The sequence below is a fragment of the Ruminiclostridium cellobioparum subsp. termitidis CT1112 genome, from assembly GCF_000350485.1.
GTDB classification, from domain to species: Bacteria; Bacillota; Clostridia; order Acetivibrionales; family DSM-1351; genus Ruminiclostridium; species Ruminiclostridium termitidis.
The window spans coordinates 1-115,343 of the sequence record NZ_AORV01000036.1 but is presented as its reverse complement, the minus strand read 5'-3'; the positions used below and the strand labels follow the sequence as shown (position 1 = coordinate 115,343).

The following is a 115,343-nucleotide window of genomic DNA, read 5'->3' as shown; positions in this document are numbered from 1 at the left end:
TGTTGAAGAAGAACTGGATGGTATCAAGACCACAGAGCCGGCATTCGGCCTGCCCGCCATCTGGATTCAGGAGGGACAGAGAGACAAGGCCGAGATGCTGGGTTATACTGTTGTTGATCCGCCTTCGATTATCGCAACACATTTAACAGAGGTCATAAAGAAACATTCCTACGAATTGCTCGGCAGACAGGAAGTTCAGGCTCTTGTAGACAATATCAGGCAGGCTTATCCCGCAATTGTGGACGAACTAGTGCCCAAGCTTATGAGTATCGGGGAGATACAGAAGGTACTTGCAAATCTGTTGAAGGAAAACGTATCCATAAGGGATATGGTAACCATAATGGAAACTCTGGCCGACTACTCACCTATGACTCATGATGTGGACATGCTTACCGAGTACGTGAGGCAGGCACTTGGCAGAGCTATATCCCAGAGGTTCTTTAACGGAAACTCAAATGTAATCACAATTGATCCAAAAGTTGAACAGCTGATCATGGATAACATACAGAAGACGGAGTTTGGTTCCTACCTGGCACTTGACCCTTCTGTGAGCAATACAATTATAAACAATGTATCAAAAAATGTTCAGAGACTGCTGCAGCTTGGCAGCCAGCCAATTGTACTTGCTTCACCCATAGTGAGGCTATATTTTAAGAGATTGACTGAGAATGTTATTCCCGGTTTGGTGGTATTATCTTATAATGAGATAGATCCGGGTGTTGAAATACAGTCTGTTGGTACTGTTACTGTATAGACATGGAGGTTAGTATGAAGATCAAGCGGTATATAGGAAAGGATACACAGGAGGCATTGCTGAAGGTAAAAATGGACCTTGGGAATAATGCCATTATTCTGAATACCAAAAAAGTCAGGCAAAAGGGATTTAAGAAATATTTCACCAAGCCTATGATAGAAATCATGGCTGCCATAGATGATGATAACAGCAAATCCAGGGACAGGCAGCTGACAAAAATCGAACAGATTCAACAAGATAGTACAAATTCTAAAAATATTCTGCCCCAAAAAGAGGAAATGGTTACCGGGTTAGAGAATAAAGTAAATAATATTGAGAACCTTTTGGATAAAATATTAAATATTGTAGGAACCGAAAACAAGGGTAATGAAACCGGAAGCGAAGAGACCGGCAGTCAATTGCCTCAGGTATTCCAACTGCTCTATAACAACCTTTTGAAGAATGAAGTTGATGAGGATATTGCAAAGAGAATCATTGAGGAAGTGGCAAAGAAAAGCAGCTCCAGAAATATTCACGATGCGACAATAGTGATGCAGTCAACCATAGCAGCAATGCTTGGAAAAGCTGAACCCATACATCTGAGAGAGGACGGGAAACCGACTGTAATTCTTTTTGTTGGTCCCACTGGTGTGGGGAAGACTACCACACTTGCCAAACTTGCGGCATCCTTTATCCTGTCCAGCAACAAAAAGGTGGGAATGATAACAGCCGATACTTATAGAATAGCAGCTGTAGAGCAGTTGAAGACATATGCCGAAATACTGGGTATACCCATATCGGTGGCATATTCCGTACCTGAAATAACAAATGAGATTGACAACTACGGTGACAAGGATGTTATTCTGGTTGATACGGCCGGCTGCAGCTACAGGGACAAGCAGAAATTTGACGAGCTGAAGAATCTGGTTTCGGTGAGCAATGCCGACAATATATTTTTAGTGCTGAGTTCAACCGTCAGCTCCAAGAACTGTAAGGATATAATAAAGAATTACGATTTTATTCCGAATTACAGGCTTATTTTTACAAAGCTGGATGAAACACCTGTATACGGAAGTATACTAAATACAAAATGTTATGCCAATAAAAGCTTGTCCTATATTACAAATGGACAAAATGTACCTGATGATATCGAAATAGCAAATATCGACAGGCTTTCAAAAAACCTATTGGGGAGTTTGTCTTAACTTGAATACCGGTATTGTTTAAGTTTAGCAGCTATTGCGGACACGGAGGTTAAGGATGATAGATCAGGCTGAAAAGTTAAGAAAGATAGTTAACAACCTAAATAATGAACCCGGCAATGAACCCGGCAATGAACCCGGCAGCAGCACCGGCAATAACCTGTCGCCTGAAAGGATTACAGTCGGCAGACGTGCCAGGGTTGTGACTGTTACAAGCGGCAAGGGGGGCGTCGGGAAGACAAATGTTACCGTTAACCTGGCTATTGCATTGAGTCAGAAGGGTTATAGGGTTGTAATAATTGATGCGGATTTGGGTTTGTCAAATATAGATGTTGTTTTTGGTATCGTTCCCAGATATACTTTGCTGGATTCCATCAACAGTGAAAAGGGTATTCTGGATATACTATGCGACGGCCCTAATAATATAAAGTTTATTTCAGGCGGATCGGGAGTCCAGAAGCTGATAAATCTGGACAAGAATTCACTGGACGCCTTTATCGCCAATATATCCCTGCTGGATCATATTGCCGATTACATATTGATAGATACAGGTGCGGGGCTTTCGGATACGGTTATGAATTTTGTACTATCAGCCGATGAAGTACTTTTAGTTGTGACTCCCGAGCCGACCTCCATAACGGATGCATATGCTCTTGTAAAAACTGTGGCCAATATAAAGAAGGATTGTGCTATCAATGTTTTGATAAACAGGGCGGATAATGAGAACGAAGCAAAGACTGTTTATAATAATTTTGCAGCGGTATCGGAGAGATTTCTTGGTATAAAACTGGAATCCCTGGGCTACCTTCCCTTTGATCAGTCCTTTACCAAGTCGGTAAAGCTCCAAAGGCCGTATTTGCTGTGTTATCCCAAGAATTCAACCAGTAAGCTTATATATGATTTAGCTGATTCCATTATCCGGAAGGAAAATGTTGTAAACAGCACTGCACAAACAGGTATCAAAGGATTCATTAATAGATTTGTTGGGTTGTTTACCAATTGATTAGGTAGTATACTATAACTATGTGGGGTAAATCGCTTGAACACTGTATATAACTTGAAAGATTTTTCGGTAGGAACCAAGATAGAAATGACAGTTGTTGATCCGGTTGAAGGAAAGATTGATATTGGATTTGTAAGCCAGCTGGAAGGTTTTACAGACGTTAATATTATCAGGATCAGCGCTCCTATACATGAAGCCAAGGTTTATCCGGTACGGGTCAACTCGTATATAGAGGCTTACCTGTTTTGTAAAGCCAGTCAGATCTATAGAATTGTCGGCTATGTAACAGACAGACTCATCATCGATGACATAGCCTTATTAGATGTAAGGGTTACAGAAAAGCCGGAAAAAATTCAGAGGAGACAGTACTACCGCTTTGACTGCAGGGTTCCTGTGTGTTTTGATTCGCCGGCTGCGGACGAGCCCGGCAAATATGACCAAATCAGCGGTCATACTATTGATATAAGCGGAGGAGGCTTATCTGCGATCACCGATAAAATGCTCACTGCCGATTCAGTAATTACGGGCAGCCTGTCACTGGATGACTATGAGCTGGAGTTTAAAGGCAAAGTGATCAGATGCAGGAGAGAGATAATTAATGAAGAGTTGAAATACATATCGTCTATAGGTTTTATAGACATTGAATATAAAGAACGTGAAAAAATTGTTGGCTTTATATTTAATCAGCAGAGAGAACTATTAAGAAAAGGGCTAAGAGGTAGCTAATGAATTTAAAACCAAACAAGAATAATTTAGTAAAAGTATTAATTGTTGATGACTCAGCTTTTATGAGAAAGGTATTGTCGGACATAATTGACTCTGAGGATTCACTTTCGGTGATAGGTACGGCTACTGACGGCAAAGATGCTCTGGATAAAATAGCAGAGTTGGATCCCGATATAATAACACTCGATGTTGAAATGCCAATAATGGACGGCATCAACTGTTTGAAAGAGATAATGCAAAGGTTTCCAAAGCCGGTTATAATGCTCAGCAGCGGCACCGAACATGGGGCAGAGCTCACCATCAGAGCATTGGACGAGGGCGCGGTTGATTTTATAGCAAAACCTAAAAACATATTTGAAATTAAAAATGAAAAAAAGAAAAATGAAATTATAGAAAAAATTAATATTGCTAAAAATATCAAGTTTAATTCATTCAAGTGCAAATCCAGAGACTGCGACGAAAGTCACGTGGTCAAAAGCAGCAAGGTATTGAAATATATTATAGCAATAGGTACTTCAACAGGTGGACCCAAAGCACTGCAAAGTGTGATCCCGTTTTTGCCGGGGGATATTCCGGCAGCTGTACTGATAGTGCAGCATATGCCGCCGGGCTTCACAAATTCCCTGGCAGAAAGACTTGACAGCAAGAGCGAATTGGTTGTAAAGGAAGCTACCCATAAGGAGCGGATATTGGCAGGACATGTTTATATTGCACCCGGTGATTCACATATGCTGATTGAAACTGCTTCAAATGGCGATATAATGATAAATCTCGACAAGTCCCCGCCGGTGAGTGGGCATAGACCTTCGGTGGATGTTATGATGGAGTCGTTATCTTCTACCGGTCTCAAGAACATCATTGGTGTTATTATGACCGGCATGGGGGCAGATGGGAGTAGCGGAATAAAAAAGCTCAAGGATGTGAACAAAAGTTACATAATAGCTCAAGACGAAGAAACAAGTGTAGTATTTGGAATGCCCAAGATGGCTATCCAGACAGGAGCAGTTGATAAGGTAGTATCACTTGACAAAATTTCAGAAGAAATTATTCAATATTTGGGGGTGCGTTAAATATGGATATGAGTCAGTATTTACAAATATTTATCGAAGAGGCGAATGAGCATGTTCAGAATCTTAACCAGTGTTTGCTGCAAATGGAAAAAGATCCTGAGGACAAGGATGTCCTGAATGAGATATTCAGAGTAGCTCATACTATTAAGGGAATGGCGGGTACAATGGGTTATACCAAAATGACCAAGCTGACCCATGATATGGAGAATGTACTTCATGCCATTAGAAATGATGAGATCAAGGTAACTTCAGAGCTCGTTGATGTTCTGTTCAAGTGTCTTGATGCTCTTGAAAACTATGTCAACAGTGTAGTTTCCACTGGCGGTGAAGGTGACAGGGAATATAAGGACGTTATAGCAACCCTGAATGCCATACTTCAGAACAAGGGTGCAGCAGCAGCACCTGCCGTGAATAAAGCACCTGCGCCTGCGGCGGCCGAAGCAAGTGAGAAGTATGTGACTGCACTTGTAGATCTGGACGAGTTCGAGCAGAATGCTGTCAACAAGGCAATAGATATGGGTATGAATGCCTTAAAGATAACAATAGTTCTCAATAAAGGCTGCCTGTTGAAATCAGCAAGGGCATTTATCCTTTTCCAGACGCTGGAAAGGTATGGAGAAATAATTAAATCCCAACCTGTGGTTCAGGATATAGAGGATGAAAAGTTTGATTTTGAGTTCACTGTTGTTGTGGTATCCAAAGAGGATGAGCAGCATTTTTCAAAGGAACTCAATTCTATTGCAGAAGTAGATGAGGTTATTATAAGACCGATGGGCAGATTCAATAACGGCGTTGCAATGGAAGCCGAGAAGCTGGAAAAGGCTGAAACCGAAGTGAGGTCAGCGGATTCTGCCGAAAGTCATGCGGTAAAAGAAACAGAAACACAGGAGGCCGCAAAGCAGAATGGAAACAATGCTGCAAGAAAAACTCAAAGAACGGTCAGAGTCGATATAGACAGACTTGATGTGCTTATGAATCTGGTTGGCGAGCTTATAATAACCAAAACAAGGCTTGAAGGAACAGATATTACCGAAAAGCCCCAGGAATACCATGAAACCCTGGAATACCTGGAAAGGATCACCACAAATCTGAATGATGCCGTTATGAAGGTCAGAATGGTGCCTATTGAAACAGTATTCAACAGATTCCCCAGAATGATCAGGGATATTGCCAAGGATCTTGGCAAGGAAATAGAACTGGTTATGTCGGGTGAAGAAACAGAATTGGACAGAACGGTCATAGATGAAATCGGAGATCCTCTCATCCACTTGCTCAGAAACTCCTGTGACCACGGTCTGGAATCCACTGAAAAGAGAAAGCAGCTTGGCAAGCCCGAGCATGGAAAAATAAACCTGACGGCATATCAGTCGGGCAACAATGTAATAATTGAAGTTGGAGATGACGGAGCCGGAATAAATATTGATAAAATTAAAGCCAAAGCAATTGAGAATGGTATTGTCACAAGAGAGGCTGCCAATTCCATGTCTCAGCAGGAAGCCATAGAACTGCTGTTCAGACCGAGCTTCAGTACCGCTGAGAAGATCACCGGACTTTCAGGCAGAGGGGTTGGACTTGACGTTGTCAAGACAAAGATAGAACAGCTGGGTGGAACGGTTGAGGTTGAAACTGCCAGCGGAAGGGGAAGCAAATTCCTCATAAAGCTGCCGCTTACACTTGCTATTTATCAGGCTCTGCTTGTAAATGTGGGCAGTGAAAAATATGCCATACCATTGGGCTCCATTTATCAGATATATGAGTGGAAGGCCGAGGATGTCAAATCAGTACAGGGTCAGGAAGTAATACTTCTGAGAAATATGGTTGTGCCCATTACGAGACTGGCAGATTCCCTTGAGGTACCCGACAGCCATACAAAGACTCAGAACAAGCTGAAGATCGTTATTGTAAGAAAAGGCGAAAAGCTTACAGGTCTTGTGGTTGACAGCGTAATAGGACAGCAGGAAATAGTAATCAAGTCACTTGGAAAGCTGCTTACCGGTATCAAGTATCTTGCCGGAGCCACTATCCTTGGTGACGGTAATGTTGCACTGATCATTGACGTTAATTCCATTACATAAAAATATCTATTGACGGCGTACATATATTCGCCTTATAGCGGTGGAGGAGTAAACAAATTTCATTATTATTTTTGGCCGCTATTGCGGCTCAAAGCCATAAAATGGCTAGGAGGTTAATATGGCAGAAGCACAGGTAATTGATTTTGATACAAAACAATTTATTATATTCCGTCTTGGGGAAGAACGCTTTGGAATAGACTCCTTAAAAATAACAACAATAGACAGAATGAAAACCATAACAAGAGTTCCCAAAACACCGGAATTCATAAAGGGAGTAATAAACCTGAGAGGTGACATTATCCCGGTTATGGATCTAAGGGCAAAATTCAATCTGCCGCCTGTTGAGGAAACAGAGGAAACCAGGATAATTATTTTGAAGCTGGAGGAGATATCCATAGGGGTTATAGTGGATCAGGTACTTCAGACCATCCAGCTGAGCGGTGAGGATATAGAAAATACTTCAAGCCTTATAAACAGCGCAGCAGCGGAATATATCTCAGGTATAGGCAAGGTTGGCGGTGAAATTGTAACTTTAATAAACTTTGAGAAATTAGTTAAGCTTTGATTAAAAAAAGATTGAGGTAAAGGTAATGGCGATTAGTTTTGATGAGTTAAGCAATATACAGATGGATGTGCTTAAAGAAATCGGAAATATCGGAGCCGGAAACGCTGTAACATCTCTGGCAAAGATGATTGATAAAAAAGTGGATATGGCTGTGCCAAAGGTTAAGATCATGGGTTTTGACAAGGTCAGCCAGATGTTGGGCGGAGAAGAAATAATCGTAGTTGGAATATTATTAAGTGTCACCGGAGATATGACCGGAATAATGATGTTTGTCCTTGACAATTATGCTGCAAGGCAACTGGTCAATATTCTTTTGGGCAGTGATTCCACCAGCCTGGAATTTGACGAAATGGAGCTGTCGGCGCTTAAGGAAATAGGAAACATACTGACCGGTTCATATCTGAATGCACTTGCGGGCTTGACAAATCTTAAGATTCTGCCTTCGATACCAGAATTGGCAATAGATATGGCCGGTGCCATACTGAGTGTTCCTGCCATAGAATTCGGAAAAGTAGGCGACTCGGTCCTGTATATAGAGACTGAGTTCAGCGAAGGCATTACTAAAGTATTCGGGGACTTTCTTTTAATACCTGATGTGGATTCATATGAGGTATTATTAAAAGCATTGGGAGTTATAGAATAATATGGATATAGAAATTATAAAGGTTGGTATGGCTGATCTGAATTCCGCCCACCATCCTTGTATGATAACAACGCTTGGGTTGGGCTCCTGTGTGGGCGTTGCCTTGTATGACTCTGCTACTAAAATTGTCGGTTTGGCTCACGTTATGTTACCCTCCAGTGAGCAGGCAAAAAATAATAGTAACATTGCAAAATTTGCTGATACTGCTATTGTTCGATTGGTAGAAGATATGGTAAAATTAGGTGCACGAAAGGAACGGATAACAGCCAAACTGGCCGGAGGAGCACAGATGTTTGCATTCAGCCAGGGATCGGAATTAATGAGAATTGGTTATAGAAATGTAATCGCTTCCAAAGAAAAACTGAAAGAATTAAAAATACCGGTTATTTCTGAGGATACAGGCGGGAATTATGGACGTACCATTGAAATTTTTTCGGATGACGGCAGACTGATGGTTAAGACCATTGGCTGTGGAATCAAGCAATTATAGCATTTTATTTTAACAAAAGAAAAGAATGTAGATATTCTTTACAGAGCCGTATGATTGGCTTTGCTTTCAATCGCATTAAGGCGTAAATGAGAGGTAAGAATGGAGACAATTATGAAAATACCGTTTTTATTGGCAATGGCTGCCTCAATACTAACCGGAGTTGTGAGTATTTCAAACAACTCCAGTACAAATCAGACGTGCATACGAATGATAATAGCTCTGATTGGTTTCTATGTACTTGGTAAAATTCTGAGTACTACATTGGCCGGAATCGTCGAAGAACAGAACAAACAGAAACTGGAAGCTGAAAGGCAGCAGCAGCTTGAACAATTCAAACTTGAACAAATTAAACTAGAGCAGGAAAAGAATGAAAAGCTTAAGCAGGAAGAACATTTAGGGACTAAATTGGATTTGTTTGCCGGCAGCAGCCAGGACGATGATTTTTCTCCACTAGATCTATCACAAGCGATCAGGACAAAAGTGAAAGAATAGACTTTGGTGATGTATAGTAATTTAATGGGGGATTTACATGCTTGGTATGAACAATATTAATCAGCTTTGGAAGCAATATACTGAAAATAAAGATCCTGCTGCAAAAGAAAAATTAATTATTCATTATGCATATCTGATTAAATACGTAGCAGGAAGGTTAAGTATCTACTTCGGATCAAATGTGGAATTTGATGATCTGGTTGGTTATGGAGCTTTTGGACTTATAGATGCCATTGAGAAGTTCGATGTTACAAAAGGTGCTAAGTTTGAAACATATGCCTCTTTAAGAATAAGGGGGTCTATAATAGATAGTATCAGAGATCTGGATTGGGTTCCGAGATCTTTGAGACAGAAAAACAAGGAACTGGAAAGAGTTTATGCAGAGATAGAGAATGAATGCGGTCATTCGGCTACCGACAAAGAAGTGGCTGAGAAGCTTGGAATAAGTATGGATGATTTTTATAGGCTCCTTAATGATGTTAATGTTTCTTCAATGATGTCATTGGAAGAATTTATGGAACAAAATTATGAGAGGGGCCTTGAAATAGTCAGTGAAAATACTGAGGACAAGCCTGAAGCTTCTTTGGAGTTCAGTGAGATTAAAGAGCTGTTGGCTGATTCCATAAACAAATTACCCGAAAAAGAGAAAGCGGTAATTACTTTTTATTATTTCGAAGAACTTACTTTGAAAGAAATAAGTGCCATAATGAATGTAACTGAGTCCAGAATATCTCAGCTGCACACAAAAGCACTTTTAAGGATGAGAGGCAAATTGTTCAGACACAAAATAATGCTTGAATCTTAAAGGAGAGTTTATGGCAAATCAAAACGATTTAAAAATCCTGGTTACTGTTTCGCCTGACGAGCTAAAGGCGTTTGTAACCATCTATCCAAGCGAAGACTATTCCAGAGTGAGCAGGGACGAAATAATTTCTGCGCTTCAAAATCAGAAGGTTACATACGGGATCAAGGAAGATGTCATTGACTTATGCAGTAACAGGCCGATTTATAATGAAGAAATATGTATAGCAGAAGGTATCCCGGCACAAAATGGAAAAAACGGATCGGTAATTTATCATTTTGATACATCGGTAGCCAAGTCTCCAACCCTATTGGATGATGGCAGGATAAACTACAGGGAATTGAATTTGATTCAATCTGTAAGCCAGGGCCAGCTGCTCTGCTCTCTGGAACCGCCGTTGATGGGGACTCAGGGTATGACGGTCAGAGGCAAGGTAATTGCTGCTGTGAACGGCAGACCTGCGGTAATGCCGCGGGGAAAAAATGTACAGGTATCGGAAGACGGACAAAAATTGTATGCCTCCACCGCCGGAGAGGTAGAATATCTTGATGCCACAAAGGTAAGTGTCTACACAAACCACGAGGTTCCGGCAGATGTTGACAATTCAACCGGAAATGTAACTTTTGTGGGAAGTGTCATTATAAAAGGAAATGTTTTATCCGGCTTCAGCGTTGAAGCAGGAGGGAATGTTGAGGTTTACGGAGTAGTGGAAGGAGCCACAATCAGGGCAGGCGGAAACATTATTCTCAGAAGGGGAATGCAGGGTATGGGCAAAGGGACCCTCATTGCCGGCGGAGATATAGTATCCAGATATATTGAGTATTGCAATGTGGAGGCACAGGGTAACATCCAGGCAGAAGCCGTCATGCACAGCAACATAAAATGCGGAAACAAGCTTGAACTGACCGGAAGAAAAGGTCTGCTGGTGGGAGGTACCTGTAAGGTAGGCAAGATCATTGTCGCAAAAGTAATCGGCTCTCATATGGCCACTGTAACCGATCTGGAGGTTGGTACCGATCCTACGGTGAGAGAACGTTATAAACAGGTTAAGGAAGAATTATCCTCCAGTGAATCCGATATCAAAAAAGCAGAACAGGCAATAACCATATTGAAAAAACTCGAAGGCATGGGTGCGCTGACACCTGATAAACAGGAAATCCTGACAAAGAGCGTTAGAACCAAGATATATCTTTCATCAAGGGTGGAAGAGCTCAAAAATGAAATGGTCATACTTGATGAAAAACTTCAGCAGGAAGTCAGCGGAAAAGTACGTTCCCTGAATACAATCTATCCGGGTGTGAAAGTCACTATAGGAACCTGCACTATGTATGTTAAAGAAACCTTGCAGTATTGTACCCTGTACAGGGACGGAGCCGATATCAGGGTTGGCGCCGTTGATAGATAGGGCTGTTTTACACAGCAAATCAGAGGGGGGCGGTTAATATGTCAATTAAACCAATGGATTTTCAGGTTTTGTATCCCAAAACAACTGAGCTGTCCAAAACGTATAACGACGAGGCCAACAAAAACCAGGCTGTACACCAGCAGCAGGCCGAGGCAAACCGTGACAGGATAGATCACAGTATGAAGCAGGTTGTTGCCAGGGAAAATGTACAGGGCGGACGAGTAAATGAGAAACAGCAAAAAGATAATAATAAGCAGAACGAGAAAAAAAAGAAGCAAAAGAATAATGGAGAAAATACGCCTAGAATTGATATAAGGATATAGTTTCATTGAGGTGAACATGGGTGCTTTTTACGTAAGTATTATATTTTTAGGGATTTTATTAATAATTGGATCCCTGTTTTTTATTGTAATGGACAAGGTTAACGGAAAAGATTTTTTCAAGGAGTTTGACAGAAAAAAGGAAGAGATGTTTAACCTGATTCAGGATTCTGAAGAAATGCTCCAGGAACTGAACAAAATGTCCGATTATGTTGTAACTTCAATTTCGGAGAAAAATCAGGAATTTTTTGATAAGTATACCAGGGCACAGGCTGATGATGAATATTATCAGCCATCTGAAAATTTGAGCAAGGGGGCCGGGGTGTACAATCAAATGCTAAGGCCCGCGGTATCTGTGAGAGTTAATCCCATGCCGTCGGTACCCGTGGCAAAGATTCCCGTTCCTGTAATGCCCTCTGAAATTGAGCAGGTTTCCCCGACCAGTGGAAATACGCACACAAAGGAAGCTGCTCAGAAGAAAGGCAGGAAGGCCAAAGATAATATAAAACGGCAGGAAGAAATAAAACCAAATGAAGATGTAAATCCGCAGCAGGATGTAAAGCCAAATGAAGATGTAAAGCTGCAACAGGATGAAAAGCTGAATGAAGCTACAATGCAGCAGGATGTAAGGCTGAATGAAGCTATAATACCGCAGGAAGCTGAAAAGCATATGGAACATCTGAAAGTTGACGATGACATAAATGCACAGGAGCTTATTCAACCGGAAGAAAAAGAATTCACCCCGCTCAGTACCGGCCCCAGGTCTGATATTGAAGCTGACGGCAATAAGTCAAAGCTTGTTTTGAACAATAAGAGACATGAGGTTCTGAAAATGATAGAACAGGGAATGACTAATGACGAAATAGCTGACAGGCTCAAAATAGGCAAAGGTGAAATTAATCTGATCAGAGGACTGAGCAAATGAGAAAAGTTCATGAAAAAAGTATTATATTAGGTATCGGTATAGGAATGGTCATAACTTCGGTAGCAGGTCTTATTTATTCGGGCGGTGACGGAACCCGTTCAGATGCCACGGACCTTTCCAGGGAAGAAATAGTCAGACTGGCCAAAGGTTACGGCATGGTTGAACCAGTCCGCCTTGTAGAGGATGATGCAGCAGCAGCCACTCAGACAGGAAATCCTGAAGATCATACACCTTCCGGAAGTACCGGATCAGACTCTCAAAACAGCGCTGCTGCACAGCAAACCGATGAGGCCGGGAAACCTGAAATCCAAACTCCGGCAGAGCCTGATGCGGAGGGGAAAAATATAACGGTGGAAATAAAGCGGGGCTATAATTCCACCATGGTGGCACAACTTTTGTATGATAAAGGTGTCATATCGGATATGAAAAAGTTTGTGGATACCTTGGCCGCATATAGTGCCACAAAGAAAATCAATATAGGCACTTATACCTTCAAGAAAAATGATGATTATGTTCACATTGTTAAAGTCATATGCAGTTTATAAAAAAACCACTCTGAGCTGGTGCTCAAAGTGGTTTTTTAACGGTGTGACTGCATCAGCCCGCCTTTAAGAGTGGCTCCTCAAAAGAACCTTTCCGGATAAATTCTTCCCTGATGACCTTAAAGCCGATAGGAGTGAAGATCAGGACACAGAACAGTTCAGCAAACGGATAACAATACCATACTCCGTTCAAACCAAAGATTTTTCCGAACAGAAATGCACCCGGCAGAATAAACACCAGCTGGCGAAGCAGTGACATTACAAGTGATTTCATACCGTGACCCACTGCCTGGAACATGGTTGTGATTATGATACCAAAAGCGGCCGGCAGGAAACAAAGGCTGATTGTCTTGAGCGCGTAAATTCCAATATCGGATCTTTGACCGAAAATAGACAGAAGCTGACCGGGTATCAATTGGAACATCAACAGCCCCAGTGACATAATAATAATGGTTACCGTCAGGGAGAGATAGAAAGTCTTATAAAATCTCTTCTTTTTATTTGCACCAAAATTATACGCCATGATAGGCATTGCTCCCTGTGTTAATCCGAAAACAGGCATAAATACGAAGGATTGCAGTTTGAAATAAATGCCCAGAACGGCAATAGCTGTTTCCGAGAAGGACATAAGTATGGCGTTCAGACCGGTAGTGGTGACAGATCCGATAGCGTTCATCACTATGGATGGTGCACCGACTTTATATATGTTGACCACATTTTCCTTTTTCAGTTTGAGGCCTTTGAGCGTCAGATGAATATCATGGCTTTTCAGCCTGAACATAGTCATAACATAGGTCATTGCGGTCAGCTGACCGATAACGGTTGCAACGGCCGAACCGGCAATACCCAGCTCAGGAAACCCGAACAAACCGAAAATCAGTATGGGATTCAGAATAATATTGGTTATTGCACCGATGAGCTGCGATATCATTGGAATGAGCATATTACCAGTTGCCTGAAGGGTTTTTGAATGGATTATTTCAATAAACATTCCGGCCGACGCAGCAGTTACTATTGTCAGATAGGTTGTACCCATGGATATTACCCTGGGGTTATCTGAAAACAGCGATATAAACGGTCCTGAGGCCACCAGACCAATTATTACAAAAGCAGCAGCATTCAATATGGCAAGGAACAGGCCTGTCCTTGCAGTAACAGTGGCCTCGTCGACTTTGCCCTCACCCAGCTTTCTGGCTATGAGAGAGTTTGTTCCTATACCTACGCCGACAGCAAACGCCAAAGTCATAATTTGCATGGGAAAAGCTATTGAAACGGCAGTAAAAGCTTCTTCGCCCAATTTTGAAACAAAATAACTGTCAACAACATTGTAGAGGGACTGAACCAGCATTGAAAGCATTGCGGGAAGCGACATCCCGGCAAGAAGCCGTCCAACGGGTACAGTACCCATTTTTTCAGATTTTAGATTATCTTTCTGCATATTAACCCCTTTAATTCTGTAAATAAAAGAACATTTATTCGAACAATTGATTTTATCAAATAACACAGTTAAAAGTCAAATATATTTATGAAGGCCGGCAAATGGATATTATAGCTATTTGCCCATACTGTGAAAATATGATATTGTGAGTATGATTGCAGAATAAGTCATAAAGAAAAACTGCATCGAGGGCATAATTGAAAGTATTACAGTATTACACGAAAGGCAGGCAAACCATGGAGTATAATAAGCTGGACAAGAGAATTCTAATATCATGGAGAATTTCAAGGTTAATAAGATTAATTATAATAGCTGTTGTTATAGGGATACCTTTGTTTTTCCTGTCGAAGGCGGATTTTTTCCAGCCCTTTAAACATTATGCATATATGGGGGCCGGTTTAATACTTCTCTATAAATTGTTTGGTCTGTTTATTTATCCGGCAATAGAATACAGACAGTGGGGATATATAATAACAGATGACAGGGTTGAAATCCGTCACGGAATATTTTTTGTAGGCAATACAATTGTTCCCATTGTCAGAATCCAGCATATAACGGTGTCACAGGGCCCAATCATAAGGAAGCTTGGCATTTCGGTAGTCAATATTCACACAGCAAGCGGGCAGTTCAGTATTGAAGGCATTTCCACGGATGAGGCCGATTCGATTGCAGAGAACCTGCGGGGCAAATTATATAAAAGATTGGATGCTCAGGAGAATTAGGTATCCGTTCACAATTTCAATATGATTTGATGGAGGTAAAAAGTGGATTTCAAACACAGAAGAGGAAACTATCTGATAATATTTGAAAAAGTAATTGAACTGCCAATACTTATTTTAGGAGCTCTCGCAAGTATCATCCTTGTCAAGAATTTCGATGCTCAGGCTGTAATGCCGCTGGTGTTTATATTATTCAGCCCCATTTCAAGGCTGATCAGCTACCTGTTCACTTTTTACACCCTGGAGGAGGAGCATTTGGTGGTAGAGTCGGGGGTTTTTACAAAGCAGCGGGTGGAGATACCTTTTTCCACAATAACCACCGTTGACCTGTCACAAAATATATTATTCCAATTATTCAAGGTTTATAAAATCAAAGTGGACAATGCCAGCCAGACAAATGATACGGCCAACAAATCAAATATTGTGCTGACTTTAAAAATAGACCAGGCAATACAATTCAAAGAGGTATTGACAAAAGGTAAAAACACTCAGGAGCTCAGGGAGCAGGAAGCTGAGACTGATGCAATCAAGGCAATGCCCCAGGATTTTGTCAAACTTGGCCTGCTGCAGTCAAAGTGGGTTTACTTTCTAAGTATCATAGCTGTCGCAGGTCCGTTTTTGGGTATTATCGCTCCAAAGCTTGAGAATATATTTCAGGACATGCTTATCGGTGGATTGATTGCAGCCGCAATTATCTTGGGCTATGTACTTTCGGTAGCCCTGTCGCTTGGCAAAAGCGTTTTAACCTACTATAACTTTAAGGTTTGGGCCACCGATGACACTGTGAAAATAAAATACGGCCTGCTTAATAAAAAGAGCTTTTCCCTGCAGAAAAGCAAGATAAACGGAATAATATTCAAACAGAGTTTACTTATGCGGCTGTGCGGTTTTTATACTGCCGAAGTTATCGTAATAGGCTATGGTGATGCCGATAAAGAGGGTGAAACCGAAAGGGCCATAATCTTTCCCATAGCAACTCTGGAAAGATTAAAGAAAATAGTTGTCAGGCTGCTGCCGGAATATTCTGTTGAATACACCTTGTGCCACCCGGACAGAGGAGCGGTGAGATATTTCTTTGCGAATCCGGGTTTTATATCGGCCCTTATTACGGCGGCAATATCGGTAATGGTTTCAACAGCCGTCGGCCAGCCGCTGATTGCTGCCGCAGCCGCAGTACTTCTGATATTGTCAGTAATAGATGTGCTTCTAAGGTTTAAAAATTCAGGAATAAGTGTAGGCAATAAAAATGTTGTACTGTCTGCCGGAGGCTTCAGCAGGTGGATGGCATTCATAAAGACCGGAAGTATAGAGAGCGTTACTTCAAAAGGTAGTATGTTCAAAAGGGAGAGGGGGTATGTCTCAATATCGCTGGGATATGTGGCCCCGGCACGTGCCGCCCGTCTGACCTCGTATAACCTGCCTGCCGACCAGTTTGAACAGCTCCAGAGTGTATTGAAATACTGACGTGTCAATGCACTGAATTTATGTGCTTAAATATAGTAAAAATGAGAAAAAAATATCGCATTGTTTTATATTTTAGTATTGATTTGTTAAAGTATCTGTGTTACTATATTTAAGCAGTAGAAAAACACATGCCGAAGTGGTGAAATTGGCAGACGCACTGGACTCAAAATCCAGCGTACGCGAGTACATGTCGGTTCGAGTCCGACCTTCGGCACCAAGATAAGTTGACAAGTTTTTGAGAAGAAAACTTGTCAACTTTCTTTTGTTTATACGGGTTTGCAGCATTTCAAGTGGTTGGCGGTTTTCCTGAACGTATGGATTTGAACCCACACACAATCAAAATATAACAATTATATGAGCACGATGGCTATCAAAGCTATTGTGCTTTTTTTGTACCCTAATTAAGAAAGTGAGGATATGTCCATGACGAATTATATAAACAAATCAAATGTGATTACAGAAGGCTTGCGCAAAACCTTTCAAAGTACAGATTGCAAGATGGCGAACCGTCGGTGCTATAGCTATGATATCTTGCCCAATGGTAACCTCACAGTCAATCAGACTGAGGCAGAAGTTGTCCGATGGATTTTCAAGCGGTATCTTGCGAGGGACAGCTTTGGTAAAATCGCTGCCGGTCTTGAAAAATAAGGAGTGATTTCCCCTACCGGAAAAGTGAAATGGAATCGTGAAGCGATTTTCAAATTGCTATCGAATGAAAAGTATACAGGATGGGTTCTGCTGCAAAAGACGATGAGTATTTGCGGTACGCAGTTTAAAAACGAAGGAGAACTCGATCAGGTATTGATTACTCACCACCATGATGCAATCATCTCAACTCAGGATTTTGAAACGGTGCAGCAAATGAAAAATGAGCGTGCAAAGGCGCCAGTTCACGAAATGAAAATGACGCTGTCGTTTTAACAGGAAATATATTCAAATAAATCAAAATATGGTATACTATTAACAAAGAGAGCGGCGGAGCCCATGAATCATAGAACTTTTACTAATATTCCCACTAAGCAATACAATTGGGTTATGGATAAACCCCTTCAGATTGCGGCCTATTGCAGGGTTAGCAGCCTCAAAGAGGCCCAAGAATTAAGCCTTAAAATTCAGATTCTATATTATACAGATAAAATTGAGGCTTGTACCTTCGGAGAGAATGTTGGGGTGTTTTCAGATACAGCAACAGGCCGGAATATTCGGCAACGTCCGGCGTTTAGGAAGCTTATGACAAAATGTCGAGCAGGTAAAGTGGATATCATTCTTACAAAGTCCATTAGCCGCTTCGGAAGAAATTCCTTGGAAACCATCCAGCGATTACGGGAGCTTCGAAGCCTGAACATTGATGTTTATTTTGAACAGGAGAACATCCATCTGCTTGACCCTGCTGCACAGCACATTATTGAGATATACTGTGCGCTGGCACAAAATGAGAGTGAGAACAAAAGCCACAACATTCGTTGGGGAATCCATGAGGGGTTTCGAGCAGGAACCTCGGGTTATCAAAACTTTCCTTGCTATGGGTATTACTACGATAAAGAAAAGCAGATGCTGAAAATTGTTTCAAAGGAAGCGAAGGTTATCCGAATGATTTTTGATTTGCGTCTGCAAGGCTATAGTCTTGGCAGAATTTCAGCAGAGCTGGCAAAAAGAGCGATCTCCTCACCAAATGGTAAGCCAGTTTGGAGCCGGGAATGCATCCGAAAAATGCTTTGCAATGAGAAATACACTGGATCAGTGATGCACAAAAGACCTATGTGGAGGACTTCTTCACTGGCAATCAGAAGCACAATACCGGACAGCGTGAACGATATTTCTACAAGAACCACCATATGCCAATTGTGGAGTGGGACGTTTTTGTGCGAGTGAATGGCGTATAAATGAAACTGTGTGTTATAGCAATAATGGGAAGTTGATTTCCGGTGAGTAGGGAGATATCTATGTTAAAAGGTACGCTTAAAAATAGATGGGTGGGATGATATGTTTGACTTATCTAATCTGAATGATTACGAATTTGAGATACTATGCAAGGATATAATGCAGGATCTACTTGATGAGGAGTTATTTACCTTTTCGCGTGGGGTTGATGCAGGTGTTGATATTTGTGATAAGGAGAACCCCCCCACAATAATAATTCAAGCCAAGCACTATGCGAGTAGTACATACTCTCAACTTAAATCCTCGCTAAAAAAAGATGTCACAAAAATCCAACGACATCATCCCCAAAAATACTTTGTTTGTACAAGCCAAAGTCTAACCAGAAAAAACAAGCAGGAAATCATAGAGATGTTTAATGAATTTATGCCTGATATTTCTCATGTGATAGATAAAAATGATATCAACAGTTTCCTCGAAGATGAGCAAAACAAGGACATAGTTGTAAAAAATTATAAGCTTTGGTTATGCGCATCGGATGTCTTATCACTTGTCAACAACCAAAATATTTTTATTGATTGCTCCGAACTCATGCTTGATATCGAGGAGCAAATTAAGTTGTTTGTCGAGACGCAGGCATACCACAATGCAATAAAAAAGCTTCGTCAAGATAATATCATCATTATCATCGGCGCACCTGGCGTTGGTAAGAGCACCCTATCAAAAATGCTGCTCTTGTACTATGCCGATAAGAATTATAAAGTTCGATATGTAACCAACAACAATATTTCGGAAATAAAGCGGTCACTTAATCTAGCCCCAAATAAAAAAGAAATTGTGCTTTTAGATGATTTTCTTGGTCAGCATTATCTTAACTTAAAAGATTCTCAGCCCAATGAATTGAAAACACTCATATCATTTGTTACCAGAAGCAAAAATAAAAAACTGATACTTAATAGTCGAGTTACTATTTTGAATGAAGCGGCGCAAGCCTATCTGACTTTCAGGGAAATCATGGTCAGGTATGAGCAAAATAAGTATCTGCTTGATTTAGACGAGATGTCATCTTTGGAGAAAGCAAAAATCCTATACAACCATCTTTACTTTAATGGGCTGCCACAGGATTATTTATCTCAAGTGAAGCGAAACAAGGGATACCTAAGGATAGTTAATCATGTAAATTATAACCCAAGAATTATAGAGTATGTCACGCAGAAGCATAATTACGAGACTGTTCCCAGTAGGGATTATCTTCAATACATTATTGGAAAGCTAGACAACCCAGAAGATGTCTGGAAGGATGAATTTCGAAACAGATTAGATATGGGAGATCGTATTCTCATGAATACGCTATATTCACTTTCTGATACAACCGTTGATAATGTTGTATTGGAGCGTGCTTTTAATGAGCGAATTCGGAAGGTGAAGGGCGATACATCTGTAAATCAATACAAGGAATCTGTTATTCGATTAACCGATTCCTTGATTAAAAACGTAGATGATAGAGGCACAGTGAAGATTGCGGCAATCAATCCATCAGTGAATGATTACCTTTTTTCGGAAATCACATTAAATTCGAATGAACAGATAGCAATAATCGAAAACGCTGTTTTTTATGAGCAGATTTTCAGAGCTCTAAAATCTGATACAGCAAAGTTGCATTATAGAAAAAAACTATGTTCCTATGATTTTCTTAAAATGGACACATTAAAAAACACTGCATTTTTCTATTTTTTGAAGAGCATTGTCGAGTTGCATATTCTGGATAGGTCATTAAAACGCAAAACTACAATTTCATTGGAGCGCGCATACGGAAGTTTGAGCTATCAGGACAGAGAAGAATATGGCCAAATTTTGCAAAAGCTCTATTCCGGTGAATACTGTGAATTTTATGAACTTCAAAAAATATTTTTTACATCAGAAAAAATGTTTTATATCCTAAAGCCACTTACGCTAGATAATGCCATTGAGTTGATAAGCGCAATCACGGATGACTACGACGTTTCTGATGATGAAGAACTGACAGAAGTATTCAAAAATCAGCTCGTTGACAAAATTTCAGATTATGTTCAAGATGAGTTGTCAGATGAACTCGCAGATGCGGTTTCTCATGTGATTAATAAAGCCGAAAGCGAAGATATTGCAGGGTTTATGGATGGAACTACCACATTTTTGGAAGACGCTGTATGGTCAGAGTTAGAAGATTTAGCTTACGAAAAAATTAAAGATCATATCACCAATATCAACGGAGAAATTGATATTAGTGATAAGGACTTTGGTGTGTCTGATATGCGATATTATCTCGATATTTCAGATAGCATAACATCTGCGTTAAAAACAGATTATGACGAAGACGACGATAGAAGATATAGCCATTCGGAATCCGATACCTCGCTTATTGTAGCAATGTTTGAAAGGTGATTCTTTTATATTAAGATATATGAAGGCATTAACAAGAAGCTAGTAACGACTTTAATCTATCATTAATTTGAAGTAAAAATGAAAATTTTCGGATTGTTGGCAATATTTATGACCTATCACTTGTTGGTTTAAACAAACTGCATGGGATAGAATTCAGGTTCAGAAATCTGGTGTGTCAATAGATCAGAAGTCAAATATCAACAGGTAAACCGGAAATAGATATACGTGCTTGGCGAAAGTATCTATTGTACGAATTAGTAATAGGAAGGAAATAAGCTTATGTTTAAGGACGTCACAACAATTAAAATGTCAGGAGCAAATTTCGACTCCTTGACTTCATTTGATTTCTTCAATCCGCATGATGAAAATAAGGTTAAAACTGTTAAAGGTGCGCTCCTTTATGGTAGAAACGGTACAGGTAAGAGCACTATTGCAAGGGCTTTCCGGAAGCTTGCTGGAGGAAACGTTCCAGTCATAACCAGTGCAACATTTTATGATGATGCGGGTCATCTTGTGATGCTTACCGAAGAAGAAAAAAAGCATATCTTCATTTTTGACGAGGACTACGTGGATCAAAATGTAAGATTACAGCAGGATCACCTTGAAACCATTGTGATGCTTGGTCAAGCGGCTGATCTGACAGAGAAGATTGAGAAGGCTGGGGCTGAACGGGATACAGCAAAAACCGCTTACGATCAAAAGGACGCAGTATATAATGAATACTGTGATGCAAGCAATGTAAAATCTCCCAAGCACTATATTAGCCTTTTGGTGAATGCCCTTCGAGGAGATGACAACTGGGCTGGACGCGACAGAGAAATCAATAATGGCCGACAGAACACCGGCGTAAAAGATGATACGTATAAGAAGTTTGTGACACTTACACCATCCAAACCGAAAACGGAACTGATAGCTGACTATAAAGCAAAACTAAAGGAACTTGAAGCTGCGAAAACTGGCGCTTCTACTGTTGATGTAAGAGTTCCATCGGTACCAGATTCTTATAGCACTTATGACGATGAAACTGTACAACTGCTTCTTGCTGAGAAAATAGAGAAACCGGAACTATCTGAACGCGAGAATAAGCTATTCGAATTGCTACAAGATGGAAAAGGCAATGAGCTATCTCAAAGACTAACAGTATTCCATAAAAAGGAGACTGTAGAATGCCCGTATTGCTTTCAATTAGTGACACCGGAGCATAGGAAAACTCTGGTAGAGAGTATTGAGAAGGTACTCAGTAAGGCGGTTGAAAGCCATCAGAAAGCTCTTCGAGATCATATTTTTGATCAAATCATCATTAATCTTAACTCATATGAAAGGCTTGAAGGTTATCAGACGTGCGTTGATCTGATTGCTAAGATTAATGCTGCGATCCAGGAAAACAATGATAATCTGAAAAAGAAGATTGAAAATTCCTATGAGCCGATTAATACAAAAACTACCGAAGTTAAGACACTGGTAACCCAACTTATGACAGCTCTTGAGGATTTAGAAAAAGCGAGAACTGAATATAATAAAGCAGCAAAGAAGACGGACCCTATCATTAAAGAGTTGAACAAAATCAATAGTGAAATTGCCCATTATGATGTAGCTGACTTAGTTATGCAACTTGATAAGCAGCAGGATGAATATGTCGTGGCAGAGAAATTGCACAAAGAATTTAAAGTAGCATATGATGCAAAGAAAAAAGCAGTTGATGATCTGGAGGCGCAGAGAAAAAATATACGAATTGCGCTTGATGCCATCAACGCTTGTATGAAATACATTTTCTTTGCAGATGACAGGTTGAAGATTGAGTATGTCGATGGATCGTATAAGCTTCTATCACATGGGAAGAGTGTAAAGCCATGTGATGTGTCTGTTGGGGAGCGTAACATCATAGGTCTCAGCTATTTCTTTACAAGTATTCTTGAAGGTCAGGAAGAGACGCGAGCCTATGGGGAGGAGTATTTACTTGTTATTGACGATCCTGTTTCCAGCTACGATACGGAGAACAAAATTGGGATTCTGTCATTCTTGAAATATAAGCTGAGCATGTTCTTAGAGGGAAATCCTAATACGAGAGCACTTGTAATGACACATGACTTAATGACATTCTATGATGTTCACAAGTTATTTGAAGAAATTGTGGATGTGTGCAAACAGAAAGGATATCCTCAAGGCCCTAAATTCAATCGCTTAGAGATGCGTGATGGAGGCATGAAGACATTCTCCTACAATAATCGGCAAGAGTATACGGAAATTCTCAAGGCAGCTTATACATATGCATCTGGACAAGCTAATGATTACGAACTAGTTATCGGAAATATGATGCGTCAAGCACTGGAGGCGTTCTCGACTTTTGAATATAAGAAGGGTATCGAGGCTGTTTCCACAGATGTGCAGATCCTCGGTTTACTACCGGAGCCAGAGTATGTTTCATATTATAAAAATTTGATGTATCGATTAGTTCTCCACGGCGGAAGCCACAAGGAAGAACAGATAAAGGCCATGAAGGACTTTCAGTTCTTTAGTCTTATATCGGAAACCGAAAAAAAGAGAACAGCAAAGGATGTTCTCTGCTTTATCTATTTGCTGAACAAAAGACATTTGTTAGAGCACTTGAAAGACTCTGGGAACATTGAACCTGAATTGCAATCCTGGTGTCAAGATATCAATACCCGAAGCGGCGGTAATATGAGTAGCCTACGCAAACCGCAATTTATTTGGTCTCAGGTTGACGTTTTTTAACGGACTTACAATGGCTGGTTTCCTCAGATGCTAACAGAGTATCGTTATCGTACAATGAATAAACGCTTATAATACAAATGATACGTAAATAGCTTGCTGCAGAAATATGATGTTTTGCAATCGGAATGTGTAGAGTTTTAGAGGGATTTGTGATGGATAAAACAAAAATCAAGTGTAAGTTATGTGGAATGCATTATTCCGAAGATGAAATGAGTGAAGAGCACTATCCGGCTCGAAGCGTAGGTAACGAAGACATTATAGCTCTTGATATTGTAAAAATGATTGATTCTTTTCAATCTGAAGAAATGCGCAATGATGTATTAAAAAAAATATCAGCAGGCGAAAGCGCAGATAATATTCTTGGAGATATATTTGACACTAAATTATCAAAATCAATATATCCGGCAGGGAGAACCGCAAGGACGCTGTGTAGAAAATGCAACACATTTTTGGGCAAATATGATGCGGCATACTTGAAATTTTTTTCGCTGGATGGAGAACCAAAGAAAATTAAAGGGTTTAAAGAAAGCACCAAACTTCAGATTATAAAATCTATCTTCGGTAAATTTCTATCTGTGCCAGAAGCTAAAAATGAAGAATTTGATTTTCTGGATTTTCTTAATAACGAGGTGGAGACAAAGTATTCTGGGAAATGGAAACTGTATTTTATCAAAAGAGATTTAAGCACTGATCTCTTAGGGTTAAATGATATTGGAACTGGAAAAGCAACTTTTGATGAAGGCATTGTTTACGAGTTGTCAGACGACAGATTCATATTCAATCTCATGAACTTTGAGAAGCATTCATGTTTTTCGATGACTAATATTTTTGATATTCTCAATAAAAATTATGTATTAGTCAAGGGTGCTGGAAATGATGGTGGTTATCATGCTCAGATTTTGATGTCGCGGTTATTTCAGTATACTGATGAAAATGTGTATGGCTAAATATGAATGCGCTTTTTGAGTAATGATAGATTCCGATATAAAATATAATTTTGAACTGCATAGTTTGTTTATAACCTCCCAATAATGATAGTTCAAATCCACATCTGAAAATAGGATGATATCCAGTATTGACATGGCTCGCAAAAAGACATACCTTTCCGTCAAGGGGAAGCGCCAATAAGGATGTTTTCAGTTTTTGAGATTTGCCGCAGGATTTTAAGTCCTGCGGCTTTTCTCTTGGTCTAAACTTTGCCCACAAAGTTGAAGTACACATCAACCTGTTGGGTGTAATTTTTCTTCTTCCACGGTTCACTGCGGTCATGGACAACGATTTTCTCGATAAACTCCCGCACCAACTCCGGCGTCAGTTCCTGAATATTGGTGTACTTATCCACGATTTTCAGAAAACGGTCGGCGTTCAGCATTTTGTCCTTTGCCCCGCTGATGGCCTGTTCCAGTTCTGCCGCGCGGTTGGAAAGCGCCAGCTTTTCCGTTTCGTAGCTGCCTGTCAGCATATGAAATTGCTGTTCCGACAGGTGTTCCAGCGCCATTTGCTCAAAGGCTTTCCGAAACAGCTTATCCAGTTCCTCCAAACGCCTCCGTGCCTTTTCCAGCTCACGGGTCTGCGCCGCCATATCTTTTTTAAGCTGGCTTTGGTGCTTTTCCATCGCCCGCTTCAGGAAGGCTTCCCGGTGCGCATTTGCCTCCAGCGTTACGCGCCGTATCTCCGCCAGCACAATCTGGCGCAAAGCCACCGCCTTGACGGTATGTGGCGTACAATCCTCCTTATGGCGGTGATACCTTCCGCAGATATAGACATAGCGTTCTTCCTCCCAGCCGCCGCAGCGGCTGACGTAGAGCTTTGCCCCGCAGTCGCGGCAGCAAATCAGCCCGGAAAGCATATCCTGCTCACCCAAGCGGTTGGGGCGGCGCTTGCCCTGCCGTACCCTCTGCACGATATCCCATGTCTCACGGTCTACAAGCGGCTCATGGGCATTTTCAAACCGCAGCCATTTCTCCGGCGGGTTTTTCTTCTTTTTCCTGCTTTTGAAGGATGGGGCAAAAGTACGGCAGTTGACCAAAGTACCGATATATTCCTCATGCTCTAAAATTTGAGCCACAGTCTTTTCCAGCCAAGCATAGGATTTTCCCCCACAGGGCGAAAAAGCGGATTCGTTCTTGCATTTTAGAATATACGCCTGTGGGGTCAAGACCTGTTCTTCCAGTAAGATACGCGCAATCTTACTGGGGCCTGAACCGCCGGCACATAGGGAAAAGATGTGCTGTACCATAGGTGCGGTATCCTCATTGGGGACAATGCGTTTTGGGTTGTCCGGGTCTTTTTTGTAACCATAGGGCGGATGTGTGCCAATCCGTTCCCCGCGCTGGGCGCTCGCCATCTTGATGGCTCTGACCTTTTTGCTGGTGTCCCGTGCGTGCCACTCGTTGAACAGGTCACGCAGAGGAAGGGTATCGTCCGTCCCTTTTTCGGTATCAATGGCGTCATTGACGGCAATATACCGCACCCCATAGTCAGGAAGCTTTTCCTCAATGAGATAGCCCATCACAAGGCGGTTTCTGCCAAGCCGGGAATGGTCTTTGACAATAATCGTGGACACATTTCCAGCTTCAACCTCTGCCATCATGGCGACATATCCGGGGCGGTCAAAGGTCACACCGCTGAACCCGTCGTCTGCCCATACCCTTGGATTGGGGAAACCGTTCTTTTCCGCATATTCACTTAATATCTGCTTTTGGTGCTGGATACTGCCGGATTCGCCCGCAAGCTCGTCCTCTTGGCTCAAACGGCAATAGAGTGCCGTGATTTTCTCGTTTTGCTGTAACAATTTTGGTAACTCCTTTCCTCTGTACAGCCAAAACGATTCCGAATAAATTGTATGAATCCATTTTACCCGGAATCGCTCTGCGCGTCCAGACAAAATCGACTCTCTACGCCGTTTCTATCTCTTTTTCAATTAAACGGGCAACCTTATCCGCAGCAGTTATATCGCTCTGCTCCTTGTAATATGCGGTTACCAGATAAGTCACCCCGCCGATTTCAAATTTTCGCTTCTCTTTGTCGCCTTCGGCAATCGTAATGTTCGATTGACCAAGGCTTTTCATGCGCTCCCTCCCTTCAAAAAAGTGATGATCCGATATATTTTAAGCCCCTTCGGGCGCTTCTTTCGATTCCAAGGTTTACAGGTTACTGCTTGCGGTGCCGCAGGCATAGTTGCCGTCCCGCAAGATTTCATTGATTGTTGGGTTGCTCTGCTTCATAAATTCCACGCCCATCTGTCCTGCCTGCTCCGCCATCTGGGCGAAGTCCTCTGCGCTGAGATGGCCGGTCAGATACATCAAAACCTTGAGCAGTAGGAAGTATCCGGCAGCGGAGGTCTTGCCGCTTTTGCGCTGGGTGTTCTCAAACTTTTTGAGCGTTTCCTCCAGTTGCCCGGCCACCAGACGCTGAATGTCAGCAGGGTGGTAAATCGCCATCAGCTCCTGCCGGATGATGCTGGCAATCAGGTCGATATGCTGGGCATTGCTGTTCACCGACAGCCCTTCCTCAATAAAGCGGCGGAGCTGCTCGGCAACAGTAATTTGGTTGAAGGCTGCCAGTCGCTTAATCGAATCAGCGGTGGTATCCGGCACCTTTACATTGAGTTGAACGGTCGTATAGGGTTTCATTTTACACCTCTTTTCCGGCTATTGAGCCGACAGTCCAAAGACATTCCAAGGATACCCTCGGATTTCCATTGCAGGCTTTGCCTGCAAGCCGTTTTCCGGCGAGTCTGCTACTCGCCTATTCCTGCCTATATCGCAAATTTTAACAGTTTGCCAATATAGTTTTCCCTGCCGCACGTGGCAGGGTGTCGCTTCGCTCCAAAAGTAAAAAATCATATTCACACCTCCTTTCGGAAAAAATAAAAAGCCTAACAAGACCGACACGGCAGGTGTCGACTTCATTAGGCTTTGCTTCTATTCGTTATTCTTCTTTTGGTACGGCCTTTCTGCCGTAAATTTATGGTAACAGGTCCGTTGAAGTTTGTCAAGCTGGTGCGTGAATGTCAGTGTCTGGCTTGCCGCCTCTTTTTTACTTATTTAATAGCAGGAAGTAAGTCTTGATACTACGTTTTTGAGTAGGTGGAAACAAGTTTCGCATCACATTATGTCTTGACGCTTGATTATTTCTAAGTTAAGAAATATAATAGAAAAAGAAACATACAAACGGAGGGCAATCCAGGATGGAATATTTCAGCGTAAAGGAAGCGGCAAAGAATTGGGGGCTGACTACCCGTATGGTGAATTATTACTGTACCAGCGGACGCATTCCGGGTGTGCAGAGAATCGGCAACATATGGGCAATTCCAAAAGAGGCAAGTAAGCCAGAGGATGGACGGAAAGGAAACGGCCGTAAGCCCAAAGCGGGAGATCAGGAGCGTGACAGATGAATCAATTACGTTTGTTAATCAGCAGTAGCTTCTTCGATAAGTGCCTTGACCTGCGGATACGGCTGTTCAACATTCTGGCAATGGCGGGTGTGACAGTCAGCCTTATATCCGCTATCGTCGCTGTTGTAATGGGAGAAAAGCTGCAAAATACCATCGTGTATCTGGTATTTGCCCTGCTAGCCGCAGTACTTTTAGTGTATGCTTCCAAAAGCGGAAAATATCAGCAGTGTTATTTGATTACTATTCTGGCTGTTTTTTTCGTAGGGTTTCCCATTTTCTTTTTTTTAAATGGCGGATATTATGGCGCAACCCCTTATTTTTTTATCTTTGCTATGGTATTTACGGTTTTTATGCTGGAAGGGAAAAAGGCAGTTATCATTGCACTGTTTGAGATGTTGTTTTACATAGGGCTTTGCCTGTATGCCTATTTGACTTTTGACCCGGGCGCCTATTACAGCAGCCGTTGGCTTGTGATGACGGATACGGTGTTTGGGTTTGTCGTGGTTGGCCTTGCCCTGAGTATTGTCATGCTGATGCAATTTCGGCTTTACAACGAACAGCAGAAAAGGCTGGACGAGCAAAACCATATTCTTGAGAGAACCAGCCGTGCAAAAACCGAATTCTTGTCCAACACCTCCCACGAAATGCGTACGCCGCTCACCGTCATTTCAGTCAATATACAGACTGTGGCAGAAATGCTTCAGGACACAGAGGAAGCGGTGAACGATGCACAAGCAACGGAGCTGCTCCTAAATGCACAGGAAGAGATTATGCGGCTGACCCGCATGGTTGGCGGTATGTTGACGCTTTCCTTTCTGCGGGAGAAGACCGACAGGCAGGCCGTGGATTTTTCAACGCTCCTACGCAGCAGTGCGGATATCTTTGCCCTGCATTTGAAAAAGCAGGGCAATCTTCTGAAAACGGATATTGCGGACGGACTTGAGGTATTCGGCAATGCCGATCTGCTGGCACAGGTGGTAGCAAATCTTCTGCAAAATGCGGCCGCCTATACAAAACAGGGAGAGATTACCCTACAAGCTGAAAAAACAGGGCATGAGATTCTGGTGCGGGTGGAGGACACCGGCTCCGGTATTTCCGCCGAGCTTCTTCCCCATGTGTTTGAACGGGGTGTTTCTACAGGCGGCACGGGCTTTGGCCTGTATCTGTGCAAGACCGTGGTGGAATCCTATGGCGGGCGGATTTGGATTGAGAATCTACCGGGTGGCGGTACGCTGGCGGCGTTTATCCTGCCGACCTATGAGGGACAATTTGGGGGGTGAAGAGCATGCGTAAAAAAATGATTTTACTGGTAGAGGACAACGAGCAGATTCTGCGGGGCAATGAGCGGCTGCTCACCCGGAGGGGCTATGGGATTGCTGCTGCGCTGACGCTTTTTGAAGCGCGTAAAGAACTGGAAACACAAATGCCGGATTTGATTGTACTGGATATTATGCTGCCGGACGGCAGCGGGTTGGACTTTATCGCAGAACTGCGGCAGCACTCGCAGATACCGGTGCTTCTGCTGACGGGACTGACTACACCGGAGGACGTTGTGCGGGGACTGACCGCAGGAGGCGATGACTACCTTGCAAAGCCCTACGATTTCGGGGTTCTGCTGGCACGGGTGGAAGCGCTCCTGCGCCGGTCGGAGCAGATTCCAGAAAAACTGACCCGTGACCGCCTATCCCTTGATGTGACGGTCGGAGTGGCTTTGCTGGACGGAACCGATCTGTTGCTGACCCAAAAGGAATTTGCCCTGCTGCTGCTCTTTGCGCAGAATGTGGGTCGCTTTATCGGTGCCGAATACCTGTATGAAAAGGTGTGGAAGCAGCCTATGACAGGCGACAGCAACGCCTTGAGAAGTACGCTCAAGCGCCTACGGGCAAAATTAGAGGGCAGCGGATATTGTATCATATTATCCAAGGGCGAGGGGTATCAGTTCGAGCGAGAATAACAGAATCAAAAAAGTTTTATGGTCAGTGTGGCAATTTTGACACACTGGCCACTTTTCATTTTAGGGGATGGTAAAATAAGGTGGTGTAGGCCATACAAACAGGCTGGCTTTTTTAGGCCTGTGGTTTTAGATGAGAAGGTGGGTTATGGAACTATGGTCTGAACAAACTGCAATGGCGAAGTCAAAAATCCTCCGGGTCGAGGCATTTGATGGGGACAGCTTTGGCATTACGCTGGAGAGCGGTCACGCCATTCTGCTGGAGCTTGGGGAGAGAATTCACGAGCCGGCTTTTGCCGCTCTCATCGAAAGCGGAGACTTCTGTAAGCCTTATACCGATGGAAAACAGCTCTACTGGCCCGGTGGGGTGTCCCTTATCCTCAAGGAAATTTTGGATATGCTGCTGTCCCGGGGCAATGCACGGCAAAGCCAAGACCATTACAAGCAGGGAGGCATGAATGGATGAAACAAGTATGGAAGTAAACCGAATGCTTCATCTTCCCCGCACGGACGGCAGCCGCGTCTATTGGTCAAAGGTTGCAAGCCTGAGCATTGATGAGCTCATGAACATGTTGACGGACGAAACAGGCTCCGAAAACAAAAATTAGAATGTAGGAGGTAAGAAATAAAATGAAACGAACATGGAAACAAATCGGCAGCCTGATATTGTCGGTGTGCATGGTAATCACGATGCTGCCAACAACTGCGTTTGCCGAAACCGATACCAAGGATTCCGGTGCAGGGCTGGGAACCAGCGGTGAAATCACCGCCTTTGCAGCTTTGGAAGCGGATATTGCCGTACAGACGGTGGAAACCGGTACACAGGAGAGCAAACTAAATCTGCCGACCGAGCTGACGGTGACCGTCACAAGAACGGTAACGGTCACTACCGGTTCCTCCATAACGGCTGCTGTAAGCGGCAATGACACCGCTACGGACAGCGAGGCGCACGAGCCGGAAGCACAGGAAGAAACACAGGAAATCAAGGAAGAAGCCACCGTCGATGTTTCGGGCTGGACTTCCGCCCCGGTCTATGACGGAGATACCGAGGGGGATCACATCTTTACCCCAACGTTGGATTTGCGGTCGGGTTTGATAGTAGCGGAGGGGGTGAGCGCCCCGGCCATCATCGTGACGGTGGGAAAAGTGGCTGTGCCGCAGGCACGGGGCAGTATGCAGCTTGCGAGCGGCACTGTCACCGGCACCATGGACATCGGCGGCACAACGGTCTCTGACCTGCGTGTCGATGCGGGCGGCACAGACGGCTGGACATGGGACGCAGCCACAGCCACCCTGGCACTCACCAGCGCCTATCAGGGCGAGTCAATTGCCATTCACTGTGATTCCGACGATTCTATCGGGCTTGTATATCGTGGTGATGTGGCGATTAACAGTGATTCTGACAGTGCTCTTTTCTGTAATGGCAATCTGGAAATTACAGGCACCGGTGATACGCTGACAATTAATTCACAGAGCACCAATCCACTGCCTTGTGCAATTGAGGTCTTAAACACACTCACAGTCGGAGGGAATGCACAGATAAATGCCACAAGTGCCGGATCAGGCACACGTCCGTGGGCAGTAGTCATCTGCGGACTGTGGGGCGTAACGATTACCGATACTGCAAGCGTCAAAACGACTGCAACGGGAACCGATGCCAGCGGTATTTATGCAGAAAGTGGAGACGTAACCATTTCTACCAGCGGAACGGTTACATGCGGCGGCAACGGCATAGGCGGCGGGCTGAATATTAGCAACGGCAGGAAACTCAATATGACAAGCGGTAACCTTGTGCTGAACATCAACCCATTTTTCGGTAACTGGTTTTCCGATTATAATATTACAGGCGGCAGCATCACGATAGAAGGCACGCAGGTCTACAAGGTCTTGCTGACCCTTGACGGTGTAAGTGCAATAACAGAAGTGACCGATGTCACCGCTTCCGTACCAGCCATCGGCGTTACCGGCAGCAGCACCAGTGCGGAGGGCAAGCTCTGTGTCCTTCTGCCTGCCGGAAGTCAAACCGTTACGCTGAGAGCGGGAAGCAACACCTACGCCGGCACGGTAACTGTTACGGCAGATCATCAGGCATCGGCAACGCTGATGACGGCCGGCAGTGTCACCGGTACCATGGATATCGGTGGGCAAACCGGCATAAGCCTTTTATTCAATCAATCCGGTACCGGCTGGACATGGGACGCAGCCACAGCCACCCTGACACTGGACGGCAGCTATAGCGGCAGCAATAAAATAGATATTCAATGCGCCCAGACCGACAACATCACTCTTGTGCTGACAGAGGATGTCACCATGAATGTGACAGAGCAATGGGCACGGGGAATTAATATTACAGGCGGCCTTACCATCCAGGGAGGGTCCCATATCCTTACGGTAACATCAGCCGATAACGATGCAGCAGGGGCTGACAGCATCGCCATTGAAAGCGGAACAGTCATCGCAGTAAGCGGAGGTTTGAACGGGCTGGTTGCCTTTGACGGTAACCTTTCCATTACCGGCAGTGCCAGTGTGACAGCCACCGGCTTCACCGACACTGAGCCTATATGGAGTGCTAACGGCATACAGGCAGCGGATGGAAACGTTTTAATCAATACCAGCGGTGTGGTAAATGTCAGCGGAGGCAAAGGCGCTGTTTCAGCAGCGAATATTACAATTGAGAGTGGCACAGTAAATGCCAACGGTGGCAGTTTTGCACTATACGGCAGCACCGGCGGTGTCGTCATCACTGGCGGCACAGTCACCACCAATACAACCGTCAGTGCAGGCGGAGATGTGGTGGGCGGGCTGACCGTCAGCGGGGCGGGTACAAATGTCACTGTCAACGGCAGCTTACCGGCTGAATTTTATGGTCAGCCAGTCGCCGCAGACCTTACGGTATCAGACGGCACGGTGACGGTCACAGGCACAGTGGGAGGAAGCAAAACCCTCACCGGCGGCGCGGTTTGGGTGAATGGCGTGAAGGTGTACCCAGCAAGTACCGTTGGCTATACCATTACCTTTGACCTAAACGGCGGCACACGAACAGGCGGCGGAGAGCTGACGCAGACGGTTCCAAACGGCGGCTCCGCAGCAGCTCCCACCGTTTCCCGTAGCGGCTATACCTTCACCGGCTGGGATAAGGAATTTACCAGCGTGACCTCTAACCTAACTGTTACGGCAGGCTGGAGCTACAACGGCGGCGGTGGAAATGGCGGTGGCTCCGGCGGCGGTTCCTCCTCTGGCGGTGACTCCGGCAGCACTCCAACAACCACGACACCGGAAAAGAAACCCGACCAGCCGGTAACGGCGACAACACCTGTAACTGCAACCGCGGGAACAAACGGCGCGGCAAGTGCAGCTATCCCTGAAAAATCAATCACCGACGCCATTGCCAAGGCACAGACCGACGCGAAAGCACAGGGAAAAACTGCAAACGGCACCACCATTGCGCTGAATGTTACCATGCCAAAGGGCGCAACCTCTCTGACAACTCATTTGACCCGCACCTCCCTGAACAGCCTTGTGAGCGCAGGGGTAACCAGCCTTGAGCTGAACGGCTCCCCCGTGACCCTTTCCTTTGATACAAAGGCACTGGCGGAAATCCAGAAGCAGAGCACCGGCAATATCAGCATCACCATTGTACCAAACGCCAAGCTGTCCGCTTCGGCCAAAACCATGATTGGCACGCGTCCGATCTATGACTTGACAGTGAACTATACCAAGAATGGCAAAAATGTGGCGGTTTCCAGCTTTGGAGGCGGTATCGCGACGGTTTCCGTGCCATATACACCGGCCAAGGGTGAAGCAATCGGCGGCCTGTATGCGGTCTATGTAGACGCAAAGGGCAACGCTACCCGTATCGCGGGCTCTGCTTACGATGCAAACAGCGGCTGTGTGATATTCACCACGGCACACTTCTCCCTGTACGGCATTGGCTATACCGCTCCCTCAGCGAAATTCACGGATATTACCACCCACCCGGCAAAGGATTCCATTGATTATGTAGTCGGCAGAGGTCTTCTCTCCGGCACAACAGACACCACCTTTGCGCCCGACACTGCCATGACAAGGGCAATGCTGGTAACAGCCCTCGGCAGACTGGTAAATGTAGACACCAAAATCTACACCAGTAACAGCTTTACCGATGTGAAAGCCGACAGCGCCTTCGGCCCGTATATCGAATGGGCGTACAGCAAGGGCATTGTGCAGGGCACAGGAAACAGCAAGTTTGAACCTGACCGTGCCATCACCCGTGAAGAAATCGCGGTTATCTTTAGCAACTACGCCAAGTCAACCGGCTACACCCTGCCGGTGACCCGTACTGCAACAACCTACGCAGATGCCTTAAACATTGGCAGCACCTACAAAACAGCAGTCACAGCAATGCAGCAGGCAGGCATTATGATGGGCGGCACAAGCAATCAGTTTAATCCGCAGACCAGCGCCACCCGCGCAGAGGTCAGCTCCATGCTTCACCGCTATATCAAGCTGACCATTGACCCATCTACCGCACAGGGCTGGGCGAAAAACGACGCTGGACAGTATCTGTACTACAAGGACGGCAAAGCCCTTACCGGGACGCAGACCATTGATGGTGTGAAGTATTTCTTTGAAACCACCGGGGTTTTGAAAACCGGCTGGGTGCAGGACGGCAATAACTGGAGATTCTACTCCGACAATATCATGCTGGTAGGCTTTTGGGATTTAGGAGCCAACGGAAACAACAAAACCTACTATTTTGACACTTATGGCAACATGGTTTCCGGTAAGTGGCTCCAGATCGACGGCAAGTGGTATTATTTTAACGCCGACGGTTCCCTTGCCAAGAGTACAAAAATTGACGGATATGAGGTCGATGAAAAAGGCGTGAGAAAGACAAAGTAAGATAATAACAAAAGAGGACGCACAGGTTGAAGTTTCAGCCTGTGCATCCTTTACAATGTTGTAAATTATTTAAATTAAAATCTGAGGTAAACTCCTGTGCAAGCCTTCTATAATAGGCTTCTAACCCATTCATTTGAAGCTATTCCATATAGCCAGAGGTATCATTTCAGAAATATCCGAACTCAATGGATGTGTAGTTGAAAGTGCCCTGCCGAAAAATCAGCAGGGCACTTGGGATTATTGGTAAATCAGGTCATAAAGCACACACTCGTCTGCAATTTCCTGTGCCAGTTCAGATAAGCGAATCCGCTCCATTGTATCATCCGGCATAGGGTGCATTTTCAGATAATCGGCACGAATACGCTCCGCCATCTCAAGGGCAGTTTTGTCCATCGCGGTGCAGTGCTCTGTCAGCTTGCCTGTGAGAAGCATCTCGCGATATATCCCCAGCTTTTGTTCATGTAAATAATTCATACGTAACCGTCCATACTTTCCCAAATTATCAAGCTCGGCTTTTCCGTCAATTTCGATGTTAGGGTACAGAAACCCATCAACTTCTGTGTATTCAAATTCAAACTTTGCCATAAAGCAAATCCTCCAATAAAGATTATTTACAATTCATCGGTAATCGTTTGGCTGTGTGCTGAACAATTATGATTTTCATAAACATCCTTATTGGAGGTTCGCCAAGGGGAAGGTATGTCTTTCTTTATATCAGAAAACATGGTATTATAACCTCAAAACCGCTTAATACCCGGCAAAAGGCAAGCTGCTGATTATTTATATAATGCGGATAATATGCAATGCAAGGAGGGAGCGAAAGTAGCTGTGGAAAAAAGATTATCAAGGAAAAGCAAAAAGACAATAAGCATTGTAAGCATTGTAATTAGTGCTGTTGTATGTATCTCCATTATAGGAAGTTCTTTTTTATATGATTACATATGTCGTACAAGAAAGAATATACATTTCGAAGAAATAATTAATCATGAGGTGAAATCCTCGACCTTGTATATTGTTAGTGAAACTGCAACAATATCAGAAAACGCCGAATCATTTAGCTATGGCGCTGGATTTGGTGGCGTGGTTTTTTCTGAGGCTGATGGAGTATATTATGCACTTACGGCTCTGCACGCCGTAGACAACAATCCAGCACACTTATATGTTCTCTCTTATGATGATTTAACATATAATGAACGCATTGCACAGCAAGAACAACATATAGGGTTAAGAGACTATTATAAGACTTTACCTATAGCAGAAGTGGTTTATTCTGATGAGGAGTATGATCTTGCTATCCTTAAATTTAGTTGCAGTGATTCTTTTGGAATATTAAATATTGCCTCAAACACCCCGGCTTTTAAAGATCAAGTTGCGATTATTAGCAGTCCATTGAATGAAGGAAGAAATGAAATCACTTATGGTACGATTATTTCAAAAAAACCAGTCAAATTTGGCGATGCAAACGGAGAGAATCAGCGATTAGTAATCAGAACATCCGCCTATGATAATTTTGGTAGTAGTGGAAGTGTTTTATTAAATAAGCAATTAGAAATAGCGGGGATTGTTTTAGGCGGTGGCCGTGATATCTTTGATAATTTCAGATATTCTTTGGTAATGCCTGCAAATGAGATAAATGATTTCATAACAACTTGGTATTCAAGTAAAAAGTAACAGCTGTCTATGATGGATTAACTACAAAAATCTTTTTTCCATTATTACGCCAAACCGCTAAACAAGCGGAAATGAGCGATTGTAAGCAAATTACAGTTGCTTATTTTTTTATATAAATCCAGTGTGTCTCGTGAACACAATGGACTCAATGGTATTATCAATTATATAATTATTGTAATTTGAGGTATACAATGTGAGTAAAAGAAATATATTTACAATCATTTCGTAAAAATTTAATAACTGTTCCTTCATGTGATGAGCATAATACGGAAAAGTCCCATGAAAATGAGTATTTGATGGCATGTTTGAGTGGTAGAGTAGGTAATAATGGTGTCGCATCATTAATCTGCTGTTATTCTATCGTAGGAGTGCGGACAAGCGTAATGCGGCGTATAGGGATTGCGGAAACTTAGCTGTAAAGCCAATTGGCGGAGGCGAGGAAAAAATTAATAGATAAAGAAACAGAATATCTTCATTAATAGACAGGCGGTGAGTGCTGTACTCTCGCCTTTTTCTGTTTTTGATATAAAATTGGCGGTAGTGTAAGTCACTATTCATCCATGAGGTATATATGTGCCTGACCCATGGGGGAAATATTTTCCCAGCCGTGGGGCAAGGTTTTACCTATAAACCATAGGCTCTGCAGCGAGTTTGTGTAGGCTTAATTCTGAGCCATAGGAAAATGATAGTAAGGGAAGAGCCGTAAGTCTTTTAAATCAAGCAGTGAAAAAATTCTCACGTTGAGTAAAGATTTTTGGAAGATTATTTTAGTGGTAAGCGTTTACCCGGTTCAACCTAGCAGATAAATAATTAAATATACTATTAACTCCTATTCGTATGATTTCATAAATTTATCTGGTATAATATTGTATATTACCATATAATTGCCAGAAACATAGACAAATTAGTAGGATTTTATTCTTAATAACGAGGAATGTACGGAATATTTATTCAATATTTGTAGGGATGTAAAAAACGCTAAGTGTGAAAAAGTAGCTTGTTTTATAAGGAGTCTGATATTAAGGTTATTGCTGATGCGATAGTTTGCCTTATCAGAAACAATAAATCTAGTATATAATGAGAGTAGACAAGCAATTAGTGAACTTTTTCCTGAAGTAGACTTGCAAATATGGTACCCGGATGAGTCTATCGAAAAAGTCTTATATAGTGGAAATGCTTTGTATGAGTCTGGAGTAATGTGACACTCTATTAAACTACCAGAAGAGTTTGAGGAATTTAAAAAGAATATACTTGAAGAGTCAGGAAATGAAGATAAGCCGGAAAACTTTGTTTTCTTTAATTATGGGTTCGAAATTATTGAGTTAATATCAAGTCGGCATTTTCATACACCCATGTTTTCCGTTTTATTGGCGGAACTTAATTACAAAGACTAATTGATAGCTTTGAGCCTAATTCTATTTTTAGCGGCTTGCATATATGCTATAATTATGTAAAAGAAGGTGTAAAATGAATATATACCTCGACATGAACGTTTATTATCGTCCCTTTGATGACCAAACACAACCAAGAATTGAACTTGAGTCAAAGGCAATAGAAATAATATTTAAGCTCGTTGAACGGTGGCAGTATAAGATACTTTGGTCGTATATGTTGGAATTCGAAAACGATAGAACGCCATCAAAGGCAATGAGTGAAGATATAAAAGCGGTTGCTGAGATCATTTGTTCGGAAGCTGTTGTATGGAATAAAGCTATCGATATAATGGCTAAAGAGATTGTAGAAAAATCCAACGCTCAAAGTAAGGATGCTTTGCATCTTGCATGTGCAATATACGGAAAGTGTGAATACTTTATAACATGTGATAATAGATTTATCAGAACAATAAAGCATAACGAGCAGGCTTTAAAGCATGTGTTAGGGTCAATTAAACTAACAAACCCTGTAGATTTTATTGGTAAGGAGTTGGAAAATGATGTTAACGAATAAAAATAATGATATGACCGATACTGAAATCATAGAGAAGGCTAATAAGGCGATTATAAAAGAGCTTGGTGTTTCCGGATATATGAGGTATTTACGCTTAAGGCAACCGAATAACGAGGGCAAGGATTTCGTAAAAGAGCAGGAAGAATTATATAAAGACTTATCTGTTGATGATCTGTCGCAAATGGCTCGTAAGCATTGGGAGAATACAAAATAATTTAATGCCTACCTACCAGAGGAGGCCACCCCATAATAAAGTAAATAAATTACATTGGAAATAGAGTAAAATCATGCTAAAATAGTCGTAAATGAACGAACTGGACTCTCGCCATAGTTTTGACATAAGAAGCGAAGTCTAGTCGTACTAACGGTAACCGGAATCCGGGAAATCGGCTTACAATCAAGGGTTGAGACGACAGATGCGGCTTTATGGACTCAAAATCCAGCGTACGCGAGTACATGTCGACCTTCGGCACCATTTATCCCCACACAGGGAGTCAAGTTTGAAGTCGATAGTGATATTATCATTATCGACTTTTACTTTGACTATATATAAGTGTATAAAAGATTTACACTCAGAAACATTTTTATTAAAAACATGATGCTTATGTTTTTCAATATAGTTTTTTATAAATTCTTCTGAAAATTGTTTCATTTTGGAAAAAATTTTAAATTCAACATGGTCTATTATAAGCCTTTTTTTGTTGTTTTAAGTTCGGATAATTTTCAAATGAATTGCGGTATTTTTTATGCCCTAATTCAGTCGCAGATAAAAAATAACGTTTAAGAGAAAGGGTGATATGGTGATTTGCATGAAGATGGATTTGTAACCTTATAAGACAAAGATGTTGAATATAGTCCTCAAAAACATAGTTGGTAAGGTATTAATTAATATAAATATTATGATAGTGAAGTTCATTTTTTAAATAATTAAAAATGTACTAGGGAGGTTTAAGCGTAAAAGTTAATATGGTATTTTTTATTTTATTAATAGCTGGTATCGTTCTAGTATATATGGAGATTATCTCATGTATAAGGAGTGGAAAACAATCCACTCTTTTATTTGACGCTTACGTTGCATTCATTAACATCTCTATTTAAATAGAGATAAAAGATCATTAATTTGTTATGCCGGAATACCGGAAATTTTATGATAATAAGGCTGCACTGAAAGAGCGTTAGCCTATTTTTCTTGAAATTATGGTTCTATTAGGATAAAATAAAGGGAAAATAAGTAAACTAAGTAAAGAAATTCAAACAATGGGTTGAATTATCAATGTATAATTATATGCCTGAAGAAAGTTGGAGGAGGTGTTTTAATTGCTTGAATTGGCTCTCGCTTTATGCGGAATAATAGTTTTTTTGTTTTTTCTTTTAATTATTTTTATTTTACAAAAAGGCAAGAAGGCCGGATTAATCACAGGGATGCTGATGTCATTTACATCTATAATTACCCTGATGTTATTTGTTACTGTTCAGAAGGCAAATGGAAATCCGGATTCAGGAAAGGAATTTGGACAATTCTATTTACCCATATCAGTATTTGTTGTATTTATAGTAATAGGGTTTATATCCTCAATTAAATTGGCCAAGAAATGATATGTTTATTAATACAATATTTAAATTAAGCGGTACGCTATACAGCGTTTATTGCTGTAGTACTCAATATAGTCATTTTCTATTTTGCCATTTTTTTCGGTGAAGACTCGCCTAAGAAAGCTTTGGCATAGAATAAATGTGCTAATAGTAAAAGACCTAACATCAACTAATTACTCTTTAAATCTACCACATATATCTCGCTGTAAGGATCATATTTGCTTAAAATCAGCCTGGTATATTGACCGTCAAAGGCACTAAAAACACCGTTGATATATTCAAATGCAACCAGCAAATCTTTATTTGTCATATTGTAACCCAGTGAAACATGAGGGACCCAGTTATTGGGCACGTAGTACGGATTAAATTTAGCATTGATATCCTTTAATAACAAAAATACCTTCTCATTGATATCTATTAATTTGTTTGTGACTATCGGCGCATAATATAATACAGGCGGATGAAAAACACCGATTGACGAAAAATGAACCTTTCCGGATTTTATAAAAACACCGGATGAGTCAACAACTTTTTTTAGAACGTCAATGATCCCTGGTTCGTACTCAAAAATGGAAAGTGTAATGTGCGGCGGAATATTATAATCCAATATACAGGAACCGATGTCTTTCTTGCATAAATTAAATATATCCTGCTTGATTTTTTCTCCTGTTATTTTATCAAAGCCCAAACTTATAGAATAGGTCATGTGTACTCCAATTCTTATTTTAATTTAAATTGATACATTTATTATTTTGTTTTATTAAAATTTTTATTATAATTCAATGTTGTCAGTAATGCTGCGATTAAGATAATTTACATAGGTTGTAAATAACCCTGGCCTATAATAGAAATTATACCTAAAGTAATAAAAAAAGTAAAAAAATAAAACTCAGGCATACATTATCCTGAGTTTTATTTTATGTTCGAAAGGAGTTAACAATCATGGTGTCCGTTTCCGCACAAGAAGCAGAAAACTAAAATAAGAGCTATTATTAACCACAATTGATTGTCATTAGAACATTCGGAGTGCTTGTTATTAAAAAATCCACCACGAACGGATTCTTCATTATCCGGCATACTCTTACCCTCCCTCTAAATTAATATGGTACAGCATTTAAAACTTTAACACTAATACCATATTATTCATCAGAGACTCATGTGTTACAATTTTACAGTGAATAAATATAGTTAAATAAAATTAAATTTGTAAATTCCTGCTTCGGCAAAATATCCATGCCTGTTTTATATAAAAGCCAAAATATATTAGTTGTAATACTCTGATTTATTTCTATATATTATACAGAATATGGAATAAATTAGGAGGAAAATATGATTTATAGTGATAAGGCTGGAGTATTCCAGGAAAAAGAAAAAAACACATCAAGTTCAAGAAAGTCAGGTCAAAAGCCTGTTCCAAATCACAGCGCCATACTTCAGAGAGTTAGAATGTTCCCGCAAACAATGACACATGAAGATATTAAAATTCTTCAGAAAACAATAGGAAATCAGGCAGTCCACAGGTTAATGAGAGAAATCGGCTTGATAAAGGACAAAACTGAACAAACGAAAAGAGAAGCCCATAATGAAGGGAGTTTAAAAGATGGGCCGGATACAGTCCACGTGACAGATTTCTCCGGAGAGGAATCTGTTCACAAGAAAAAAGAAAATGAAACAGGCCTCCCGGATGATCTGAAAAATGGTATAGAAATCCTTTCAGGCTTATCCATGGAAAATGTAAGGGTAAATTACAATTCTGATAAGCCGGCACAGCTAGGGGCCTCGGCATATACGCAGGGCTCGGAAATATATGTGGCGCCAGGGCAGGACAAGCGTCTCCCTCATGAGGCCTGGCATGTTGTACAGCAGTCACAGGGAAGGGTGAAGCCTACTATGCAGATCAGCGGTGCAAAGATAAACAATGATGCCGGATTGGAACTTGAAGCAGAAAATATGGGGGATAAGGCCGGGAGGATAAAAGCAATCAACGAGTATCAGGAGCACGAACATGCAAATGCAAATGGGAAGAAAACCGGTATTCCTATAAAAGGAACTACCGTACAATGTGATGGTATTGGTTTCACCAGCTCAAGAGGAAGAGGTGAAGTTAAAGAAATTCCGATATCCGAGTTAAATGAAGCTCAATTGAATTTTATCATAAAGAACAAGGAGCATCCAACCATAGCTTACTGTCCTCCTGAAAAAAAAGAAGAGCTTTTCGCCCAGGTAATTGCCCGCCTGGATGCAATTAAAGAAGCACGGCTGAAAAAACAAACAGACGGAGGTCTGGGCTATCATCATAGCAGCACCAGATATGTTGTTGCTCAATATCCTCCGCAATCAGGAGCAACAAAAGCGGATATTCAGAGTGCATACTCCGGTCTCACTTTTGAAGTGGTCGAGCCCAGATCTCCTTTGGTATATTCAGCATATCCGCCCGAACGGGTGCATTCTCCCGGAGGAAGCGAAGCACATCTCTCCGGACCGTATGTCCGCCCATCAGGAGGAGGCTATTCAGGGGTGGCAATATGGGCGGCGAATTTTCCCGAACGATTGCCGCAGCCTGCCATAGGCACGCCAATCCCACTTACAAAAAAACCTGTACCCTGTACGGTAGCGGTAAAGGAGAGCGGTTGGCAGGAAATCGACCTTAACCGGCTAAAAAAATGGAGCGGTGAAAGGGTACAATACAAACCCGGTCCAGGTGCTGATCCTGGAGAGAGATCAGACCAGAATGCGGCGATGGGAAATATTTCTGCAAAAGATGCTGCAGGAGATGCAGGTTACGTGGATGGATACTGGGAATGGCTGCACCTGATTGCATTCACATTAGGCGGCATAAATGAGAACAAGATTAATCATCCTGAAAATCTTGTTGCAGGTACTTTAGGTGCCAATCGGGTGCATAAAGTTTTAGAGGATACAATTAAGAAACTGATTGTGGATGATCATACTAAAAAGATATCGGTATTTGCAAGGGCCCATATATTGGCCTCAAGCTATCATCTGTGCAATAAATTGGAATATGAGCTGAGATTTGATTATAAGGGTTCTGCAAAAGAGTTCTCTTTCGAAATTAATCCTCTGGACATAAATCCCGCCCAGGGAGGAAATATGGAAATAATCCAACGGACCATCCTGGCAAGGTCGGGTTTCTAGTATTAAGCAATTGCATAAGTCCATTTTTGCATATTGGCGTAGGGTGTTAAAAATGCAATATTTATTGAAATGGGCAAATTTCATATTAAAAATAATAAATAGTACATTTTAATATAAAAAAATACTATTTTAATCAAAATAGCACTGGATTTTGAATACTTAATTTGTTATAATATACCATGATATAACAAATTAAACAAGAAATGAATATGTTTGGCAAAAAAATATTTTGCCGGCTCAAAAAGATTTGGAGTATAAAAAGAGATGAGAAGCCGGTTAATACTATTACAGTAAGGGTCAGATGTTTATAAACAGGAGGGATTATTATGAAAAGTACTGGTATTGTCAGAAAAACGGATTGCTTGAACAGGGTTGTTATTCCAAAGGAATTGTGCAGAGAGTATGATATTGATGAAGGAACACCCATAGAGATTTTTGTTGACGAAGGTAAGATCATATTAACAAAATATTTAAGGGGTTGTACTTTTTGCGGAGAATTAAAAAATTTAACGTACTTTCAGGGTAAACCCATATGTGCTAAATGTCGTGAAGATATAAATAACAGATAGTAAAGTTCTTTTAGTGAATATAGATGTATTTGTATTCGCTCTTCCCAAATAAATCCCATTCTCCAAGGAGTTTGGGGTTTATTTTATTGAATGAAAAAAGGCCGCGCACTTTTACTATTTTAGCGCGGCAGCCATTATTAAAAGCTATGCTTTATTTTCAATTAAACTTTAATTTGCTCTGTATGTTGTTTAGCTCATCTTTCAAGGCTGTCAATATAACGAGTAAATGTTTCGTAGTTTTTTAGATACATCAGTATGCTTCCCGAAATAATTATAGTTTTAATGAATATTTTAACATATAAAGATTAAATTGAATTGCATTAATCCCTTGTAATTATTTCATAAAAATATAAATAGATATGGTGTATTTTTTTGTGGATAAATACTTGTTATTAATATATAATGGACATATATGTAATAGGTGGTAGCGGCCATGTTAAATAAAATAACGAAAAAGATTACAAATGAGATTATTGTGACAGTTCCTAATATAACAGAAGAAAAAGCCGAGCAGATACAGTATGGACTTTATATTGCCATATCAGATGGGTTAAAGTTGATAGCTGTAATGCTGACCGCATATTTTTTGGGACAACTTCCGTTAGCTCTAGCAGGGGGAGCAGTATTTGCATTAAACAAATCTTTTTTGGGAGGGGTGCATGCCAAAACTCAGCTTGGCTGTATAATAACATACTTTATTTTTCTTTTCGGAGCAATCTATTCTTCAAAAATTATTGATATAAGCTATTTCAATATTATTTTGTTTGTTGTTTCAGGCATATTGGTTTACTTTTATGCTCCTGCAGATTTAGCTTCAAAACCCATAATCACAGAAAAGAGGTGGAAGGAGTTAAGAGCACAGGGGAGCATAACAGTGGCAGTTTTTTTCATAATTACTTTTTTTGTCCCCAGAGAATACTCAAATGTAATATCAATAATTACTTTAATTAATTCAATTAATATTACACCTGTGTTGTACAGAATAACAAAAAATAGAAAGGGTGGGATTATTAATGAAAAGATCTAAAATTAAATTGTGGGTATTGACGGTACTGTCAATAGTGGGTATTTTTGCTGCGACAACTTCAGCTGGAGCATGCTGGTTATGGTTTACGTATCAGCCGGAGTGTCCTAAATCTTTACTTAAATAATAAGAATGGGGGCTTATTTGACCCCTATTTTTATTGTCAGCATCTGAGTAAATTCCATGGTAGCTTTATCGAATATATTTGAGTGCAATATATTACTATATGCACTTAATATTCTATTTGCAATTACCAGGCCATGTCCCCGGTTAATACCTTTTGAGGATTTGTTCAGAGTAGGAATTTCACCGCATTTATTACTGATTTTTAATACAACATTTTGGTCTGTACTTGTTAAAGCCATATTTATTTTTAATTTACCGTTCTGTATAACCTCCTCGATAGCATTATCCAGATATATTCCAACTACTTCGCAAAGCTCTGAAATCTTGACATTTGGAATAGAACCCACTTGTCCTATGACTTTAATATTAAAATCTATCCCGGCCTGGATAGCCTTATCTATTTTTGAGGAAATTATTCCGAACAGCCCGGCATTTGTTATATTGAACAGGGCTGAATTAGTAAAGGATTTTGTAGTATTTTGCGTTTCTTTTAGATAATTCAAAGCATCTATTACATTATTTTTTTCGAGCATTGAATAAACAACGGAAAGATGGTTCACCTGGTCATGTTTAAATCTTTGAAAATCCTGCAATGCTATACTTAAGGATTGATTATAGAATGCCTGCTGTTTCTGTTCTTCTAAGATACGTTCAGATTTTTGGTATTGCATTGTATAAATAATAGAGACAGATAGATAAATTATGGATGATATTATAGAAAATATTAATATAATTAATTTATATTTATATAAGTTTTGAAGAATAAATATTTGTGACCCCATTAATGCTATTGTGGCCACTAACAAAATAGCCACGGGCTTCATATCTTTAAGTTGCCCTACAATCTTAGCAAATGGTGTAAATCTTACAAAAAGGAAGGCAATTACATAAATAATAATATTATTTAAAAAGTATAAAAATGTATTTTGAGTAAGAGAGGATGGTGGATCAACGTTATATACCAGATTAAAAATTATAGGTATAAAGAAAATACCAACACTTGTTCCAAGCATAATAACGCAAAAAGAGATTAAAGATTTTAGCCAATTCACTTTCAATATATATCGTATAACAGCAATACTTAAAAATGAAAGAATTATTGGTCTTATGAATTGAATATATTCAGGCAAAGAGCTCATAATAAATGAAGAGATTATACTATTCAGTAGCCCGAATAAAACAAAAAATAACACTTTTTGTTTTATAGATATTACAATATTATAATTTTTCTTTACGAAGAAGTAAATCATATATGCTGTTACTAGTACAAAAATAGTGTTTACTACCAGCAGTCCAAACATAGGTTATTATCTCCTGTCAATAATAGACTTAATTTCATCATAAAACTTGGGGCCTATCTTGTAGGTGGAGCCATTTATCAGACTTACTTCCTTATTTTTGAAATCAATTTTTTCAATAAATTCCGTGTTGATAAAAGCAGAACGGTGGATGCGTGTGAACCTGTCATCTTCAATTCTTTTGACCAGTTCCTCCAGCCCTTCATAAGTTTGATATTCTGAAAAATTTGTATAAACGGTTGTTTTAGTACCGACGTGTTCTATACAGAATATATTGTCACAATTAATGAAATACACTTCGGGACCGCATTTTATGCTGACAGTCTTCTTAGCACGTCTCAGAACATTTTGCTCTTTATATTTTACAAGTGTTTTCTCCAGCTCATCCCAACCGGGCTTCTGTATGTAATTAAAAGCCTGAACATCAAAAGCTTTCAGGGTATACTCAAGAAAGCCTGTCATAAAGATGATTTCACAGGGATAATCGTTTTCACGGATCTGTTTGGCTATATGCATCCCGTTTGTATTTGTGCGTAAATTGATGTCCAGTATACATATGTTTATATTACGGCTTTTAACCTTTTCTAAAAACTCATCAGGTGAATCGGTAGCTATTATCAATTCGCCATCAATCTTATTTTTCTTTAACAGATAAGGAATTTGTCTTTGGTATTCTGCCAACAATTCGTTTTCATCATCAAGTACAGCAATATTTATCATATTATTACCCCCGTTAACGATAGTTCTATAATATATCATTTTAGCTAATTTTACAATATTCGCCAAGTAATATTATGTAGAATTAATACGAAAAATAGCCAAATTAGGCAAACTGAACGGTGTACACCTAAATAGAAATATAATGAAAATTAAGTAAAAGTTTACAATGTACACCTGCGATGATATACTTATTGAAATAAATGTAAATTGCAGGAGGTCAAATATGAACAGGATACCGCTTAAAATCTCTGATAATTCCGACGGGATTATTTATTTCCAGCCTGTAGATGAGAACTATGAATGTGAAGTAGGTATAAAAGACAAGCTCCACAATGGATTGGAGAGTGCCTTAGATAATATAACTGATTTTGCATCAAAAATTCAGGAGTCCCTTATCAGGTTCAGCAATCCTGATAAAGCGTCGGTTGAGGTTAGTTTCGGACTGACGGCAGATGCAGGAAAGGTAGTGGCAGTGCTCTTGAACAGCCATTCATCGGCAGGTATTAAAATAAAGCTTGAATGGAACCGGGAGAAGGAGAGACAGGGATGAATATTGACCGGATAATTGATAATTGTTATATACCTGCTATTGTCCAAATTTTTGCCGATGGTGAACCTGCAGGTACAGGTTTCTTTATTGCTAAAAATCTGGTTTTGACCTGTGCTCATGTGATATTGGGAAATGGAATCCGGCAAATAAGCGGCACAGCGGAATGCAGGAATACCAAAATCAGAATTAAGTGGGGGCAGGATAGTTACGAAGCAGAAGTAGAGAATATTGAATACAATAACCCAATTTCCGGTGTAATGATGAAGGATTTTGCATTTATCCGCATTCTAAGGGAATTTGACCATCCCATAGTTGTTGTAGATGAAGGCAATATGCAGATAGGGGATGAATGCTTTGCTATGGGCTATCCCGCAGGAAAACCCATGGGGGAACAGGTTACCATTAAATACGAAGGGATGACCAATGCTTCTCTTCTGAAGTTTGCCAGAGGTCAAATTCAGCTGGGCTACAGCGGAGCTCCCATTTTAAATATGAGGACGGGAAAGGTTTGCGGAATATTAAAGCGAACAAGGGATTTTACCACTGACCTTGGAGGATGGGGAATACCTGTTTCGGACATTCTAAACTATTCTTCCGCACTGTTCAGGCTGCACAGGAACACTTCCGTCAATGAAGAATGGGAGTCCTGCCTGAGCAGTATCCCAAAACAACCGCCAATAAAGGTGTGTTTTATTTCATCCGAATACCAGCCGCATATTATCGGCGGTTTGGGTGTTCATGTGACTCAATTGACAGCAGAACTGGGAAAGAAACTGAGCGTTGATGTAGTGCTTCCAGAGCAAAAAACAGGCTATACGTCACAGTCACCGGGTGTAACCTTTTGCTCTACCTGCGGCACGCCTTCATACAGCAGTCCTGTGGCCTGGCTGGATTTTGCACAGCAGGCAGCTTATGATATAGGCCGTATACAGCCGGATGTAATTCACTGCCATGACTGGGTAACGGTTCTGGCGGGAATAAAGTGCCGTTGGCTCCTTAAAAAGCCGCTGATTTTTCATATACACCTTCCGAACCTTGCACCTCTCTGCTCCTCTATTGAGAATCTGGGACTTATTTGTGCAGATCTTGTTACGGTCAACAGCAGACATGTGCGTCAGGAAATTTTGCACAGGGATCTGCCCATTACACGTATATAGATTGTTCCTAACGGAGTTAATACCGATGAATTTTTACCTTGCGGGGATTGGCCGGAGGAGGAACAATATATATTATTTGTCGGCAGGCTGGTAAAGCAGAAGGGTGTGGAGTTTTTAATACGTGCCATGTTTTATATAAGGGAAAAGTTTCCCCATATTCGCCTTAAAATTGTAGGCGACGGAGAATATGAATCATGGCTTAACCGCCTTAAAACAAATCTTATGCTGTCGGACATGGTTGAGTTTCTTGGCCAAAAAAGCGGACAGGATTTAATCCAACTCTATCAGAAAGCACAATTGGTAGTGGTTCCAAGCATCAACGAGCCATTTGGAATGGTAGCTCTGGAAGCAATGGCTTGCAGGCGCCCGGTGGTAGCCAGCAGAACCGGGGGTCTTAAGGAAATTATTGAACACGGCAAAACAGGGTTTTTGGCCGAGCCTGAAAACTATCTGGATCTGGCGCAATGGATCATGTCGCTGCTTCACAGCAAGGAACTCCGGCAGCAGATGGGTTCAAACGCATACGCATGTGCTAGCGGCGATAAATATAAATGGTCTTCCATAGCACAACAGTACATCCGATACTACACCGGGCTGTTAAAGTCAGATATAACCGGCGAGCTGGATGGAAGAAAGAAGGAGGAGGCTGCAAAACTCATTGAGCAGATAAAGGCAGTATCAAAGAAAATGAAGAGCACTGTATCAAATGGATTATTTAATGAATTGTTTGATTGGATGTGATTAAATGATAGTCAAGCTTTTTTATTTAAACAGAAAACAGAGACAACAATTCGACGAAATAGAAGTCTTTCTTAAGGAGTACATATATAAAAATCTGATGATTGAGGATTTATACATTCTGAACTACGATGATATGGACGAACTGAGGTGCAGTCAATATATCAATCTTTTGAAAAGCTCTGTTATCAAATATGAGGATTTTAACATTATAATAAAGAACAATAATAGTAATGAGGATGTGTATACTTATTTCGGCGGGTTATCCGCCTATGTATATTCTACTGCACGGATGGATATTTCAAAGGAAAGGTTGGAGACGATGTTTCCGGCTGTTGCTATAATGGACCGGATGGTTATGCTGCCGACAGGTATCGTAAATGCATTCGAAGTAGATAAGAGCAGGTTTTCATGGCTTCCAAAACCGTTGGAAGCGGGGGGAGCGGTACTGGTGGATTACAAGGATAGGGAATCTGTCAAGGAAGGAATACGTCAGATTGAGGAACAGCTGCAATATGAGATCAGCAGGCTGTGTGTACGTCAAATGATCGCTGGCAGTATTCCCAATCCCGACTATGAAGAACTGAGCAGGTTACTTAAGACTTATCCGGATTTTATACAGAGCCATCTCACTAAAATAGAAAAAAAAGCCCTTCTGAGGGTTGAGGCAGAAAATGAAATAATCTACCTTAATCAAAGGGCTATCGTATCTTTGAATATTATTAACCAGTCAGAGTTTCCTGTAGGCAGAGTACGCGTGACAGTCAAGGCACCCAGTGAGACTTTAACCGGTACTGTTTCCGAAATCGTAGAAATAAAAGATTCATGCTCCATAAAGTTTAATTTGCGCCCTGTGGCAAGTCCGTATTGTCCCCTGGAAGTGTCTATAGAAACATATGAATTGGGTGAGGCCTCCAATCCGCTGCAGTTTCCGGTTATATTAAACGTAAAACCACTATAAATGAACCAGTACCGTGCTGAAGGATTAAGGCTCGAGCAGTCTCAGCCTGTATGCATTCATGGTAGTCGTACCTAGTTTGTCCATAAGCCGGTAGTTGGCAACGGCTCCCACTGCGGCACCTATTACAGGAACCAGCTGGAGCATTTTTGCCAGGTCGATATAGTCTCTGTATTCCTGCTGGAAAGTTCTCCAGTCAAAGGAATTGATGTCCTCGGGCAGGGCTTGGGAAAAACTTTGCCAGTCCTTCACCTGTTGATAGATTTCCATGACTCTTTCCTGGCTTGAAAATGCCAGTTGGAATATATACAAAATATATAAGCGTTCCTTGTAGTTTGCAGCATCAAATCCGTAAATAGCAGCCGCATCGAATAAAAATTTGAGCTTCAGACTTAAAAGTATGGGGAAATCCGCCAAACCGAGAAATATGCCGCCTGCACCTGTCCAGGCTCCGCTGGCTGCTGCGGTTCTTTTATAAAAGGTTATTCTTTCATTCAGCAGCAGCTCCCGTTCCTGCAGGGGAGCGTTGAAAAGCGGCGCGGATGCAGTCAGTTCAGATCCGAACAGGACTGATTTTACCATGCCTTTAATGGTTTCGGTAACAACTTTATGCGCCTTCTCGGGAATAAGACCGTTCATCTTATTCTGAATCCCTTTGCTCAACCGGCTTGTCAGCGAAGGCTGATTTAACATTTCCAGCTGCCACATTTTCAATTCATATAGGGCATTGCGTTCGTAGCTGTTCATAATTCATCCTCAAAAATATAAAGCTTATTTGTTGATATATATTTAGTATACGGCTGACCTGTTGTTTTGTATGAATAAAAATATTTACAAACTAATCCAATAATCATATAATTATATGCATATATGATAATATAGGAGGAAAGTAATGGACGACTTGTTAAACATATTCGGCATTCTTTCGGATAAAACAAGACTGCGTATTCTACTGCTGCTGCAAAATAGAGAGTTGTGCGTATGTGAGATTTTTGGAGCGCTGCGGATGTCACAGCCCAGAGTGTCCAGGCAGCTGGCCATCCTAAAGCAATCAAGGATAATAAAGGACAGAAGATCCGGGAAATGGATTTATTACAGGATCGAGGAAAATGAATACACAAGGCAGCTGGCAAGTATCCTGGAGCCTTTGCCTGATTGGCTGTCCAATGATACTGAATTTAATAACGACAAAACAATGCTTGAGAAAATCTGGTCTGATAAAAACAGCTTGCCCGGCTATGAGTGCATTTGTACAGGAGGTCAAAAGGATGGAGAATAAAAGCTGTTGTACATCTGGCAATGCCCGGCTTAACACCGGGGACAGAAAGTCGGTAAAAATCAGACCGAGACTGAAAGCTGCAAATAAAAACTGTACCGGGGTGTCCGGACAAAAGGACAATACCTGCTGCTGCGGGGGAAGTGATAACTGTTCTTCGGAGCCTGTTACAAATTATGATAGAAATATTCCCTGGATAACTGGTGAAATCGAAACGGCTGCGGGGAAGATTCCGCAGGTGGCCACTAGACTGCTTCGCTCCGATATTCTGGGAGCGTGGAAAGTGCGTTGGGGGATAGGCAGGATGAATTATAAAATAAATCCCGGCGTATATGCCGTGGGAATTCCTGATAGGGCTTCTCCTGTCCTTGTTACCGCCAACTACAAATTGACCTTTGATGCACTAAGAAAAGAACTGTCCGGCATGAATGTTTGGATTTTAGTGCTTGACACAAAGGGGATAAATGTGTGGTGTGCGGCGGGAAAAGGCACCTTCGGCACCAGGGAACTTGTGAACAGGATTTCAAGAGCGCGGCTGCGGGAAATAGTGGAGCATAAGACTTTAATACTGCCTCAGCTGGGAGCACCGGGAGTAAGTGCCCATGAGGTCACAAAACAAACCGGTTTCAAAGTTGTTTATGGCACCGTAAGAGCCAAGGATATAAGATCCTTTATAAACTCAGAGATGAAAGCGACGGAGGAAATGCGGCAGGTCAGATTTACTGTGTATGACCGTCTGGTTTTGACTCCTATGGAGCTTGTCGGCACTTTCAAAATATCCATGCTGATTTTCGGTATACTGTTTTTAATAAATCTTGTGGCGAGGAAACCCTTCGGAGTTATGGATTTTTGTGCCTATGCAGGTGCTGTTGCAGCGGGTTGTGTTATTACACCGATTCTGCTTCCATGGATTCCGGGGAGGGCATTTGCCTGGAAAGGCTGGCAGGCAGGTTTGCTGTGGGCCATTGCACTGAATTTCCTCAATGGCTGGATCGGGCCGGAGGGACTGAGCCTCCTAAGAGGCGTGGGGTATCTGCTGGTGCTGCCTTCAATTTCGGCGTATTACGCCATGAACTTTACCGGTTCTTCCACCTATACCTCCTTTTCAGGAGTATTGAAGGAAATGAGGCTTGCCATCCCTGCAATAATTCTTTCCCTTATTCCGGGTATCGGCTTGTTATTGGCGGACAGTTTAATACGTTTTTAAGGAGGATACAATGAGGCACCGATATTTGAAAAATGTGGCCACTCTGAAACTTGACGAGGAAAAATGTAAGGGCTGCGGAAAATGCATCGAGGTATGTCCGCATAAGGTTTTTGCCCTGAGGGCTGATAAAGCCGAAATTATGGACAGGGACGGGTGTATGGAGTGCGGCGCGTGTGCTGGAAATTGTCCGTTCGGGGCACTGGAGGTAAAACCCGGAGTCGGATGTGCTGCTGCCATAATAATGGGGTGGCTGACCGGAAGCGAACCCAGCTGCGATTGCTCTTCCGGAGACAGCAGCAGCGGCTGCTGTTAGAGTGCCTGCATGAAGGGCTGTTACATCAAAAGCATATTGAATCCATGGATAAACAATAAATCAATATCAATATTACTGAACGTATTGAAAGGAAAAATAGACATGCCGGGTAAAATAAAAGTTGCATTCATCTGTGTTCATAACTCCTGCAGGTCCCAGATGGCCGAAGCAATATCCAGATTAATGGCAGCAGACGCTTTTGAGGCCTATTCGGCTGGAACTGTCACAAAACCCAGGATCAATCAGGATGCTGTTGAAACAATAAAAGAGCTCTATGGAGTGGATATGAATACTACCCAAAAATCAAAATTGATTTCTGATATTCCGGCGGTGGATATTGTGGTGACTATGGGCTGTAATGTAAACTGTCCGTTCCTGCCCTGTAAACACAGGGAGGATTGGGGGCTTGAAGACCCCACGGGAAAAGACAGGAGTGAATTTATAAAAATAGCCCGGCTGATTGAGGAAAAGGTTTTGGGGCTAAAGAGGAGAATACTGGGACTCGTGGATATGGAGCAGCCGGAGTGAGAAAATATTGACAGCCGGATATATTAATGATAACATGTGAATGAATAATTTGAAATTCATTCATTTTTTTATGGAGACCTGCATATGGATAATAAAAAGACTCAAATTTATGACAGTGGAAAAGAATTATTCAGCCTGAACGGCTTTAAGGATACAAATGTATCTGATATTACCAAAAAGGCCGGTGTGGCTGTAGGAACTTTTTATAACTACTATTCATCCAAAGAAAAATTGTTCATGGATATTTTTTTAGATGAAAATGTAAAACTTAAAAAAAGCTGTTTACAGTCCATAGACATCAATAACAGCCCGCTAGAAGTGGTCAGACAAATGCTGGCGCTGAATGTTCAAGGCATGAAAGCCAACCCCATTCTGAGGGAATGGTACAATAGAAGTGTCTTTAACAGGATAGAGCAGATATACCGTGAGGAAAACGGACTTGAAAATTTCGACTTCCTGTATGACAGTTTTCATGAAGTAATTTTAACATGGCAGGAAGAAGGGAAAATGAGGAGAGACATTGACAGCAAAATGATTATGACTATTTTTGCCGCCATTATCAATGTTGACACACATAAAGAAGAGATAGGAATTCAATATTTTCCGGAGGTTCTGGACTATATGTCGGAGTTCATCATGAAGGGACTGACCGACTGCCCCTGACAGAATCAGAGGCAATTTTTTTACTCACAAAATGAATGAATATAAAAATGTTCATTCTACTGAAATGTTTTGATTGCAGGGAAGGAGGCAGGATGCGAAAGGTAATCTGCACAGAGGATAAACATTTGACAGACAACTCAAGCCTTGGAATGAACACACAAATAACTCACAGGGTATTTGGTAGAAACACACCGGAGGCAGTAAATTCAGCAAATGCCGAGATGGAGAGGCTTGAAAAAATTATGAGCCGCTATATACCCGAAAGTGAGATAAGTCTTATAAACCAATTCTCAGGAATAAAACCTGTCAAAGTATGTGATGAGGTTTACAGGGTGCTCTCATATGCCAATGAGTTATCCGGTATATGTGATGGACTGTTTGATGTTACTATCGGCCCCCTGGTGGATTTGTGGAATTACAAGCATGCGCCGGGGGTGCCCGAGGAAGCAGATATCAGTCAGGCTCTGTCATTGGTCGGCTATTGTGATCTGCTGCTGAACCCTTCTGTAGGCACCGCTGGACTTGGAAAGCAGGGGCAGTCCATTGATTTGGGAGGGGTGGGGAAAGGTTTTGCAAGTGACAGGATTATTGAAATATTCAAGTGCTATGATATTGTGTCGGCTTTTACCAATATCGGAGGGAATGTCTCAGCCCTGGGAAATAAGCCTGACGGGACTCCCTGGATGGTTGGCATACGCCATCCGCGGCAGGAGGGCTGCCTGCTGGGGGCCGTTCCGGTTACCGGCAGGTCAGTGGTTACCTCCGGTGACTATGAACGGTATTTTATAGACCGGGAAGGTGTCCGGAGGCATCATATCCTGAGCCCGGTTACAGGATATCCTGCCCAAGCCGGGCTTATAAGTGCGACGGTTATTTCGGACAGTGCTATGCTTGCCGACGCATTATCCACTCTTGCTTTTGTGTCGGGGTTGGAAAGAGGAGCCGGGTTTATTAAAAGGTTTCCCGGCACCGAAGCCATTATGGTGGATGAGCATCAGCAGATATATATAACACACGGGCTTAAAGGCTGCTTTCAGCCAGCAGTCCATATTTCAACCAAAATTATATGAAAGGAAACAGACGCAATGAAAACTACTGTGAGAAAGAAGGGGAAAATCAAAGTGTGGATAGTTATATTGGTAATAATAGGAGTAATAGGAATTGCTCTGTTGGGAGGAATAATGGGTACCGAACCGGGAAGACGTGAAATTAAAAATCTTACCATTAACGATATAAACTTTAAAAATTTACATGACGGTACATATGTGGGAGAGTACAAGGGCAAAAAGGACAGTTTTCGAAATACCCGGGTAGAGGTAACGGTATCTTCAGGCCGTGTTACCGGTATAAAAGTGCTGAAGGGAGCTTTGAACAAAGAGGGAAAACCGGCTGAAATCAACTCAAAGGGTTCTACCGTAGAAGATTTGTTTGAGAAGGTTATCGAAACCCAGTCCTTGCAGGTAGATGTTATCAGCGGTGCCACCCTGACCTCAAAAACACATATAAAAGCTGTGGAAAATGCACTGGAGCAGGCTGATTAAAGGTTACATATAAAGCTCGATCAAGGAGGTTTTCAATGAGCAATACAGTTATTTCCTATTCGTTGACCGGCAACAACCGGGCATTGGCCGACAGTGTGGCAAAGGAGCTGTCTGCTGAACATATTAAAATAGAAGAAGTAAAATCCCGTACCATGGGGTCTATTGTACTGGACATAATTTTTAACAAAAGTCCGACGGTACGGCCACTGCCTGATAGCAGCATTAAAGAGTGTGATTTGATTGTTTTATTGGGACCGGTCTGGATGGGAAAGGTCGCCACACCGCTCCGCTTGTACTTGAAATATTTGAAGACCCACCCATACAGATATGCATTTATCTCCATAAGTGGAGGTGCTGACGGCTCAAATCCCGGGATTGCAGGTGAACTGGAAAAAAGGACGGGGAGGACCCCTGCTGTGTTGCTTGACCTCCATATTACCGGACTTTTACCATCCAGCCCCAGGCCTACCCGTAAAGCTACATCGGCATACCGGTTAAAACCGGACGATATTGTTAAATTGACCGGCAAAATTATGACAGTCCTTTCACCATGAAAGGGACTGTTTTTTTATTATCAGGGGTTTTGCTTTTATTGTTATAAAAATTTATAATAGCAATAAAGAATTATCCTGATTATACATCCATTGCTTGAAGTCAGTATGGAAGTATAAATATAATTCTGGTAAAATAAAGTACTAAAAGATAGAACAGGAGATACATATGTCGGAATATATATTAACCTATTCAAAGACAAAATTTTATCCGCTGGAACCTGTAAAGGAGGATATAAAGATTGAGGATATTGCCCACGCTCTTTCCTTGATGACACGAGCTAACGGGCATTTCAAGCACTTTTATTCGGTGGCCCAGCATTCAATAAGCTGCTGCAGGGAGGCCCTGGGCAGGGGATATTCCCGGAGGGTCCGGCTGGGCTGCCTGCTGCACGATGCAAGTGAGAGCTATATTTCCGATCTGACAAGGCCTGTCAAAAGAAATATGCCGGAATATTTTATTATTGAGGACAAGCTCCAGAAGGTCATATATGACAGGTTTGGCCTTGGTGACGTATCCGAAGAGGAACTCAGGTTGATTTCGGCTGTTGATGATTCGCTGCTATATTATGAATTTGACACGCTGATGAATGTTCAGCTGTTTGAGACCAGACCTGCCGTCTCAATGCAGCACGACTTTTCACAGAGGGATTTTAAAAGTGTGGAGAATGAGTTCCTGAGCTTGTTTGGCGAAGTTTCCGGGTGAGGAAGAGACACTCGTGCAGGGCAGTTTATCCGGTGAAACATCAAAATGATTTGAGAATAATAGAGCAGTAAAATGGAAAACTATTCAGAAAATATATTCAAAGTGAGAATTTTGGAATGACAATTGAACATAATGTATTTACTGAAATCGAGACACATTTATTGGAGGACAAACAGCCGTCAATTTACCTGGAGGATATATCAAAAACTCCGCTGTTTGAAAAATATCCCCTTGTATTGCTCAACAATCTGAAGAAGACCGGCCAGTCTCCCAGGCACCACCCAGAAGGCAATGTGTGGAACCACACCATGCTGGTGGTGGACCAGGCCGCAAAGGTCAGGGATAAAAGCCGGGATCCCAGGGCGTTTATGTGGGCTGCCCTGCTTCACGACATCGGTAAGCCCGATACGACGAAAATCCGCAAAGGAAGGATTACCTCCTATGATCACGATATAGCCGGAGCTGATCTGACAAGAAAGTTTTTAGCCGGATACCTGGAGGAGGAAGGCTTTGTAAATAAAGTTGCAGAGCTTGTGAGATGGCATATGCAGATACTTTTTGTCAATAACAATTTACCCTTCTCCGATGTGAGATCAATGTTAAGGAAAACAGATGTTGATGAAGTAGCCCTCCTTGGCTTCTGTGACAGGATGGGCAGACTCCATGCCGACCGCAGTGAAGAGGAGGAGAATATTAAGAGGTTCCTGGCAAAGGTTAAAGCTAATCAGGCCTGAAAACCTTGAGCTTTCTCAGAAAGGCCATGGAGAACAGCTGGGCACAGCCCACAAACAGCAGGAAATAGTTCAGATGGCTCTCATTCCCGAAAAAGGTCAGCAGGCCTATAAGGATCACCGTACTTATAAACCTGCCTGAGTTGAGCATTATTTCCTTGTTGATGATATATTCCACTCTCAAATCCTCCTCATGCTGCAGGCTTATAATATTAAAGCTTGCCGAGGACAGCGGCACCAGAAAGAAAGGCACGAAGGCCGAGTCCAAAATCATAAAGAACAATAATGAGCTGTAGCTTATATTTATCACAAGCCCCAATACGGCTACAAACATAAGGATTGCACCCAGCAGCATTGAAATCAGTCTCAATTTGGGCTTGATAAGTTTTTGCTCGGCTATATATGCCGCTGAGGAGATAAGGGATGCGAAAAGTGAAAATTTTCCCACGGCCAGTTCACTTCCGGTTGCTTTGTATACAAGAACTATTATGAGAAATCCTATGATAACATCCCGGAAGCCCCATAGGGCAATGCTCCTTCTAAGATTTTTCCAGTCCCCGCAGTTGCTTTTAAAGATTTTGCTATAGTTGAGACGGGTGCCGTAATTATCGGCTTTCAGCATCAAAGATACCAGGATAAGGATTATAAATAATATCAAGGATGAGGAAAAGACGATGGTATAGCCGGCTGACATGCTGTTTGCATTGATTATGAAAGCTGAAGTAATTGGTGCAGCTGCTCCACAAACCCCTGATATTCCGCCGTTGAACCCGTTAAAAGTGTCCCTGTTTTCAGTGGAGGTAAAATCGAAACTCAAAACATGGTAGGAAAGCCAGTAAAAGCCCCCGGCTATGCCGAACAGTGCACCCACAGGTATTACATATTTCGTAACATCATTTTTTAATATCAGTATAAACCCGAAAAACATAATAAAAAAAATTATTCCCAGTCTTAACGCCCAGATACCGTTCTTTTTTTTGGACAACCGGCCTGCCAGCATAAAAGCCGGAGGAATAAGGGCATAATGCATAAGGTTGTATTGCGCTATTACTATAAAATTGTTGGATTTCTTCCAGAGAAAGATGTTTACAAAGACGTTGGAAAGCCCCATTGCAAGGGTAAACAGGGCACTTATAACAAGTAAAATTTTAGCTTTTCCCGACATTACTACCTCCAGAATTTTGATTATTATAAAAGTTGTGATTCAAGTTTTTATTTTTAACCAAGTAAATGGAGATTATTTTGTTTTTAATTAAATATAATGTGGTAAAATAAAAGTTAGTTCTTAAATACTTTTTATAAAAGTTTTGTTATTATAAATTTGAGAGGACCGGTAAATTGTTTTAGCCGGGCCGGAAATGGAGAGATAAGTATGATTAATTTTGAATTCTATAATCCTGCCAGAATAATATTCGGTAAGGATACCGAATCCCAGGCCGGAAAGCAGATTTCCAAATTCGGTAAAAGAGTATTGCTGCACTATGGCGGAGGATCGGTCAAAGCCAATGGTGTATATGATAAAGTTGTAAAGTCACTTAAGGAGGAGGGTTTATTCTTTGTGGAACTGTCGGGAGTTGTTCCGAATCCCAGATTAAGCCTTGTCCGTGAGGGAATTGAGCTCTGCAAGAAAAATAATCTGGATTTTGTGCTGGCGGTGGGCGGAGGCAGCGTTATCGATTCAGCCAAGGCCATAGCAGCAGGGGTCAGATACAGTGGTGATGTATGGGAATTATATATGGACAATTCAAAACTGGCAGGACTGACAGAAGCTCTTCCTGTAGGAGTTGTTTTAACAATACCCGCGGCAGGCTCCGAATCCTCCACAGCTTCGGTTATTACAAACGAGGAAGGCTGGCTGAAACGTGCAATAAATACCGAAGTGGTAATACCGAAATTTGCGGTATTAAACCCGGAATCCAGCTATACGCTTCCCGCATACCAGACAGCCTGCGGTGCAAGTGATATTTTTGCCCACCTCATGGAGAGGTATTTTACACAGGAACCAAATGTGGATTTCACAGACAGGCTCATTGAAGCAAATATGAGAACCATACTTAACAATGCACCTCTGGCTTTGAAAAACCCCAATGACTATAATGTCAGGGCCGAGATAATGTGGGCAGGTGCAGTAGCTCACAACAACCTCCTGAATACCGGCAGGATAGGTGACTGGGGCAGTCATGACATAGAGCATGAAATCAGCGGAGCATACGATATAGCCCACGGTGCGGGTTTGTCCATAGTGTTCCCTGCATGGATGAAGTATGTATACAAGCAGAATGTGGACAAATTCATACAATTTGCAATGAGAGTTTTCAATGTGGACTTCAGCTTTGATGATAAGGAAAAGATTGTATTTGAAATGATAGAGAGACTTGAGGCCTGGTATGTCAGGATGGGCCTGCCCATAAGATTGTCCGATGTGAACATAGGAAGTGAAAGAATACGTGAAATGGCAGATAAATGCATGGTTGGACGTACCCACGTAGGGAACTTCCAGAAGCTCAAGGCCGATGACATTTATGAGATCTATAAATTAGCACTGTAGCAGCTATAACCGTAGTTCTGCGAAACAGCGCGAAAACGGACTACAGCCCGGAGCGGCGGCATTTGCCCTGAATTCCGGGCTGTTTTTATGCCAGTCGGCAAATTGTGCTCCATACTCTAAAAATATAGGAAAATATTACTTTTATATTATTGAACCTTATGGTATTTATGGTAAAATATTCATTAAACCATAAAAAAGGAATATCCCTTAAAAGGCAGAAGAAAAAGGAGGGCCGGTTAAATGAGTGATATTATTAAAATCCTGATTGTAGAGTATGACCCTGATTTTGCATTTTTAATTAAACAGCAGCTGTCAAAGGAACCTGATTTCAATTGCATCGGGATTGCTTCAAATTACGCTGACGCCATAAAACTGGCTAACGTGTATATGCCCCATGTAGTCATTATGGACCTGAACCTTTCATTATCCGAATTTGAAGGAGTGGAGATTTCCAGGGAAATCAGAATAAAGACAGGGGCCAAGGTAATAATCCTCACCTCTCTCGAATCGGAGGGAATCGTGGAGTATGCGGCAAAAAGAGCCTTTGCCGCGGATTGCTTGCTTAAAAGCCAGTTTTCCATCCTGTGCAGCACAGTGAGATACGTTGCAAATGGAACGACTCCCCATCAGCTTTTAATCAGAAAGCTGATCCTGGAGGATCTATCCAATGCCGAAAGGAATATATTTGATATGATAATTGGAAAAAAAATAGGGATCAAATCCAGCAATAAGACCATATCCAATCAGAAAACCAGCATTTTGAAAAAGCTTGGGCTTAAAAATACAAAAGAATTGATAAAGCTGATGGGATGAAGGCTTTTTATGTATTATAATTATCTTATAGAATTAAAACGTTTTGAGTAAAATAAGATAAATAATATTTTAGGAGCAGGTTATGGAAGGTTATTATTTGATGCCCCATCCGCCTCTGATAATTCCCCGGGTGGGCAGAGGCCAGGAAAAGCAGATACAGAAAACCATAGACGGTTGTGATGCCATAGGCCTGGAAATAGACAGATCAGGTATCCACACAATAATAGTCATTACACCCCATGGAACTGTTTTCCGGGATGCAGTGGCTCTGACCGGGATTGAAAACCTCAAAGGCGATTTCGGTAAATTTGGAGCCAAACAGGTCAGCTTTGATATTAAAATTGATTTGACACTTACGCATGAAATAATAAGGGAGGCGGAAAAGGCCCAAATTGCCGTCGCAGCTCTTAACAGGGAAAATGCAAAATCCTATGGTGTATCCCTGGAGCTGGACCATGGGGCAGCTGTTCCTTTGAGTTTTGTTAAAAGCCTGGATAAAATTGAACTTGTCCACATCACATATGGAATGCTCTCGCCCATTGAGCTCTATTCTTTTGGTAGGGCTATAGAGAAGGCATGTCAAAAGACCGGTACCCGGGCGGCAGTTATTGCCTCGGGGGATCTTTCCCACAGGCTTACAAAGGACGGCCCCTATCCGTACAGTCCATACGGCGCAAAATTTGATTCCCGCCTGCTGGAAGTGCTTGAGCAGGGGGATTTCAAATGCCTGTTCAACCTTGATGGAACTATGATCACCGAAGCCGGAGAATGTGGCCTGCGGTCACTTTATATTCTGGCGGGAACCCTTGACGGAAAGGACGCCAAAGCCGAAATCCTGAGCTATGAAGGTCCGTTTGGCGTAGGTTACGGTGTTGCACGCTTCAAGGTATCCGAGGGCAGATCAATTTTTGACGACATAAAAAACCTTGGCCGGGAAAGGCATGTGAAAAGGCTTGAAGAAGGCCCTGCCTATACCAGGCTTGCCAGGCGTAATATTGAAAACTTTTTCAGGACAGGAAAGTCTCTGACGGTAAAGGATATTAAAGATAAAGAATTATTGAACGATAGAAAAGGTGTATTTGTATCCCTGAAGCTGGCAGGTGAGTTAAGGGGCTGCATAGGAACCATAGAGGCCGTTACCGGTTCGGTGGGAGAAGAAATTCTTAATAATTCCATATCAGCTGCCTTTAATGATCCCAGATTCTCACCCCTGAGGGAGGAGGAACTGTACCAGCTGGATATTTCGGTTGACCTGCTGTATCCGGCCGAAAAATGCAGTTTTGAGGACTTGGACCCCGAAAGCTATGGAGTCATTGTCACCAGCGGAAGAAAGAGGGGATTGCTGCTGCCCATGCTGGAAGGCATTGATTCCAGTGAAGAACAGGTTTCCATTGCACTGCAGAAGGCAGGTATCGGAAAAAACCAATCCTATGAAATTGAAAGGTTTAAAGTCGAGAGATTTAAAGAGGTGGAAGCTTGAAAAAAGAGGCTATGTTTTTTCATCCCGAGGAAGGGAAGATCAGATGTGTGCTTTGCCCGCACTACTGCCTTATAGCAAAGGGGAACGTCGGGTTCTGCGGAGTGAGGCAGTGCGGCCAATCCGGGGATGAACTGAAGCTGTTTACATTGAATTACGGAGAAATAACCTCAATTTCACTGGACCCTATAATAAAGAAACCCCTGTACCATTTCCACCCCCGGGATAACATATTATCCGTAGGGAGCTTCGGCTGCAATTTTAAATGCAGTTTCTGCCAGAATTATTCTATTTCCCAGCACAGGGCTGAAAGCCGGTATGTGCCGACCGGGGAAATGGCAGATATAAGCCTTCGGAATACCGACAGCATAGGCCTGGCTTTTACCTACAATGAACCGTCCATCTGGTACGAATATGTTTATGATGTTGCAGGTGAGATAAAGAGAAGGGACGGGGAACATAAAATAGTGCTGGTCACAAACGGATATATAAATGAGGAACCGCTGAAAAAGCTGCTTCCCTATGTTGATGCCATGAATATTGATTTAAAGGGTGACGGGGAATTTTATAAAAGCATTTGTCTGGGCAAACTGGAACCGGTTATGAATACCATCAGGGCTGCAAACGGAGAGGGCTGTCATATTGAAGTAACAACACTCCTTATTCCCGGAGAAAATAACAGTCATGAAACCCTGGACAGGCTGGGCGATTTCCTTGCTTCAGTCGACAGGGATATTGTGCTTCATGTATCACGGTTTTTCCCAAGGTACAGGATGAAAAAGCCGGCAACCGGCATGGAAGATTTAAAAAAGGCGTATCAACAGTTAAGGAAAAAACTCACCAACGTGTACGTGGGCAATGTCAGCGAGGAAGAAAAGTCATATATTATGAAACAATGATTGTTTTGGGGAGTGTGACATGGCAGAACAGCTGAGTCTTTTGGATAACAGTGTTGAAAAGGTTTCAAGCGTCAAGCTTAAAACAATAATCTCGGCGTCGAGGAGAACCGATGTGCCTGCCTTTCACTATGACTGGCTGCAGGAGGTACTTGCGGCGGGCAGGGTTCAAGTGCCTAATCCAAGATTTCCGGATAAACGGTATGAAGTGGAGCTGACGCCTGAAGGAGTCCATTCCATAGTACTGTGGAGCAAGAATTTCAGCAGGGTTTTAAATGCTCCGGGGCACCTGACCGAATATAACCTGTATTTCCAATACACAATAAATAACTACTCCGGGCTCCTTGAACCCAATGTCCCCGGATACACCCAAACACTGAAAATACTGGAGGGCCTGCTGGGAAGATATTTACCCGAGCAGTTCAACATACGGTTTGACCCCGTAATCATTTCAACGAAGGGTGAGATAAGTCCGACACCCCATATGCCTGAGAAGGCAAGACTCATAGCCTTTGAACGGCTGTGCAGGGATTTGTGTTCTCTGGGTATGCAGAGATGCCGGATCACAACTTCATATCTGGCCATGTACAGTCATTTAAAGAACAGGATAAAGCAGTGCGGTCTGGATATAAGACACCTGGACAACGATATGCAGATGGATTTTTTTACAAGGCTGGCTGAGATCTCCGGAAATTACGGTTTGAAATTATACTCCTGCGCCAGTCCGGTTTTGGAGAAAATCGAAGGTATGGACCGGGGGCAGTGCATTGATGGGGAGCTGCTGGAAAGGCTTTTTGGAGGAAGGGTAAAAAAAGCGAAGGACAGCGGACAGAGAGAAGCCTGCGGCTGTTCCGCCAGCAGGGATATAGGGATTTATTCGAAAACCGCCGGCGGGATGAAATGCTTCCATGGCTGCAAATACTGCTATGTTATGGACGGCAGTTGATATTGGTTTGGCACTGCAAAAACACTTACTTTTTACGGTAAGTGTTTTTTAGAATAGGAATTTATAACGTTTTATTAAGATTTATCTTACTCTGACTCTATGTTTGATGCAGAAATTGTGTTCGTTGGAGGCAAGATATATTATTCCTTCAATAAACCCTACCAGGGCGGGAATACCGGTCCAGCAGAACAACAAGTATAATATGCCCATTCCGACCTTACCCATGTAAAACTTGTGGATGCCAAGTCCCCCAAGAAAAATTCCCAAAAGTCCGGCGGCTATTTTACTCTTGATAGGCCAGGCGGGACTGATGCCTTCATTAACCATTTGCTGGTAGTGGTAAGCCTGCTGTGCCTGTGCCGCCTGGTTTGGATGTACCGGCGGATGATATTGCTGCTGAGGGTTGGACTGCTGGAAATTGGACTGTTGATAGTTAGGCTGCTGCCCGCCCGCCGGCGTCTGGACGTTTGGCTGTGCAGCTGATGCATTAGCAATAAAGACTTCTCCGCAGTACTTGCACTCTCTTGTGTCAGGTGCGTTGGGAGCACCGCATTGAGGACAAATGTTATCTGACATATATAAAACCCCTTTATTATATTTTAGGATTACTACCTATATTATAGAAGAAATCATACCTTTTTTCCACATTCAGGACAAAATTTCGAGCCGTCCGGTACAGCTGCTCCGCAGGAGCAGGTTTTAGTACCTATTGAAGCTCCGCATTCAGGACAGAATTTCGAGTTGGCCGGGACTGTCTTTCCACAGGTTGGACACTGCTTTTTAGGAGTTTCCACAGGGCTGCCGCACTCACAGCAAAACCTTGAATTTGCAGGATTGTCAAAACTACAGGCAGGACACTTTATAACCGCATTGTCAATAACCGCTCTGGTGTTTACCGACGACGCCATCTCGCCAAACAGGGATGAACCTACCCCGGCTCCTACATTGCCGCTGACAAAGGCTCCTGCTATTCCCGAGTCGTTGGAGGCGGCATTGTCGTACACATCAAAGGAACGCTTTGTCACATAGCGGTTATCTCCCATGATTTCAAACTCTGCACGGTTTTTAAGGATTTCGTTTATTTCTTCAAAATCTTCATCGGGAAAATTTATGGACTTTATAAAAAAGTTTACCGGTGCTAAGCCGTATTTTTTAAATTCAGAAGAAATCTTATCCTTTGCCATGGTGGAAATGGAATCCAGTTTGGCGGTGATTTCCAATGCTGAAATTTTTTCATTAATAATTATGTTGGCAATAATGGTTTTTATTTTCTGTACCAAAATACCTTTGAAATAGTCCATTATTGCATCAAACTTGACAATTTCGGCAGGGCCTATTATACCTATGAGCTCGGTAAAGAATTTAAGGTAATTGTCCACCTTGAGCCCCATCTGGCCGAAGGCTCTGACTCTCAGCTTGGTGAAATATTTAGGGTCTATGACCTGCACCGGATCGGAGGTTCCCCAGTAAATGTCCAGCTTGGTAGCAATGTTCAGGAAGAATACTTCAGCAGAAAAAGGTGTTTTTCCGCCAAAAGGCAAATTGACAATGGATTTCAGTATGGGAAGATTTTTTGCATCCAGAGTATATGTACCGGCATTAAATACATCACATACCGTTCCGCCTTTTACAAATATTGCTGCCTGACCCTCGCCGACAATGAGCTGTGTTCCGTAAACAAGCTCTTCGGAGGGATATTTGTAGACAATCCAATCCCTCGTTCTAAGGCCGTCAAATTTCACCCTGTCGATTATAGCCATAATATGCACCTCAAACCTTATTTTGCTAAAAATTATATCATATCACTGAGCTGAAAACAATTACAAACACATTAATTAAAGCTGTTTTTATTGATTTCAAACTCATTCTTATTATAGTTCAGCATATTCTCATCCCTCATGCTGCTCAATTCCCTGGATAGGGCACTCCTGTTGACACAGAGGAAATCTGCCAGTTCATCGCGGGAAAACGGGATTCTGAATTTATTTGACCCGTGCTTTTGCATCTGCATGGCAAAATAGGCTATAAGTTTTTCACGGGTTGTCCTCTGTGAAAGAATATCCATTCTGTTGTTTAAAAGTATATTTTTCCGGGCAATCAGCTGAAGCATATTTTTAATCAAAGTTGAATGAAAGCTGCAGGCCGAGCTGCAGGTGGTCACTATCCTGCTGAAGCGTATGAAAAGTACATTGCAGCCGGTGGTAGTCAAAACGGTGACGGGTATCCTGCTCAAATTGGCACAGGCAAAGGCTTCTCCGAATATATCCCCTTCCGACAGCTCGGACATAATGGTCCTGTTGCCCATAACATCCTCTTTGACTATCTGGGCAGACCCCGATAGGATTATGCCCACCGAAGATACCCGGCTTTCAGCAAGAAAAATTATATCATTTTTGTTATATTCCTGTGTTCTGGCTCCAAGGCAGCCAAGCAGGCTGTCATATTGGCTTTCATCTATATTTTCAAATATGGCGACGGTTTTAAGCAATTCAAAATAATCCTTCATAAATTTTTCTCCTGGTTGCAAATGCAACCGATTTAATGTCATAAGTCTAGTACAATAAGCACATAAAGTCAATCACAAATCTTAACAGAATTAAAAATAACCTAAATATAAGGAGGCAATTTTTTATGTCAGAAATGTTTTGTTTTCAATGTGAGCAAACTGCAGGTGGAAAGGGATGTACCGGAGCTGCAGGAGTGTGCGGCAAGAAAGCCGATACATCAAATTTTCAGGATGAACTTACAGGTGCGCTGATAGGACTTGCAAAAGCAGCTGAAAAGGGCCGGCCCACAGCGCAGACTCATAAGGTTGTTATCGAAGGTTTGTTTACCACCATTACAAATGTAAGCTTTGATAACGCATCAATCAGGAGACAGATTGCAAATATTGAAAAGGAAAAAGCACAGCTTGGTTCTGCATTTGCAGCAAACTATGATATGCAGAAACTCTGGAATGATAATGAAGATATCCGTTCCTTGAAGTCCCTGATACTCTTTGGAATCCGTGGAATGGCGGCATATGCCTACCATGCATTGGTTCTGGGCTACAACAATGATGAAGTAAACGATTTCTTCTATAAGGCACTGAGAGCAATCGGCGAGGATCTCAATGCAGATGCCCTTCTTCCTATAGTATTGGAAACCGGTAAGGTAAATCTCGCCTGTATGGCCATGCTTGACCAGGCAAACACGGAAACTTATGGTACTCCTGTTCCGACCAAAGTACCTTTGACAATCGAAAAAGGACCTTTCATAGTAATTTCAGGTCACGATCTCTATGATCTGTACCAATTGCTTGAACAGACAAAGGATAAGGGTATAAATATCTATACTCATGGCGAAATGCTGCCTGCACATGCATATCCAAAGCTTAAGGCCTATCCGCATCTCAAGGGTAATTTCGGAACTGCATGGCAGAACCAGCAGAAGGAATTTGACAATTTACCCGGTGCCGTTTTATTCACAACAAACTGCCTGATGCCCACAAAGCCAAGCTATCATGACAGAGTATTCACAACCGAGGTTGTTGCATATCCTGAAATGGTTCATATTGATGATGACAAGGATTTCACGCCTGTTATAAATAAAGCTCTGGAATTGGGCGGTTATAAGGAAGACAGGAGAATGACCGGTATTAACGGCGGAGATACTGTTACAACAGGCTTTGCAAGAGGAACTGTCCTTTCGGTTGCCGACAAGGTTATCGATGCGGTCAAGGCCGGAGCAATCAAGCACTTCTTCCTTGTGGGCGGCTGTGACGGAGCCAAGGTTGGCAGAAACTACTATACCGAGTTTGTTCAGAAGACTCCGAAAGACACTGTTATACTGACACTTGCCTGTGGAAAGTTCCGTTTTAACGATCTTGATATCGGCGAGATAGGCGGTCTCCCAAGAATAATGGACATGGGCCAGTGCAATGATGCCTACAGTGCAATCCAGGTTGCTTCCGCACTTGCAGGAGCTTTTGAATGTGATATAAATGAGCTGCCGTTGTCCCTTGTGCTTTCATGGTATGAACAGAAGGCGGTATGTATCCTTCTGACTCTGCTCTCCCTTGGAATCAAGAACATTTATCTTGGACCTACACTGCCAGCGTTCATATCTCCAAATGTTCTTAACATACTGGTTGAGAACTTCAACATCAGCCCTGTTTCAACTCCGGATGCTGATTTGAAAAAGATTCTCGGCTGATGTGAAGCTGTAAATTATAAAGCCCTCAAGAAATATTTACTATAAAACAAACCTATACAAAATTGAAGTCTTGTCCATTTCATGCAAAGCATCTTCTTACAGCAGGGTACGCTGTAAGAAGATGCTTTGCATGTATAAAGAGCTGGTGTTCAGACCACTGGACATATTTTAAATATATGGATATACTCTTATTGAAAAATACTAAGAGAAATATTAAGATAAAAGGGAAATACTAAGTGAAATATTAATAAGAGGAAGTGTAACGTGAGAAATTTTCTATCGGAATTCAAAGAATTCATATCCAGGGGCAGTGTTGTTGATCTGGCTGTCGGTATCATAATCGGTTCGGCATTCACAGCCATTGTCACTTCGTTGGTAAATCAGGTGATCATGCCGGGAATAGGCTTTTTGATCGGAAGGATCAATTTCGCCGATTTCAGGTGGACACTTGCTCAGGCCTCCGGTGACAAGCCTGAGGTTGCAATATATTACGGTGCCTTCATACAGCAAATCATTAATTTTATCATAATTTCATTTGTTGTGTTCTCCATGGTCAAAATGATCAATGTATTGCGGAGAAAAAAGAAGGAGGAGGAGAAGCCTCCGGTGCCATCTCCCGAAGTTCAGCTGCTGACTGAAATCAGGGATTTATTGAAGGAGAACAAAAAATAAATTTTGCTTTAGCTATGTGACTTTTTTATATCAACTGGTAACTTCCGTACTAACTTCATAAAATAAGGGCGCACCCAAAACAATTACAAAAATTGTTTTTAACCGTGCATCTTATTTTATGAAGTTGTCCTCTCGTACCAGTTGATTTCAAATAATTGTAAAGCAAAACAAAATTTTAAATAGTGCAATATACAGAATATTGTACTGGTATAACGGATTAATTTACTGTAAAAGAAAAACAGGCCGGATTGGCTCCGGCCTGCATTACGCTGATATAAAACTGATTATTCTTATTTAAAATCTTGATTATCCTATAAACTGTTGTGTCCAGTATAATCTTCCGCTTGAATTCTTGGCTATACCTACTCCGATTTGGGTAAAGGATGAATTAAGAATGTTTGCTCTGTGTCCGGGTGAATTCATCCAGCCCTGCATAACCTGTTCAGGTGATGTCTGTCCCATTGCGATATTCTCGCCGGCAGTTCTGTAGCTGATTCCGTACTTTTTCATCATATCAAAAGGTGAGCCGTAGGTTGGTGAATTATGGTCGAAGTAATTATTCTTTGCCATATCCTGTGATTTAAGGGTAGCTACCTTGCTCAGCTCGGTATTCATCTTTAATGGCTTGAGTCCTGCTTTGGATCTTTCTGCATTAACCAGGTCAACTACTTTCTTTTGAAATGCACTGTAATCCCCGTTGGTGGTGCTTGGTGCCGGCTTGGTTGTTCCGGCAGGCTTTGTTGTGCCGGTAGTTGGTTTTGCAGCGGGCTTTGTTGTTGCAGGCTTGCTTGAAGCCGGCTTTGACGTAGTTGTTTTGCTGCAGTTTGAATTATTTGTTAATTTAGCTGATAAAGAACCGGTATATGATTTGATTATTTCTTCCAATTTTGATTTTACGGAAGTTACGCTATTTTGCTGATTATTTGAGCTTTTAGCTGAATTTGTCTTTGGGCAATTTTGAGTGTTTTTTACTGAAGTACTTACATTCAATACCTTTGGTTCACCGGATTTATCGCCGGTATTCAGGACTGTATTCTGAGGCTGATTATTACCGGCAGCCGCATTTCCTTCCAAGGTTTTAAATGCGGTATCAACTGCTGCCGATACAGGAGTTTGCTCCTTGACGGCTTCGCTGTTTAAAGCGGCAGCTTCGGCCGGCCTGCTGTTGTCAGCGGCGGCTTTGTTTCCTGACACATTTGCATTGCTGCTGAATGCAAAGAATGATACGAGTACAGCACATGCTGCGATACTTGATATAACTGTTGTTTTTTTATTATTCATGTTTACCTCCATTAGTTTCGACTAAATTTTACGTGCTTCTTCATGCCCATAATCAGCGTTTGTGACGATGCTTCTGTTCAATGCTTCGTTCAGCGTAAATATTTATCAGCTACCGGGGTATGGACATTATGTTAACACTGCTTTCTATGAGAAACAACCCCCCAATTTATGGTAACCCGCTTAAGTGTAGGCCTACAGGGTTTTGGAAAAAAGGAGTAAAACCTTGAGGCAGCAGGGATAGCCCTTGGTCAAGTTGACATAAAATTAACAATAAAAATAATTGAAATTTGTTTATTTGGACTAAAAAATATATTATTATTTGCTGTTTACCTATGGTAAAATGGGGAATAAATGAAACAGAAACCGGAGGAAAGGCGGTAAAACAAAGTGTTGGAATGGATAAGCAATCAGAATCATATATTTCAAGCCCTGCTGGCAACTCTGATGACCTGGGCAATGACTGCACTCGGAGCGGCAATGGTATTCTTTTTTAAGGAGATAAACAGACGTGTTTTAAACACCATGCTGGGTTTTGCTGCTGGAATTATGATTGCCGCAAGCTTCTGGTCACTCCTGGCACCGGCTATTGAAATGGCCGGAGATGCACCCATACCTGCCTGGCTGGTGGCCACGATAGGCTTCTTAGGCGGTGCAGGCTTTTTATATCTGGCAGACAAAATAATTCCGCATACGCATCTCAACTCCAAGGACGGGGAGGCCGAAGGAATATCTACCAGTCTAAAACGCAGCATCTTACTGGTTTTTTCAATAACGCTGCACAACATACCGGAGGGACTTGCCGTAGGTGTGGCCTTTGGAGCAGTTGCAGGCGGAATAACCGACGGAACGCTGATGTCGGCTCTGGCAATTGCAATCGGTATTGGTTTGCAGAACTTTCCGGAAGGGGCGGCAGTTTCAATTCCGCTCAGAAGGGAAGGATTATCGCGAAGCAGGAGCTTTTTCTACGGACAGGCTTCCGGTATAGTTGAGCCCATTGCAGGTGTGCTGGGAGCGGCCCTGGTTATGTTCGTAAAGCCTGTTCTGCCATATGCACTGGCCTTTGCAGCCGGAGCTATGATATTCGTTGTGGTGGAGGAGCTCATTCCGGAGGCGCAGAGCGGCTCCCATGAAAGTACTCACCTGGCTACCATAGGCTGTATATTAGGATTTGCCATTATGATGATATTGGATGTGGCCCTGGGATAAAAAAGAGTGTGTCGCGTGCTGCTGGAAAGTTGAGCGACAATTTAACTGGCACTGCGGGTTAAATTATATTTCAATTAACCTGTTGTGCTAATTGAAATTTTGTATTTGCTTTACAGATAGATTTAATCAAAAGCAACTGGTACGTGAGTATAACTTCATGAAATAAGGACGCAATTGTTTTGGGTGCGCCTTATTTTATGAAGTTAGTACGGAAAGTACCAGTTGATATAAAAATTAAAAAGGTAAAGCAAAATTTAAATTTATTGGCACAACGCGTTAACTTAACTGATTACGCTGGCACGCTTTTCTACCGAAGGCGGGATGCCATAGTATTTTTTATACAGCTTGCTGAAGTAATACGCATCCTCGTAGCCTACATTTCTTGCAACCGTTTTGATGGGAATATTGCCTGCATTCAAAAGCTCATTGGCCTTGGTCAGGCGGATACGTATCAGATGATTGATAGGCGATTCCCCTGTCTCCTCCTTGAATATCTTGGATATGTATACAGGACTCAGGTACATGTTATGGGCGAGTCTGTATAAGGAAATGGGTTTCATGTAATTCTGGCTCAGATATTCCAGTATTGTATTTACCACATTGGTTTTTTCTGAATTTGCAAAATTAAGTCTGGCTTTTTCGGACTTATCCTTGTTTGCATTCATTCCCCTGTACAGCAGAGAGGTGAGTTTAAGAATACTCGCCTTAATCATCAGATCACAGTAAGGCTCATTCTTTTCCTGTTCGGATAAGGTTTCATTGACGCATTTTAAAATATCCGGCTGAAACAGCGGCATGGAATAAATTATCCCGGCGTCGGGCTCAATCAGATAATTCGGGGGCAGATTTTTTATCTGAAAATCGCCCAGGGCGTAATTGAATTCTTCCACCTGGACACCTTCGGGTATGATCTTAAGGTGTTTTAAACCAGGTTTGACTATTACGATATTACCCTTTGTCACCTCATATCTGACATCGTCAATAACATATGTGAAATTTCCGGCCAATATGATTTTAACCTCCGTGAAGTCATGAACGTGATAACTCATGGTTTTTTCACAGTCGGCTACATTAATAAATGCGTACAGTAAGGTTGGATTAAAGCATTCAGCTCTTACTTCGGGCATACACAAAAGAAATCACTCCATTGCAGTCATTTTAAAAGCAAATTAAAAACAAAATAAAAAATCAAAATAAAAACTAAGTATAATACATATTTACAACATTTACGGCTTTGTATGCCTATTTTTACAGAACAATTTGCATATATATTTACAATAATATGTATACAGTATTAATTTATATGTTATCACAAACTTACCCCGATTCCAATCATATTCATTAATAATGTTATTAAGCACATAGGATAAAAATATCCATCACCAGGTAAAGAATATCCATTTTATAAGAGGGTTTACTCTTTATAATAGTACTAAGGTCAATAACTATGGACTCAAATAAAAACTACGGCAAAAGTGGGGTAAAAGCGTTGTAAAAGCGGCTTGAGAGCTTGATCCGCCTGAAGGTGACGGCTTTAACCTCAATTGAATTTGTAAAATAAATTTGTGAATTAAAATGGAAGGAATTACTTATTTATGGAAAATGTAAAATGGGTATGGAGCTACATAAAGAAATATAAATTCCGGATTTGCATAAGCCTTATCATGGTCCTTGTTGCTTCGGCACTAAGCATGGTATCTCCATATGTGTCGGGTATTATTGTTGACAGGGTTATCAAGCAGGGACACAGGGAAATACTTTTTGCATTGGCGGCATTAATGATCGGAGCCACGGCAGCAAAGGCAATAATAAGATTTACATACCAGATAAACTTTGAGAAAGTCTCCCAGGGAGCATACATGACCATTAGGGAGGATATGTACAGGAAGCTTCAGGCGCTGGATTTCAAGTTTTTCGACACCACAAGAACCGGTGACATCATGGCAAAAATGACCGGTGATATGGACACAGTCCGCCATTTTGTAGCCTGGGTCATTTACATGGTCTTTGAAAATGCCGTAATTTTTATTTTTGCGGTGATACTGTTATTCACAATCAATTGGCAGTTTACGCTTGTGCTGCTTCTGGTCATACCTTTTCTCGGCTGGGCGGCCATAAAACTTGCCAATGAGGTAAGACCGACCTTTTCAGCCGTCAGACAGCAGTTTTCAAGGCTGAATTCCGTAGTACAGGAGAACATCAGCGGAAACAGGGTCATAAAGGCCTTTGCCACAGAGAAGATTGAAATTGACAAGTTTGACAGGGAAAATGAGGCATACAGGCAGAAAAACATGGATTCGGCCAATGTTTGGTCAAAATACCTCCCCATAATAGATGCGCTGGCCGGAGCTCTTTCACTTACCATCATTATAATCGGGGGTATTCTGGTAATCAACGACCAGATATCCATCGGAGAGCTGGTAACCTTCAATTCCATAATATGGGCCCTGGGCAATCCTATGAGACAGTGCGGCTGGCTCATAAACGACATACAGCGTTTTAACGCCTCGGCGGATAAAATCAGAGAATTCTTCGAGACCGAGACATCAATAAGCAATACGGAACAGCCTGCCGAAGAAGATATCAAAGGTGTGGTTGAATTTAAAAATGTGAGCTTTGGCTACGAGGGGGAAGAGGTGCTGAAAAATGTCAGCCTGAAGGCCAGTCCCGGACAGACAATAGCTATAATCGGACCTACCGGTTCAGGCAAATCCACACTTGTAAATCTCATATGCAGATTCTATGACTGCAGTGAGGGTGAAGTACTGATAGACAATATAAATGTCAGAGATATGGAACTGAGAAACCTCCGTGCAAAAATATCGGTTGCGATGCAGGATGTGTTCCTTTTCTCAGATACCATCGAGGGCAATATAGCCTATGGTGTGCCGGATGCCCCATATGAATCTGTAAAGTGGGCTGCGGGAATAGCAGATGCCCATAAGTTCATATCAAACCTGCCCGAAGGTTACGATACCATTATCGGGGAGAGGGGAGTGGGCCTGTCGGGCGGACAGAGGCAGAGAATAGCACTTGCAAGAGCTATTCTGAAGGATCCTTCAATACTGATCCTGGACGATACCACCTCCAGCGTGGATATGGAAACCGAATTCGAGATACACAAGACACTAAGGTCTTTCTATAATAATAAAACAACGTTTATAATTGCTCACAGAATAGCATCTGTCAAAAATGCCGATAAGATAATAGTTATTAACGGAGGAACAATTATTGAACAGGGTACCCATGAAGAGCTTTTGAAACAGAAGGGTTACTATTATAACGTATATCTTACCCAGTTCGGCGATTTTGACGCCGCAGCGGTCAAGGAGGTGGGGTAATGGCCAGAAACAAGTACGATGTGGATGAAGAACTGGTATCGGTTTTCAGAATGAAAGACTTAATAAGGCTTCTCAGATATATGAAGCCCTATAAGCTCACCATAGTTGTCACAGTAATGCTGATGCTTATAGCCAGCATTGCAAATCTGCTGGGCCCGGTGCTTGTGCAGGATGCAATAGACAACAGGATTCCTGACAAGGATGTTAACGGATTGATAATTTTGTCGGTCATTTTTGCCGTCACGCTCATTGTAAACGCGATATGCTTCAAATTCAGGGTCAGGCTTATGTCCACCATAGGGAACAATATTGTAAAAAAGATCAGGGAAGATATTTTTTACAAACTTCAGGAGCTTCCATTTTCATATTATGACAGCCGCCCTCATGGAAAAATACTGGTCAGGGTATTAAACTATGTCAATTCACTGAGTGACCTGCTGTCAAACGGTTTTATAAACTTTATAACCGATATGTTCACTCTGGTGTGTATCGTAGTTTTCATGCTGTTCATAAATGTGAAGCTGACACTGGTCAGCCTGCTGGGACTGCCTCCCCTTATAATAACCATAATGTTTATTAAAAATATACAGAGAAGGAATACCCAGGCTTTAAGCATGAAGCAGTCAAACCTGAATGCCTATATCCATGAGAGTATTTGCGGTGTCAAGGTTACCCAGTCCTTTGCCCGTGAAAAAAAGAACGAGAGTATTTTCCGTGAACTGAGCATTGCCTATAGAAAGGCATGGATGAAATTTACCAAATCCAACTTTATTTTATGGCCTATTATTGATACCATCTCCACATCAGGTGTGGCAGTGCTCTATTTTGCGGGAATAATATGGATACAGGGTGTATCCGTCGGTGTGCTGATAGCATTTATAAGTTACATATGGAGATTCTGGCAGCCGATTGCCAATATGGGGAATTTTTATAACGCAATGATAAATGCCATGGCCTACCTTGAGAGGATATTTGAGACCATAGACGAGGAGCCGGCAATTTCCAATCTCCCGAGAGCAACTGAAATGCCCCAGGTCAAAGGACAGGTGGAATTCAAGAATGTGGGCTTTACCTATGACGAGGAGGCCGGAAACAAAATTCTGGATAATATAAACTTTAAAGTCGGGCAGGGCAGTACCATTGCACTTGTGGGGCCTACCGGAGCAGGAAAGAGCACGGTAATCAACCTTCTCAGCAGATTTTATGATGTTCAGGAGGGCGAGGTGCTGATTGACGGAATAAATATAAGGAATGTCACACTGGGCTCTCTCAGAAGCCAAATGGGTGTGATGCTTCAAGATACCTTCCTTTTCTCGGGAACGGTAATGAGCAATATTAAATATGCCAGACCGGACGCCACCGACGAGGAGGCCATACAGGCTGCGAAAACAGTATGTGCCCATGATTTTATAATGAATCTGAAGGAAGGATACGATACTGAAATAAATGAGAGAGGAACAAGGCTGTCCATCGGAGAGCGGCAGTTGATATCCTTTGCCAGAGCGCTGCTTGCCGACCCGAGAATTCTCATATTGGATGAGGCGACCTCAAGTATCGACACCAGAACCGAGCTTGCCCTTCAAAACGGTCTGCAAAGACTGCTGAAAGGCAGAACTTCCTTTATAATTGCCCACAGACTTTCTACAATAAAAAATGCCGATTGTATCATGTACATTGACAGCGGCTCAATAGTGGAACGCGGAACACATGAGGAATTGCTGGCCTTAAAAGGGCACTATTACAAATTGTACAATTCACAGTTCAGTGTGCTTGAGGCCGTGTAGCCGGGGCATTATTGATTTCCCGCGGGAAGCTTCAAGGCGCTGCGGATTTTACCGCTGGTCGTGACTGCGTACTTTACATGTATTGAATATTGAATTATGATATAAATAAAATAAATTGGAAGATAACCTGTTAAGTATGGTTTATTCTATTAATTCATATCTGGGGAGGATATAACAGTGAGTATAACAAAGAATTATTTCGGTACTTTGCCCGACGGAACACAGGTAGATATTTTTACTCTGACAAATTCCAGTAAAGTATCAGTTGATATTATCAATTTCGGCGGCATAATAGTTTCAATCACAGTGCCCGACAGGGACGGGAATATGGCAGATGTGACTTTGGGCTACAGGAACCTTGACAAATATATTGAAAATCCCGGATACCTGGGAGCACTTATAGGAAGGCACGCTAACAGAATAGAAGGCGCCGCATTTGAGCTCAACGGAAAAGTATATGAACTTGCAAAAAATGATGGAAAAAATCATCTACACGGCGGAATAACAGGTTTTCACAATGTTGTCTGGAAGGCCGAGGTCATAGGAGAGAAGCTTGTACTGACCCATACAAGTCCCGATGGAGAGGAAAATTATCCGGGAAAGGTTGATGTGAAGGTTGAATATTCCTTAACCGGGGAAAATGAGCTTGTTATAGACTACAATGCGGTTTCAGACAAGGACACGGTAGTGAACCTGACAAATCATGCATATTTCAACCTGGGCGGGCATGCATCGGGCGATATATTGAAACACCAGATTTATATAAATGCAGACAGCTTTACACCTGTAAATGATGAGTGCATTCCAACCGGAGAGATCAGAAGCGTAAAAGGCACCGTAATGGATTTTACTGCGCTCAGGGATTTTGCAGAAGGCTTTGACAGCAGCGATGAACAGATTAAAAACGGCGGAGGCTATGATCACAACTGGGTATTGAATACAAAGGGAAATGCCGGGGAAGTGGCAGCAGAGTTATATCATCCCGAAAGCGGACGTTTAATGCAGGTGTTTACTACAAAACCGGGTGTACAGTTCTATTCGGGAAATTTCCTCGATAACCTCAACGGAAAGGAAAATGCCGTCTATGGCAAAAGAAACGGGCTTTGCCTGGAAACCCAGTACTTTCCCAATGCAATGAAGCACAAGCACTTTCCTTCACCTGTTCTCAAGGCGGGAGAAAAGTATCACCATGTTACAATATATAAATTTACTACTAAATAATCAAACAAAACAAAAACCCCTGGTAATCAACCAGGGGTTAATTGTTGTACAGTACCTGTTGGCACAAACCTATCTTCTAGAAAATCCACCGTTAGAACTTTTTTGTGAAGCTTTTTTAGCTTTTCTACATTCAGGACATCTTGCAGGCTCGTTTGTGAATCCTTTTTCCGCGTAGAATTCTTGCTCGCCAACCGTAAAAGTAAAAGTTGCGCCGCAATCTTTACAAGTAAGAGTTTTGTCTTGCATTGGAATACCTCCAAAAAAATTTTATTGCTGAGCATATAAAGCCTTAAACATTACGGAGCGAAAAAGGATTGTACAAATAAGAATAAGAAATTATAAGCCTTAGCACTTATATTATACTATCTGCACAAATAATAAGCAAGAAATTTGTTATATTTGGAAATAATTTTATTTGACAAAGTATTGACAATAACATTATGAAAGTATATCAGAAAAAATATTACCGTAATATAATCCATTATTTTAATTTTTTAGTCTATTTTCATGGCGTTTATTATTATCTAAAATAGTATTATGGAAGCTGATAAGTATTTTTATTCAGAAATTCAAATGATTAATATAAATTAATAATATAGTTAAAAATATATATTTGAAAGGAACAGGCCATGATAGTATTTCATGAAAATAAAAAGCTCTTTCATTTAAGTACCAGGGGTATGTCATATATTTTTGGAGTGGGAGGATATCTCCAGAACCTTTACTGGGGGGAACCGGTAAATGCCGAAGACTGTGTTGAACTCATGGAAGTTAACTTTCACAGCTCCTTTGACCCCGATACAAATTTGGACAGGGAGGAGTTCACCTGCTGGAACGGGCGCAGCTTTGCCGAACCCTGCCTTAAACTGCAGCAGGGCGTTGAGAGTGTGGTTTTTACAGAGTTTGCCGGCTGGGAAATCTTCAATAGACAGGATAGGGTTCAGACCCTGAGGATCACACTTGAGGACAAGGTCAGGGAATTCCAGCTTATTCTTGAGTATGTGGTTTATGAAGAATTGGATATTATCTCAAGGAAGGCGATTTTAAATAACATTGGCAGCCCGCTCATGATAGAGAATTTTCAGTCGGCAGCATTGAGCCTGCCGCAGCTTGAAAGGCCTTTCATGAGATATGTCACCGGAAAGTGGGCGGGGGAGTTTGTCATCAATGATGCACCTGTCAACACAGGTGTATTCACAATGCAGTCCAAAAGGGGCATGACCGGGCCCCATTTCAATCCATCCTTTGCCGTCTATGAAGAGGGTGCCACCGAGCAGAACGGTAATGTCTGGTTCGGACAGCTTGCCTACAGCGGCAACTGGAAGATATCCGTAGAGAAGACCATATTTGATAATATAAGAGTTACCGGGGGCATGAATGATTCGGATTTCTTCAAGACCCTTGGTCAGGGAGAAAGTCTTGAGACACCTGAGTTCTTTTTCGGCTTTTCAGACGGAGGCTTCGGAGGAATGAGCCGGAAGCTTCACAGCTTCCAGAAGGCTCATATTACAACCACGTCAAAGCCGAGGAGGGTTCTTTACAATTCCTGGGAGGCCACTACCTTTGATGTAAATGTCAAGGAGCAGATGAAGCTTGCCGATAAGGCTGCATCCATGGGTGTGGAATTGTTTGTGGTGGATGACGGCTGGTTTGGAGAACGACATGGAGATAATGCGGGACTTGGAGACTGGACGCCGAATGCCGGCAAATTTCCCAACGGGTTGGGAGAACTTATTTCATATGTAAACGGTCTGGGGATGGATTTTGGCATCTGGGTGGAGCCGGAGGCTGTAAATCCCGACAGCTGCCTGTTCAGAGCCCATCCCGACTGGATTTACCATATAGACGGCGTCGAGCCCATGCAGTCCCGCAACCAGTACGTTCTTAATATTTCATTAAAAGAGGTAAGGGAATACCTTCTGGATATGCTTCGCTCCCTGCTTGCTCAAAACAATATATCTTTCCTCAAATGGGATATGAACAGGATGATAACCGATCTGGGTTCCTGCGACGGGGTGGATCACAGGGAACTGTGGAGAGCCCATGTGGATGCACTTTATGAGATATGGGACACCTTGAGGAGGGAGTTTCCCCAGGTAGAACTTGAAACCTGCGCAGGCGGGGGAGGGCGCATAGATCTGGGGATACTGAAATATGCCGATCAAAGCTGGCCCAGTGACAACACCGACCCCTATGAAAGACTTTTCATACAGGAAGGATTCACCAATTTTTACAACCCCGGAATTATGATGTGCTGGGTAACTGATACTCACCCGTCCTACAGGAGAAGCGGCAGGAGGGATATCAGCTATAAATTCCGCTCGGCCATGTGCGGGGGACTTGGTATAGGTTCAAATATCGGCAATCTGACGGCTGAAGAGCTGTCACTGTACACCAGTCATATTGATGAATATAAAAGTATAAGACATATCGTCCAGAACGGCAGACTGTACAGGCTGCTTTCGCCGGGAAATTCCCCGGTATCGGCAGTACAGTACATCTCGGAATCGGATGAGGAAAGTGTTGTATTTGCATTCCTTCACTCTCAAAAATTTGGGGATCCTTGTAAAAGGCTGAAGCTCCAGGGCCTGTCAAAGAATTCCAGGTATTTGGTGCAGGCTGCCGGCAGTGAGGAGAGCAACAGGATCTATTATGGCAGTACACTTATGCATATAGGTTTGCCTCTGAGTTTAAAGGGGGATTTTGACAGTGCACTTTTGCAAATAAAAAAGCTTGAGGAATAGGAAAAAAATTAATTATAAAGGCCAGTTCAGATAAATTAATCCGGACTGGCTCTCTTTTTTTGATATAATTTGATATAATAAATCATAAAAACACATCAATACAAGCTGTTTCTAAATGCAAATATTTCTCGGGAGGATGGATTCAGTGAGTAAAATTATTCGGATGAATGCCTTTATACGTTATTTTTTGTCCTATATAGCCGTTCTGGCTGTTATCTTGACCATCAGCATCACAGTTTACACTATTGCCGAGGAGGATTTAAAAAATCAACTCAGTCTGAATAATATGTCTGCACTGCGCAAAAGTCAGGTTTTCGTTGAGGAACGGCTGAAATCCATTGAACTGGTAACCTCTGAAATAGCCTTGAGCCCAAGAGTACAAAGCTTTCTGAGAGTCAGGGACACCGATGATGCTTCAAATATCTATGCAGCCTATGAAATAACAAAGGATTTAAGCAGATATTGCAGTATTAACAGCTATTTTTCTTCGATCTATCTATGCTTTGACAGCTCGGATATGGTAATCGGCAGCAACGGCACCTATAGCAGTGAATTTTTTTTCAATGAAATGTTGAATTACAATCACAGGGAGGATATGAAGAAGGCGATGCAAAAGCCTTCCAACGGCAGATTTCTCACTGTCGATGACACTTCGGGCCGGAAAACCAAGGCGTTTATCCTGACATTGCCCTTGTGGGACAATTCGCAGGTACTTGGCTCGGTGCTCATATTTATTGATGAGGAGCAAATCCTGGGGCTGGGCGGGGAAACCGCTGAAAGTCCGGGAGAGTACAGCGTTGTACTGGATGAAACCGGAAGTGTTATCGCAGATACGGGGAACAGTGATAAATATAGCAATATAATTGAAGAAATACATGAAAACTGGGAAAAAAATGAAACCTCGGGCCAAATATATTTTGATAGTTATCTGGCCAGTTATTCGGTATCCAAATATCATAAATGGTTCTTTATATCCCTGACATCCACCGATGTCGCGTTCAATAAGCTGTATTCTCTGAGATATATAGGCATAATGGCGTCTGTGGCTGCCATAATTTTAGGAATAATTCTGTCGGCTGGTCTTGCAAGAATGAATTACCTGCCCATTAAGCGCATTATTAAAAAGTTCAAGGAGACGGATTTTAATAAAGAGGGTGTATCGGATCTGGGTTATCTGGAGGAGGCCATCAGCGAAACACTTAAGCAATATAACAGTGTGAGCAGGATTGTTGAGGTCCAGGTGCCGCTTATAAAGGACAGTGTCCTGCAGCAGCTTTTGCATGCCGGTTTCACGGATAATGACCGGATGGAGGCATGTTCCCGGAAAAACGGCATACATTTTTCAGCGGAAAATTATGTTGTGATGATGGTAGAGCTTGATGAATGCGGGGGCTTTATACGTAAGGAACACTCGGAAGATTATGTGCTGGCTCAATTTGTCATTGCAAATATTTTTGAAGAAATCCTTACCTCTGTGGGTAATGTGTACAGTACCATGTTGGATAAGACTGTACGCTGTTTTCTGCTTAATATTGATTCCACACTTGAGTCCGAAAAAGAGGCACTGGTTCAAAAGCTTTCGGAAGGTCTTAAAGTTATCCGGGATGAATTTGATATCCATCCGTATATTGGCATATCGGACAGCTGCAGTGAAATAGAGGATATTAGCCTGCTGCGCCAGGAAGCCGATCAGGCCAGGGAATATCTCATCTTTCATAGAAAAGCTTCCATCCAGTTTTTTGATGAGCTCTGTAAGCTGCAGAGCAATTATTTTTATCCCCAGGATACGCAGATAAAGCTCAGCAACACCATTAAAACCGGGAATACGGTTCAGGCGCTGGAGATACTGAAGTCTATCCATGATTTGAACACACAGGACAGAAATCTGTCTGTAAATGGTTTCAAATGCCTGTATTTCGGAATATTGAATACGGTATTCCAGGCCATGAGCGAATTAAATATGGCTGCAGAGGCAGCCGGTTTCTATTTCGGCAAGGTATCGGCTATAGTGGAGTGCACCTTTATCGACCAGCTGCATGAAACCATCGCCGGGGCAGTGACCGGTCTGTGCCATGAAGTCAATAAAAATAAAAAGAGCAGGAATGAAGCACTAAAAGAAGATATACTGACGTATATACATCAGCATTATACCGATAACGGCATAAGTCTTGAGAGGATAGCAAATGCCATTCATATAAATGCTTCCTATCTATCAGCCTATTTCAAGGAACAAATGGGGACTAATTTATCCGAATATATTAATCAACTGCGGTTGGAAAAGGTTAAACAGCAATTGCTTGGCACCGATTTGCCCCTGAATGTAATTGCAGAGAATGTAGGCTATACCAATTCCTCCATTTTAATCAGAACCTTCAGGAAAATGGAAGGTGTCACACCCGGACAATTCAGGGAGGCCGGCAGCCATGAAAGGGCCAAATCCCAGGGTTTACAAAAAGATGAGGATCCGGATAAAAAATCGGTGATTTGATTGCCGGAGCAGTAACGCAAACGTGTAAATGTCTTTCAAACCCAGCAAATACGCCTTCACTAAAAAATAGATCATCAAGTAAAATTATTGGCCATATACAGGAAGAGCTCTATGGCTTATATTGGTCATGTGAATGAAGCCCGCCGGCAGTGCTGTCATGAATCAGTCAATTGATTGAAGGAGGAAGTATTATGTTAATGAAAAAAACATTAGCTGTATTTTTAGCAGTTGCTATATCTGTGCCATTTTTGTCGGCCTGCACTCAAAAAGAGGATGGAAAAGCCGCAGAGGGGACACCTTCGGCACAAACATCTTCACAGTCAGCAGCCGACGGCGGCAATTCCCTTCCTATTGTAAATAAACCCATAACCATCAAAGCACTTGGTGCTGCAAAAGCTGATACTGTTTCAGTTGCAAAGACCTTTTCGGAAGTGGCGTGCTTTAAAGAACTGGAGAAATTAACAGGAATAAAGATCGAGTGGCAGCACCCTCCGGTTGGACAGGAGGAGCAGGTGGTGAACCTTGCGGTGGCATCAGGTGATATGCCCGATTTTATTTGGGGAGGCATCAATACTGATTTGCTTTCCAAGCTTGCCAACAATGGCAGCATAGTTAATCTTAAAGACTATCTGGACAAATTTGACTCCAATTTTATGAAAGTTCTGAATAAATACGATCAGGCAAAAAAGCAGGCCCTTAATGACGACGGCTCCATTTATGCCTTTCCTATGATGCGTATCAAGGAATTTGAGGACGGTTCACAGGGCTGGTTTTCCATCTATGGCCCAATGATCCGTAAAGACTGGCTGGATAATCTGGGCTTGAAGGAACCTGAAACTATTGATGAATTGCATACTGTTTTGAAGGCCTTTAAGGAAAAAGACGCCAATAAAAACGGAGATCCCAATGATGAGATCCCATTTATCGCTCAAAAGAATCTGGATTTCCTGTCAAGTGCCTGGGGATTTTTTGACAGCAGTGCAGACGGCTACAGTTATGTGGATAACGGCAAAGTGAACCTCAGCTTCCTTTCACCGGCTTGCAGGGATTATGTGGCAACCATGCACCAATGGTATGAGGAAGGCCTTCTGGACAAGGATTATCTGACAACGGATAACAAGGCCTTTGAAGCTATGATAACCTCGGATAAGGCAGGTTTTTACTATACTTACAACGCATTTATAGTGAACTTTTATAACACTGCCAAGGACAAGATCCCCGGGTTTGCCATAAAGGCTCTTCCCTGGTCCACAGGTCCCGCAGGCAAAAGCTATTCCGGTTCAAGGGACGACATAGCAATGGTTTTCTCAGGGGGAACAGTGGTTTCGTCAAAAAGCAGGTATATTGATGAAATAGTCCGCATGCTGGATTATGTATACAGTGATGAAGGAACCAGACTGTTTAACTATGGGATAGAGAATGAAAGCTATGTGATGGAAAACGGGAAACCGAAATACACTGATATAGTGATGAAAAACCCGGACGGTCTTACAATCAATCAGGCATTGTGCAAATATTCAATGGCCGTGGGCAATTTTTCAATGACCAAGGATCCGGATTATTTTGAGCAGATTACATTTGTGATTCCGCCTCAAAGAGAATCCCATGAAATCTGGAGCCAGGCTGACAAATCCCTTTTCTATCCCCAAAGGGCCAGCTTTACAACAGAAGAAACAAATAAAATGACCAAGCTTCAAAATGATATCAACACCTACTGGAATGAAATATTCAGCAAAATGGTGGTGGGAGTTGAACCGGTAGAAAATTTTGACAAACATGTCGAAGCCCTCAAAAAAATGGGTGCCGACGAGTTGATTCAAATCCGGCAGGCTGCCTATGACAGATATATGAACAGGTAATAAGTCCAATGAGTCAGGTCGGAAGGATATTTTCAAACAACTTCGGATCTGACTCAAACTTAAAATTATTTTTCAGTTAGGGTGAAATCAATTTATGAATCAGATTAACATAGCATCACAGGGCAAAAATGCCCGTTCCCGTTGGAATTCCTTTATAAAGGATTCGGGAAGGGATCTGAAAAAAAACAAATATATTTATATCATGGCCATTCCCATAATTCTATATTTTGTTATATTCCACTATATACCTTTATATGGGAATGTCATGGCCTTTCAGGATTATTCCCCCGGAAAGGGCTTTTTGGGAAGTCCTTTTGTGGGTTTCCAGCATTTTGTTGATTTTTTTTACCGGGCAATACTTCTGGCGGCTTTTCAGGAATACCGTGCTGATCAGCGTATACCAGATCCTTTGGGGTTTCCCGATTCCCATAATTTTGGCCCTTCTTATGAATGAAATTTCAAGTGTTTCCTTTAAGAGAACTGTACAAACCATATCCTACCTGCCGCACTTTGTATCCCTGGTTGTTGTCTGCGGGCTTGTGGTCAGTTTTACTACCAGTGACGGGATAATCAGCAGTCTGCTTCAGTATTTTGGCATGGAATCCCGGAACCTTATGCAGGACCCCGGAAATTTCAGGACGATTTTTGTAGCATCCGGCATCTGGCAGGAGGCAGGCTGGGGGAGTATTATATACCTTGCTGCAATAAGCAGTATTGATCCCCAACTGTATGAAGCGGCCAAAATGGACGGAATCGGAAGGATAAGGCAAATTATCAGTATCACAATACCTTGTATTCTTCCCACCATTATTATCATGCTCATTATGAGGATGGGCGCGGTCATGAGTGTGGGATATGAAAAAATCATACTGCTGTATTCACCGGTTAATTATGAAACCTCCGATGTAATAGCTTCATATGTGTACAGAACAGGTCTGCAGTCCTTCCAATGGAGTTTTGCATCTGCCGTCGGTCTTTTCAATTCTGTAATCAACTGCTGCATGGTTATTCTGGTGAACCGGATTTCAAGGCGGTTTACCGAAACAAGTCTCTGGTAGCCGGTTATGGCAGTCCTGAGAGATACAAATAGCTTGTATTATTGCGCAATACTTTTAGGAGTTGAATTATGAATAAAAACAGAGAAATCAAAATAAAAACCTTTGGTATATTTGACTTTGTAAATGGTGCGTTCATGTGCCTGGTCATAGCCGTAACAGCATATCCCGTCCTGTATGTACTCTTTGCGTCTATCAGTGATCCTGCCGATTTTGCTTCGCACAAGGGACTGCTGTTTTACCCCCTGGGCTTCAGCCTGGAGCCTTATAAACTGGTGATGAAGCATCCTCTTATCATGAGGAGTTATCTGAATACAATAATAATCCTCGTCCTGGGAACTGCGACCAATATGCTGTTTACTTCGGTAGGCGCTTACGTGTTATCCAGAAAAAACCTGAAATTCATGGCACCCATAATGATAATGATTGCCTTTACAATGTTCTTTACAGGTGGGATCATACCTAACTATATACTGGTGAACAACATGCTGAAAATGGGTAACAGCTATACGGCCCTGATCATTCCGGGTGCCATATCGACCTATAATCTGATTGTCATGCGCACCTATTTTCAGGGTTTACCGGACAGCCTTGAAGAATCTGCCAAGGTTGATGGTGCGACGGATTTCACAGTGCTTTTCAGAATTATCCTGCCGGTATCGGCACCAATTATTGCCGTCATGATACTGTTTTATGGCGTTGGCCATTGGAATTCCTGGTTTCCGGCCATGCTTTACATCCGTGAAAGAGAAATGTTTCCACTACAGCTTATTATGAGGGAGATTCTGCTGCAAAACAGTTCGGATTCCATGGTGGGCACCATAACTGACACCAGTATCAAGGCCGATATCAGCGAGTCCATCAAATATTCCGTTATTGTCATTGCAACACTTCCCATTGTTACCATATATCCATTCCTGCAGAAATATTTTGTGCAGGGAATTATGGTGGGTTCATTAAAAGGATGATTTATACCATATGAGTTTATCAGTTGAAGGAGAGGTACCCATGAAAAACATATTATTCATCATGACCGATCAGCACCGCTATGACCATGTGGGTTACAGCGGCTGCGGAAAAGTTGATACTCCGAATATTGACCGTATTTCCCAGGGAACGGCCTTTACCCGCTGTAATACTGTAAACCCTATCTGTCAGCCTGCCAGAACTGCTCTGGCTGCCGGCAGATATCCCCATCAGATCGGAACTCTGGCCATGTCGGGAGATTTCAGCCTTCAAATACCTACATTTATGAAGGCGCTTCAGAAGAAGGGGTATCAGACCGAGGCGGTGGGCAAGCTGCATTACCTGCAGACCTGGCATTGGGGGGCTCAGAGGGGGAAAGTTCTCGATTTGACAGGTTTGAACGGGAAGATAAGGGAATATGGTTATGATTATGTCTGGGAGGCTGCGGGAAAGCAGTTGATGGAAAAAAGCTACTGTGACTATTCCAGATACCTGGAGGACAGAGGTTTGTACGAGCAATATCTGGATTTTGCCGCAGCTTCGGGCCCCAATTATGATACGCCGGATAAGCGTCCCCAGGATAATGGCGAGCCTTTTCCGCTGCCGGAGGAGCATTATCCCGATATAGTCATTGCAGACAGAGTTATTGAAAGAATAAAAAACAGACCTGCGAATAAACCCTTAATGATGCTGTGTTCCTTTTTGTGTCCCCATAAACCCTTCGATCCTCCGGCAAGTTATCTTGACCGGCAGGAATACAGGGAGGAGGAGGATTTTATTCCGGGGAAAAAGCCTTTATCGGAGGAAGATAAAAAACATCTGTACAGGAAAAGAAGGGCATACCGTGCAATGATACATTTGATAGATGATCAGGTGGGCAGGCTTTTTAAAGTTCTTGAGGAGGAGGGGATACTTGATGAAACCGTCATCATATTTACCTCCGATCACGGAGAGATGATGGGGGATCATTTTCTCATTCAAAAGTCGGTGCCCTATAAGGAAGCAGTTACCGTACCCACTGCCGTCCGGCATCCCGATTATCTGACAGGAGGGGTGAACAGTTCTCCTGTTGAGCTTACCGATTTGACCGCCACCATCCTTGAACTGGCAGGACTCGACCCGCAAAAAGCGTTGGGCAGGGAATGGCCGGCCTTTAACAATATTATTCCCTGCAGGTCCCTCATGCCCATTATTAGAGGAGAAGCCGGGCAGATCAGGGAGTTTGCTTTTACCGAATGTTCAAATGAGTGGCAAATGATACAGACAAAAGATTGGAAGTACATTTATTATCCTGCCCGGAATATGGAGGACTCTCCAGCAGAACTATTTTTTGACAGCAGTAAGGACCCGGAGGAACTTGTTAACCTGGCCGGCCGGAGTGAATACCAGGAGGCTGTTGAATGGTGCCGGTCCAGGAGGATTTCTGTCATGGACACCACACTGGCAGCTCAGCTGACATGGGCGCCTCTCAATTTGACAGAATAAAACCTGGGCTGACCGCTGTATAGGGCGCTGTTTGGCAGTAAGGATTGTTAAATCCGGAGAGAATATAAACGGCCGAAAGTGTTGACAATAACATTATTGAAGCATATTAAAATAAATTGTAAAATCTATTGACAAATACTCTTTTGTACCGTAAAATATCAAATGTGTCTTGCGGGACATAAGATATGGTGGGTATAGCTCAGTTGGTTAGAGCGCCAGATTGTGGCTCTGGAGGCCGTGGATTCGAATTCCACTATTCACCCCAAAAAGTATAAGCGTCAGCTTATACTTTTTTTTGTCCGGTATAATCACCTTTTTACATCTTGCACCAGTTTCTGCAACATTTTTTCAACTTACTTCGTCTATAAGCTTAGAAAATAAATGCAAAGATAGCTTCTTAAAGGATTAAAGGGGGAAAATGGCATGATAAAAAGGCTGGCTTCAGGAATTTTTATTGCAGTTTTAGCTTTTTCATTAATGGGCTGCGGAAGCGCAAGTACACAAACAAGCGCTGCTCCCAGGGCAGAAAGCAAACAGGTTTCGGTCGGATTTACCGGTGCTGCCGATGATGGAAATACGGTGTCAAATGAAAAACCCGACAGCGCGGTGCAGGTAACCTCAGCCCATATCAATGGGGAGGAAGGTGCCGGGGTTTCCACAGCTGTCGATCAAAGCGCCGAACAGCAGAATACCATTCAAAACTCAAGTGTTGTGAATGTCGCCCAGAAAATAATATTTACAGGGCGGATGGATTTCCAAACCCTGGAGTTTGATAAAACCAGAAATGAATTGTGCGATTATATGACTTCTATCGGAGCTTATCAGCAGAGTACTTCGGTTAATGGGGGAGGAATTGGTTATCAGGGTATGAGGAGTGCGGTATACGTATTCAGAGTGCCCAAGGCAAAATACGGTCAGGCCTTTATTGATTTGAGGAAGTTTGGGACTGTGGTGTTTGAACAATCCAATGGCGAAGATGTAACAGACAGGTATTTTGACACAGAGGCCAGGCTGAAGTCCCTTGAGATACAGCGGGAAAGGCTGTTGGAACTGCTGAAGAAGGCAGCAAAGATGGAGGATATACTCAAAATCGAGAAAGAACTTCAAACCACAAATTATGAAATAGAAAATCTGACGGGTACCCTTAAAAAATGGGATTCCCTTGTTGAATACTCCACATTCACAGTAAATATAAACGAAGTTGTACAAATCAAACCGGTTCAGCCAAAGGAAAATGACGGTTTTTTCCACCGCATTTCAGCAGGCTTTAAAAACAGCGTAACCGGTTTATGGAAGTTTACACAGGATATGATCGTGGCTCTTGCAGCCGCGTTACCGGTGCTGATACCTTTGGGCATAATAGGCTTTGCGGCTTACAGGATCATCAGGAGGAAATACAGAAAATCCAAAGCGGGATCGGATAAGTCTGATATTCGGGAAAATTCTGCCGAGGCAACAGATTCCAGGGCAGCTGATGACAATTCTGAAAAATAGCTGTCAATTAATATTGAACCTTGACACATGAAATTGTATATGCTATTATGATTTGGAAATTTAGTCTATAGGAGGATTTTTGATGTCTGCATTATCTGTAAAGGTGGAAAACAACTAAATAGTTGTAGGCTTTTAAATAAACAGGTTATTACTATTTATTTAAGTACGCCTTATTGATGGTACCTTTGGGTAGCATTGTGACACCTGCTTTTTCGTACAATTTGTCATTTTGTCATTGTACGTTACAGAATGCTTTGCAAACATTTTTTTCCGGACTGGATTTCAGCCTGTTGTATATGGGTATTTGACAGCAGCTATATAAATAGCAGTATTATTTATATAAGTTGCCTGCTGATTTATTTGTATTCCCGGTCTGCCGGAATTTAATAGTTGTCCTTTAAGCGTGACAGGTTCGTCCTGTTCACGCTTTTTATGTTTCACGATATTCTGAACCTTTATGGCTGGAACTTCAGTCTGAATGTTGGGCAGAGTGCTGTCACGGGCTTTTGTTTTAATAATTTCAGCAGTCAAATGTGAGAGGAGAACAACTATGAATAATTATGCGGATACTTTGGAATATAACAAGATAATTGATATGCTCTGCCAGTTTGCAATGTCGGAGAGGGCACGGACCAAATTGTCGAAACTTAAGCCCTACCTGTCCGAAGCGGAGTGCAGGGAAAGAATGCAGGAGACCACTGATGCCAGGCGTATTCTTGAGAGTCAGGGCACACCGCCGCTTGCAGCAATGACCGACCTGGATAAAATACTTGAGTTATGCTCAAAAGGTGCGATGCTGGTGCCCGATCAGCTGGTACTGGCAGCACAGTTCCTGATTTCCTGCAGGCGTATGAAATCATATTTAAAAAAAGCTGAAGCTTCAGGCGGAGAAATTGCTTATTATGGTGGTTCTATAAATGAGCTTGGCGACCTGCTGGAGGAGATTGACAGATCGATAAGAAACGGCCGTGTTGACGATTCTGCATCTCCAAGACTGAGGGATATACGCAGGAAGCTGGAAAGCACCGGAAGCCAGGTCAAAACCAAGCTGGACAGCCTGCTCCGCAGTAAAAAGGAATGGTTTACAGACAGCTTTGTGTCAATACGGAACGGGCATTTTGTGCTGCCCGTGAAAAAAGAGTACCGGAGTTTGGTGACAGGTACTGTTATTGATACCTCCACCACAGGGGGAACGGTGTTTATTGAGCCTGTGGCCGTTCAGAAGCTTCAGACCGAAATATCACTGCTGCAGATGGAAGAGGAAAATGAGATCAGAAAAATCCTGTATACGCTGACCGCCCTGGTGGATGAGCAAAGAGCGGCAATATATTTGAATATGGATGCTATGGAAACCCTGGACATGGTTTTTGCCAAAGCAAAATTATCTGTACAAATGAAGGCCATACCGGTTAAAGTTGCGGTCAGCCGGAAAATGCTGATCAAGGCCGGACGGCATCCTTTATTGAATCAATCGGTCTGTGTCCCTCTGGATTTTGAGATAGGCTGCGGAATTAACGGTGTAATTATTACCGGGCCCAACACAGGGGGAAAGACTGTAGCCCTGAAAACAGCCGGACTGCTCTCAATGATGGCGCAAAGCGGCCTTCATGTTCCCGCTGCACAGGGAAGTGAGTTTTGTATGAACAATATGGTACTTTGCGATATCGGCGACGGACAAAGCATATCAGAGAATCTCTCAACCTTTTCATCGCATATCAACAATATTATTGACATACTGAGCACCGCAACACGTGAAAGTCTTGTTCTGCTTGACGAACTTGGTTCGGGGACCGATCCTGCCGAAGGAATGGGGATAGCCATAGCAATACTTGAAGAACTGAAAAGGAAGGAATGCCTTTTTGTAGCTACCACTCATTACCCTGAAATAAAGGAGTATGCCAGAAAGGCCGAAAAGCTTGTGAATGCACGCATGGCCTTTGACAAGGAAAGCCTGAAGCCCATGTACAGGCTTGAGATAGGAGAGGCCGGCGAAAGCTGTGCGCTCTATATAGCCAAACGTCTCGGCTTTCCGGAGCACTTGCTTAGAATAGCCCATGAACAGGCTTATGGACAAAAATTCAGTTCAAACACTGTACAAACAAACTCATATAATGATGAATTCCTGTTTGCAGAACAGGACAATGGAGAGGAGGCTTCAAGCAACAGAAGAAAGTCGGGACCTGAAAGTTTGAACCCCAAGCCTGCTCCTGTGCTGAGGGGTGAGAAGGAACCGCCGAAACCAAACAGGAGCAGCAGGTTCAATATTGGGGACAGTGTGATGATCTATCCCCAGAGAGAAATAGGAATTGTGTATCAGACTGCAAACGAAAAGGGGGAAATCGGAGTACAGTCCAGGGACAGGAAAAGGCTGATCCCCCATAAGAGGCTGAAACTGCATGTTCCGGCCGGCGAATTGTATCCTCCGGATTATGATTTCTCCATAGTTTTTGATACTGTGGCCAACCGGAAGGCAAGAAAAAAGATGGAAAAGGGACATAATCCGGAGCTGATAATCAGATACGATGATTAAAAAGCTGCATGAAGTCTCCCTTTAAATGATGCTATACTAAAAAGCGGTAGGTAATATTAAGACAGACCGGAAGGAGATAAGAATATGAATTATATTACATCCAATAAGGAGGCCTGGCTCATTTGGATAACCAGGGCATACCGCTGTCATACATTTTGACTGCAAGGAAATGCTCCATATAAAGCAGGGCTGACCCCGTATTGCCGGTGGTCAGCCTGTCCATATACAATTGAAACAAAAAATCAAGGTGTCTTCAAAGTGGTCGGAGTGTCTGTAAATGACATTAAAAAACCACTGTAACACTGTCGTTACAATGGTTCTGGTGACCCATCGCAGATTCGAACTGCGGACACCTTGATTAAAAGTCAAGTGCTCTGCCAACTGAGCTAATGGGTCAAATGGCTGGGATGGCTGGACTCGAACCAACGAAATGCCAGAGTCAAAGTCTGGTGCCTTACCGGCTTGGCTACATCCCAACGTCAAGCGCAAAACCTATTATAAAGAGGTTTGCACTTTTTGTCAAGCAAAATAATAACAATTTTTTATTTGCCTGATATAAACCACAGGGGCTGTGAAGCAAGGGGTGCTGCTAAAATTTTCTGACTTTGAAATCCTGGGTTGCAATATCCACCAGCTTCAGATCCTTGTTTCTTTCCTCGGCCATTCTGATGGACCATTCATTTTCAAACAAAATGGAGTTTCTGCCCAGCTTATCTTCCACAATTACCGCTGTGCTCGGAAGATTCAGCTTTCTCGGGTCAAGGCCTTCATTCTCAATCCAGCGGGCATGCCTGTAAGGCAGATTCTGAATGCGGAGCTGGACGCCGTACTCATTTTTGAGTCTGTACTCCAGCACTTCAAACTGAAGTGCTCCCACTACACCGATAATCAAAGCCTCAATACCGATGTCAATCTGCTTGAACACCTGTATTGCACCTTCCTCTGAAAGCTGGTCGATACCTTTTATGAACTGCTTTCGTTTCATGGTATCGGCAGGAGTCACTCTTGCAAAGTGCTCTGCAGGGAAGATTGGGATACCCTCAAATTTTACATTGCCGTTTCCTTCATACAGCGTGTCCCCGAGATTGAATATGCCGGGGTCGAACAAACCTATAATATCGCCGGGATAGGCTTCTTCAATGATAGTACGTTCCTGGGCCATGAACTGCTGCGGCTGTGACAAGCGGATTTCCTTTCCGGCGTTCACATGCTTTACAGACATGCCTTTCGTGAATTTACCGGAACAAATTCTCAGGAACGCCAGTCTGTCCCTGTGGGTAGGATTCATATTGGCCTGTATTTTAAATATGAAGCCTGAGAATTTGTCGCTTTCAGGATCAATTTCGGTTTCGGAAGTTGTTATCACGCCAGGTGAGGGTGCCAATTCAAGGAACTCCTCCAAAAACGGCTGTACCCCGAAATTGGTCATGGCACTGCCAAAGAATAAAGGCGTGAGCTCACCGCTGCGGATTTTCTTCTTATCAAACTCATCTCCTGCCATATCCAGCAGTTCGATGTCTTCACAAAGTTTGTCGTGATAGTGGCTTCCAAGTAAATCGGCAAAAATGGGGTCATCAACCTTTCCAACGGTGGAGGATACCTGTGACTGTCCGTGTTCCCCGCCGCCGAAGAGCTCGATTTGTTTAAGCTTTCTATTATAAACACCCTTGAAGTCACCTTCTGTTCCAATGGGCCAATTCATAGGATAGGAGCGTATACCAAGTACTCTTTCGATCTCCTCCATGAGCTCAAAAGGGTCTTTGCTGGCACGGTCCATTTTATTTACAAATGTAAATATGGGTATGCCTCTTAATTTACAAACGTGAAACAGTTTTATTGTCTGTGCTTCCACACCCTTGGCTCCGTCGATAAGCATTACCGCGCTGTCGGCAGCCACTAGGGTTCTGTATGTATCCTCACTGAAGTCCTGGTGACCGGGTGTATCCAAAATATTTATACAGAAATTATTATATTCAAACTGCATTACGCTGGAAGTGACTGAAATACCTCTCTGTTTTTCTATTTCCATCCAGTCCGACACTGCATATTTATTTGCCTTTCTGGCTTTAACAGAACCGGCAAGCCTTATGGCGCCGCCATACAGCAGCAGTTTTTCGGTCAGGGTTGTTTTACCTGCATCCGGGTGGGAAATAATGGCAAATGTTTTTCTGCGCGAAACTTCTTTTTTTAGTTCAGCTTTGATATCCGGCATTGATTTAACCTCTCGCAATTCTATTTAAATTGAATAATAACCTGCCTTTAAACAAGTAAATCAAAATTATTATCCTTTCAGCAATCAAATTTCATTTTATATTATAGCCAATATGGTGTCAAATAGTAATTGAATGCACTGTAAAAGTTTGATTCTTGAAGAAAACTCTTGAATACAGAAAGATTTTGAGTACATAATTAAAATAGTGGATTGATATATTTATGGTCCGGTTTTTTTTGAAAGGTTAATGGAAGGATAATTTGTATGCTTACAGAATATATGCAATTATATATGCAATTAATGGTATAATGTATTTATTGATGGTATTTTAAGCTTTATTTTAAACATTTGATCATAAAAATGAGATCTTATTATTAATATATTGAATAATATGTAGTACTATTCGGAGGGATTTTGATGAGTGAGAAAATTTTTATAACTTTAAATAATGAAAAATATGAAATTGAGAAAAAGACAACACTGCTCGAACTGGCCAAACGCTTCAAGGATTCCTACCAGTCAAGCGTTGTGGCCGCCCGTGTGAATAATGATATCCGGGAACTCAGCTATGAGCTTGCCGAGGATGCAAAAGTGACTTTCATTGATCTTACTGATGAGGATGGCATGAGGATATACAGGAGAAGCCTTTACTTTATATTTATAAAGGCTGTCAATGAACTGTTTCCCGAAAGAAATGCGGTTATCAGCCATCCTATGAGTAACGGCGTATACTGTGAAATAAGAGGGGATGAGGAACTTACAGAAATTGATGTGGAAGCTGTTCAGAAAAAAATGAATGAAATTGTAAGCTGTGCACTGCCCTTTGAGAAAAAGGTCGTTTCCACAGAGAGTGCCAGGGAGCTGTATAAGAAGACCGGAAGGCTTGATAAGTATGCGGTTCTGGAACACAGGCAAAAGCCCTACGTTACGGTGTATAACTGCGGAGGCTATGAGGACTATTACTATGGCTACATGGTGCCCGATACGGGTTACATCAAGTGTTTCAGCCTGAAGTTCCACCATCCGGGAGTGGTGATCCAGTTTCCTTCAAAGGGTAAGCCTGAAAAGCTTCCGGATTTTGAAGAACAGAAGAAGCTGTTCAAGGTATTTATCGAGTATAAAAAGTGGGTCCGCATACTGGGGGTTGAAAATGTAGGAGCCTTGAATGATATTGTAAAATCAGGTGAAATAGGCGATCTTATAAGAGTAAACGAAGCGCTTCATGAAAAGAAGATAGCCGAGATAGCCGACAAGATAACAAACCATGAGGAGCAAAAGCGCATAGTGCTTATTTCAGGTCCCTCGTCATCAGGCAAAACGACCTTTGCCAACAGACTGGGCATTCAGCTGAGGGTAAACGGCTATACGCCAAAGACAATATCCCTGGACAACTATTTTGTCAACAGGGATAAAACTCCCATGGACGAGACCGGAGAATACGATTATGAGGCTCTTGAGGCAATAGATGTGGAGCTCTTTAACAAACATTTGACTGCGCTTCTGGAAGGGCACGAAGTTGAGATACCGGTGTATAATTTTGAAACAGGTTCAAGGGAAGCTGTTGGGCAGAAAATGATAATGAATAAAAACACCATCCTGGTAATAGAAGGAATACATGGCCTGAATGACAGGCTGACGGCATCAATTTCCTCCGAGGACAAATTCAAGATTTACGTAAGTGCCTTAACTTCCATGAATATAGACGACCACAACAGAATACCCTCCACCGACACCAGGATCATCCGCAGGATTGTCAGAGACAATAAGTTCAGGGGGTGTTCGGCAATCAATACCATAAACAGATGGCCGTCGGTAAGAAGGGGTGAAGAGAAAAACATATTCCCTTACCAGGAAAATGCAGATACTATGTTCAACTCTTCCCTTGTATATGAATTGTGCCTGCTGAAAACCTATGCCGAACCCCTGCTGATGCAGCTGGGGCCTGAAAATGAACGGTATTCGGAGGTTAAGCGGCTTATAGAGTTTTTAAGTTATTTCCTGCCGATAGACGGCAAGGAGGTTCCAAACAATTCAATAGTTAAAGAATTTGTTGGCGGAAGCTGTTTTTTCTAAATAAGTAAGGTCGGCTGCCGCCGGCCTTTACAGGAACTATACATATTTTACGAGGTGAACCCTATGAAGCTCCTTGATATTGCCACCATATTAAATGCGCAGGTTATAACAGCAAATGAACTTCTCGACTATGAGGTCACATCCGCCTGCGGTTCAGATCTGATGAGTGATGTAATGGCCTATGTAACTGAAAATGTAGTTTTGCTGACAGGTCTTATAAACCTGCAGGTTATTAGAACAGCCGAGATGATGGACATCAGGGCGGTAATTTTTGTGAGGGGGAAGCAGCCCCTCGACAGTATGATCGAACTGGCCCTTGAAAAGAATATTGTCCTTATGACAACAGACCTCACAATGTTTCCGGCCTGCGGAAAACTGTATGAAGCCGGCCTGAAAAACGGGTTTGATTCCGGGAGGTAGGAAATGAGCACCATAAAGCTTAAGTACGATATTCCTGCCAATGACTTTGTAGCTGCGGGCGAGGCTTCGAGCAATGTTAAGAAAAAGCTTGCCCAGATAGGCATTGCGGCCGACAAGATAAAAAAGGCGGCTATTGCCATGTATGAAGCTGAAATAAATGCTGTAATCCATGCAAACGGCGGGACGGCTGATGTGGAAATATGCCTGGACAGGGTGGTCATAGCAATTATTGACAACGGTCCCGGAATTCCTGATTTGGAGCTTGCAATGACCGAAGGTTATTCAACCGCATCCGACAACATCAGGGAAATGGGATTTGGAGCGGGAATGGGGCTCCCAAATATGAAAAAATATGCTGACAAGCTGGATATAAATACTGAGGTGGGTATAGGGACAAAGGTAACTATAACTGTTTATTTTATCTAGTATAATATTCTGCATATTGGGTGCATGATTCGCCCGAAGGATGCACCCTGAACATACAGAATATTGTAATAGGTTTGGAGGACATATTATGAACGAGTACTTCCATTCTGTCAATCTGGACAAGGATAAGTGCAGGGGCTGCACCAACTGTATAAAAAGGTGTCCTACCGAAGCAATCCGTGTGAGAAAAGGCAAGGCACGTATTATTAAGGAACGCTGTATTGATTGCGGCGAGTGTATACGTGTTTGTCCCTATCATGCAAAGACCGCAATCAGCGACAGTCCTGAAATAATAAATGATTACAGGTACAAGGCAGCTATTCCGGCACCCTCTTTTTACGGGCAGTTTGAAAAGAAGTATTCCCGGGATAATATTTTGAACGCATTGAGAGATGTGGGCTTTGACCATGTTTTCGAGGTTGCCCGGGCTGCCGAAATAGTCAGCGAGGCCACCAGACAGCTGCTCACAAACTCACTGGTCAAGAAGCCCATGATATCTTCGGCCTGTCCAGGAGTTGTCAGGTTGATTCAGGTTAGATTTCCAAGCCTGATTGATAACATCGTCAAGCTGGAGTCACCAATGGAGGTGGCGGCAAAAATTGTCAAAACCCAGCTGCAGGAGTCACGGAACATTCCTGCCGAGGAAATCGGCGTATTTTTTATTTCTCCATGTCCTGCAAAGGTAACCAGCGTAAAATCCCCCTATGAAAAGCAAAAGTCCTATGTGGACGGTGTCATTTCAATAAAGGATATCTATCTGAAGGTTCTGTCGGCACTGAATAACCCACATAATGGCTCTAAATACTCCGAGGCGGGTTTTGAAGGAATAGACTGGGCCAATTCCGGAGGGGAAAGCGGAGCGCTGGGGACTGAAAATGTTCTGGCTGTCGATGGTATACATAACGTTATAAAGATATTTGATGAGATAGAAGGTGACAGGCTTTCAGACGTTGATTTTGTTGAGGCTCTGTCCTGCTCGGGAGGATGTCTCGGAGGTCCGCTGACGGTTGAAAATGTTTTTGTTGCAAAAACAACACTGAAAAAGCATATTCTTGAGGCTCCTGCCGGTTGTACCGAAAAAATGGCTCCCAAAAGCTTTGAGGAACTGGTATGGACTTCAAATGTGGAATACAAACCCGTTATGAAGCTGGATGATGATATATTGAAAGCCATGGAAAAACTTGAAAAGCTGGAGAGAATATGTGACGGACTGCCCGGTCTGGACTGCGGTGCCTGCGGAGCGCCAAACTGCAGAGCCCTGGCCGAGGATATCGTAAGAGAGATTGCCAATGAAACCGACTGTATTTTCAAGCTAAGGCAAAGAATCCGTGATCTGGCTGAGGAAATGGTAGATCTGGGAGGAAAGGTGCCTCCGGTAATGGATAACGATCCAAATGGAGAATAAAAATGTACATTAAAGAATTGATGCAAATAATTTCAGGAGAACTGTTGACCAACAAAATACCGGATTTATCCGTAAAAGTTCAAAACGTGTATATTTGCGATCTGCTCAGCTGGGTGATGTCCCATGCACAAAAAGGTGATGCATGGATAACCGTTCTTACAAATGTAAACGTACCTGCGGTGGCTTTAATGACCGAGGTCGCCTGTGTAATAATTCCTGAAGCAATCAAGGCCGAGGAGCTGACACTGAAAAAGGCAAATGAAAATGGAATAATCATTATCGGAACACAGTTGAATTCCTTTGAAATAAGCAGGAGAATCATAGATTCAAAGCTGCTTTCATAACTGTTTGTGGCCGCTGTTGCGGCTCATGGAGGTTATTTTGAAACTTGCATATGATCTTCATATACATACTGCACTATCCCCCTGTGCTGATGACGACATGACACCCAACAACATAGTTAATATGAGTATATTAAAGGGCCTGGATGTTATCGCAGTAACCGACCATAATTCCTGCCGGAATGTCCGGGCCTGTCTGACCTGTGCTGAAAACACACAATTGCTTGTCATACCAGGAATGGAAGTGGAAACAGCCGAAGAAATACATGTGTTATGCCTGTTTCCTGATATGGACAGGGCATTGGAAATGCAGGACCTGGTTTATTCACGGCTTCCGGAAATCAGCAATAACGAAGCTGTTTTTGGAAATCAGCTGGTTTTAAATCATAAAGATGAGGTATTATATAAAGAGGACAAGCTGCTGCTGACTTCAGCAGCTATTTCAATAAATGAAGTTTTTGATGTGGTGGTCAGGAGATTGAAGGGGCTGGCAATCCCGGCCCATATTGACAGACAGGCCAACTCGCTGCTGTCAAGCTTCGGTGTCATGCCGGAGGACATAGATATAAGCTGCGTCGAGATAAGCGACAGGGCAAAGGAATTGATATTGACAGAAAAGCATTCCCGGCTGAAAAATATCAGGAAAATATATTCCTCAGATGCTCACTATCTGGGAAACATAAGTGAGAGGAAGAATTTTTTCGAAGCGGACAAATGTGCCGAAAGTGTTTTAAATTTTCTACGGAACAAATTATAGGATATCATTGTCCTCCTGTACAGCAGCCGCATTTTAACACGGTGCACCTGAACGGCAAAATTTCGGAGATGCTTTAAAGGCAATGATAGATCATTCATATTTGACAGTCCTGGGTAAACTGCCAGGGAAGTTAAGGGAGGAATTTCAATAATGAAATACACTATTATTAATGGCAGTCCCCACAAAGGCAATACATGGAGGTTGGTGGAAATTATCCAGGCTGAAATTCTCAGGTTGTCTCCCGAGTCTGTTTTTGAAGAAATTCATTTAAAAGATTTGGAACTCCCATATTGTACAGGCTGCAGCATCTGCTTCAGGAAGGGGCATAAGCTCTGTCCCCACAACTGCATAATGCAAAGCATGATGGATAAGATCGAACAAAGCGACGGTATTATTTTTGCATTCAGCACTTTTAACATGCAGCCGCCGGCCCTGGCGAAAAATTTTATTGACCACATGTGTTTCATGCTTCACAGGCCTCACTTTTTCAGGAACAAGGCTTTGGTGGTCTCCACTACAGGAGGTGTGGGCGCAAAAGATGCTGTTGATTATGTGGCGGGAACTCTGAGCGGAATTGGATTTAACAGGTGTTACAAATTACCGGTTTTGTCTTACAGCTGGAATGCGTACAAGCCCAAAGAAAAGACCGTGGCAAAATGCAAAAGGGTTACTGCCAGGTTTCACAGGGACGTGGCATCTAAGAAGCTCCATGCTCCGTCATTTGGTATCCTGTTGGTTTACAATTTATTCCGGGGAATGAGCAGGGGTTATGCCGAAGGAACAGAATATGAAACCGAAGACGGTGCATACTGGACTGATAAGATCAGGGTAAAAAGCACCTATGATCCTTCGATAAAGGTCCCGGCATTTAAAAGAGCGTTTGGAAGTGTCTTTTTTTCAATAGGTGTCTTGGCTTCAAAATTTGTTACAATTACGTACAAAAAATAGTTAATATCAGATTTACGGAGGGATTATTTTGGGGGAATTGGAAAAACTGCCTAACATCGGCAAGGAAATAGAACGGCAGCTTAATGAAGTGGGAATAACAACTTTTGAACAACTGTCCATTATGGGCAGCAGACAGGCCTGGCTGAGAATAAAAAGTATAGACGATTCTGCCTGCATCAACAGGCTTTACGGCCTGGAGGGAGCAATACGGGGGATCAGATGGCACAAACTTCCGGAAGAGGTTAAAGGAGAACTGAAGGAATTTTATAATAAATCCAAATAGCGGCATATACTAATTTTCACCGGCGGAGGACTTGGCAGTGAACTATATACAAAGCAGTCAGAACAGTACAATAAAGGAGATTAAGGCTTTACATCAGAAAAAGCACAGGGATTCCCATGAGATGTATTTCGTAGAAGGTATCAGATTTGTCAGCGATGCCGTTGACAACGGGCAGGTGATAATAAAGGCTGTCATATCGGACAGGCTGGAAAGTCTTAACGGCGGAGAACTGCTCATTTCAAAACTCTCCGAAGTGTGTTCCGATATTTATAATGTACCGGACAAACTTTTTAAGGAGATATCCGATACACAGTCTCCGCAGGGCGTCCTTGCGGTTTTGAAAAAACGGACGGCTGGAATTGGTGAGGCATTGCGCCAAGGAAAATCAGTGGTGGTGCTGGACAGCCTCCAGGACCCGGGCAATGTGGGAACCATTATCAGAACAGCCGATGCGGCCGGGGTCTCAGCCGTATTGATGACCAGGGGCTGTGTTGATGTCTATTCGCCAAAAGTACTGCGCTCCACCATGGGATCGGTTTTTCATCTCCCAATAATCGAGGATTTGGACATTATAAATACAATTCAATTGCTGAAGAGCAGCGGCTACAAAGTCATTGCATCCCATCTGCACGGGCAAAACAATTACTATGATGAGGATTTGACCTGTAAAAGTGCAATTATAGTGGGGAATGAAGCAAATGGAATAAGTGAGGAAACTGCTGCATTATCCGATAAACTCGTAAGAATACCCATGCCTGGAAAAGCAGAGTCACTGAATGCTTCGGTTGCCGCATCAATAATGATATATGAACTGGTCAGACAGAACAGGGCTTAGAAATCGGTTTCCCTGCCGCAGACTTGTTTTATAATAAGAATTGATATATAATTATTTAAAATTGGGAACGTTCCCTGTCAGGAGGCAGAATTGATAAATATATTTGATATAGCGAGAATCGCAGGCGTATCCAAAACAACTGTATCAAGAGTGATCAATAACCAGCCCGGAGTGAGGGAAGATACCCGTATCAGAATACTTGAGGCAATCGAAAAGCTGAATTACATTCCGAACCAGGCGGCCAGGAGCCTTGTGTCAAGAAAAGCCGGGGTTATCGGTGTGATATACAACGAATTCAATACCTCTGTGTATTTGAAACTGGCCAATCTGTTGGAGGATTTTGCCTCCCGGTACAATTACAATATAGTTTTCAGCAGTTCCAACGATGATTTTAATTCGAAAGCGCGGTATGTACAGTATTTTACCGGAGGTGCGGCCGATGGCCTCATATTGTTCGGAAGCGACACAAGAGATAAAGAGCTGGTTCAGAAAATAATAAATATCAATTTTCCGCTGGTACTGATCGAGAACCATTTTAATGACCTGAAAGTCAATAATATCATCATAGACAATTTTTCCGGCGCAAAGAGTGCAGTTAATTTTTTAATCGGTTTGGGACACAGCAAGATAGCCCACATTACAGGAAACCTGAATCACAGGGCTGCCTCGGACAGAATGAACGGATATATTGAAGCAATTAATTCGTCGGGTATCAAATATAACAAGGATTATGTCATATATACGGATGCGGGAGACAGCAGCGGTGCGGCAGCCGTGGAAAGGCTTATGTCACTGGCCGAGCCGCCGACGGCTCTGTTTACCTTTAATGACCTTCAAGGATATGAAGCCGTACAGAGAGCCATGGAATTGGGTGTAAACATACCCCGGGACCTGTCGGTTGTGGGCTTTGACAACATTTATGAGCTGCTGCGTTTTATTCCCTCCTGCATACGGCTGACCTCCATGAAGCAGCCCATGGAGAAGGTTGCCGAGGCGGCAATCAAGCTGATAATTGACAATATAGACAATAGAAATACAAAACCCAGAGTGATATCCTTTGATACCGAAATTTATGAAGGAACCTCCTGCATAGAAGTCATATGAGTATATTTTATTATATTCTTAAATTCTTTATAAACCCTTTAAATGGTGATTTTTGAGGGGATTCCCTCTATAAGGAAAATATATTTTTTTAATAAAAATGGGAGCGTTCCCATTTTGCTGGGAGGATTATATGAGGTACGGTTATTTTGACCGAAAGAACAAGGAATATGTTATTACCAGACCGGATACTCCAACGCCATGGATAAACTATATCGGCAGCGGAGCATACGGCGGTATAGTGTCCAATACGGGAGGAGGGTACAGTTTCCACAAGGATCCTCAAAACCGCCGTGTTACCCGTTACAGGTACAACAATATTCCAATGGACAGACCGGGAAGATATATTTATATCAGAGATAAAGAAACCGGTGAATATTGGAATCCGGGTTATCAGCCGGTGCAAAGGAAGCTGGACAGCTACAGCTGCCGCCATGGTATGGGCTATACGGTACTTGCCGGTGAGTACCGGGGAGTTGTTGGAGAGGTTACTTATTTTGTTCCCGATAATAAGGATTTCGAAATATGGCACTTGAAGGTGTCAAATACAAGGGCTGTAGCTCAAAAACTACAGGTTTTTGCCTATGCCGAGTTCTGTTTCTGGCAGGCCATAATGGATCAGCAAAATGTGGACTGGGTACAGCAGATAAATCAGGGCAGATTTGAAGATGGAATAATTACATATTATCCGCATTATATCAGTGACAATGCCGCTTTCTTTGCGACAGCAGAAGAGGTGGGCAGTTATGATACAAACCTGGAAGCCTTCATGGGAAAGTACCGTTCGGAAGGCAATCCCCTGGCTGTTGAACAGGGGGGCTGCAGCAATTCCATTTCCTACAGGATGAATGGTGTGGGCGCTTTTTGCATGGATGTTGACCTTGGGGCCCGAGAGGAGAAGGAAATTGTCTTTATTCTGGGCTTTGCAGAGGACCGGAAAAATATAAAAGCCGATATTGGGGCTTATTTAACGCCTGAAAATTCAAAGGCGGCTCTGGACAGACTGAAGGCTTACTGGAAGAACTACACAGGAAAATTGAGTGTGGAAACTCCTGATGAGGACATGAATTTGTTCGTCAATATATGGAACCAATACCAGTGTAAGACCACTTTTAACTGGTCACGTTTTGTTTCTCTTTATCAATTGGGACTTGGAAGAGGCATGGGCATACGTGACAGTGCCCAGGACACCCTTGGAGTGATGCATGCTATTCCAGGTGAGGCCAAGGAGCTGATAACAAAGCTTTTGCAGTGCCAGTACACCGACGGCAGGGCATATCACCTGTTCTTCCCGCTGACAGGAGAGGGCGGACAGGGCGATGCGCCGGTCAAATTGTTCGATTGGTATTCGGATGACCATCTGTGGCTCATTCTGGCAGTTAACGCGTATGTGAAAGAGACCGGCGATTTCGGTTTCCTGAACCAGTCTGTACTGTACAATGACAAAACTACTTCGGCCACCGTCCTGGAGCATCTGGATATGGCCCTTAATTTCACAAACAATAACAGGGGGCCGAATAATATTGCACTTGCCGGTCGTGCAGACTGGAATGACACCTTGAATCTGGATACCGGGAAGGGGATTGCCGAAAGTGTATTTACCTCCATGCTTTACTGCAGGGCGGCAGCAGAGCTGATAGAGTTGTGCGGGTATCTTGGAAAGCAGGAGCTCTGCGAAAAGTATCAGGGCATGTTTGATGAGATGAGAAATGCCATCAACGAGAGCAGCTGGGACGGAGAATGGTACAAGCGGGCATTCGACGACTGCGGACAGCCCATCGGCAGCAGGGAAAACAAGTTCGGAAAGATATTCATTAACTCTCAATCCTGGGCGGTGCTGGGCAGGGTGGCCGATGCCGAAAAGGCAAGCAAATGTATGGAATCGGTTGGCAGGTATTTAAATTCAAAATTCGGAATTGTGGCAATGTATCCTTCCTATACCGAATATGATGATACAAAGGGCGGGGTGACCACCTATCCGCCCGGAGCCAAGGAAAACGGGGGCATATTCCTGCACACAAACCCATGGGTAATGATAGCTGAAATAATACTGGGCCATGGGGATAGGGCTTTTGAGTATTATTCCCAGATACTGCCCGGAAAGAGAAATGACGATGCCGAACTGTACGAGGTTGAACCTTATGTTTATTGTCAGAATATTTTAGGCAAGGAGCATCCGCAGTTCGGTGTAGGCAGGAACTCCTGGCTGTCGGGCACCGCAGCCTGGAACATGGTGGCGGCCTCCCAGTATATTCTGGGGATCAGAGCAGGTTATGACAGACTTGTGGTTGACCCCTGCATACCGTCCAAATGGCAGGGCTTTAAGGCAACAAGAAAATTCAGGGGAGTAATATACAATATCGAAGTACAAAATCCCAACAGGGTAAGCTGTGGAGTTTCAAAGATTATTGTGGACGGTGCCGAGGTTGAAAAAATTCCGGTATTCAAAGCAGGCACTGCGCATCATGTAGTTGTGGTAATGAAATAAAGTTGAAGTATTATTTACCGGCCGGATATGCAGGCAGGTTGTTTAAAAAATAGTAAAAGGGCAGAATAACTGCCCTTTTACTATTTTTATAGTGTTGAAATTCCTGCAATTAAAATTATTTGTTCATTACAGTATTCTGGCGATAAAGACGATCAGGTACGAGGCCGGGATAAATATCAGAAAAGTTAATGCCGACCCTAATATTTTACTGCCAACCATGCCTATGACACAGCTCCTGTAATCTGCCACACTATATTTACCCTCAATAACCTCATCTGTCAGAACTGATAAATACGGATCTATAAAAAGTGCCGACAGTATGGTTCCCAGACCGGTTAAAACAGATACCAGAGTCATACAGGTTGTGCTGAGTTCGGGTTCAAGAGTTGAGGCATATATGGGAGAAAAAATACCTGCCGTCAGCAGTGCTACAGTCAACACATTCATAACCAGTATATTTACCGGAAGCTTTTTCAGGTTTACACCCTGTATATTGGTTCTAGTCGGTATGGCAACAGAGTTTTTTATATAGGCCACACCTGATTTGGAAAAGCTGTGCAGCATCAACTTGAACACCGATTTGTTTACCGAAAAAGCTTCCACCCCCCTGGTAAAGATTCTTTGAAAGGTAGGCAGAAGCGCAGCTCCTGCAATACTGGCAATAACAACATCAAGTATAAGTATATAAAAGACAGGCACCAGATTGGTTTGATCACCCGACTTTGCTATATATTTGGTGAGCAGCGGCGACTGAAAGACACCAGCAGCTCTCGAAAATAAAGCAATAGCATTAAACAGTGCCGAGGATACCGCTATTTTTCCCGTTCTTACCCCTACAATTCTGACGGAATAAGCCAAAGTACCTATTATAGTTATTAAAAAATTAAGAATAAAAACCAAAACTAATCTATACATAAAAGCCTTTCTCTTTAAAGCCTTTCTCTTTTGCTTAATACATATAATTTATTTAAACTTCAAAATCCATAACCAGTCTGTTTTTTTTGATTTCAGCCTCCGAGAGCATTTTTTTAATCTGTTCCTTGTTGCCTTTAAGTTTATTACAGGCATTTTCTATCTGACCCATAAGCTTTTGAACCTGATACATATCCTCGCGGATTTTATCACGGACATTCAAATCGGTAAATATATTATCAAACCAGAAATCAACGGCTCTTGTGGTTGGGTCGATGCCGGCATATGCGCAGACATCATACATATTCACGTCTCTAAGTTCATTTTCAAAATCCTTCATAAGCGAACCAAGACGGTTGAGTTCGGATTTTGCGTCGTCGATGTGGTCGTATTTTGCCATATGGCTTAAAATGCCTCCGCCTCCCCAGACATCATAGGTTGCCCAGCCTTCGGCACTTTTTAAGTGATTTACTGCATTGGCGGCTGCCGATATAACCCGGCCGGCGGCATGCAGGGCTTCATCCGTTTCGGCAATTTGCCTTGTTAGTTCAAACTGCTGTTTTTCCAGTTCTGTATATGAAGAAAAAGCCTGCTCGCTGATTTTGCTTTTAATTAAGTTTTCACGCCGCATATATTCAGTATCAAACAGTTTTTTATCGGCGGACAGTTCGCTTATTTTTTTTGCCAGTCCGGCTTTCTCCTGGGCAAGCTGTTTTACCCTTTCGGCAGCCTTGTCGTATTCCAGCTTGGCAGAGAGCATCTCCCGGGTTTCCTTATTGACTTTACCCTCATACAATCTGATCAGCTTTAATAAAGTATGGGAAAATTTATCCTTCTGAAGTTCATCAACGTCCAGTGCTTCAGACTGGTACTTATGCAAAAGGCTTCTTACGTCATCCTCTGCTTCATACAGCCTTTTGCTGAGACTTTCCATCTGTTTCTGCAATACCGGCAGAGCTGCCAGCCTGCTTTTTAATTCTGAAAAGCTGTTGTTGTCCATGAGAAAGACCTCCTTAAAAAATATATTGTGTGATATTCCTAGTTTGCCGGGGATTCCTCAACAATGAGGATTTTGTTCAATATGTCCATACCCCGGTCTATGTCTACATGTTCGTTTATAAGTAAATCAATGCTATCTGGATAAGTTAAATAGCTTTTTTCCATTATAACACCTTTGGCGGTAAATATATCATTTAGCTGCAGTACTTTGTCCCAGAACATTGTTGCTCTAGTCAGCTCTATTGAGCGCCCGTCATCTAAAAATACATTATAACCTAATTTCAGTTTTATTTGTCTTTTATACGGTGTTGAGTACGGAAATATTTTTATATGTTCTATATTATTATATGAGTATATTTTGACTGTGTCGAAGTTATGAATTTCTATTTGTGTATCAGAAATTTTGGTATAAGTATTAAATAATAACGATAAAACAATCAAAAATAAAATTATCATAAGTGAAAGCGATCTTTTGAAACCAATCCTTTTGTAAATATTATTAATTGCACTGATTATGTATACAGGTTCTTTTTTTTCATGTATAAACAGTATAAATGTCAAAGATCCAAACAGGATGAAAATTAATTTTACAAAACCAGGCTGTATCAGCAGTATATCACTATCATCCATCAGCAGGGTTTTCTGAAGAAAGGCGAACAGCTTAAAACCCCCAAAGCATATTGCTGATATTGGTAAAGCGTAAATTATTAATATAATAAGCACTTCATGCCAAATCGTTTTATGCTGCAGATTCTTTTCACCAAAGGTTAATCTGGATACAGCTTTTGTAACTTTATTCTTTCTCCCTCTATAGTTAGTTATTTCTGTGAGGATTCCGCTGTTTTTATAATATTTTACCTTATATTGCTTGCCTTTAATCAGTCTTATATCAGAGTAGTCCCCGCTCAGGCTGATACATTCGGCCCTGTCACTGTATTGAAAGGTGGCAAGCTGTATGGGCGGCATGGGAATGACCTCGTGCCTGTAGGATTTATACAGCAGCTTGTAATCACAAAAAATTAAAATATCACTTTGAATTCCTGCTGCCTTGTCATTATGTATTTTTTGAATTTCTTTTACTACAAAACCAAGTGAAAAAATAAAAGTAATTAAAAAAAATACAAAAGCAAATGCAAAGTCAGTATTCCCCTGAAATAAATTAACTGCCATATATACAACAGGAAAGAGCAGCGCAAGCTGCCCGGCAAGCATTAACGACAATCTCCGATAGCTCATATAAACCTTTCGTCATTGAGGATTTAACAACTACATTTATTGTATATTCTGGTAAAATTGACGTCAAGTGAGAGACCGGAAAACTCACCCTTGAATAATTTTACCTATATTGTTATAATATCAGGGAACAGTTCGAATACTAATTGTTGAAATGCCTGGGACTCCCTGGCTATAGCATATTGGCGGCTGTAGTTCAATTTCAGACAATGTGATATTTAAAAGCTATGATGGAGAAGAGTAAGCGAGACAGGATGTTGCAGAGAGAAGGCATCACCGGCTGTAAGTGCCTTTAACGGAATACTTGCCAAAGTTCCCTCCGAAGCTGTGGTTCTGAACTAATATATGATTTTGCCAGGCATTCGGCATGAGATGCCGGCTGGCACATCAGTGTAGGAACTGCCGGTAAAAACCGTTATATTTTAATGAGTTTGGAGATTGGTTTTTACAGTTAATGTACTGCATTCAATGTCTCCGATAAAACTGGGTGGTACCGCGGAGAATGCCTTCGTCCCTTTGGGATGGGGGCTTTATTTATTGTCTGTGAGAGTATAATTTTTTAAATAAATTTTAAGGCTGAAAGTGTTTGAAAAACAGCATTACAGGAAATTCAGACATATTTGATTAGAGATGATTTAATGAAAGGAGATAATAGACGTGATTGAAAAAATCAGTATATTAAGGGAAGCCGCGCTTGAAAAAATAAAACAAGCTGCAAGCAGTAGTGAAGTTGAAGAACTCAGAGTAAAACTTCTGGGCAAAAAGGGTGAATTGACCGAAATGCTCAAGGATCTCAAAAACATGGCTATTGAAGAGAGAAAGCAATTTGGTCAGGAGGCTAATGAGTTAAAGAATGAGATGACCGGGCTTTTGGAGTCAAAATTCAAGGAGCTCAGTGCCAATGATGTCAAGAAGTCCTTGAGCAGCGGTTCCAGCTTTGATATTTCATTGCCGGGGACCCAGTTCAAGGTGGGTTCACTGCATCCGGTAACAATTGTCCAGAAGGAAATCGAAAGGATATTTACCGGAATGGGCTTCAATATAGTTGACGGTCCCGAGGCAGAAGAGGAATTTTATAATTTTGAAGCATTAAATATACCAAAACACCATCCTGCAAGAGATATGCAGGACACCTACTGGCTTGAAAACGGTTCTCTTCTCAGGACTCATACTTCACCCTGTCAGGTGAGGGCAATGCAGAAATACGGCGCTCCGCTGAAAGTTATTGCTCCCGGAAGGTGTTTCAGGAATGAGAGCACCGATGCCTCCCACGAAAACACTTTCTTTCAGCTGGAAGGTATGATGATCGATAAAAATGTCTCCATTGCAAACCTCATTTATGTAATGAAGCTGTTATTGTCCGAGGTATTTAACCGAGACGTAAAGATAAGATTGAGACCCGGTTTTTTCCCATTCGTGGAGCCTGGTTTTGAACTTGATCTGAATTGTATGATATGCGGAGGAAAGGGCTGCCCCACCTGCAAGCACTCGGGCTGGATAGAGCTTCTTCCCTGCGGCATGGTTCACCCCAACGTATTGCGCTACGGCGGAATCGACCCTGAGGAATACACAGGTTTTGCCTTTGGTTTGGGCTTGACCAGACTTGCGATGATGAAATATGGAATCAGTGATATCCGCGTTCTTAACTCGGGAGATTTGAGAGCAATGGAACAATTTTCAGTAAGGTAGGAGGGAAAAAAGTTGAAGCTGTCATTAAATTGGTTAAAAGATTACGTTGACTTAAGTGGAATTGATATAAAAGAATTGTGGTACAGATTTACCATGTCTACCGCAGAAGTGGAAGAGGTGGAATTTGTAGGCCAGGATATACAGAACGTTGTTGTGGCAAAGGTGCTGAGTGTTGTACCCCATCCTGAATCAAAGAAGCTGAAAATAACACAGGTTGATTCCGGGGACGGAATTCTTCAAATTGTCTGCGGAGCTCCGAATGTTACCGAAGGCATTCTGGTACCCCTTGCAAAAATGGGGGGCTCGGTAAAGAACATGCCCAAACTGGGCAAGGTGAAACTGGTTGGAGTTGAAAGCTTTGGAATGCTCTGTTCAGCAAAGGAACTCGGAATCAGCGATGACCACGGCGGACTTCTGGTACTTGAGGGGGATTATGCCCCGGGAACAGATATCAAGTCAATTATAGATATAGATGATGTTATTATCGAAATCGATAATAAATCACTTACAAACAGACCGGACCTGTGGGGGCATTACGGAATTGCCCGTGAAATAGCCGCAATATACGGCAGAGAGCTGAAACCCATGCAGCTGGATGATCTAAAGTCCGCTGAGGATAAACCCAAGCTTGACATTTCAGTAGAGGACACAGAAAAGTGTTTCAGATATTCCGGACTTAAGATAGACGGCGTAAAGAAGCTGGAAACCTCCATGAACATGAAGGTCAGGCTGTTCTACTGCGGAATGCGTCCAATATCACCGCTGGTGGATCTGACCAACTATCTGATGCTTGAAATGGGGCAGCCCATGCACGCCTTTGACAGCAGACAGGTGGAAAGCGGCATAGTTGTCAGAGCAACAAAGGAACCGACTTTATTTAAAACACTTGACGGTACTGAGAGAAAGCTTCCTGAAGACGTACTGCTGATATGCAACAGGGAAAAGCCGGTTGCGATTGCAGGGATCATGGGCGGTGAAAACTCCGAAGTGCTTGAGGATACAACCTCCATATTACTGGAGTCTGCGAACTTTGAAGGCTCTTCCACAAGAAAGAACTCCACAAAAATAGGTCTTCGCACCGAGGCCAGCGCACGTTATGAAAAGATGCTTGACCCCAATATGACTGTGACGGCAATACAGAGATTTGTAAAGCTTTTAAGGGATATGCAGCCCGACATTCAGTTTTTATCAGCTTTGACCGATGTGTACTGCTGCAGGCTGGAACCCATTGATATTACAATAACAAAACCGTACATTGACAAATATATCGGTAACATTCTGACAAAGGAAAGAATGGTTGACATTCTCAGAGCGTTGGAATTTAAGGTGGATGTGGAAGGAGATACCTTCAACATAAAGGTGCCGACCTTCAGAGCTACAAAAGATATTACAATGAAGGTTGATATTATTGAAGAAATCACGAGAATCTTCGGTTATGACAATATCCAGCCTCAGACCCTGGATATTGCGCTAAAACCGCTGCAGTACAATGAGGAAAGACTTGCCGACCACAAGGTAAAAGAGCTGCTTTCCGAGAAATTCGGCGCAAGCGAGGTTAACAGTTATATCTGGTACGACAATACCTTCAACAGCAGAATGGGCATTGAAACAAACGGACAGGTGAAGGTTTTGAATCCCCAGGCACAGGACGCCAATACACTCAGAGACAGTATGGTGCCCGGAATGCTTGCCTTTGCTGAGAAAAATGAAAAGTCATATGAGGATTTCCTGCTGTTTGAAATCGGAAGCGTATTCAAAGCAGCATCGCCAAAGGACAAATGTGAGCAGCATAAAAATCTGTGTATATTGGCTGCCAGCAAAGTTAAAAGTGAAGATGAGCTGTTCTATGATCTGAAGGGAATAATTACGTTTATAGCTAAAGCCTTAAAGAATGCGAATCTGGATTTCTCTGTATGTACAGGAGGCTTAAACTGGGTGCATCCTATGAAATCAGTGGATATAAGCACAAATGGAACCCCGATGGGGTATATAAGTGTAGTCCATCCTATGATTAAAAAGAACATTGCCAAAAAGCTGAACATAGCTGTGCTGGAAATAAACAGAGATGTGCTCCAGGCTATTGATACTGGGGTTATCAAGTATAAGGAACCATCCAGATTCCCTGAGGTCGTTCTGGATTACAGCTTCCTGGTGGACAACGGGGTTACCTTTGACAGAGTTAATGAGGATATCGGCAGCTTCAAGTCAGACTTGCTCAATGGTTTCGGCTTTGTTACCATTTACACCGGGAAGGGCCTGCCCGAAGGCAAGAAGAGCATGACCTTCAGATTTGTAATAGGTTCGGCAGAAAAAACTATGTCAAGCGATGACATAAATGCTTTTGCAGGTAGTCTCATTGACTACATGAACAGCGTAGGCTATGCTTTGAGATAGTTCAGGTTAGAACTGGTTTACGCTTTTAACCAAAAAGAATATTGCAATAAATAAAATCATCCGTCTGGAATAATTTGTTTCAGACGGATTTTTCATATACAACTGGCTTTATCAATGCTGTCATGTCCAATCCTCTGAGGGTCAAGCATGATCTTCTACTGCCCAGGTATTTCAGCGATTTTCTTAAAATCTCATGTATATTAAGATTAAATCGAAAAAATAAATAAAGATTCATTTGTTAAATCAACTTCAAAATTTACTATTCAATATAGGAATAAATTTTAGGAGTTGAAAAGGATGTACACCAGAGCACCGGATAAATCGGTAGCTGCACAGAATAAAAACCTCCAGAACTCATCATCCAGGCAAAAACCCCTGGTCAAGCAGCCCAACTATATAGAAATAATTCAACGTCTCAAAAGACTGCCCAATTCATTGACACAGCAGGATATAAATATCCTACAGAAAACCATCGGAAACCAGGCAGTTATTAAGCTGCTTACCGATATTAAAAAGATACCTCCAAAAAACAGCCAACCTGGTCAAGACAAAGAAACTACTCCCGGCACTCAGGACAAGCAGACGGATTCTAAAATGCAGCAATCGGAAAAACAACAGTCCGGATTACAGCAGCAGGATGCCGGCAGTAAGACCGTGGAAAAAACCGGAGAACAAAGTGACTCAGGTGACCTGAATACCAGGTCGTCAGAGGCATCTGGGCCGGCTGAACAAAAGGTTGAAAAGCAGGCAGCAAAGGAAAAGGCTGCTCCGGTAACGGCAGAAAAGTCCAACGCTGAAACTGCTCTAAATAAATCAGATGCAGGGGGAAATACCGGCACTGTTTTAAGTAAATCCGATGCAGGCAGTAATATCGGTAAGCAAGTAAGCCTAAAAGAGAGTGAACCGGCCAAGGAAAACTCTTCGCCGCAGGAGACTTTACAGCAAAATAAAGAGCCCCTTCCAACAAAGCCTGAAACCAAAGGTGAAATAAATCCCCAGACAGATAAAGAATCAAAACCTGCTTCCCCCAAGGAAGACAAAGCAGCTGAGGGCGGTAAGCCAGCTGAGGATAAAAAAGCAGAAGAAGCAGCAGCTGATAAAAATACAGAAGCTGCTAATAAAGATGTTCAGGCCAAACAGGAAGCCGTGTCACCTGTGGAAGATATCCCAGCTCCAGCAGGCTCTGAAAAAGCCGGCAAGTCTGAAAATGCTGCAAATAGCGAGAAAGCTCAAAAGCAGGCAGCAAAGGCACCTGCAGTCAAAATCTCGGGCGAAGATCCTCTGAAGATACTGAATCAGCTGGGAAACATTCCACCTACCGAAGCAGTTAATGCATTTTCCCAGGCCGCTGCTGTTTCAGACGGTGCCTTTGAGAAACAGCGGGCAAAGGCTCAGGCTGTCATGCCTGAGATTGCCACACCGACAGGGCTACCCGGGAAGAAGGAGCAGGGCAAATCTGCTGCCAATAAGGTAAAGGAAATAAAGCATAATGAGCCTGCTGCCTTCAGGAGCGAGAAAACAGGGGGCAAGGCACACGAAGGAATACCCGGTGACATTAAATTGAGCTCAGACCCCGAAGCCGACGCAGATGACGTAATGGCCGAGGCCAGACAGTATTCGAAAAATATACCTTCAATTGGAATGACAGGAGAAGCCGATCCAAATCAGATGGAGGGTTTTAAAAGTGAGGCAGAACAAAATGTTCTGTCGGCAAAACAGGCTGAATTAATTCAGACCAACCAGGATTTTGGAGAAAACGGCATAGCACCCAAAGAAGATCCAACAAAATTGAAGGCTGCAAAACCCATAAGCCCAGTCATACCCCTTGGGCTGGAAATCAACAGGACAGCACCCATACCTCCTGATGTGGCTTCCATAGCCAATCCCCAATTGAATTCCGAACTAAAAACCTATATGCAGGGAAAAG

Annotated in this window: 103 protein-coding genes, 4 tRNA genes, 2 pseudogenes and 1 other annotated feature (1 of these 110 running past the window's edge); of the genes and pseudogenes, 87 read left to right on the top strand and 22 right to left on the bottom strand. The window is 42.4% G+C overall.

Annotation, left to right across the window (positions count from 1 at the left end; all coding sequences use genetic code 11):
• From flhA to CTER_RS13995, 15 genes are all read left to right on the top strand, one after another.
• Positions 1-754, top strand: the 3' portion of a protein-coding gene (flhA, locus tag CTER_RS14065) for a flagellar biosynthesis protein FlhA (RefSeq protein WP_004626317.1). 1,271 nt of this gene lie to the left of the window's left edge; the window shows 754 of its 2,025 coding nt (coding positions 1,272-2,025); its start codon lies beyond the left edge, outside the window; the stop codon is at positions 752-754.
• Positions 755-768: 14 nt separating this feature from the next.
• On the top strand, positions 769-1,938 hold the full coding sequence (gene flhF, locus CTER_RS14060) for a flagellar biosynthesis GTPase FlhF (protein WP_004626341.1): 1,170 nt from the start codon (positions 769-771) through the stop codon (positions 1,936-1,938).
• A gap of 55 nt (positions 1,939-1,993) precedes the next feature.
• A complete protein-coding gene (locus CTER_RS14055; RefSeq protein WP_004626322.1) occupies positions 1,994-2,938 on the top strand; it encodes a MinD/ParA family protein in 945 nt (314 codons plus the stop codon).
• Positions 2,939-2,974: 36 nt separating this feature from the next.
• Positions 2,975-3,664 carry a flagellar brake protein gene (locus CTER_RS14050; RefSeq protein WP_040761183.1) on the top strand — a complete coding sequence of 230 codons (690 nt, stop codon included), beginning with the start codon at positions 2,975-2,977 and terminating at the stop codon, positions 3,662-3,664.
• Entirely contained in the window at positions 3,664-4,734 is a 1,071-nt protein-coding gene (locus CTER_RS14045; protein ID WP_004626217.1) for a protein-glutamate methylesterase/protein-glutamine glutaminase, read from the top strand. Before CTER_RS14050 ends, CTER_RS14045 begins: the two co-directional genes overlap by 1 nt.
• 2 nt (positions 4,735-4,736) lie before the next feature.
• Positions 4,737-6,809 (top strand): chemotaxis protein CheA, encoded by a 2,073-nt coding sequence (locus tag CTER_RS14040; protein ID WP_004626200.1) that lies wholly within the window; start codon positions 4,737-4,739, stop codon positions 6,807-6,809.
• A 118-nt stretch (positions 6,810-6,927) separates the two neighbouring features.
• Positions 6,928-7,374, top strand: coding sequence for a chemotaxis protein CheW (locus CTER_RS14035; protein ID WP_004626366.1), 447 nt, complete (start codon positions 6,928-6,930; stop codon positions 7,372-7,374).
• 25 nt (positions 7,375-7,399) lie between these two features.
• Positions 7,400-8,017, top strand: a complete 618-nt coding sequence (locus CTER_RS14030) for a chemotaxis protein CheC (protein WP_004626369.1) — start codon at positions 7,400-7,402, stop codon at positions 8,015-8,017.
• 1 nt (position 8,018) lies between these two features.
• Positions 8,019-8,507 carry a chemotaxis protein CheD gene (locus tag CTER_RS14025; RefSeq protein WP_004626284.1) on the top strand — a complete coding sequence of 163 codons (489 nt, stop codon included), beginning with the start codon at positions 8,019-8,021 and terminating at the stop codon, positions 8,505-8,507.
• 111 nt (positions 8,508-8,618) lie between these two features.
• A complete protein-coding gene (locus CTER_RS14020) occupies positions 8,619-8,999 on the top strand; it encodes a hypothetical protein (RefSeq protein WP_242834989.1) in 381 nt (126 codons plus the stop codon).
• 37 nt (positions 9,000-9,036) lie between these two features.
• On the top strand, positions 9,037-9,804 hold the full coding sequence (locus CTER_RS14015) for a FliA/WhiG family RNA polymerase sigma factor (RefSeq protein WP_004626299.1): 768 nt from the start codon (positions 9,037-9,039) through the stop codon (positions 9,802-9,804).
• 10 nt (positions 9,805-9,814) lie between these two features.
• Positions 9,815-11,206 (top strand): DUF342 domain-containing protein, encoded by a 1,392-nt coding sequence (locus tag CTER_RS14010; RefSeq protein WP_004626297.1) that lies wholly within the window; start codon positions 9,815-9,817, stop codon positions 11,204-11,206.
• A gap of 38 nt (positions 11,207-11,244) precedes the next feature.
• Complete coding sequence (locus CTER_RS14005) at positions 11,245-11,529, top strand: hypothetical protein (protein ID WP_004626268.1); 285 nt, start codon at positions 11,245-11,247, stop codon at positions 11,527-11,529.
• 16 nt (positions 11,530-11,545) lie between these two features.
• Positions 11,546-12,451 (top strand): helix-turn-helix domain-containing protein, encoded by a 906-nt coding sequence (locus CTER_RS28865; RefSeq protein WP_004626192.1) that lies wholly within the window; start codon positions 11,546-11,548, stop codon positions 12,449-12,451.
• The gene (locus CTER_RS13995; RefSeq protein WP_004626331.1) at positions 12,448-12,996 is read left to right on the top strand and encodes a hypothetical protein; all 549 of its coding nucleotides are present in this window, start codon (positions 12,448-12,450) and stop codon (positions 12,994-12,996) included. The genes CTER_RS28865 and CTER_RS13995 overlap by 4 nt, the downstream gene beginning before the upstream one ends.
• 52 nt (positions 12,997-13,048) lie before the next feature.
• Here the strand turns inward: CTER_RS13995 and CTER_RS13990 are convergent, their stop codons facing one another.
• On the bottom strand, positions 13,049-14,431 hold the full coding sequence (locus CTER_RS13990; protein WP_004626169.1) for an MATE family efflux transporter: 1,383 nt from the start codon (positions 14,429-14,431) through the stop codon (positions 13,049-13,051).
• 236 nt (positions 14,432-14,667) lie between these two features.
• On the opposite strand from CTER_RS13990, the gene CTER_RS13985 reads away from it, so the two are divergent.
• The 9 genes from CTER_RS13985 (at position 14,668) to CTER_RS13950 (ending at position 24,593) form a co-directional block, all read left to right on the top strand.
• On the top strand, positions 14,668-15,153 hold the full coding sequence (locus tag CTER_RS13985; RefSeq protein WP_040761180.1) for a PH domain-containing protein: 486 nt from the start codon (positions 14,668-14,670) through the stop codon (positions 15,151-15,153).
• 42 nt (positions 15,154-15,195) lie between these two features.
• Positions 15,196-16,614, top strand: a complete 1,419-nt coding sequence (locus tag CTER_RS13980) for a PH domain-containing protein (RefSeq protein WP_004626164.1) — start codon at positions 15,196-15,198, stop codon at positions 16,612-16,614.
• 130 nt (positions 16,615-16,744) lie between these two features.
• A tRNA-Leu gene (locus CTER_RS13975) sits at positions 16,745-16,831 on the top strand.
• A gap of 206 nt (positions 16,832-17,037) precedes the next feature.
• Positions 17,038-17,262, top strand: a complete 225-nt coding sequence (locus CTER_RS28860) for a recombinase family protein (protein ID WP_242834988.1) — start codon at positions 17,038-17,040, stop codon at positions 17,260-17,262.
• Between the two features lie 3 nt (positions 17,263-17,265).
• Positions 17,266-17,535: a recombinase family protein gene (locus CTER_RS28855; protein WP_242834987.1), complete on the top strand. Its 270-nt coding sequence runs from the start codon at positions 17,266-17,268 to the stop codon at positions 17,533-17,535.
• Between the two features lie 63 nt (positions 17,536-17,598).
• A complete protein-coding gene (locus tag CTER_RS13965) occupies positions 17,599-18,486 on the top strand; it encodes a recombinase family protein (protein WP_004626229.1) in 888 nt (295 codons plus the stop codon).
• A gap of 111 nt (positions 18,487-18,597) precedes the next feature.
• Entirely contained in the window at positions 18,598-20,913 is a 2,316-nt protein-coding gene (locus tag CTER_RS13960; protein ID WP_004626343.1) for an nSTAND3 domain-containing NTPase, read from the top strand.
• Positions 20,914-21,192: 279 nt separating this feature from the next.
• Positions 21,193-23,646, top strand: a complete 2,454-nt coding sequence (locus CTER_RS13955) for an AAA family ATPase (protein WP_004626367.1) — start codon at positions 21,193-21,195, stop codon at positions 23,644-23,646.
• A 152-nt stretch (positions 23,647-23,798) separates the two neighbouring features.
• Positions 23,799-24,593 (top strand): hypothetical protein, encoded by a 795-nt coding sequence (locus CTER_RS13950; protein ID WP_004626212.1) that lies wholly within the window; start codon positions 23,799-23,801, stop codon positions 24,591-24,593.
• Positions 24,594-24,835: 242 nt separating this feature from the next.
• Here the strand turns inward: CTER_RS13950 and CTER_RS13945 are convergent, their stop codons facing one another.
• From CTER_RS13945 to CTER_RS13940, 3 genes are all read right to left on the bottom strand, one after another.
• Positions 24,836-26,440 carry a recombinase family protein gene (locus CTER_RS13945; RefSeq protein WP_004626301.1) on the bottom strand — a complete coding sequence of 535 codons (1,605 nt, stop codon included), beginning with the start codon at positions 26,438-26,440 and terminating at the stop codon, positions 24,836-24,838.
• Positions 26,441-26,543: 103 nt separating this feature from the next.
• Positions 26,544-26,717, bottom strand: a complete 174-nt coding sequence (locus CTER_RS27665) for a hypothetical protein (protein WP_004626188.1) — start codon at positions 26,715-26,717, stop codon at positions 26,544-26,546.
• A gap of 75 nt (positions 26,718-26,792) precedes the next feature.
• Positions 26,793-27,281 carry a hypothetical protein gene (locus tag CTER_RS13940; RefSeq protein ID WP_004626218.1) on the bottom strand — a complete coding sequence of 163 codons (489 nt, stop codon included), beginning with the start codon at positions 27,279-27,281 and terminating at the stop codon, positions 26,793-26,795.
• Between the two features lie 557 nt (positions 27,282-27,838).
• On the opposite strand from CTER_RS13940, the gene CTER_RS13930 reads away from it, so the two are divergent.
• From CTER_RS13930 to CTER_RS27010, 6 genes are all read left to right on the top strand, one after another.
• On the top strand, positions 27,839-28,045 hold the full coding sequence (locus tag CTER_RS13930) for a MerR family transcriptional regulator (RefSeq protein WP_004626244.1): 207 nt from the start codon (positions 27,839-27,841) through the stop codon (positions 28,043-28,045).
• Positions 28,042-29,325: a sensor histidine kinase gene (locus CTER_RS13925; protein WP_004626312.1), complete on the top strand. Its 1,284-nt coding sequence runs from the start codon at positions 28,042-28,044 to the stop codon at positions 29,323-29,325. The genes CTER_RS13930 and CTER_RS13925 overlap by 4 nt, the downstream gene beginning before the upstream one ends.
• A gap of 5 nt (positions 29,326-29,330) precedes the next feature.
• Entirely contained in the window at positions 29,331-29,999 is a 669-nt protein-coding gene (locus CTER_RS13920; RefSeq protein ID WP_004626340.1) for a response regulator transcription factor, read from the top strand.
• A 145-nt stretch (positions 30,000-30,144) separates the two neighbouring features.
• Complete coding sequence (locus CTER_RS27015) at positions 30,145-30,462, top strand: hypothetical protein (protein ID WP_004626182.1); 318 nt, start codon at positions 30,145-30,147, stop codon at positions 30,460-30,462.
• Positions 30,455-30,604 carry a hypothetical protein gene (locus CTER_RS28315; RefSeq protein ID WP_004626205.1) on the top strand — a complete coding sequence of 50 codons (150 nt, stop codon included), beginning with the start codon at positions 30,455-30,457 and terminating at the stop codon, positions 30,602-30,604. Before CTER_RS27015 ends, CTER_RS28315 begins: the two co-directional genes overlap by 8 nt.
• Before the next feature lie 22 nt (positions 30,605-30,626).
• Positions 30,627-34,877, top strand: a complete 4,251-nt coding sequence (locus CTER_RS27010; protein WP_004626370.1) for an S-layer homology domain-containing protein — start codon at positions 30,627-30,629, stop codon at positions 34,875-34,877.
• A 237-nt stretch (positions 34,878-35,114) separates the two neighbouring features.
• Here CTER_RS27010 and CTER_RS13905 read toward each other — a convergent pair whose 3' ends face one another.
• Positions 35,115-35,462 carry a TnpV protein gene (locus tag CTER_RS13905; RefSeq protein ID WP_004626359.1) on the bottom strand — a complete coding sequence of 116 codons (348 nt, stop codon included), beginning with the start codon at positions 35,460-35,462 and terminating at the stop codon, positions 35,115-35,117.
• 243 nt (positions 35,463-35,705) lie between these two features.
• On the opposite strand from CTER_RS13905, the gene CTER_RS13900 reads away from it, so the two are divergent.
• The 4 genes from CTER_RS13900 to CTER_RS13885 all read left to right on the top strand — a co-directional run bounded on the left by CTER_RS13900 (position 35,706) and on the right by CTER_RS13885 (position 40,091).
• Positions 35,706-36,548, top strand: coding sequence for a S1 family peptidase (locus CTER_RS13900; protein ID WP_004626338.1), 843 nt, complete (start codon positions 35,706-35,708; stop codon positions 36,546-36,548).
• A 1,467-nt stretch (positions 36,549-38,015) separates the two neighbouring features.
• Entirely contained in the window at positions 38,016-38,495 is a 480-nt protein-coding gene (locus CTER_RS13895) for a PIN domain-containing protein (protein ID WP_004626345.1), read from the top strand.
• The gene (locus CTER_RS13890; protein WP_004626207.1) at positions 38,479-38,709 is read left to right on the top strand and encodes a hypothetical protein; all 231 of its coding nucleotides are present in this window, start codon (positions 38,479-38,481) and stop codon (positions 38,707-38,709) included. Before CTER_RS13895 ends, CTER_RS13890 begins: the two co-directional genes overlap by 17 nt.
• A gap of 1,103 nt (positions 38,710-39,812) precedes the next feature.
• Positions 39,813-40,091, top strand: coding sequence for a hypothetical protein (locus CTER_RS13885; RefSeq protein ID WP_004626215.1), 279 nt, complete (start codon positions 39,813-39,815; stop codon positions 40,089-40,091).
• A gap of 166 nt (positions 40,092-40,257) precedes the next feature.
• Here the strand turns inward: CTER_RS13885 and CTER_RS13880 are convergent, their stop codons facing one another.
• The gene (locus tag CTER_RS13880) at positions 40,258-40,794 is read right to left on the bottom strand and encodes a 2'-5' RNA ligase family protein (protein WP_004626373.1); all 537 of its coding nucleotides are present in this window, start codon (positions 40,792-40,794) and stop codon (positions 40,258-40,260) included.
• A gap of 623 nt (positions 40,795-41,417) precedes the next feature.
• Here CTER_RS13880 and CTER_RS27660 point away from each other — a divergent pair.
• From CTER_RS27660 to CTER_RS27655, 4 genes are all read left to right on the top strand, one after another.
• The gene (locus CTER_RS27660; RefSeq protein ID WP_004626213.1) at positions 41,418-43,244 is read left to right on the top strand and encodes an eCIS core domain-containing protein; all 1,827 of its coding nucleotides are present in this window, start codon (positions 41,418-41,420) and stop codon (positions 43,242-43,244) included.
• A gap of 326 nt (positions 43,245-43,570) precedes the next feature.
• Complete coding sequence (locus tag CTER_RS13870; protein ID WP_004626356.1) at positions 43,571-43,813, top strand: AbrB/MazE/SpoVT family DNA-binding domain-containing protein; 243 nt, start codon at positions 43,571-43,573, stop codon at positions 43,811-43,813.
• A 433-nt stretch (positions 43,814-44,246) separates the two neighbouring features.
• Positions 44,247-44,840, top strand: coding sequence for an accessory gene regulator ArgB-like protein (locus CTER_RS13865; RefSeq protein ID WP_004626198.1), 594 nt, complete (start codon positions 44,247-44,249; stop codon positions 44,838-44,840).
• A complete protein-coding gene (locus CTER_RS27655; protein WP_083909004.1) occupies positions 44,827-44,964 on the top strand; it encodes a cyclic lactone autoinducer peptide in 138 nt (45 codons plus the stop codon). The genes CTER_RS13865 and CTER_RS27655 overlap by 14 nt, the downstream gene beginning before the upstream one ends.
• A 13-nt stretch (positions 44,965-44,977) precedes the next feature.
• Here CTER_RS27655 and CTER_RS13860 read toward each other — a convergent pair whose 3' ends face one another.
• Positions 44,978-46,264 carry a GHKL domain-containing protein gene (locus tag CTER_RS13860; RefSeq protein WP_004626305.1) on the bottom strand — a complete coding sequence of 429 codons (1,287 nt, stop codon included), beginning with the start codon at positions 46,262-46,264 and terminating at the stop codon, positions 44,978-44,980.
• Positions 46,265-46,270: 6 nt separating this feature from the next.
• Positions 46,271-46,981 (bottom strand): LytR/AlgR family response regulator transcription factor, encoded by a 711-nt coding sequence (locus CTER_RS13855; protein ID WP_004626296.1) that lies wholly within the window; start codon positions 46,979-46,981, stop codon positions 46,271-46,273.
• A 223-nt stretch (positions 46,982-47,204) separates the two neighbouring features.
• On the opposite strand from CTER_RS13855, the gene CTER_RS13850 reads away from it, so the two are divergent.
• From CTER_RS13850 to CTER_RS13835, 4 genes are read left to right on the top strand one after another with little or no spacing between them, the layout of a single operon-like run.
• A complete protein-coding gene (locus tag CTER_RS13850; RefSeq protein ID WP_004626249.1) occupies positions 47,205-47,531 on the top strand; it encodes a CU044_2847 family protein in 327 nt (108 codons plus the stop codon).
• Entirely contained in the window at positions 47,528-48,688 is a 1,161-nt protein-coding gene (locus tag CTER_RS13845) for a trypsin-like peptidase domain-containing protein (protein WP_004626303.1), read from the top strand. Before CTER_RS13850 ends, CTER_RS13845 begins: the two co-directional genes overlap by 4 nt.
• Positions 48,689-49,429: a glycosyltransferase family 4 protein gene (locus CTER_RS13840; protein WP_004626252.1), complete on the top strand. Its 741-nt coding sequence runs from the start codon at positions 48,689-48,691 to the stop codon at positions 49,427-49,429.
• A 4-nt stretch (positions 49,430-49,433) separates the two neighbouring features.
• Positions 49,434-50,387, top strand: a complete 954-nt coding sequence (locus CTER_RS13835; RefSeq protein ID WP_004626246.1) for a hypothetical protein — start codon at positions 49,434-49,436, stop codon at positions 50,385-50,387.
• Positions 50,388-50,411: 24 nt separating this feature from the next.
• Here the strand turns inward: CTER_RS13835 and CTER_RS13830 are convergent, their stop codons facing one another.
• Complete coding sequence (locus tag CTER_RS13830; RefSeq protein ID WP_004626315.1) at positions 50,412-51,131, bottom strand: EcsC family protein; 720 nt, start codon at positions 51,129-51,131, stop codon at positions 50,412-50,414.
• A 145-nt stretch (positions 51,132-51,276) separates the two neighbouring features.
• Here CTER_RS13830 and CTER_RS13825 point away from each other — a divergent pair, with 145 nt between their 5' ends.
• From CTER_RS13825 to CTER_RS13780, 10 genes are all read left to right on the top strand, one after another.
• A complete protein-coding gene (locus CTER_RS13825) occupies positions 51,277-51,663 on the top strand; it encodes an ArsR/SmtB family transcription factor (RefSeq protein WP_004626294.1) in 387 nt (128 codons plus the stop codon).
• A complete protein-coding gene (hgcA, locus tag CTER_RS13820) occupies positions 51,653-52,867 on the top strand; it encodes a mercury methylation corrinoid protein HgcA (protein WP_004626173.1) in 1,215 nt (404 codons plus the stop codon). Before CTER_RS13825 ends, hgcA begins: the two co-directional genes overlap by 11 nt.
• A gap of 10 nt (positions 52,868-52,877) precedes the next feature.
• Positions 52,878-53,180, top strand: coding sequence for a mercury methylation ferredoxin HgcB (gene hgcB, locus CTER_RS13815; protein WP_004626264.1), 303 nt, complete (start codon positions 52,878-52,880; stop codon positions 53,178-53,180).
• 102 nt (positions 53,181-53,282) lie between these two features.
• Complete coding sequence (locus CTER_RS13810; RefSeq protein WP_004626259.1) at positions 53,283-53,708, top strand: arsenate reductase ArsC; 426 nt, start codon at positions 53,283-53,285, stop codon at positions 53,706-53,708.
• A gap of 84 nt (positions 53,709-53,792) precedes the next feature.
• Complete coding sequence (locus tag CTER_RS13805) at positions 53,793-54,371, top strand: TetR/AcrR family transcriptional regulator (RefSeq protein WP_004626235.1); 579 nt, start codon at positions 53,793-53,795, stop codon at positions 54,369-54,371.
• 92 nt (positions 54,372-54,463) lie between these two features.
• A complete protein-coding gene (locus CTER_RS13800) occupies positions 54,464-55,441 on the top strand; it encodes an FAD:protein FMN transferase (protein ID WP_004626220.1) in 978 nt (325 codons plus the stop codon).
• A gap of 15 nt (positions 55,442-55,456) precedes the next feature.
• Entirely contained in the window at positions 55,457-55,912 is a 456-nt protein-coding gene (locus tag CTER_RS13795) for an FMN-binding protein (RefSeq protein WP_004626339.1), read from the top strand.
• Positions 55,913-55,947: 35 nt separating this feature from the next.
• Positions 55,948-56,466 (top strand): flavodoxin family protein, encoded by a 519-nt coding sequence (locus CTER_RS13790; RefSeq protein ID WP_004626175.1) that lies wholly within the window; start codon positions 55,948-55,950, stop codon positions 56,464-56,466.
• Between the two features lie 166 nt (positions 56,467-56,632).
• Entirely contained in the window at positions 56,633-57,169 is a 537-nt protein-coding gene (locus CTER_RS13785) for an HD domain-containing protein (protein ID WP_004626166.1), read from the top strand.
• Positions 57,170-57,285: 116 nt separating this feature from the next.
• The gene (locus CTER_RS13780) at positions 57,286-57,903 is read left to right on the top strand and encodes an HDIG domain-containing metalloprotein (protein ID WP_004626194.1); all 618 of its coding nucleotides are present in this window, start codon (positions 57,286-57,288) and stop codon (positions 57,901-57,903) included.
• On the opposite strand, the gene CTER_RS13775 is transcribed toward CTER_RS13780, so the two are convergent.
• Positions 57,890-59,065: a hypothetical protein gene (locus tag CTER_RS13775; protein WP_004626184.1), complete on the bottom strand. Its 1,176-nt coding sequence runs from the start codon at positions 59,063-59,065 to the stop codon at positions 57,890-57,892. The genes CTER_RS13780 and CTER_RS13775 overlap by 14 nt on opposite strands.
• Positions 59,066-59,272: 207 nt before the next feature.
• On the opposite strand from CTER_RS13775, the gene CTER_RS13770 reads away from it, so the two are divergent.
• From CTER_RS13770 to CTER_RS13750, 5 genes are all read left to right on the top strand, one after another.
• Positions 59,273-60,448 carry an iron-containing alcohol dehydrogenase gene (locus CTER_RS13770; protein ID WP_004626208.1) on the top strand — a complete coding sequence of 392 codons (1,176 nt, stop codon included), beginning with the start codon at positions 59,273-59,275 and terminating at the stop codon, positions 60,446-60,448.
• Positions 60,449-60,688: 240 nt separating this feature from the next.
• The gene (locus CTER_RS13765; RefSeq protein ID WP_004626335.1) at positions 60,689-61,261 is read left to right on the top strand and encodes a response regulator transcription factor; all 573 of its coding nucleotides are present in this window, start codon (positions 60,689-60,691) and stop codon (positions 61,259-61,261) included.
• A gap of 82 nt (positions 61,262-61,343) precedes the next feature.
• Positions 61,344-62,741, top strand: coding sequence for an AmmeMemoRadiSam system protein A (gene amrA, locus CTER_RS13760; protein ID WP_004626272.1), 1,398 nt, complete (start codon positions 61,344-61,346; stop codon positions 62,739-62,741).
• On the top strand, positions 62,738-63,637 hold the full coding sequence (gene amrS / locus CTER_RS13755) for an AmmeMemoRadiSam system radical SAM enzyme (protein ID WP_004626348.1): 900 nt from the start codon (positions 62,738-62,740) through the stop codon (positions 63,635-63,637). The genes amrA and amrS overlap by 4 nt, the downstream gene beginning before the upstream one ends.
• A gap of 19 nt (positions 63,638-63,656) precedes the next feature.
• Positions 63,657-64,580 (top strand): DUF1848 family protein, encoded by a 924-nt coding sequence (locus CTER_RS13750; protein WP_004626376.1) that lies wholly within the window; start codon positions 63,657-63,659, stop codon positions 64,578-64,580.
• A gap of 81 nt (positions 64,581-64,661) precedes the next feature.
• Here CTER_RS13750 and CTER_RS13745 read toward each other — a convergent pair whose 3' ends face one another.
• The 3 genes from CTER_RS13745 to CTER_RS13735 all read right to left on the bottom strand — a co-directional run bounded on the left by CTER_RS13745 (position 64,662) and on the right by CTER_RS13735 (position 67,086).
• Positions 64,662-65,156 carry an NINE protein gene (locus CTER_RS13745; protein WP_004626363.1) on the bottom strand — a complete coding sequence of 165 codons (495 nt, stop codon included), beginning with the start codon at positions 65,154-65,156 and terminating at the stop codon, positions 64,662-64,664.
• A 53-nt stretch (positions 65,157-65,209) separates the two neighbouring features.
• Positions 65,210-66,340 carry an SPFH domain-containing protein gene (locus CTER_RS13740; RefSeq protein WP_004626358.1) on the bottom strand — a complete coding sequence of 377 codons (1,131 nt, stop codon included), beginning with the start codon at positions 66,338-66,340 and terminating at the stop codon, positions 65,210-65,212.
• A 71-nt stretch (positions 66,341-66,411) separates the two neighbouring features.
• A complete protein-coding gene (locus CTER_RS13735) occupies positions 66,412-67,086 on the bottom strand; it encodes a Crp/Fnr family transcriptional regulator (protein WP_004626292.1) in 675 nt (224 codons plus the stop codon).
• 125 nt (positions 67,087-67,211) lie between these two features.
• Between CTER_RS13735 and hcp the strand changes: the two genes are divergently transcribed.
• Both hcp and mscL read left to right on the top strand, forming a co-directional pair.
• Positions 67,212-68,774, top strand: coding sequence for a hydroxylamine reductase (hcp, locus tag CTER_RS13730; RefSeq protein WP_004626251.1), 1,563 nt, complete (start codon positions 67,212-67,214; stop codon positions 68,772-68,774).
• 264 nt (positions 68,775-69,038) lie between these two features.
• Positions 69,039-69,446, top strand: a complete 408-nt coding sequence (mscL, locus tag CTER_RS13725; RefSeq protein ID WP_004626230.1) for a large-conductance mechanosensitive channel protein MscL — start codon at positions 69,039-69,041, stop codon at positions 69,444-69,446.
• Between the two features lie 306 nt (positions 69,447-69,752).
• Here the strand turns inward: mscL and CTER_RS13720 are convergent, their stop codons facing one another.
• Entirely contained in the window at positions 69,753-70,727 is a 975-nt protein-coding gene (locus CTER_RS13720) for a CAP domain-containing protein (RefSeq protein ID WP_004626327.1), read from the bottom strand.
• 390 nt (positions 70,728-71,117) lie between these two features.
• On the opposite strand from CTER_RS13720, the gene CTER_RS13715 reads away from it, so the two are divergent.
• A complete protein-coding gene (locus CTER_RS13715; protein WP_040761193.1) occupies positions 71,118-71,933 on the top strand; it encodes a ZIP family metal transporter in 816 nt (271 codons plus the stop codon).
• Between the two features lie 281 nt (positions 71,934-72,214).
• On the opposite strand, the gene CTER_RS13710 is transcribed toward CTER_RS13715, so the two are convergent.
• On the bottom strand, positions 72,215-73,060 hold the full coding sequence (locus tag CTER_RS13710) for an AraC family transcriptional regulator (protein ID WP_242834985.1): 846 nt from the start codon (positions 73,058-73,060) through the stop codon (positions 72,215-72,217).
• Between the two features lie 468 nt (positions 73,061-73,528).
• On the opposite strand from CTER_RS13710, the gene CTER_RS13705 reads away from it, so the two are divergent.
• The 3 genes from CTER_RS13705 to CTER_RS13695 all read left to right on the top strand — a co-directional run bounded on the left by CTER_RS13705 (position 73,529) and on the right by CTER_RS13695 (position 78,279).
• The gene (locus CTER_RS13705; protein ID WP_004626350.1) at positions 73,529-75,274 is read left to right on the top strand and encodes an ABC transporter ATP-binding protein; all 1,746 of its coding nucleotides are present in this window, start codon (positions 73,529-73,531) and stop codon (positions 75,272-75,274) included.
• Positions 75,274-77,058, top strand: a complete 1,785-nt coding sequence (locus CTER_RS13700; RefSeq protein WP_004626342.1) for an ABC transporter ATP-binding protein — start codon at positions 75,274-75,276, stop codon at positions 77,056-77,058. Before CTER_RS13705 ends, CTER_RS13700 begins: the two co-directional genes overlap by 1 nt.
• Positions 77,059-77,235: 177 nt before the next feature.
• Entirely contained in the window at positions 77,236-78,279 is a 1,044-nt protein-coding gene (locus tag CTER_RS13695; protein WP_004626186.1) for an aldose epimerase family protein, read from the top strand.
• A 72-nt stretch (positions 78,280-78,351) separates the two neighbouring features.
• Here the strand turns inward: CTER_RS13695 and CTER_RS13690 are convergent.
• Positions 78,352-78,525: pseudogene (locus CTER_RS13690) on the bottom strand (zinc-ribbon domain-containing protein); the annotation flags it as partial.
• Between the two features lie 383 nt (positions 78,526-78,908).
• On the opposite strand from CTER_RS13690, the gene CTER_RS13685 reads away from it, so the two are divergent.
• The 10 genes from CTER_RS13685 (at position 78,909) to CTER_RS13640 (ending at position 92,900) form a co-directional block, all read left to right on the top strand.
• Entirely contained in the window at positions 78,909-81,023 is a 2,115-nt protein-coding gene (locus tag CTER_RS13685) for an alpha-galactosidase (protein WP_004626240.1), read from the top strand.
• A gap of 145 nt (positions 81,024-81,168) precedes the next feature.
• Positions 81,169-83,511, top strand: coding sequence for a helix-turn-helix domain-containing protein (locus tag CTER_RS13680; protein WP_004626290.1), 2,343 nt, complete (start codon positions 81,169-81,171; stop codon positions 83,509-83,511).
• A gap of 197 nt (positions 83,512-83,708) precedes the next feature.
• Positions 83,709-85,370, top strand: a complete 1,662-nt coding sequence (locus tag CTER_RS13675; protein ID WP_165585966.1) for an extracellular solute-binding protein — start codon at positions 83,709-83,711, stop codon at positions 85,368-85,370.
• Between the two features lie 94 nt (positions 85,371-85,464).
• Positions 85,465-85,824, top strand: a complete 360-nt coding sequence (locus CTER_RS29190; RefSeq protein ID WP_341349530.1) for a hypothetical protein — start codon at positions 85,465-85,467, stop codon at positions 85,822-85,824.
• Complete coding sequence (locus CTER_RS13670) at positions 85,817-86,428, top strand: ABC transporter permease subunit (protein ID WP_341349529.1); 612 nt, start codon at positions 85,817-85,819, stop codon at positions 86,426-86,428. The genes CTER_RS29190 and CTER_RS13670 overlap by 8 nt, the downstream gene beginning before the upstream one ends.
• Positions 86,429-86,496: 68 nt before the next feature.
• Positions 86,497-87,393 carry a carbohydrate ABC transporter permease gene (locus tag CTER_RS13665; protein WP_004626225.1) on the top strand — a complete coding sequence of 299 codons (897 nt, stop codon included), beginning with the start codon at positions 86,497-86,499 and terminating at the stop codon, positions 87,391-87,393.
• Positions 87,394-87,433: 40 nt separating this feature from the next.
• Positions 87,434-88,876 (top strand): sulfatase family protein, encoded by a 1,443-nt coding sequence (locus CTER_RS13660; protein ID WP_004626333.1) that lies wholly within the window; start codon positions 87,434-87,436, stop codon positions 88,874-88,876.
• A 188-nt stretch (positions 88,877-89,064) separates the two neighbouring features.
• Positions 89,065-89,141, top strand: a tRNA-His gene (locus CTER_RS13655).
• 158 nt (positions 89,142-89,299) lie between these two features.
• On the top strand, positions 89,300-90,370 hold the full coding sequence (locus CTER_RS27005; protein ID WP_004626227.1) for a DUF4349 domain-containing protein: 1,071 nt from the start codon (positions 89,300-89,302) through the stop codon (positions 90,368-90,370).
• 550 nt (positions 90,371-90,920) lie between these two features.
• Positions 90,921-92,900, top strand: coding sequence for an endonuclease MutS2 (locus CTER_RS13640; RefSeq protein ID WP_004626314.1), 1,980 nt, complete (start codon positions 90,921-90,923; stop codon positions 92,898-92,900).
• Positions 92,901-93,220: 320 nt separating this feature from the next.
• On the opposite strand, the gene CTER_RS13635 is transcribed toward CTER_RS13640, so the two are convergent.
• From CTER_RS13635 to CTER_RS13625, 3 genes are all read right to left on the bottom strand, one after another.
• A tRNA-Lys gene (locus CTER_RS13635) sits at positions 93,221-93,296 on the bottom strand.
• A gap of 3 nt (positions 93,297-93,299) precedes the next feature.
• Positions 93,300-93,376 (bottom strand) — tRNA-Gln (locus CTER_RS13630).
• Between the two features lie 113 nt (positions 93,377-93,489).
• The gene (locus CTER_RS13625; RefSeq protein WP_004626270.1) at positions 93,490-95,112 is read right to left on the bottom strand and encodes a peptide chain release factor 3; all 1,623 of its coding nucleotides are present in this window, start codon (positions 95,110-95,112) and stop codon (positions 93,490-93,492) included.
• A 417-nt stretch (positions 95,113-95,529) separates the two neighbouring features.
• Here CTER_RS13625 and CTER_RS13620 point away from each other — a divergent pair, with 417 nt between their 5' ends.
• The 11 genes from CTER_RS13620 to CTER_RS13570 all read left to right on the top strand — a co-directional run bounded on the left by CTER_RS13620 (position 95,530) and on the right by CTER_RS13570 (position 106,189).
• Positions 95,530-97,185: a nucleoside kinase gene (locus tag CTER_RS13620; protein ID WP_004626195.1), complete on the top strand. Its 1,656-nt coding sequence runs from the start codon at positions 95,530-95,532 to the stop codon at positions 97,183-97,185.
• Between the two features lie 63 nt (positions 97,186-97,248).
• A complete protein-coding gene (locus tag CTER_RS13615; RefSeq protein ID WP_004626261.1) occupies positions 97,249-97,605 on the top strand; it encodes a hypothetical protein in 357 nt (118 codons plus the stop codon).
• A gap of 3 nt (positions 97,606-97,608) precedes the next feature.
• Positions 97,609-98,031, top strand: a complete 423-nt coding sequence (locus CTER_RS13610) for an ATP-binding protein (RefSeq protein WP_004626162.1) — start codon at positions 97,609-97,611, stop codon at positions 98,029-98,031.
• An 88-nt stretch (positions 98,032-98,119) separates the two neighbouring features.
• On the top strand, positions 98,120-99,436 hold the full coding sequence (locus tag CTER_RS13605) for a [Fe-Fe] hydrogenase large subunit C-terminal domain-containing protein (protein WP_004626210.1): 1,317 nt from the start codon (positions 98,120-98,122) through the stop codon (positions 99,434-99,436).
• 2 nt (positions 99,437-99,438) lie between these two features.
• A complete protein-coding gene (locus CTER_RS13600) occupies positions 99,439-99,780 on the top strand; it encodes a DRTGG domain-containing protein (protein WP_004626180.1) in 342 nt (113 codons plus the stop codon).
• Positions 99,781-99,817: 37 nt separating this feature from the next.
• A complete protein-coding gene (locus CTER_RS13595; protein ID WP_004626234.1) occupies positions 99,818-100,534 on the top strand; it encodes a PHP domain-containing protein in 717 nt (238 codons plus the stop codon).
• A 150-nt stretch (positions 100,535-100,684) separates the two neighbouring features.
• The gene (locus CTER_RS13590) at positions 100,685-101,482 is read left to right on the top strand and encodes a flavodoxin family protein (RefSeq protein ID WP_004626190.1); all 798 of its coding nucleotides are present in this window, start codon (positions 100,685-100,687) and stop codon (positions 101,480-101,482) included.
• 28 nt (positions 101,483-101,510) lie between these two features.
• The gene (locus tag CTER_RS13585; RefSeq protein WP_004626361.1) at positions 101,511-101,765 is read left to right on the top strand and encodes a TfoX/Sxy family protein; all 255 of its coding nucleotides are present in this window, start codon (positions 101,511-101,513) and stop codon (positions 101,763-101,765) included.
• 37 nt (positions 101,766-101,802) lie between these two features.
• Positions 101,803-102,600 carry a TrmH family RNA methyltransferase gene (locus CTER_RS13580; protein ID WP_004626257.1) on the top strand — a complete coding sequence of 266 codons (798 nt, stop codon included), beginning with the start codon at positions 101,803-101,805 and terminating at the stop codon, positions 102,598-102,600.
• A 90-nt stretch (positions 102,601-102,690) separates the two neighbouring features.
• A complete protein-coding gene (locus CTER_RS13575) occupies positions 102,691-103,704 on the top strand; it encodes a LacI family DNA-binding transcriptional regulator (RefSeq protein ID WP_004626288.1) in 1,014 nt (337 codons plus the stop codon).
• 130 nt (positions 103,705-103,834) lie between these two features.
• Positions 103,835-106,189, top strand: a complete 2,355-nt coding sequence (locus CTER_RS13570; protein WP_004626276.1) for a glycoside hydrolase family 94 protein — start codon at positions 103,835-103,837, stop codon at positions 106,187-106,189.
• 126 nt (positions 106,190-106,315) lie between these two features.
• On the opposite strand, the gene CTER_RS13565 is transcribed toward CTER_RS13570, so the two are convergent.
• Genes CTER_RS13565 through CTER_RS13555 form a run of 3 tightly spaced genes read right to left on the bottom strand, consistent with a single transcriptional unit; the run spans position 106,316 to position 109,336 of the window.
• Entirely contained in the window at positions 106,316-107,104 is a 789-nt protein-coding gene (locus tag CTER_RS13565; protein WP_004626222.1) for a lipid II flippase family protein, read from the bottom strand.
• Positions 107,105-107,156: 52 nt separating this feature from the next.
• Positions 107,157-108,101 (bottom strand): hypothetical protein, encoded by a 945-nt coding sequence (locus CTER_RS13560; RefSeq protein ID WP_004626233.1) that lies wholly within the window; start codon positions 108,099-108,101, stop codon positions 107,157-107,159.
• A 38-nt stretch (positions 108,102-108,139) separates the two neighbouring features.
• Positions 108,140-109,336, bottom strand: coding sequence for a hypothetical protein (locus CTER_RS13555; protein ID WP_131469437.1), 1,197 nt, complete (start codon positions 109,334-109,336; stop codon positions 108,140-108,142).
• 215 nt (positions 109,337-109,551) lie between these two features.
• Positions 109,552-109,852 (top strand) — a binding site (T-box leader).
• Positions 109,853-109,990: 138 nt separating this feature from the next.
• On the opposite strand from CTER_RS13555, the gene pheS reads away from it, so the two are divergent.
• The 3 genes and pseudogenes from pheS to CTER_RS13540 form a co-directional block, all read left to right on the top strand.
• Positions 109,991-111,022, top strand: coding sequence for a phenylalanine--tRNA ligase subunit alpha (gene pheS, locus CTER_RS13550; protein WP_004626238.1), 1,032 nt, complete (start codon positions 109,991-109,993; stop codon positions 111,020-111,022).
• Between the two features lie 12 nt (positions 111,023-111,034).
• Positions 111,035-113,416: a phenylalanine--tRNA ligase subunit beta gene (pheT, locus tag CTER_RS13545; RefSeq protein WP_004626307.1), complete on the top strand. Its 2,382-nt coding sequence runs from the start codon at positions 111,035-111,037 to the stop codon at positions 113,414-113,416.
• A 297-nt stretch (positions 113,417-113,713) separates the two neighbouring features.
• Positions 113,714-115,343 (top strand): annotated as a pseudogene (locus CTER_RS13540) (hypothetical protein); the annotation flags it as partial.

Coding starts and splice junctions, on each gene's coding strand:
- CTER_RS13705 (WP_004626350.1), top strand. CDS start 73,529: ATGGAAAATGTAAAATGGGTATGGAGCTACATAAAGAAATATAAATTC.
- CTER_RS13990 (WP_004626169.1), bottom strand. CDS start 14,431: ATGCAGAAAGATAATCTAAAATCTGAAAAAATGGGTACTGTACCCGTT.
- CTER_RS13770 (WP_004626208.1), top strand. CDS start 59,273: ATGATTAATTTTGAATTCTATAATCCTGCCAGAATAATATTCGGTAAG.
- CTER_RS13775 (WP_004626184.1), bottom strand. CDS start 59,065: ATGTCGGGAAAAGCTAAAATTTTACTTGTTATAAGTGCCCTGTTTACC.
- CTER_RS13710 (WP_242834985.1), bottom strand. CDS start 73,060: ATGCCCGAAGTAAGAGCTGAATGCTTTAATCCAACCTTACTGTACGCA.
- CTER_RS13620 (WP_004626195.1), top strand. CDS start 95,530: ATGAGTGAGAAAATTTTTATAACTTTAAATAATGAAAAATATGAAATT.
- CTER_RS28315 (WP_004626205.1), top strand. CDS start 30,455: ATGGATGAAACAAGTATGGAAGTAAACCGAATGCTTCATCTTCCCCGC.
- CTER_RS13810 (WP_004626259.1), top strand. CDS start 53,283: ATGCCGGGTAAAATAAAAGTTGCATTCATCTGTGTTCATAACTCCTGC.
- CTER_RS13965 (WP_004626229.1), top strand. CDS start 17,599: ATGAATCATAGAACTTTTACTAATATTCCCACTAAGCAATACAATTGG.
- flhF (WP_004626341.1), top strand. CDS start 769: ATGAAGATCAAGCGGTATATAGGAAAGGATACACAGGAGGCATTGCTG.
- CTER_RS13665 (WP_004626225.1), top strand. CDS start 86,497: ATGAATAAAAACAGAGAAATCAAAATAAAAACCTTTGGTATATTTGAC.
- CTER_RS13870 (WP_004626356.1), top strand. CDS start 43,571: ATGAAAAGTACTGGTATTGTCAGAAAAACGGATTGCTTGAACAGGGTT.
- CTER_RS13700 (WP_004626342.1), top strand. CDS start 75,274: ATGGCCAGAAACAAGTACGATGTGGATGAAGAACTGGTATCGGTTTTC.
- CTER_RS13845 (WP_004626303.1), top strand. CDS start 47,528: ATGAATATTGACCGGATAATTGATAATTGTTATATACCTGCTATTGTC.
- CTER_RS13785 (WP_004626166.1), top strand. CDS start 56,633: ATGTCGGAATATATATTAACCTATTCAAAGACAAAATTTTATCCGCTG.
- CTER_RS13740 (WP_004626358.1), bottom strand. CDS start 66,340: ATGGCTATAATCGACAGGGTGAAATTTGACGGCCTTAGAACGAGGGAT.
- CTER_RS14040 (WP_004626200.1), top strand. CDS start 4,737: ATGGATATGAGTCAGTATTTACAAATATTTATCGAAGAGGCGAATGAG.
- CTER_RS13890 (WP_004626207.1), top strand. CDS start 38,479: ATGATGTTAACGAATAAAAATAATGATATGACCGATACTGAAATCATA.
- CTER_RS27655 (WP_083909004.1), top strand. CDS start 44,827: ATGAAAAGATCTAAAATTAAATTGTGGGTATTGACGGTACTGTCAATA.
- CTER_RS13920 (WP_004626340.1), top strand. CDS start 29,331: ATGCGTAAAAAAATGATTTTACTGGTAGAGGACAACGAGCAGATTCTG.
- hgcA (WP_004626173.1), top strand. CDS start 51,653: ATGGAGAATAAAAGCTGTTGTACATCTGGCAATGCCCGGCTTAACACC.
- CTER_RS13855 (WP_004626296.1), bottom strand. CDS start 46,981: ATGATAAATATTGCTGTACTTGATGATGAAAACGAATTGTTGGCAGAA.
- CTER_RS13685 (WP_004626240.1), top strand. CDS start 78,909: ATGATAGTATTTCATGAAAATAAAAAGCTCTTTCATTTAAGTACCAGG.
- CTER_RS13570 (WP_004626276.1), top strand. CDS start 103,835: ATGAGGTACGGTTATTTTGACCGAAAGAACAAGGAATATGTTATTACC.
- CTER_RS14045 (WP_004626217.1), top strand. CDS start 3,664: ATGAATTTAAAACCAAACAAGAATAATTTAGTAAAAGTATTAATTGTT.
- CTER_RS13895 (WP_004626345.1), top strand. CDS start 38,016: ATGAATATATACCTCGACATGAACGTTTATTATCGTCCCTTTGATGAC.
- CTER_RS13930 (WP_004626244.1), top strand. CDS start 27,839: ATGGAATATTTCAGCGTAAAGGAAGCGGCAAAGAATTGGGGGCTGACT.
- CTER_RS13905 (WP_004626359.1), bottom strand. CDS start 35,462: ATGGCAAAGTTTGAATTTGAATACACAGAAGTTGATGGGTTTCTGTAC.
- CTER_RS14020 (WP_242834989.1), top strand. CDS start 8,619: ATGAAAATACCGTTTTTATTGGCAATGGCTGCCTCAATACTAACCGGA.
- CTER_RS13720 (WP_004626327.1), bottom strand. CDS start 70,727: ATGAATAATAAAAAAACAACAGTTATATCAAGTATCGCAGCATGTGCT.
- CTER_RS27660 (WP_004626213.1), top strand. CDS start 41,418: ATGATTTATAGTGATAAGGCTGGAGTATTCCAGGAAAAAGAAAAAAAC.
- CTER_RS13985 (WP_040761180.1), top strand. CDS start 14,668: ATGGAGTATAATAAGCTGGACAAGAGAATTCTAATATCATGGAGAATT.
- CTER_RS13555 (WP_131469437.1), bottom strand. CDS start 109,336: ATGAGCTATCGGAGATTGTCGTTAATGCTTGCCGGGCAGCTTGCGCTG.
- CTER_RS13590 (WP_004626190.1), top strand. CDS start 100,685: ATGAAATACACTATTATTAATGGCAGTCCCCACAAAGGCAATACATGG.
- CTER_RS29190 (WP_341349530.1), top strand. CDS start 85,465: ATGAATCAGATTAACATAGCATCACAGGGCAAAAATGCCCGTTCCCGT.
- CTER_RS13825 (WP_004626294.1), top strand. CDS start 51,277: ATGGACGACTTGTTAAACATATTCGGCATTCTTTCGGATAAAACAAGA.
- CTER_RS27665 (WP_004626188.1), bottom strand. CDS start 26,717: ATGAAAAGCCTTGGTCAATCGAACATTACGATTGCCGAAGGCGACAAA.
- CTER_RS13625 (WP_004626270.1), bottom strand. CDS start 95,112: ATGCCGGATATCAAAGCTGAACTAAAAAAAGAAGTTTCGCGCAGAAAA.
- CTER_RS13745 (WP_004626363.1), bottom strand. CDS start 65,156: ATGTCAGATAACATTTGTCCTCAATGCGGTGCTCCCAACGCACCTGAC.
- CTER_RS13605 (WP_004626210.1), top strand. CDS start 98,120: ATGAACGAGTACTTCCATTCTGTCAATCTGGACAAGGATAAGTGCAGG.
- CTER_RS13610 (WP_004626162.1), top strand. CDS start 97,609: ATGAGCACCATAAAGCTTAAGTACGATATTCCTGCCAATGACTTTGTA.
- CTER_RS13780 (WP_004626194.1), top strand. CDS start 57,286: ATGACAATTGAACATAATGTATTTACTGAAATCGAGACACATTTATTG.
- hgcB (WP_004626264.1), top strand. CDS start 52,878: ATGAGGCACCGATATTTGAAAAATGTGGCCACTCTGAAACTTGACGAG.
- CTER_RS13750 (WP_004626376.1), top strand. CDS start 63,657: ATGGCAGAACAGCTGAGTCTTTTGGATAACAGTGTTGAAAAGGTTTCA.
- CTER_RS13765 (WP_004626335.1), top strand. CDS start 60,689: ATGAGTGATATTATTAAAATCCTGATTGTAGAGTATGACCCTGATTTT.
- CTER_RS13735 (WP_004626292.1), bottom strand. CDS start 67,086: ATGAAGGATTATTTTGAATTGCTTAAAACCGTCGCCATATTTGAAAAT.
- CTER_RS14035 (WP_004626366.1), top strand. CDS start 6,928: ATGGCAGAAGCACAGGTAATTGATTTTGATACAAAACAATTTATTATA.
- CTER_RS13660 (WP_004626333.1), top strand. CDS start 87,434: ATGAAAAACATATTATTCATCATGACCGATCAGCACCGCTATGACCAT.
- CTER_RS13850 (WP_004626249.1), top strand. CDS start 47,205: ATGAACAGGATACCGCTTAAAATCTCTGATAATTCCGACGGGATTATT.
- CTER_RS13860 (WP_004626305.1), bottom strand. CDS start 46,264: ATGTTTGGACTGCTGGTAGTAAACACTATTTTTGTACTAGTAACAGCA.
- CTER_RS27005 (WP_004626227.1), top strand. CDS start 89,300: ATGATAAAAAGGCTGGCTTCAGGAATTTTTATTGCAGTTTTAGCTTTT.
- CTER_RS28860 (WP_242834988.1), top strand. CDS start 17,038: ATGACGAATTATATAAACAAATCAAATGTGATTACAGAAGGCTTGCGC.
- CTER_RS14010 (WP_004626297.1), top strand. CDS start 9,815: ATGGCAAATCAAAACGATTTAAAAATCCTGGTTACTGTTTCGCCTGAC.
- CTER_RS13800 (WP_004626220.1), top strand. CDS start 54,464: ATGCGAAAGGTAATCTGCACAGAGGATAAACATTTGACAGACAACTCA.
- CTER_RS27010 (WP_004626370.1), top strand. CDS start 30,627: ATGAAACGAACATGGAAACAAATCGGCAGCCTGATATTGTCGGTGTGC.
- CTER_RS13880 (WP_004626373.1), bottom strand. CDS start 40,794: ATGACCTATTCTATAAGTTTGGGCTTTGATAAAATAACAGGAGAAAAA.
- amrA (WP_004626272.1), top strand. CDS start 61,344: ATGGAAGGTTATTATTTGATGCCCCATCCGCCTCTGATAATTCCCCGG.
- CTER_RS13865 (WP_004626198.1), top strand. CDS start 44,247: ATGTTAAATAAAATAACGAAAAAGATTACAAATGAGATTATTGTGACA.
- CTER_RS13830 (WP_004626315.1), bottom strand. CDS start 51,131: ATGAACAGCTACGAACGCAATGCCCTATATGAATTGAAAATGTGGCAG.
- CTER_RS13955 (WP_004626367.1), top strand. CDS start 21,193: ATGTTTAAGGACGTCACAACAATTAAAATGTCAGGAGCAAATTTCGAC.
- CTER_RS13960 (WP_004626343.1), top strand. CDS start 18,598: ATGTTTGACTTATCTAATCTGAATGATTACGAATTTGAGATACTATGC.
- CTER_RS13675 (WP_165585966.1), top strand. CDS start 83,709: ATGAAAAAAACATTAGCTGTATTTTTAGCAGTTGCTATATCTGTGCCA.
- hcp (WP_004626251.1), top strand. CDS start 67,212: ATGTCAGAAATGTTTTGTTTTCAATGTGAGCAAACTGCAGGTGGAAAG.
- CTER_RS14025 (WP_004626284.1), top strand. CDS start 8,019: ATGGATATAGAAATTATAAAGGTTGGTATGGCTGATCTGAATTCCGCC.
- CTER_RS14030 (WP_004626369.1), top strand. CDS start 7,400: ATGGCGATTAGTTTTGATGAGTTAAGCAATATACAGATGGATGTGCTT.
- CTER_RS13805 (WP_004626235.1), top strand. CDS start 53,793: ATGGATAATAAAAAGACTCAAATTTATGACAGTGGAAAAGAATTATTC.
- CTER_RS13940 (WP_004626218.1), bottom strand. CDS start 27,281: ATGAAACCCTATACGACCGTTCAACTCAATGTAAAGGTGCCGGATACC.
- CTER_RS13560 (WP_004626233.1), bottom strand. CDS start 108,101: ATGGACAACAACAGCTTTTCAGAATTAAAAAGCAGGCTGGCAGCTCTG.
- CTER_RS13835 (WP_004626246.1), top strand. CDS start 49,434: ATGATAGTCAAGCTTTTTTATTTAAACAGAAAACAGAGACAACAATTC.
- CTER_RS13670 (WP_341349529.1), top strand. CDS start 85,817: ATGAATGAAATTTCAAGTGTTTCCTTTAAGAGAACTGTACAAACCATA.
- CTER_RS13640 (WP_004626314.1), top strand. CDS start 90,921: ATGAATAATTATGCGGATACTTTGGAATATAACAAGATAATTGATATG.
- CTER_RS27015 (WP_004626182.1), top strand. CDS start 30,145: ATGGAACTATGGTCTGAACAAACTGCAATGGCGAAGTCAAAAATCCTC.
- CTER_RS13565 (WP_004626222.1), bottom strand. CDS start 107,104: ATGTATAGATTAGTTTTGGTTTTTATTCTTAATTTTTTAATAACTATA.
- CTER_RS13790 (WP_004626175.1), top strand. CDS start 55,948: ATGAGCAATACAGTTATTTCCTATTCGTTGACCGGCAACAACCGGGCA.
- CTER_RS14005 (WP_004626268.1), top strand. CDS start 11,245: ATGTCAATTAAACCAATGGATTTTCAGGTTTTGTATCCCAAAACAACT.
- CTER_RS13600 (WP_004626180.1), top strand. CDS start 99,439: ATGTACATTAAAGAATTGATGCAAATAATTTCAGGAGAACTGTTGACC.
- CTER_RS13795 (WP_004626339.1), top strand. CDS start 55,457: ATGAAAACTACTGTGAGAAAGAAGGGGAAAATCAAAGTGTGGATAGTT.
- CTER_RS13925 (WP_004626312.1), top strand. CDS start 28,042: ATGAATCAATTACGTTTGTTAATCAGCAGTAGCTTCTTCGATAAGTGC.
- CTER_RS14015 (WP_004626299.1), top strand. CDS start 9,037: ATGCTTGGTATGAACAATATTAATCAGCTTTGGAAGCAATATACTGAA.
- CTER_RS13995 (WP_004626331.1), top strand. CDS start 12,448: ATGAGAAAAGTTCATGAAAAAAGTATTATATTAGGTATCGGTATAGGA.
- CTER_RS13615 (WP_004626261.1), top strand. CDS start 97,249: ATGAAGCTCCTTGATATTGCCACCATATTAAATGCGCAGGTTATAACA.
- CTER_RS28865 (WP_004626192.1), top strand. CDS start 11,546: ATGGGTGCTTTTTACGTAAGTATTATATTTTTAGGGATTTTATTAATA.
- CTER_RS14055 (WP_004626322.1), top strand. CDS start 1,994: ATGATAGATCAGGCTGAAAAGTTAAGAAAGATAGTTAACAACCTAAAT.
- CTER_RS13950 (WP_004626212.1), top strand. CDS start 23,799: ATGGATAAAACAAAAATCAAGTGTAAGTTATGTGGAATGCATTATTCC.